The organism is Acidobacteriota bacterium (assembly GCA_022562055.1).
GTDB lineage: Bacteria > Actinomycetota > Acidimicrobiia > Spongiisociales > UBA5794 > BMS3BBIN02.
Genome location: JADFQA010000001.1, coordinates 1 through 115,343, shown reverse-complemented (window position 1 = coordinate 115,343; position 115,343 = coordinate 1). Strand labels below are relative to the sequence as shown.

The 115,343-nt window shown below is 59.2% G+C and carries 114 protein-coding genes, 1 pseudogene and 1 riboswitch (1 of these 116 running past the window's edge); of the genes and pseudogenes, 22 read left to right on the top strand and 93 right to left on the bottom strand.

Annotated features, from left to right (window positions below):
* A protein-coding gene (locus IIC71_00575; GenBank protein ID MCH7667688.1) for a DUF11 domain-containing protein crosses the window boundary here: on the top strand, window positions 1-31 show its 3' portion. Its footprint begins 2,243 nt before the window's first position; the window shows 31 of its 2,274 coding nt (coding positions 2,244-2,274); the start codon falls outside the window, past its left edge; the stop codon is at window positions 29-31.
* Between the two features lie 95 nt (window positions 32-126).
* On the opposite strand, the gene IIC71_00570 is transcribed toward IIC71_00575, so the two are convergent.
* Both IIC71_00570 and IIC71_00565 read right to left on the bottom strand, forming a co-directional pair.
* Window positions 127-489: a hypothetical protein gene (locus IIC71_00570; GenBank protein MCH7667687.1), complete on the bottom strand. Its 363-nt coding sequence runs from the start codon at window positions 487-489 to the stop codon at window positions 127-129.
* 64 nt (window positions 490-553) lie between these two features.
* Complete coding sequence (locus tag IIC71_00565; protein ID MCH7667686.1) at window positions 554-1,765, bottom strand: tyrosine--tRNA ligase; 1,212 nt, start codon at window positions 1,763-1,765, stop codon at window positions 554-556.
* Between the two features lie 71 nt (window positions 1,766-1,836).
* Between IIC71_00565 and IIC71_00560 the strand changes: the two genes are divergently transcribed.
* Entirely contained in the window at window positions 1,837-4,221 is a 2,385-nt protein-coding gene (locus IIC71_00560) for a PBP1A family penicillin-binding protein (GenBank protein MCH7667685.1), read from the top strand.
* Here the strand turns inward: IIC71_00560 and IIC71_00555 are convergent.
* The 14 genes from IIC71_00555 to rpe all read right to left on the bottom strand — a co-directional run bounded on the left by IIC71_00555 (window position 4,218) and on the right by rpe (window position 16,720).
* A complete protein-coding gene (locus IIC71_00555; GenBank protein ID MCH7667684.1) occupies window positions 4,218-4,763 on the bottom strand; it encodes a DNA-3-methyladenine glycosylase in 546 nt (181 codons plus the stop codon). The two genes, IIC71_00560 and IIC71_00555, sit on opposite strands and share 4 nt — an antisense overlap.
* Complete coding sequence (argF, locus tag IIC71_00550) at window positions 4,763-5,683, bottom strand: ornithine carbamoyltransferase (protein MCH7667683.1); 921 nt, start codon at window positions 5,681-5,683, stop codon at window positions 4,763-4,765. The genes IIC71_00555 and argF overlap by 1 nt, the downstream gene beginning before the upstream one ends.
* Before the next feature lies 1 nt (window position 5,684).
* Window positions 5,685-8,078: a phenylalanine--tRNA ligase subunit beta gene (locus IIC71_00545; protein ID MCH7667682.1), complete on the bottom strand. Its 2,394-nt coding sequence runs from the start codon at window positions 8,076-8,078 to the stop codon at window positions 5,685-5,687.
* The gene (gene pheS / locus IIC71_00540; protein MCH7667681.1) at window positions 8,075-9,082 is read right to left on the bottom strand and encodes a phenylalanine--tRNA ligase subunit alpha; all 1,008 of its coding nucleotides are present in this window, start codon (window positions 9,080-9,082) and stop codon (window positions 8,075-8,077) included. The genes IIC71_00545 and pheS overlap by 4 nt, the downstream gene beginning before the upstream one ends.
* Before the next feature lie 205 nt (window positions 9,083-9,287).
* On the bottom strand, window positions 9,288-10,043 hold the full coding sequence (locus IIC71_00535; protein ID MCH7667680.1) for an RNA methyltransferase: 756 nt from the start codon (window positions 10,041-10,043) through the stop codon (window positions 9,288-9,290).
* A 54-nt stretch (window positions 10,044-10,097) separates the two neighbouring features.
* A complete protein-coding gene (gene rplT, locus IIC71_00530; protein ID MCH7667679.1) occupies window positions 10,098-10,457 on the bottom strand; it encodes a 50S ribosomal protein L20 in 360 nt (119 codons plus the stop codon).
* An 8-nt stretch (window positions 10,458-10,465) separates the two neighbouring features.
* Window positions 10,466-10,660, bottom strand: coding sequence for a 50S ribosomal protein L35 (gene rpmI / locus IIC71_00525; protein ID MCH7667678.1), 195 nt, complete (start codon window positions 10,658-10,660; stop codon window positions 10,466-10,468).
* Window positions 10,638-11,420: a translation initiation factor IF-3 gene (locus IIC71_00520; GenBank protein ID MCH7667677.1), complete on the bottom strand. Its 783-nt coding sequence runs from the start codon at window positions 11,418-11,420 to the stop codon at window positions 10,638-10,640. The genes rpmI and IIC71_00520 overlap by 23 nt, the downstream gene beginning before the upstream one ends.
* Before the next feature lie 132 nt (window positions 11,421-11,552).
* On the bottom strand, window positions 11,553-12,005 hold the full coding sequence (gene ribH / locus IIC71_00515; protein ID MCH7667676.1) for a 6,7-dimethyl-8-ribityllumazine synthase: 453 nt from the start codon (window positions 12,003-12,005) through the stop codon (window positions 11,553-11,555).
* A gap of 19 nt (window positions 12,006-12,024) precedes the next feature.
* Window positions 12,025-13,245 carry a bifunctional 3,4-dihydroxy-2-butanone-4-phosphate synthase/GTP cyclohydrolase II gene (locus IIC71_00510; GenBank protein MCH7667675.1) on the bottom strand — a complete coding sequence of 407 codons (1,221 nt, stop codon included), beginning with the start codon at window positions 13,243-13,245 and terminating at the stop codon, window positions 12,025-12,027.
* The gene (locus IIC71_00505) at window positions 13,245-13,850 is read right to left on the bottom strand and encodes a riboflavin synthase (GenBank protein ID MCH7667674.1); all 606 of its coding nucleotides are present in this window, start codon (window positions 13,848-13,850) and stop codon (window positions 13,245-13,247) included. Before IIC71_00505 ends, IIC71_00510 begins: the two co-directional genes overlap by 1 nt.
* A complete protein-coding gene (gene ribD, locus IIC71_00500) occupies window positions 13,850-14,959 on the bottom strand; it encodes a bifunctional diaminohydroxyphosphoribosylaminopyrimidine deaminase/5-amino-6-(5-phosphoribosylamino)uracil reductase RibD (protein ID MCH7667673.1) in 1,110 nt (369 codons plus the stop codon). Before ribD ends, IIC71_00505 begins: the two co-directional genes overlap by 1 nt.
* A 2-nt stretch (window positions 14,960-14,961) precedes the next feature.
* A riboswitch (FMN riboswitch) is annotated at window positions 14,962-15,081 on the bottom strand.
* Between the two features lie 54 nt (window positions 15,082-15,135).
* Window positions 15,136-16,062, bottom strand: coding sequence for a response regulator (locus IIC71_00495; protein ID MCH7667672.1), 927 nt, complete (start codon window positions 16,060-16,062; stop codon window positions 15,136-15,138).
* Between the two features lie 10 nt (window positions 16,063-16,072).
* Complete coding sequence (gene rpe, locus IIC71_00490) at window positions 16,073-16,720, bottom strand: ribulose-phosphate 3-epimerase (GenBank protein MCH7667671.1); 648 nt, start codon at window positions 16,718-16,720, stop codon at window positions 16,073-16,075.
* 81 nt (window positions 16,721-16,801) lie between these two features.
* Between rpe and IIC71_00485 the strand changes: the two genes are divergently transcribed.
* Entirely contained in the window at window positions 16,802-17,605 is an 804-nt protein-coding gene (locus IIC71_00485) for a polyphosphate kinase 2 family protein (protein ID MCH7667670.1), read from the top strand.
* A gap of 48 nt (window positions 17,606-17,653) precedes the next feature.
* Here IIC71_00485 and IIC71_00480 read toward each other — a convergent pair whose 3' ends face one another.
* From IIC71_00480 to IIC71_00200, 57 genes are all read right to left on the bottom strand, one after another.
* Window positions 17,654-18,871, bottom strand: coding sequence for a hypothetical protein (locus IIC71_00480; protein MCH7667669.1), 1,218 nt, complete (start codon window positions 18,869-18,871; stop codon window positions 17,654-17,656).
* Window positions 18,868-19,788 (bottom strand): methionyl-tRNA formyltransferase, encoded by a 921-nt coding sequence (locus IIC71_00475; GenBank protein ID MCH7667668.1) that lies wholly within the window; start codon window positions 19,786-19,788, stop codon window positions 18,868-18,870. The genes IIC71_00480 and IIC71_00475 overlap by 4 nt, the downstream gene beginning before the upstream one ends.
* Complete coding sequence (gene def / locus IIC71_00470) at window positions 19,788-20,291, bottom strand: peptide deformylase (protein ID MCH7667667.1); 504 nt, start codon at window positions 20,289-20,291, stop codon at window positions 19,788-19,790. Before def ends, IIC71_00475 begins: the two co-directional genes overlap by 1 nt.
* Window positions 20,292-20,320: 29 nt before the next feature.
* On the bottom strand, window positions 20,321-22,138 hold the full coding sequence (locus IIC71_00465) for a hypothetical protein (protein ID MCH7667666.1): 1,818 nt from the start codon (window positions 22,136-22,138) through the stop codon (window positions 20,321-20,323).
* Complete coding sequence (coaBC, locus tag IIC71_00460; GenBank protein ID MCH7667665.1) at window positions 22,057-23,247, bottom strand: bifunctional phosphopantothenoylcysteine decarboxylase/phosphopantothenate--cysteine ligase CoaBC; 1,191 nt, start codon at window positions 23,245-23,247, stop codon at window positions 22,057-22,059. Before coaBC ends, IIC71_00465 begins: the two co-directional genes overlap by 82 nt.
* 4 nt (window positions 23,248-23,251) lie before the next feature.
* Complete coding sequence (gene rpoZ, locus IIC71_00455) at window positions 23,252-23,485, bottom strand: DNA-directed RNA polymerase subunit omega (GenBank protein MCH7667664.1); 234 nt, start codon at window positions 23,483-23,485, stop codon at window positions 23,252-23,254.
* 37 nt (window positions 23,486-23,522) lie between these two features.
* Window positions 23,523-24,167: a guanylate kinase gene (gmk, locus tag IIC71_00450; GenBank protein MCH7667663.1), complete on the bottom strand. Its 645-nt coding sequence runs from the start codon at window positions 24,165-24,167 to the stop codon at window positions 23,523-23,525.
* The gene (locus IIC71_00445; GenBank protein MCH7667662.1) at window positions 24,160-24,483 is read right to left on the bottom strand and encodes an integration host factor; all 324 of its coding nucleotides are present in this window, start codon (window positions 24,481-24,483) and stop codon (window positions 24,160-24,162) included. The genes gmk and IIC71_00445 overlap by 8 nt, the downstream gene beginning before the upstream one ends.
* Before the next feature lie 28 nt (window positions 24,484-24,511).
* Complete coding sequence (pyrF, locus tag IIC71_00440; protein ID MCH7667661.1) at window positions 24,512-25,225, bottom strand: orotidine-5'-phosphate decarboxylase; 714 nt, start codon at window positions 25,223-25,225, stop codon at window positions 24,512-24,514.
* Window positions 25,216-26,130: a dihydroorotate dehydrogenase gene (locus tag IIC71_00435; GenBank protein MCH7667660.1), complete on the bottom strand. Its 915-nt coding sequence runs from the start codon at window positions 26,128-26,130 to the stop codon at window positions 25,216-25,218. The genes pyrF and IIC71_00435 overlap by 10 nt, the downstream gene beginning before the upstream one ends.
* A complete protein-coding gene (gene carB / locus IIC71_00430) occupies window positions 26,118-29,381 on the bottom strand; it encodes a carbamoyl-phosphate synthase large subunit (GenBank protein ID MCH7667659.1) in 3,264 nt (1,087 codons plus the stop codon). The genes IIC71_00435 and carB overlap by 13 nt, the downstream gene beginning before the upstream one ends.
* Window positions 29,381-30,493, bottom strand: a complete 1,113-nt coding sequence (gene carA, locus IIC71_00425; protein ID MCH7667658.1) for a glutamine-hydrolyzing carbamoyl-phosphate synthase small subunit — start codon at window positions 30,491-30,493, stop codon at window positions 29,381-29,383. The genes carB and carA overlap by 1 nt, the downstream gene beginning before the upstream one ends.
* Complete coding sequence (locus tag IIC71_00420) at window positions 30,490-31,752, bottom strand: dihydroorotase (protein MCH7667657.1); 1,263 nt, start codon at window positions 31,750-31,752, stop codon at window positions 30,490-30,492. The genes carA and IIC71_00420 overlap by 4 nt, the downstream gene beginning before the upstream one ends.
* Before the next feature lie 7 nt (window positions 31,753-31,759).
* Window positions 31,760-32,677, bottom strand: a complete 918-nt coding sequence (locus IIC71_00415) for an aspartate carbamoyltransferase catalytic subunit (protein ID MCH7667656.1) — start codon at window positions 32,675-32,677, stop codon at window positions 31,760-31,762.
* 3 nt (window positions 32,678-32,680) lie between these two features.
* Window positions 32,681-33,208, bottom strand: a complete 528-nt coding sequence (gene pyrR, locus IIC71_00410; protein MCH7667655.1) for a bifunctional pyr operon transcriptional regulator/uracil phosphoribosyltransferase PyrR — start codon at window positions 33,206-33,208, stop codon at window positions 32,681-32,683.
* Between the two features lie 162 nt (window positions 33,209-33,370).
* Complete coding sequence (gene nusB, locus IIC71_00405; protein ID MCH7667654.1) at window positions 33,371-33,742, bottom strand: transcription antitermination factor NusB; 372 nt, start codon at window positions 33,740-33,742, stop codon at window positions 33,371-33,373.
* On the bottom strand, window positions 33,739-34,299 hold the full coding sequence (gene efp, locus IIC71_00400; GenBank protein MCH7667653.1) for an elongation factor P: 561 nt from the start codon (window positions 34,297-34,299) through the stop codon (window positions 33,739-33,741). The genes nusB and efp overlap by 4 nt, the downstream gene beginning before the upstream one ends.
* On the bottom strand, window positions 34,296-35,357 hold the full coding sequence (locus IIC71_00395; protein MCH7667652.1) for an aminopeptidase P family protein: 1,062 nt from the start codon (window positions 35,355-35,357) through the stop codon (window positions 34,296-34,298). The genes efp and IIC71_00395 overlap by 4 nt, the downstream gene beginning before the upstream one ends.
* Window positions 35,358-35,379: 22 nt before the next feature.
* Window positions 35,380-36,444 carry a 3-dehydroquinate synthase gene (locus IIC71_00390; GenBank protein MCH7667651.1) on the bottom strand — a complete coding sequence of 355 codons (1,065 nt, stop codon included), beginning with the start codon at window positions 36,442-36,444 and terminating at the stop codon, window positions 35,380-35,382.
* Window positions 36,429-36,941, bottom strand: a complete 513-nt coding sequence (locus tag IIC71_00385) for a shikimate kinase (protein ID MCH7667650.1) — start codon at window positions 36,939-36,941, stop codon at window positions 36,429-36,431. The genes IIC71_00390 and IIC71_00385 overlap by 16 nt, the downstream gene beginning before the upstream one ends.
* Window positions 36,942-36,978: 37 nt before the next feature.
* Entirely contained in the window at window positions 36,979-38,127 is a 1,149-nt protein-coding gene (gene aroC, locus IIC71_00380) for a chorismate synthase (protein ID MCH7667649.1), read from the bottom strand.
* 131 nt (window positions 38,128-38,258) lie between these two features.
* On the bottom strand, window positions 38,259-38,777 hold the full coding sequence (locus IIC71_00375) for a hypothetical protein (GenBank protein ID MCH7667648.1): 519 nt from the start codon (window positions 38,775-38,777) through the stop codon (window positions 38,259-38,261).
* Complete coding sequence (gene pilO / locus IIC71_00370) at window positions 38,774-39,463, bottom strand: type 4a pilus biogenesis protein PilO (protein ID MCH7667647.1); 690 nt, start codon at window positions 39,461-39,463, stop codon at window positions 38,774-38,776. Before pilO ends, IIC71_00375 begins: the two co-directional genes overlap by 4 nt.
* Entirely contained in the window at window positions 39,460-40,077 is a 618-nt protein-coding gene (locus IIC71_00365; protein MCH7667646.1) for a PilN domain-containing protein, read from the bottom strand. Before IIC71_00365 ends, pilO begins: the two co-directional genes overlap by 4 nt.
* Window positions 40,077-41,141, bottom strand: coding sequence for a type IV pilus assembly protein PilM (pilM, locus tag IIC71_00360; GenBank protein ID MCH7667645.1), 1,065 nt, complete (start codon window positions 41,139-41,141; stop codon window positions 40,077-40,079). The genes IIC71_00365 and pilM overlap by 1 nt, the downstream gene beginning before the upstream one ends.
* Window positions 41,142-41,278: 137 nt before the next feature.
* The gene (locus IIC71_00355) at window positions 41,279-42,058 is read right to left on the bottom strand and encodes a prepilin peptidase (protein MCH7667644.1); all 780 of its coding nucleotides are present in this window, start codon (window positions 42,056-42,058) and stop codon (window positions 41,279-41,281) included.
* 128 nt (window positions 42,059-42,186) lie between these two features.
* The gene (locus IIC71_00350; GenBank protein ID MCH7667643.1) at window positions 42,187-42,681 is read right to left on the bottom strand and encodes a prepilin-type N-terminal cleavage/methylation domain-containing protein; all 495 of its coding nucleotides are present in this window, start codon (window positions 42,679-42,681) and stop codon (window positions 42,187-42,189) included.
* Between the two features lie 187 nt (window positions 42,682-42,868).
* The gene (locus tag IIC71_00345; protein ID MCH7667642.1) at window positions 42,869-44,092 is read right to left on the bottom strand and encodes a type II secretion system F family protein; all 1,224 of its coding nucleotides are present in this window, start codon (window positions 44,090-44,092) and stop codon (window positions 42,869-42,871) included.
* Window positions 44,092-45,357, bottom strand: a complete 1,266-nt coding sequence (locus IIC71_00340) for a type IV pilus twitching motility protein PilT (protein MCH7667641.1) — start codon at window positions 45,355-45,357, stop codon at window positions 44,092-44,094. Before IIC71_00340 ends, IIC71_00345 begins: the two co-directional genes overlap by 1 nt.
* 398 nt (window positions 45,358-45,755) lie before the next feature.
* On the bottom strand, window positions 45,756-47,402 hold the full coding sequence (tadA, locus tag IIC71_00335) for a Flp pilus assembly complex ATPase component TadA (GenBank protein ID MCH7667640.1): 1,647 nt from the start codon (window positions 47,400-47,402) through the stop codon (window positions 45,756-45,758).
* A gap of 173 nt (window positions 47,403-47,575) precedes the next feature.
* On the bottom strand, window positions 47,576-48,361 hold the full coding sequence (locus IIC71_00330) for a hypothetical protein (GenBank protein ID MCH7667639.1): 786 nt from the start codon (window positions 48,359-48,361) through the stop codon (window positions 47,576-47,578).
* Window positions 48,358-49,494 (bottom strand): endolytic transglycosylase MltG, encoded by a 1,137-nt coding sequence (mltG, locus tag IIC71_00325; protein ID MCH7667638.1) that lies wholly within the window; start codon window positions 49,492-49,494, stop codon window positions 48,358-48,360. The genes IIC71_00330 and mltG overlap by 4 nt, the downstream gene beginning before the upstream one ends.
* Window positions 49,491-49,874: a Holliday junction resolvase RuvX gene (ruvX, locus tag IIC71_00320; GenBank protein MCH7667637.1), complete on the bottom strand. Its 384-nt coding sequence runs from the start codon at window positions 49,872-49,874 to the stop codon at window positions 49,491-49,493. Before ruvX ends, mltG begins: the two co-directional genes overlap by 4 nt.
* A gap of 41 nt (window positions 49,875-49,915) precedes the next feature.
* On the bottom strand, window positions 49,916-52,573 hold the full coding sequence (gene alaS, locus IIC71_00315; GenBank protein MCH7667636.1) for an alanine--tRNA ligase: 2,658 nt from the start codon (window positions 52,571-52,573) through the stop codon (window positions 49,916-49,918).
* Between the two features lie 43 nt (window positions 52,574-52,616).
* Window positions 52,617-52,817 carry a hypothetical protein gene (locus tag IIC71_00310; protein ID MCH7667635.1) on the bottom strand — a complete coding sequence of 67 codons (201 nt, stop codon included), beginning with the start codon at window positions 52,815-52,817 and terminating at the stop codon, window positions 52,617-52,619.
* Window positions 52,818-52,877: 60 nt separating this feature from the next.
* Window positions 52,878-54,218 (bottom strand): replication-associated recombination protein A, encoded by a 1,341-nt coding sequence (locus IIC71_00305; protein MCH7667634.1) that lies wholly within the window; start codon window positions 54,216-54,218, stop codon window positions 52,878-52,880.
* 353 nt (window positions 54,219-54,571) lie between these two features.
* A complete protein-coding gene (gene aspS / locus IIC71_00300; protein ID MCH7667633.1) occupies window positions 54,572-56,338 on the bottom strand; it encodes an aspartate--tRNA ligase in 1,767 nt (588 codons plus the stop codon).
* On the bottom strand, window positions 56,335-57,564 hold the full coding sequence (locus tag IIC71_00295) for a histidine--tRNA ligase (protein MCH7667632.1): 1,230 nt from the start codon (window positions 57,562-57,564) through the stop codon (window positions 56,335-56,337). The genes aspS and IIC71_00295 overlap by 4 nt, the downstream gene beginning before the upstream one ends.
* Complete coding sequence (locus IIC71_00290; GenBank protein MCH7667631.1) at window positions 57,564-58,235, bottom strand: MBL fold metallo-hydrolase; 672 nt, start codon at window positions 58,233-58,235, stop codon at window positions 57,564-57,566. The genes IIC71_00295 and IIC71_00290 overlap by 1 nt, the downstream gene beginning before the upstream one ends.
* Before the next feature lie 52 nt (window positions 58,236-58,287).
* Window positions 58,288-59,898 carry a hypothetical protein gene (locus IIC71_00285; protein ID MCH7667630.1) on the bottom strand — a complete coding sequence of 537 codons (1,611 nt, stop codon included), beginning with the start codon at window positions 59,896-59,898 and terminating at the stop codon, window positions 58,288-58,290.
* Window positions 59,882-60,553, bottom strand: coding sequence for a type II secretion system protein (locus IIC71_00280; protein MCH7667629.1), 672 nt, complete (start codon window positions 60,551-60,553; stop codon window positions 59,882-59,884). The genes IIC71_00285 and IIC71_00280 overlap by 17 nt, the downstream gene beginning before the upstream one ends.
* Window positions 60,547-62,124: a carboxypeptidase regulatory-like domain-containing protein gene (locus IIC71_00275; protein MCH7667628.1), complete on the bottom strand. Its 1,578-nt coding sequence runs from the start codon at window positions 62,122-62,124 to the stop codon at window positions 60,547-60,549. The genes IIC71_00280 and IIC71_00275 overlap by 7 nt, the downstream gene beginning before the upstream one ends.
* Before the next feature lie 180 nt (window positions 62,125-62,304).
* The gene (locus tag IIC71_00270; protein MCH7667627.1) at window positions 62,305-64,413 is read right to left on the bottom strand and encodes a bifunctional (p)ppGpp synthetase/guanosine-3',5'-bis(diphosphate) 3'-pyrophosphohydrolase; all 2,109 of its coding nucleotides are present in this window, start codon (window positions 64,411-64,413) and stop codon (window positions 62,305-62,307) included.
* 212 nt (window positions 64,414-64,625) lie between these two features.
* Window positions 64,626-65,666, bottom strand: coding sequence for a protein translocase subunit SecF (gene secF / locus IIC71_00265; GenBank protein ID MCH7667626.1), 1,041 nt, complete (start codon window positions 65,664-65,666; stop codon window positions 64,626-64,628).
* Complete coding sequence (secD, locus tag IIC71_00260; GenBank protein ID MCH7667625.1) at window positions 65,663-67,168, bottom strand: protein translocase subunit SecD; 1,506 nt, start codon at window positions 67,166-67,168, stop codon at window positions 65,663-65,665. Before secD ends, secF begins: the two co-directional genes overlap by 4 nt.
* Window positions 67,165-67,485, bottom strand: a complete 321-nt coding sequence (gene yajC, locus IIC71_00255) for a preprotein translocase subunit YajC (protein ID MCH7667624.1) — start codon at window positions 67,483-67,485, stop codon at window positions 67,165-67,167. Before yajC ends, secD begins: the two co-directional genes overlap by 4 nt.
* Window positions 67,486-67,543: 58 nt before the next feature.
* Window positions 67,544-68,641 carry a tRNA guanosine(34) transglycosylase Tgt gene (gene tgt, locus IIC71_00250; protein ID MCH7667623.1) on the bottom strand — a complete coding sequence of 366 codons (1,098 nt, stop codon included), beginning with the start codon at window positions 68,639-68,641 and terminating at the stop codon, window positions 67,544-67,546.
* A 26-nt stretch (window positions 68,642-68,667) separates the two neighbouring features.
* Window positions 68,668-69,684 (bottom strand): tRNA preQ1(34) S-adenosylmethionine ribosyltransferase-isomerase QueA, encoded by a 1,017-nt coding sequence (queA, locus tag IIC71_00245; GenBank protein MCH7667622.1) that lies wholly within the window; start codon window positions 69,682-69,684, stop codon window positions 68,668-68,670.
* Window positions 69,685-69,693: 9 nt separating this feature from the next.
* Complete coding sequence (gene ruvB / locus IIC71_00240) at window positions 69,694-70,749, bottom strand: Holliday junction branch migration DNA helicase RuvB (GenBank protein MCH7667621.1); 1,056 nt, start codon at window positions 70,747-70,749, stop codon at window positions 69,694-69,696.
* A 2-nt stretch (window positions 70,750-70,751) separates the two neighbouring features.
* Window positions 70,752-71,324 carry a Holliday junction branch migration protein RuvA gene (gene ruvA, locus IIC71_00235; GenBank protein ID MCH7667620.1) on the bottom strand — a complete coding sequence of 191 codons (573 nt, stop codon included), beginning with the start codon at window positions 71,322-71,324 and terminating at the stop codon, window positions 70,752-70,754.
* A complete protein-coding gene (ruvC, locus tag IIC71_00230; protein ID MCH7667619.1) occupies window positions 71,321-71,818 on the bottom strand; it encodes a crossover junction endodeoxyribonuclease RuvC in 498 nt (165 codons plus the stop codon). Before ruvC ends, ruvA begins: the two co-directional genes overlap by 4 nt.
* Before the next feature lie 54 nt (window positions 71,819-71,872).
* A complete protein-coding gene (locus IIC71_00225) occupies window positions 71,873-72,610 on the bottom strand; it encodes a YebC/PmpR family DNA-binding transcriptional regulator (GenBank protein MCH7667618.1) in 738 nt (245 codons plus the stop codon).
* Window positions 72,611-73,219 carry a pyridoxal 5'-phosphate synthase glutaminase subunit PdxT gene (pdxT, locus tag IIC71_00220; GenBank protein MCH7667617.1) on the bottom strand — a complete coding sequence of 203 codons (609 nt, stop codon included), beginning with the start codon at window positions 73,217-73,219 and terminating at the stop codon, window positions 72,611-72,613. It abuts the gene before it with no gap.
* Between the two features lie 70 nt (window positions 73,220-73,289).
* Window positions 73,290-74,126, bottom strand: coding sequence for a pyridoxal 5'-phosphate synthase lyase subunit PdxS (gene pdxS, locus IIC71_00215; GenBank protein MCH7667616.1), 837 nt, complete (start codon window positions 74,124-74,126; stop codon window positions 73,290-73,292).
* Window positions 74,127-74,251: 125 nt separating this feature from the next.
* On the bottom strand, window positions 74,252-75,292 hold the full coding sequence (locus IIC71_00210) for a glycosyltransferase family 4 protein (GenBank protein MCH7667615.1): 1,041 nt from the start codon (window positions 75,290-75,292) through the stop codon (window positions 74,252-74,254).
* On the bottom strand, window positions 75,289-76,176 hold the full coding sequence (locus IIC71_00205; GenBank protein ID MCH7667614.1) for a hypothetical protein: 888 nt from the start codon (window positions 76,174-76,176) through the stop codon (window positions 75,289-75,291). Before IIC71_00205 ends, IIC71_00210 begins: the two co-directional genes overlap by 4 nt.
* A complete protein-coding gene (locus IIC71_00200; GenBank protein MCH7667613.1) occupies window positions 76,173-76,766 on the bottom strand; it encodes a CDP-alcohol phosphatidyltransferase family protein in 594 nt (197 codons plus the stop codon). The genes IIC71_00205 and IIC71_00200 overlap by 4 nt, the downstream gene beginning before the upstream one ends.
* 61 nt (window positions 76,767-76,827) lie before the next feature.
* Here IIC71_00200 and IIC71_00195 point away from each other — a divergent pair, with 61 nt between their 5' ends.
* Window positions 76,828-78,186, top strand: coding sequence for a citrate synthase (locus IIC71_00195; protein ID MCH7667612.1), 1,359 nt, complete (start codon window positions 76,828-76,830; stop codon window positions 78,184-78,186).
* Window positions 78,187-78,219: 33 nt separating this feature from the next.
* Here IIC71_00195 and IIC71_00190 read toward each other — a convergent pair whose 3' ends face one another.
* Complete coding sequence (locus tag IIC71_00190) at window positions 78,220-78,714, bottom strand: hypothetical protein (GenBank protein MCH7667611.1); 495 nt, start codon at window positions 78,712-78,714, stop codon at window positions 78,220-78,222.
* An 80-nt stretch (window positions 78,715-78,794) separates the two neighbouring features.
* Complete coding sequence (gene thrS, locus IIC71_00185) at window positions 78,795-80,726, bottom strand: threonine--tRNA ligase (protein ID MCH7667610.1); 1,932 nt, start codon at window positions 80,724-80,726, stop codon at window positions 78,795-78,797.
* Between the two features lie 115 nt (window positions 80,727-80,841).
* On the opposite strand from thrS, the gene IIC71_00180 reads away from it, so the two are divergent.
* Window positions 80,842-81,699 (top strand): aminoglycoside phosphotransferase family protein, encoded by an 858-nt coding sequence (locus IIC71_00180; GenBank protein ID MCH7667609.1) that lies wholly within the window; start codon window positions 80,842-80,844, stop codon window positions 81,697-81,699.
* Between the two features lie 309 nt (window positions 81,700-82,008).
* Here the strand turns inward: IIC71_00180 and IIC71_00175 are convergent, their stop codons facing one another.
* Window positions 82,009-82,875, bottom strand: a complete 867-nt coding sequence (locus IIC71_00175) for a GNAT family N-acetyltransferase (protein MCH7667608.1) — start codon at window positions 82,873-82,875, stop codon at window positions 82,009-82,011.
* Window positions 82,876-82,974: 99 nt separating this feature from the next.
* Between IIC71_00175 and IIC71_00170 the strand changes: the two genes are divergently transcribed.
* Complete coding sequence (locus tag IIC71_00170) at window positions 82,975-83,934, top strand: patatin-like phospholipase family protein (GenBank protein MCH7667607.1); 960 nt, start codon at window positions 82,975-82,977, stop codon at window positions 83,932-83,934.
* Between the two features lie 24 nt (window positions 83,935-83,958).
* On the opposite strand, the gene IIC71_00165 is transcribed toward IIC71_00170, so the two are convergent.
* Window positions 83,959-84,717 carry a DivIVA domain-containing protein gene (locus tag IIC71_00165; protein ID MCH7667606.1) on the bottom strand — a complete coding sequence of 253 codons (759 nt, stop codon included), beginning with the start codon at window positions 84,715-84,717 and terminating at the stop codon, window positions 83,959-83,961.
* Window positions 84,718-84,828: 111 nt separating this feature from the next.
* Here IIC71_00165 and IIC71_00160 point away from each other — a divergent pair, with 111 nt between their 5' ends.
* Entirely contained in the window at window positions 84,829-85,014 is a 186-nt protein-coding gene (locus IIC71_00160) for a Flp family type IVb pilin (GenBank protein MCH7667605.1), read from the top strand.
* A 75-nt stretch (window positions 85,015-85,089) separates the two neighbouring features.
* Complete coding sequence (gene hutI / locus IIC71_00155) at window positions 85,090-86,385, top strand: imidazolonepropionase (protein MCH7667604.1); 1,296 nt, start codon at window positions 85,090-85,092, stop codon at window positions 86,383-86,385.
* Here the strand turns inward: hutI and IIC71_00150 are convergent.
* Window positions 86,364-87,731: a formimidoylglutamate deiminase gene (locus tag IIC71_00150; GenBank protein MCH7667603.1), complete on the bottom strand. Its 1,368-nt coding sequence runs from the start codon at window positions 87,729-87,731 to the stop codon at window positions 86,364-86,366. The two genes, hutI and IIC71_00150, sit on opposite strands and share 22 nt — an antisense overlap.
* A 192-nt stretch (window positions 87,732-87,923) precedes the next feature.
* Here IIC71_00150 and IIC71_00145 point away from each other — a divergent pair, with 192 nt between their 5' ends.
* The gene (locus tag IIC71_00145) at window positions 87,924-89,606 is read left to right on the top strand and encodes a urocanate hydratase (GenBank protein ID MCH7667602.1); all 1,683 of its coding nucleotides are present in this window, start codon (window positions 87,924-87,926) and stop codon (window positions 89,604-89,606) included.
* A 25-nt stretch (window positions 89,607-89,631) separates the two neighbouring features.
* On the opposite strand, the gene hutH is transcribed toward IIC71_00145, so the two are convergent.
* The 5 genes from hutH to IIC71_00120 form a co-directional block, all read right to left on the bottom strand.
* Complete coding sequence (gene hutH / locus IIC71_00140; GenBank protein MCH7667601.1) at window positions 89,632-91,182, bottom strand: histidine ammonia-lyase; 1,551 nt, start codon at window positions 91,180-91,182, stop codon at window positions 89,632-89,634.
* Window positions 91,179-92,381, bottom strand: a complete 1,203-nt coding sequence (locus IIC71_00135) for a cation:proton antiporter (GenBank protein MCH7667600.1) — start codon at window positions 92,379-92,381, stop codon at window positions 91,179-91,181. The genes hutH and IIC71_00135 overlap by 4 nt, the downstream gene beginning before the upstream one ends.
* Window positions 92,382-92,483: 102 nt before the next feature.
* Window positions 92,484-93,296 (bottom strand): cytochrome P450, encoded by an 813-nt coding sequence (locus tag IIC71_00130; GenBank protein MCH7667599.1) that lies wholly within the window; start codon window positions 93,294-93,296, stop codon window positions 92,484-92,486.
* A gap of 23 nt (window positions 93,297-93,319) precedes the next feature.
* Window positions 93,320-94,384, bottom strand: a complete 1,065-nt coding sequence (locus tag IIC71_00125; protein ID MCH7667598.1) for an IS630 family transposase — start codon at window positions 94,382-94,384, stop codon at window positions 93,320-93,322.
* Between the two features lie 128 nt (window positions 94,385-94,512).
* Entirely contained in the window at window positions 94,513-95,700 is a 1,188-nt protein-coding gene (locus tag IIC71_00120) for a thiolase family protein (GenBank protein MCH7667597.1), read from the bottom strand.
* Window positions 95,701-95,716: 16 nt separating this feature from the next.
* Here IIC71_00120 and IIC71_00115 point away from each other — a divergent pair, with 16 nt between their 5' ends.
* The 4 genes from IIC71_00115 (at window position 95,717) to IIC71_00100 (ending at window position 97,501) form a co-directional block, all read left to right on the top strand.
* Window positions 95,717-96,067 carry a response regulator gene (locus IIC71_00115; GenBank protein MCH7667596.1) on the top strand — a complete coding sequence of 117 codons (351 nt, stop codon included), beginning with the start codon at window positions 95,717-95,719 and terminating at the stop codon, window positions 96,065-96,067.
* The gene (locus IIC71_00110) at window positions 96,064-96,564 is read left to right on the top strand and encodes a hypothetical protein (GenBank protein MCH7667595.1); all 501 of its coding nucleotides are present in this window, start codon (window positions 96,064-96,066) and stop codon (window positions 96,562-96,564) included. Before IIC71_00115 ends, IIC71_00110 begins: the two co-directional genes overlap by 4 nt.
* Window positions 96,564-97,016: a hypothetical protein gene (locus tag IIC71_00105; protein MCH7667594.1), complete on the top strand. Its 453-nt coding sequence runs from the start codon at window positions 96,564-96,566 to the stop codon at window positions 97,014-97,016. Before IIC71_00110 ends, IIC71_00105 begins: the two co-directional genes overlap by 1 nt.
* Before the next feature lie 230 nt (window positions 97,017-97,246).
* Window positions 97,247-97,501 carry an RNA-binding protein gene (locus IIC71_00100; protein ID MCH7667593.1) on the top strand — a complete coding sequence of 85 codons (255 nt, stop codon included), beginning with the start codon at window positions 97,247-97,249 and terminating at the stop codon, window positions 97,499-97,501.
* 198 nt (window positions 97,502-97,699) lie between these two features.
* Here IIC71_00100 and IIC71_00095 read toward each other — a convergent pair whose 3' ends face one another.
* A complete protein-coding gene (locus tag IIC71_00095) occupies window positions 97,700-98,608 on the bottom strand; it encodes a 1-acyl-sn-glycerol-3-phosphate acyltransferase (GenBank protein MCH7667592.1) in 909 nt (302 codons plus the stop codon).
* Window positions 98,609-98,697: 89 nt separating this feature from the next.
* Between IIC71_00095 and IIC71_00090 the strand changes: the two genes are divergently transcribed.
* Entirely contained in the window at window positions 98,698-99,930 is a 1,233-nt protein-coding gene (locus IIC71_00090) for a DUF3179 domain-containing protein (protein ID MCH7667591.1), read from the top strand.
* A 76-nt stretch (window positions 99,931-100,006) separates the two neighbouring features.
* Window positions 100,007-100,821 (top strand): annotated as a pseudogene (ppk2, locus tag IIC71_00085) (polyphosphate kinase 2).
* A gap of 39 nt (window positions 100,822-100,860) precedes the next feature.
* On the opposite strand, the gene IIC71_00080 reads toward ppk2, so the two are convergent.
* Window positions 100,861-101,472: a hypothetical protein gene (locus IIC71_00080; GenBank protein MCH7667590.1), complete on the bottom strand. Its 612-nt coding sequence runs from the start codon at window positions 101,470-101,472 to the stop codon at window positions 100,861-100,863.
* Window positions 101,469-102,809 carry a pyridoxal-phosphate dependent enzyme gene (locus tag IIC71_00075; protein ID MCH7667589.1) on the bottom strand — a complete coding sequence of 447 codons (1,341 nt, stop codon included), beginning with the start codon at window positions 102,807-102,809 and terminating at the stop codon, window positions 101,469-101,471. The genes IIC71_00080 and IIC71_00075 overlap by 4 nt, the downstream gene beginning before the upstream one ends.
* A 135-nt stretch (window positions 102,810-102,944) precedes the next feature.
* On the opposite strand from IIC71_00075, the gene IIC71_00070 reads away from it, so the two are divergent.
* Both IIC71_00070 and IIC71_00065 read left to right on the top strand, forming a co-directional pair.
* A complete protein-coding gene (locus IIC71_00070) occupies window positions 102,945-103,439 on the top strand; it encodes a hypothetical protein (protein ID MCH7667588.1) in 495 nt (164 codons plus the stop codon).
* Window positions 103,440-103,804: 365 nt separating this feature from the next.
* The gene (locus IIC71_00065; GenBank protein ID MCH7667587.1) at window positions 103,805-104,770 is read left to right on the top strand and encodes a ferredoxin--NADP reductase; all 966 of its coding nucleotides are present in this window, start codon (window positions 103,805-103,807) and stop codon (window positions 104,768-104,770) included.
* Window positions 104,771-104,783: 13 nt separating this feature from the next.
* On the opposite strand, the gene IIC71_00060 is transcribed toward IIC71_00065, so the two are convergent.
* The 4 genes from IIC71_00060 to IIC71_00045 all read right to left on the bottom strand — a co-directional run bounded on the left by IIC71_00060 (window position 104,784) and on the right by IIC71_00045 (window position 108,133).
* Window positions 104,784-105,707 carry a restriction endonuclease gene (locus IIC71_00060; protein MCH7667586.1) on the bottom strand — a complete coding sequence of 308 codons (924 nt, stop codon included), beginning with the start codon at window positions 105,705-105,707 and terminating at the stop codon, window positions 104,784-104,786.
* An 81-nt stretch (window positions 105,708-105,788) separates the two neighbouring features.
* On the bottom strand, window positions 105,789-105,890 hold the full coding sequence (locus IIC71_00055) for a hypothetical protein (GenBank protein ID MCH7667585.1): 102 nt from the start codon (window positions 105,888-105,890) through the stop codon (window positions 105,789-105,791).
* A 57-nt stretch (window positions 105,891-105,947) separates the two neighbouring features.
* Complete coding sequence (locus IIC71_00050; GenBank protein MCH7667584.1) at window positions 105,948-106,463, bottom strand: pyridoxamine 5'-phosphate oxidase family protein; 516 nt, start codon at window positions 106,461-106,463, stop codon at window positions 105,948-105,950.
* Between the two features lie 755 nt (window positions 106,464-107,218).
* Window positions 107,219-108,133, bottom strand: a complete 915-nt coding sequence (locus tag IIC71_00045) for an LLM class flavin-dependent oxidoreductase (protein MCH7667583.1) — start codon at window positions 108,131-108,133, stop codon at window positions 107,219-107,221.
* 698 nt (window positions 108,134-108,831) lie between these two features.
* Here IIC71_00045 and IIC71_00040 point away from each other — a divergent pair.
* Window positions 108,832-109,095, top strand: a complete 264-nt coding sequence (locus IIC71_00040) for a hypothetical protein (GenBank protein ID MCH7667582.1) — start codon at window positions 108,832-108,834, stop codon at window positions 109,093-109,095.
* Window positions 109,096-109,704: 609 nt separating this feature from the next.
* Here the strand turns inward: IIC71_00040 and IIC71_00035 are convergent.
* The 3 genes from IIC71_00035 to IIC71_00025 form a co-directional block, all read right to left on the bottom strand.
* On the bottom strand, window positions 109,705-110,907 hold the full coding sequence (locus IIC71_00035) for a M20/M25/M40 family metallo-hydrolase (GenBank protein MCH7667581.1): 1,203 nt from the start codon (window positions 110,905-110,907) through the stop codon (window positions 109,705-109,707).
* 205 nt (window positions 110,908-111,112) lie between these two features.
* Window positions 111,113-112,294, bottom strand: coding sequence for a tyrosine-type recombinase/integrase (locus IIC71_00030; GenBank protein MCH7667580.1), 1,182 nt, complete (start codon window positions 112,292-112,294; stop codon window positions 111,113-111,115).
* A complete protein-coding gene (locus IIC71_00025) occupies window positions 112,291-112,890 on the bottom strand; it encodes a hypothetical protein (protein ID MCH7667579.1) in 600 nt (199 codons plus the stop codon). Before IIC71_00025 ends, IIC71_00030 begins: the two co-directional genes overlap by 4 nt.
* A 122-nt stretch (window positions 112,891-113,012) precedes the next feature.
* Between IIC71_00025 and IIC71_00020 the strand changes: the two genes are divergently transcribed.
* The 4 genes from IIC71_00020 (at window position 113,013) to IIC71_00005 (ending at window position 115,202) form a co-directional block, all read left to right on the top strand.
* Window positions 113,013-113,240 carry a helix-turn-helix transcriptional regulator gene (locus IIC71_00020; protein MCH7667578.1) on the top strand — a complete coding sequence of 76 codons (228 nt, stop codon included), beginning with the start codon at window positions 113,013-113,015 and terminating at the stop codon, window positions 113,238-113,240.
* Complete coding sequence (locus tag IIC71_00015; protein ID MCH7667577.1) at window positions 113,237-113,434, top strand: helix-turn-helix domain-containing protein; 198 nt, start codon at window positions 113,237-113,239, stop codon at window positions 113,432-113,434. The genes IIC71_00020 and IIC71_00015 overlap by 4 nt, the downstream gene beginning before the upstream one ends.
* A gap of 218 nt (window positions 113,435-113,652) precedes the next feature.
* Window positions 113,653-114,972, top strand: coding sequence for an AAA family ATPase (locus IIC71_00010; protein MCH7667576.1), 1,320 nt, complete (start codon window positions 113,653-113,655; stop codon window positions 114,970-114,972).
* A complete protein-coding gene (locus IIC71_00005) occupies window positions 114,969-115,202 on the top strand; it encodes a hypothetical protein (protein ID MCH7667575.1) in 234 nt (77 codons plus the stop codon). The genes IIC71_00010 and IIC71_00005 overlap by 4 nt, the downstream gene beginning before the upstream one ends.
* Window positions 115,203-115,343: the final 141 nt, after the last annotated feature.

Below are 115,343 nucleotides of genomic sequence, written 5' to 3'. Positions count from 1 at the left end.
TCGCAAGCTTGACGGGAACGAACCCATCTAGTTCGCAACAACGACATCATCAAGTACGGGGTCGGAGTTCTCGCTTCGGCCCCCTATTTGATTTGCGATGTCACCCTCTCATCAGAGGACCCGGTGTCACGTCATGATCAACGTTCGGGTGGCGTGACGTACGAGCCGCCGCCGATTCGCGTCAGCGTCCTCCATCCATTCTTTTGCGAGTTCGGCCACCAGGTCAGGGTGATCCTTGGCTATGTCATTGAGATGGTTTGCAACCGAGCAACGAACATACTCCTCGTCGTCCCTGAAGGCGTACAGGATCGGCAACACCGGAGACGGATCAGCCATGAGCTGCGCTCTCGCCTTGAGTTCTAGATTCTCCAGATCCGTCAAAATAGAACCGACGAACGCTCCCCGATCAAACGTCGCGAGATGGCGGTCCAAGTGAAAAGCCACAACATCTACGAGGTCTGGAGAAAGGAAGTTCTCGAACGGTTCCATTAGCGCGGGCCACAGCGCCGAAAGTGCTCGTCCTGGATTTGGCCTGAATCGGCGTCCGTTGTGATCATCGGATTCGTACGAACCTGCGCTTACCGACTTGAATGACTTTGCCTGTTACGTCGACAGTGGGCAGGCGATCCACGTCGATCCGGTCGCCGTCGATCTTCACGGCACCCTGTTTGATCATTCGGCGCCCCTCCGTGTTTGACGTCACCAGGCCCGCTGTTGCCAGCAGCGCTGGCAGGAATACCTCATCCCCCATCGACTCCGGCATCGAGATTTCGTCAACATCGTCGGGCACTGCATGCTGCTTAAACAGGCGATCAAATGCCGCCTCGGATTCCTCGGCTGCGACCGAACCGTGATACATCGTGACGATCTCGCGCCCAAGCAAACGTTTCGTTTCGCCGGGATGGCGGCTCCCGTCGGCCACGTCGAATGCGATCCGAGCGGCTTCCGCTTGTGTATACCCGGCGGCGAGCAGAAACCACTGCTCCATGGCGGCGTCTGGAAGACTCATGACCTTGCCAAACATGTCATCGGCAGGGTCGCGGATGGAAATGTAGTTCCCGTACGACTGTGACATCTTGCGAGTTCCGTCGGTCCCGACGAGTAGCGGCACGGTAACCGCCACCTGAGGCTCCTGATCGTACCGTCCCTGCACTTGGCGACCCATGAGCAGGTTCCACAGTTGGTCGGTGCCACCAAGTTCGACGTCGGCATTGACTGCAACAGAGTCCATTGCTTGGAGCAACGGATACATGAACTCGATGAGCGAGATCGGTCGTTTTTCCGCGAAGCGCTTAGAAAAGTCGTCGCGTTCGAGCAGCCGAGCAACTGTTGTGGTCGACGTGAGTTCGAGCAGCTTGTGCATGTCCATCGCGGCAAGCCACTCCGAGTTGGGGCGAATCTCAAGACGTTCCTCAGACAGCACATCTTTGATCATGTCGACACAGCTCACTGAATGCGCGGCAACCTCCGATGGAGTGAGTCGCTTGCGCGTCTCTGACCGACCCGTAGGGTCGCCAACAAGGGCAGTGAAGTCCCCGAGGATCAGCACGGCGGTGTGGCCGAGGTCTTGAAAGCGCCGCAGGAGGCGCAAGACGACGGCCCAGCCCAACGTGACGTCAGGGGCGGTGGGGTCCACGCCGAGCTTGACTCGTAGCGGCCGACCCAGTTTCAATTTGTCGAGCAGCCCGCCGCCGGGTGTAACCGCATCGATCCCGTCCGTCAGGATCGCGAGCTGTTCTTGCGGCGAAGGAGAGGCAGGGGTCATGCAACTCAGGATACCGGTCAGCGTTCGAGCTGCCAATGCTTGCCCCTCACAACGGGTGTACGGTACGGTGCATGCGCTCCCGGATTGGTCTTGTTGCCCTTGTCTTCGCCTCCGCCGCGGCGGCATGCAGCGTTACTCCCTACGAAGACACCCTCGATATCAAGCAGTCTCTGACCACTACGGTCTTTGCTTCTGACGGTACGATCCTTGCAACGTGGTTTGCTGGGGAGAATCGGCTTCTCGTCAGAGACGGTGAGCTCCCACAACTTGTCCGCGACGCAGTCGTCGCCATTGAGGACGAGAGGTTCTGGGAGCACGGCGGCGTAGATCTCAGGGCTGTCGCACGCGCTCTCCTCAAGAACGTGGAGGCCGGAGGGATCGTTCAGGGAGGATCAACGATCACACAGCAGTACGTCAAGAGCGTCATTCTCATACCAGAGCTCACCGTGGACAGGAAGGTCGAAGAGGCGATTCTCGCCCTTCGAATCGAGGAATCGCTCACCAAAGAAGAAATCCTCGTCCGCTATCTCAACACGGTGTACTTCGGTAGCGGGGCGTATGGGATCGCTACCGCCGCAGTGACATATTTTGATAAGGACATCTCCGAGCTGGATCTGGCCGAAGCCGCCCTACTGGCGGGCCTAATACAGCGGCCATCGGGCACGGACCCATGGGAACATGCCGAAGCGGCCACATCGCGGCGCAACGTCGTGATCGATAAAATGCTCGAACTCGGCTGGATCGACGCGCAAACCGCGGACGATGCACGTGGTCGCGATCTTGTCCTCACAGACCGTACGGTCTTGTCTCAGCAGGCGCTGTACCCGTACTTCACTGAAGAAGTCAAACGTCTACTCCTCGACGACCCAGCGCTCGGTGCCACGGCAACTGACAGGTACGACGCACTGTTTCGCGGTGGCCTCAACATCTACACGACGATCGACCCCGCAATCCAGCAGACAGCTGAGGCGGCGATTGCGGATGTCATGGACGGTGAGGCTCCATCCGCCGGGTTAGTTTCGATCGATCCACGCACCGGTCACGTGTTGGCGATCGTTGGCGGCCGAGACTTCTACTCAACGACCGACCCAAGTGCACAATTCAACCTCGCAACGCAGGGGCGCCGCCAGCCAGGTTCTGCGTTTAAGCCGTTCGTCCTCGCCGCAGCTCTCGAGTCTGGGTTAACGCTAGATACCATTGTCCGCGGCGGACAGAGTGTCTCCATCGAGACAAGCTCGGGTCCGTGGTTCGTCTCGAACTACAACGATTCCGTATTTCCCGACCTCACCGTATTGGAAGCAACCGTATTCTCTGTGAACGTCATTTACGCACGAATAATGGACGAGGTAGGACCCGGACTCGTCGCCGAGATTGCCATGGCTGCAGGCATCAATCAAAACCTCTTGCCGTACCATTCGCTTGCACTCGGGGCACAGGAAGTGACCGTCCTCGACATGGCTTCGGCATACGCGACCTTTGCGGCCGGCGGGAACCACGTGGAGCCGATCTTTGTCACCCGTATCGAGAACACCGCCGGGACCGTGATTTATTCGCCGACTCCGGTTGTGTCTCAGGCGCTTCCTCGGTCGGTCGCTGACACGGTGACACAAGCCCTTACCGAGGTCGTTCGCAGGGGTACAGGTCAACAGGCAAGGATCGGCCGTGTGACCGCAGGTAAGACCGGCACTTCGCAGAACAATGCGGACGCCTGGTTTGTTGGTTACACGCCCGAACTCGTTACCGCGATTTGGGTCGGGTTCCCGGAGGGTCAAGTCCCGTTGCAAGCGCCGCTCACCCCGTACACGATCACCGGCGGAACATGGCCCGCCCAAATCTGGTCGCGATTTGCGTCGGCTGCTCTTGCCGGGGTGCCCTACGGTGAGCTGCCTACACCAGAAGATGAGGGTCTCGTTACCGTCGAAGTTGATCTCTCAACCGGGTTTCTTGCGGGGCCACTGTGCCCACGAGCCAGCGTGCACCGTGTGCGACTCCCGCGTGACGCAGCACCTACCGTTATCTGCCCCATTCACAATCCGCAAGGCATCACCAGCGTCGGGGCAACCTTGCTTCCAGATGTCGTCGGTTTCGGTCTTGAACAGGCGACCCCGTTGTTGCTCGATCAAGGTTTTGATGTGCGCATAGAGTGGATACGCGTGGACAATTTGGCGACCGGTACGGTCTTCAGCATGAACCCGCCAGCGGGTTCAGATGCGCAGACCGGCACGGTTGTCAGACTGTCCGTCGCCGGAGAGACTCCCTCAAACTCCGTGCCGAGCGTTCTTGGGTTCCCTGTCGAAGAGGCAAGGGCCCGTCTCTTCGGCTTCGACGTACAGGTGTTCCTTTTACCCGAGGAGGACCCCGAAGCAGCCGGCCGCCGGTCGGCCCTCGTCTGGAAGCAATCACCGGCGGCCGGAACCGCGGAGACTGACATCGTGACGATCTGGGTTAACCCCTAGCGGAGTACAGAGAACCGCCAAGGCACGTCAACAGCCTTGGTGATCCCGATCCGAGGAGTCGCGACCACTGGACCGGGCGCTGGGCCAGGCACGATCTGGATCTGATCACCTAGGCTCGTCCCGTCGTGGTCGCCGGTGATGCCCAGCGCTTGGCACAGCTTCCCCGGACCATCGGTGAGGTTCTTGGTACGCTTCCTGCGCCGTTCCATGACTGCAATACCGGTGATCGGGTCACCGCCCCGCAGTAGCACCGCCGACGCCGAGCCTTCGCTACCGACCACGATGTTGGCACACCAGTGGATGCCGTAGGATCGGTACACATACATAGTGCCGGCCGTACCAAACATCGCCGCGTTGGCGTCGGTCCTTCCTCGCGCCGCATGGCTGGCCGGGTCACCAGGCCCGCCGTACGCTTCAACCTCGGTGAGGAGTACCGCAGTTACAACCCCGTCGATCATTGTGGACAAGGTCGCTCCGATGAGACGCTTCGCAACGTCGGTCACATCGCCTTCGACCAACGCGGCTAGTTCCGCATCCGACATCACCACGACGGTAAGGTTCCCGTGGTGTACAGCAGTACGGCCGCAAAAGCATGCATTCGGTTCTCGGCCTGATCAAACACTCTCGACCTCACATGTTCCATGACCTGGTCGGTGACCTCTTCGCCTCGATGCGCAGGCAGGCAGTGAAGAAACAACGCATTCGGGTCGGCGGTTTCAAATAGATCGAGATCTACTTGGAATCCAGCAAAGTCAGCGACCCGGTGGGCCGCCTCAGCCTCTTGGCCCATCGACGTCCACACGTCGGTGTACACGACGTCCGCATCTCTCACTGCGGCGGCGGGGTCGCTTGTGAGAGTTATCGATGCGCCGGTCTCGCCCGCTAGCTTTCTCGCTTCCGCCACAATCTCGGCGGCTGGTTCGTACCCGCGTGGCGTGGCAGCGATGATGTGCATACCCGTCATTGCCCCGGCAAGCAACAGTGAGTGCAAGACATTGTTGCCATCGCCGACGTACGCAAGCGTAGACCCCGCAAGGTCCATGCTCTCTTCGATTGTCGCGAGGTCTGCAACTGCCTGGCATGGATGGGTTAGGTCCGACAAGAGGTTGATCACGGGCATGTCAGTGTGAGCGACAAGCTCCTCGAGATCACGGTGACGGAACACTCGAAACGCAAGGGCGTCGACATACCGTTCGAGCACGCGTGCGATGTCTCGAGTTTCCTCGCGGTTGCCGAACCCGATCTCTTCGCCGCGCAGCATCACCGGGTGCGCACCGAGGTGGACGGCAGCGACTTCGCATGAAACTCGTGTACGAGTCGACGGCTTTTCGAAAAAGATGCCAACGGAGGTGCCCGAAAGAAGGCCCCTGACATCGTCTGGAGAAGTCTTGATCCGAGCGCAGGCGTTGAGGATCGTGCGGAGTCCGACAATCCCCACATCCGATACCTTGAGAAACTTCATGTCACACGCTCCCACGCAGATGTGCGTCGTGGCGTGTTTCGACAGCTTCGACGATTCGCTTGCGGATTGGCGTGATTTCGTCGTCCGCAAGAGTGTGATCGGGCGCCCGAAACGTGAGCCGCATCGCAATGCTGACTCGCCCAGCTTCTACTCCGTCTCCGCTATACACGTCGAACACCGAAACCGATTCGAGAATTGTCGACGCAGTCTCGCGAATCGTCGCCAGGATGTTTCCCGCACCCGTGTCGGCAGCAATTTCAAACGCGAGGTCGAACACCACGGGTGGAAAGGAACTAGGTGGAACCAATGTCCATGGTGCGGTCGAGGCGACAAACGGTGCAAGATCGAGTTCTGCCATGACCACTCGCCCACTGAGACCGGCCGCTTGTGCAACGCTTGGACGTAGTTCACCGACAAACCCGATATCGTTTCCATCGAGAAGAACACGCCCGCAGCGCCCCGGATGGAACCCATTTTCGATTGCAGGTACAACCTCGACGGCAAAATTCTGACTCGCGGAAATCGCTTCGATAACACCAACTGCGTCGCGGATATCGACTGGCCGTGGGGAACGACCAAGATCGTTGTCCCGGCCACCCGTCATGATGAGTCCCAGCCGATCCGGCTGTGATGGAAGCACATCATCGGAACGTAAGAACACTTTTGCGATTTCGAAATAGCCAACATCGACAAACCCACGGGCGTGGTTGGCGGCAACGGTTTTTATGAGACCTGGCAGCAATGTCGTGCGCATCACGCCTTCCTCTTCTCGCAACGGGTTCACGACTCCGATCCCGGCGCGACGTGGATCGTCCGCGTCCAAGTTGAGTACATCGAGATCGGCTGGACCGATGAACGAAAAGGTCACCGCCTCGCTCAATCCGCACGCTGTCAGAGTACGACGGAGCTTGCGTTCTGCGACGATCTCGTGCGGTAGTCCTCCTCCAGTGCCGTGTACGACGCGCCCAGGAATGGCAGCGAATCCGTGCAGGCGAGCGAGCTCTTCGACGACGTCTACGGGGGCCTTCAAATCGGGACGGCGCGTCGGGATGGAAAGCTTGAGCGGGTCGGTTCCGGACACTGCGAAGTCGAGCTTTCGTAGATATTCGCCGGTGGTGCCCGCATCGAGCCTGATGCCGAGGATGCGTTCCGTCTCCGAAAGCGGATAGTCGATCATCACCCGCTTTACGGGGACGGGATACGAATCGTACATCGGCCCCGCAGTGCCGCCAGCATGGGCAACAAGCAACTCAGCGACACGGTCCGCAGCCACCAAACAAAAGTTTGGGTCCATCCCGCGCTCGAATCGAGCGGACGCTTCCGAGCGCAATTGCATCCGTTTCGACGAATGCAGGATCATCGGCGGAAACCACATCGCCGCCTCAACCACGACATTCACGCTGTCGGCATTGACCTCCGTCGACGCGCCGCCCATAATGCCGCCAATCGATATGGCCTCGTCGGTGCCATTCACTACCACAATGTCCTCGCTGGTAAGGGTCCGTTCAAGACCGTCAAGCGTCGTGATTGATTCCCCGTCACGCGCCGCGCGGACCCCGACGGCGTCACCAAGACGGTCCCGATCGAACGCATGTGATGGGTGGCCTAGTTCCATCATGACGTAGTTCGATGCGTCAACCACGTTGTTGATCGGACGCATGCCGGCAAGCTCCAGCCGGCGGCGCATCCAATGCGGGGACGCCCCCACCGTGATATCGCGCACGGATCGGACGGTGAAACGGGGGCACCGATCATCGTCGATTGTGATCGTCAGGGCCGACTCGCCTTCAACTACGTCGAGTGTCGGCGTCCGCAGCGACAGCGGCAGATCGAAACGAGCTGCGAGTTCGCGCGCGAGCCCGACCACGGACATGCAGTCCGGGCGGTTTGGTGTGATCGAAACGTCGAAAAATACGTCGTCGAATCCAACTATCCCAGCAAAGTCAGAACCGACGGCGTCCAGAGAATCCGGATAGTCATCATTGAGCACCATGATGCCGTCGGTATCGTTCCCGAGACCAAGCTCGGCTTCTGAACAGATCATTCCGTTCGACGTGACACCGCGAATCTCGCGTCTGGCAATCGTGAAGTCATCCCCGAGCGTGGCACCTGGAAGAGCGACCGGCACAAGAGCGCCAGGTTGAAAGTTCCATGCGCCACAGATAATTTCAACGGTTTCGCCCCCGATATCGACCTGACACAACCGGACCTTGTCAGCGTTCGGGTGGGCTTGCACCGCGAGAACCTTGCCTACAACGATGCCGGTGAACTGTGGAATGATTGCATACGCCTCTTCGACTTCGTGGCCAAGACTCTCAAAGGCATCAACGATGTCAGCGATGTCCATCATCGGCACGTCGACAAACTCCCGCAACCAACTGAGCGTGAGTTTCATACGAACTGCCGTTGCACTCTGACGTCGTTCTCAAGGATGTGCCGAAGATCGCCAACGCCGTGGCGAACCATTGCAAGACGCTCAACGCCCATCCCAAATGCGAACCCGGTAACCGCCGCAGGGTCATAACCAACATTCTCAAACACCGCAGGATTCACCATGCCACAGCCGAGTAGCTCGATCCACTTCCCGTTCGAGTACGCATACATCTCGGCGGAAGGCTCGGTGAAGGGAAAATAGTGGGGGATAAACTTCACCTTCGTGTCCTTTCCGAGTAGCTCTCTGGCGAACATCTCCAGTGTTCCCTTGAGGTCACCGAAGGTGATGTTCGTATCAACAGCCAGACCCTCGACCTGGTGGAACACCGGTGAGTGCGTTGTGTCAAGCGGATCCGCCCGGAATACCTTTCCCGGGACAACTACATACACAGGTGGCTGATGGAGCTCCATATATCGGGCCTGCATCGGCGATGTGTGTGTCCGTAGCAAGACGCCCTCGGCGTCGTCGCCGTAGTCGAGGTAAAGCGTGTCCGATTCGAGTCGCGAGGGGTGGGTCTCCGGGATGTTGAGCGCCGTGAAATTGTAGAAGCTGGTTTCTGCTTCGGGCCCCCGTGCCACCGTGAACCCAAGCGATACAAAGATGTCGATAATTTCGTCGATAACCTGCTGGATAATGTGGTGGGTCCCGATGGAAGGCGCCCGCCCAGGCAGAGTGACGTCGACCGCCTCTGCCTCTAACGCGGCCGTTTCTTCAGCATCTCGCAACTCGTCACCACGGGCGTCAATGCCGTCTTGCAACGCATCGGCGATTTCCTTGATCAGGATGCCGACCTCGCGTCTCTGGTCCTGTTCAATCGTTCCAAGCAGGCGCCGCGCTGCTGCAATCGGTGATCGTTTGCCAGTCACGTCCGCTTCAATGCCAGCTAGCTCCTCTGTTGATGCCGCTGCCGCGATTACGGCTGGGGCGTCACTCGCTAGGGCTTTCAGTTCTGCTCGAATATCCATAGGTGGGTGTACGTTAGTCCTCGATGTGCGAGATGCAGCGTATCGGTACCGACACAGAAACGGACCCGTGTAACGCTCGACGGGTCCTGGTAAATGTTCGAGCGAAATCGTGCTCAGCAACACTCGCCGGAAAACTCGATGTCTGTAAACCGTCTGCGCGAGACCTCGACCATGCGGCGACCGTAGCTTTGCGTTGTGGTGCTTCCTACTTGCGCAGCCGTGCGCGCTCCCACATTGCAATCGACGCTGCCGCTGCGGCATTGAGACTTTCGACACTCCCAATCGTCGGAATGGTCACCAGGTCGTCACACTCTTTGATGAGATCTTCGGGAAGTCCGTGCGCCTCGCTTCCCACGACGAGAGCGACGGGCGATGCGCCAGTGAGCACCTCGGGGTCCGATCCGCCGCTAACGACCAGGCCTATGGTGCGAAAACCCACCCTTGCAATGTCGGAGAGAGACTCCACAACGCGTGGAGGTGCTGAGAACTGTGCCCCAGAGCCGGCCCTCAAAGCTTTTGGCGACCAAAGATCGACGGAACCAGTGACTGTGGCCACGTGAAACCCGAGCGCCGTTGCGGTCCGGACCATCGTTCCTGCGTTGCCGGGATCCGCAATATCGGAGAGGATCAACGTGTCCGAAACCGTCGACACTCTTGCCGGTTCAGGGCGGCGCACAATGGCGATCGGACCCCGTGGCGTAGCTGTCGTAGCGATGTGATCGAGCACCCGTTTGCTCGTCACTATCACCGATCCTCCTGCGGCTTCGGCCAAACGGAGTTGGTCGGCATCGTCTTCGACAGCGAAGATGGTCACGAACTCCATCCTTGCTGCAGCAGCCTCCTCGATAAGGGTCGGTCCTTCCACGAGGACCAGCCCCGTGAGACGCCGTTGTTTTGCCGAGTGCAGCCTGCGTGCGCGTTGCACGATCTCGTTCTTGGTTGAAGTCAGCGTCGGTTGCACACTCGCCTAGCCTTCAATGGCGTCGTAAGTAACGGTCTCAGCTGATCGCGGGTGTCAGGCGCTCACATGCGCACTGGCAACTTCGACCAACGCCTTGAATGCCGCGGGGTCGTTCACAGCCATTTCGGCAAGCATTTTGCGGTCGACTTCCACTTCAGCTGCCTTGAGCCCGGCTATCAAACGCGAATAACTCATGCCGTGGATGCGGGCGGCTGCATTGATCCGAGTAATCCACAAGCGCCTGAAATCGCCCTTGCGAGCACGCCTGTGCGCAAAGGAATCTTGCATAGCGTGCATCGTCTGTTCGCGAGCGGTTCGGTAACGACGACTCCGCGCCCCGGTGTATCCCGACGCCCGATCCATCACCTTGCGGCGTTTTTTGTGCGCGTTAACCGCGCGTTTAACTCGTGCCATGGATTCTCCTAGCGGCCTAGTAGGCGTGCTGCTCGTTTCGCGTCGCCACCGGAGAGCACTCCGTCGTGGCTCACGCGACGCCAACGCTTTGCGGATTTCTTATAGCGGTTGTGGCCGTGCCACGCGCCGCGGTGTCGGATCTTGCCACTCCCCGTGACCTTCATCCGTTTGGCGGCCCCCTTATGTGTTTTCTGCTTCGGCACTTTCGTTCTCCTCATCGGTGGCTGCCTGTTCGGTAACAGGAGCGTCGCCGGACTTACTCTCTGTGTCATCACCCTCGGTGGGATGATCCTCCACTTCCGCCGTCGGAGTGGCGTCATCGGAATTCGTCGCCAAGGATGTTTCTTCTGCGTGTTCATCATCGATTCCGTCGGCCGTATCCTGGTGACGGTTTGAGTGCCTCGCCGGTTTCTGCTGGCGGATGCCCGCTAGCACCATCGTGATCTGACGCCCCTCAAGACGTGGCGCGGTTTCAATGGTGCCAAACTCTTCGACAGACTCGGCAAGACGTTTCAGGATCTCGCGACCGATCTCTGGATGGGTGACCTCACGGCCGCGGAACCTCATCGTGATCTTCACCTTGTCGCCGTCGCGAAGAAATCGTTCAACCCTTTTGCGCTTTACTTCGAAGTCGCTCGTTGCGATCTTGGGGCGGAACTGGACTTCTTTAACAACGGTACGCGTCTGGCGCTTGCGAGCCTCTCGGGCCTTCACCGACGATTCGTACTTGAATTTCCCATAGTCCATGAGTCGTACGACAGGGGGTCTAGCGTCGGGCGCCACTTCAACAAGATCGAGACCGAGCTGCTCGGCTAACCACCGTGCTTCTTCGATCGGCTTTATGCCTATTTGGCCACCCTCTGGGTCGACCAGGCGGACCTCGGGGACCCTGATTCGTTCATTGACTCGTGGCTCTTTGGCGATTGCAAACTCCTCGGTTGGCGGTGGTCCACAACGGAACATACAAGAAGGCAGCACCATAGAGGTACTGCCCGGCTCGTCGACCTCAACTCACTCAGGTGGTTGGGTGGGAAGCAGGCGCCTCCGCTTTCGTCATGAAATTGCCCCCGCAGTATACGAACCGCTCCCTGGCTGTCAACGTGGCGTGGCTGCTTTACGTATCGTCGCCTGTGCTTGCAACGTGCCAATTACCGCCGCTGCGCACTCTCGCCCCTTGTTTTGCGGACCGGGGCGCGAACGTGTCAGCGCGTGCTCGACCGTTGCAGTGGTCAGCACACCGAACCCCACCGGCACTCCTGTGTCAAGACTGACTCTCAACAACCCTTCCGATACACGATGCGCCACATGCTCGTAGTGGTCGGTCTCCCCTTCAATGACTGCGCCGAGAGCAACGACACCGTCAAAACCCGCGTCGATCGCGGTTGCGGCGAGAAGCGGGAGCTCGAACGCCCCGGGCGCTTCAATACAGTGCACTTGCTCCGCGCCGGCTTCTTCGAGATACTCAACAGCCCCGGTGCGTAGGCCCCCGGTAATGGACCCATTGAACAACGCCGTTATAACAGCGATCCGCAAACCGCGGGCGTCCAGAGATGAGTGGGTCGCCGGCTCAAGACTCATGAGTCTGGCCCCCAAGCATGTGCCCCAGCTTGTCTTGTTTGGTCTTGAGGTATACCTCGTTGTGTGGCGTCACACCGACAACAATCGGGATACGCTTTGCGATCTTCACACCGAACGCCGATAGCTGAGCAACCTTGTCGGGGTTGTTCGTCAACAGATGAACCGATTCGATCTTGAGGTCGTGCAAGATTTGAGCCTCTGTGCCGTAGTGGCGTAGATCGGCAGCGTGACCGAGTTCCAGGTTCGCGTCAACTGTGTCGAGGCCACCATCTTGGAGTCTGTAAGCCGCCAGCTTGTCGAGCAGGCCGATACCGCGTCCCTCGTGGTTCCTGTTGTACACGATCACCCCAACACCGCGTTCTCCGATTCTCCTCATCGACTCGTCGAGCTGTGCGCCGCAGTCGCATCGTGTGCTTGCGAACACGTCACCTGTCAAACATGCGGAATGCAGTCGCACGAGAACATCCTCCTCACCACCGACGTCCCCCATGACGAGAGCGATGTGCTCGGTCTCGCCATGTTGCGAGCGATAGCCGTGGGCAACGAAGTCGCCGTACCGTGTCGGTATCTTGGCCGCCTCGACATGATCGACAAGGCTCTCGGTAGCCCACCTGTAGTCAATCAGTTCGGCGATGGTAAGTTTGGTAATTCCGTAACGTTCAGAAAACCTGTCGAGTTGGTCGCCGCGAGCCATCGTGCCGTCATCGTTGACTATTTCACTGACTACGCCGACCGGATCAAGTCCTGCGAGCCGGCAGAGATCGATTATGGCTTCGGTGTGGCCGGCCCTCGCAAGGACACCGCCCGTGGCGTACCGCAGGGGAAAAACATGACCGGGCCGCGTCAACTGATCGGGTCTGGTGGCTGGGTCCGCTATCGCCCGAATTGTTGCTGCACGATCGGCCGCAGAAATCCCCGTAGACAGGTCATCGTGCGCAGAGTCGACGGACACCGTAAACGCGGTCCGGTGACTTTCTGTGTTTTCGCGCACCATGAGAGGGAGACCGAGCGCGTCGAGACGTTGGCCAGTCGCTGGTACGCATATCACACCCGACGTGTGGCGCACCATGAATGCAATCGTTTGCGAAGTCGCCTTCTCGGCCGCCATCACAAGGTCACCTTCGTTTTCACGCGCCTCATCATCAGTAACCAGCACGAACTCGCCGTTTCGGATCGCTTCGACCGCTCGATCAACGTTCGTCGCGCTCATCAGCGGACCTCCATGAGTCGTTCGACATACTTGGCGAGTACATCGACTTCAACATTGACAGCAGTGCCGACCACGTAGGCCCCAAATACGGTGGAGTCGAGTGTGTGCGGGATGATCGCTACCTCAAACACCTGACGATCCGCGTCAGCGGGACTCACGCTCGTGACTGTAAGCGAAACACCGTCGACGGTGACGGACCCCTTTTCGACTAGATAGCGCCCGAGAGATCGGCTGATCGAAAATTGAAACCGCTTGGAGGCGCCCTCGTCTGTGATTGCGTCGACGAGCGCAACACCATCCACATGACCCTGCACTATGTGACCGTCGAACCGGCCCGCAGCGGGCATCGGACGCTCAAGGTTTATCGATTCACCGTCGAGGATCGAACCAAGCGATGACCGCACGAGAGTTTCCTCCATCGCCTCGACGGTGAACGAATCGTCAGCGACCACTATGGCGGTGAGACACACGCCGTTGACCGCCACCGAGTCGCCGACTCGGAGGCCGACCACCGTGGCTGGAGCGCGTATCGTAAACGCGCGCATGCCGTCGTCCTCTGCGACTGCTTGCACGATCCCGAGTTCCGTGACGATCCCTGTGAACACTACGCAACCTCTAAGTGGGGTCCGACAAACGAAACGTCGACGCGAATGTCGTTGTCGATGGTGATGACCGAGTCGATTCGGACGTTAACCGCCGACGCCAACGTCTCGAACGCACCCGAGAACAAGCCGCGGCCTTGGCCCCCGGCGATCTTGCCACCGAAGTAAAAGATGGCGGCGTCAAGCGATCCGGTGTCCAAGAACGCCCGTACGATCTGCCCACCACCCTCGATAAGGACGTTTCGCATCCCGCGTTCGGTGAGCGACTCGACTACAAGGTTCGGATCGACGAGCTCGCCGTCGAACCGGATAACGTCGCGAATCGAAGTAGGGACCTTGGTCACGTTGGACGCGAACACTACCGGGTCGTTTGCGTACAGCGCCGCACGATCGGGTAGGTCTTGCCGACCCGCGAGAACTACCGGCCTCGGCTGATGACCCGAGTAACCCGCAAGACGCACAGACAACAGCGGGTCGTCGGTGCGCAGTGTCCGAGCGCCAATGACGATGGCGTCGAAATCGGAACGCAGGCGATGGACATCGCGACGCGCGGACTCACCGGTGATCCACTGCGAAGAACCGTCGAGCGCAGCGATCTGCCCGTCGAGCGTAGAAGCAAGCTTCGCAACGAAGCGTGCCCGGCCGGTTCGAAGATAGTGAAAGTAGCCAGCGTCAGCGCCTATTACCTCGCTCTCGCCAACACCAACCATGACAGCTATGCCTGCATCCTCAAGCCTGGCTACGCCACGCCCTGACACCAGGGGGTTAAGGTCGAGCGCCCCGATAACTACGCGAGCTATCCCAGCATCGATGATCGTCTCGGTGCACGGCGGTGTCCGCCCATGGTGGTTGTGTGGCTCGAGGGTGACAACGAGGGTCGCCCCTCGCGCTTTAGCGCCAGCGCTCTCAAGCGCGACCGGTTCGGCGTGCGCAGCACCAGGCCGGAGGTGAAATCCGCGGCCGACGACTTCGCCATTAGGCGATACCACGAGGCACCCTACACGCGGATTCGGATGCGGCAACGCCCGCCGTGATAACTCCACAGCTTCCGACATCATCGCTTCCGTGTCCGGGAGTGCAGACAAATTGTCAGAACTCGCGCTACTAGACACGCGGCCTCCTTCTTCCATCCGGACTGTTACCGTCGGCCTCGGATTTTCATCGAGTCCACCGTTCTAAGGGGTCGCGGGCTGTCACCGCCGGTCGGGAATTGCACCCTGCCCTGAAGGGGGCGTAGTTATGTTGTTGACCCTGAGTGTACCGCGCGGCGGCTACTGCCGAGCCGCCATCAGATACGACGGTCCAGTTCGTAAGTCGAGCCGGTGCGTCGCTTGGCGTACTCTTTCATTTCGACCGCTATGGCCGAAGCTTCCCACTCGGACTCTATTGTGCGGTGGACATTGGTCACGACACCCATAGAGATCGACGAGATCGGGAACGCATGGCGTTCACCACGTCTGTCCTTCACTTCAATGTACCCCTGCAGCGAATCTGACGTGTCGTAGAACTCAAGAATCCCGCTGTCGTACTTGTCGACGACCGAGATGCAGAACTGCTCAGCGTCCGGGGGTGTCAAGATCGCAACGAAGTCGTCTCCACCGATGTGGCCTACAAAGATCATTTCGTCACCAATGTCTGCCGCGGCATCAAGCAGACACTGTGCCGCAAACTTGATGACGGTGTCACCACGCATGAATCCGTAGTGGTCGTTGAAGGCTTTGAAATGATCAAGATCTGCATAGACAAGCGCAAATCCGCCCGGATTAGACACCCGGTCTTCGAGTTCGCGGGAAATTCTAAAGTTCCCCGGGAGGCCGGTTAGCGGCGACAGGTCACGCATTTGCTGCGAGCGTCTCAAGACCGAGCGTATCCGCGCCAGTAGCTCGCTGAGTTCGAACGGTTTTGCAACGTAGTCGTCAGCACCGAGGTCGAGTGCTCTCACCCTGTCATCGGCGAGCACTTTTGCGGTGAGAATTATGACTGGGCAGTTCGCCGTCGCGGGGTTCGTGCGCAGGTGCTTCAATACTGTCAGACCGTCCATGCCTGGCATCATTACGTCGAGCAAAATGAGGTCGGGTGGCTGCTCTTTCGCCATTGCGAGACCCTCCTTGCCACTCTCTGCGGTGCGCGTCTCGAAGCCCTCTAGCTCGAGGTTCATCCGAACGAACTGGAGGATGTCCGGGTCGTCATCTACGACGAGAATCCGTTCTCGCATTGTCTTCCTGTCAAGTAGTTGCAGCCTTGATCGCCGCAACAGCGGCGAGGGGATCGTCAGCATGAAAAATCGCGCTGCCCGCGACAATCACATTTGCGCCCGCTTCCCACGCTCGTCGCGTGTTTGCGACCGACAATCCGCCGTCAACCTCTATATCGGTCGCCAACCCGTGGGAGTCAACCAACTTTCTCAATGTCTCGATTTTCGCAAGCGCTGATTCCATGAATGACTGTCCGCCGAAGCCTGGCTCGACCGACATCACGAGCAGCATGTCGAATTCGTCAACGAATGGCGCTATTGCGTCCGCGGGAGTAGCCGGGTTTATGGCGATGCCGATCGTGACACCCACCTCTTTCGCTCGGCTGACCACAGGCTCCGGGTCCTGGTGAACCTCAGCATGTACGGTGATGTGGGTGGCCCCCGCCACGGCGAGACTTTCGAAGTAGGCAAGGGGGTTTGTGGTCATGATATGACAGTCAAAAGGGAGGTCTGTAGTGGCCCTCAACGATGCAATGACAGGGATACCGATCGCCAGATTGGGGACGAAGTGACCGTCCATCACGTCGATGTGGAGCATGTCGACAGCCCCGGCTACCTCAGCGACCGCAGCCCCAAGATTTGCGAAATCCGCGGCCAGGATGGAGGGCGCGATCTTCAGAGTGTTGTTCACGATGTGAGCATAGACCGCTAGTGAGTAGGGTTCGGAACCGTAATCGTCACAGCGCCAGGAGGCACACGGGTGGATCCGTACAAAATCACCAGTGGAGCAGGGTTCTCGCTGGACGATTTCTCTGCCAACGACAGACAGGTCTTTGCGGGGAAGAAGTCGGCGGGTGTGAAAACGCTGAAGGCTTTGCGCAAGGAGCTGGCTGAACTTCAGCATCTTCTCTGGGCACAGCATACGAACAAGCTTCTCTTGGTGCTTCAAGCCATGGACACCGGCGGCAAAGACGGAACCATCCGAAACGTCTTTCGTGGGGTGAATCCTCAGGGCGTGCGGGTCGCCAACTTCAAGGTGCCAACGTCAACGGAACTTGGTCACGACTACCTGTGGCGGGTGCATCGTCGTACACCCGGCAACGGCGAAATCGTTGTGTTCAACCGCAGCCACTACGAGGACGTGCTGATTGTCAGAGTTCTGTCCCTGGTCCCGGGCGATCACTGGTCGAAACGCTATCAACACATTGTCGACTTCGAACGCCGACTCGCCGACGAGGGCACCGCAATCGTGAAAATCTACCTGAACATCTCAAAGGAAGAACAGGCGAGACGACTCCAGGACCGCCTTGATGACCCTACAAAACATTGGAAGTTCAACATTGGGGATCTGAAACACCGAGAACTCTGGGACCAATACATGGAGGCTTACAGCGATTGCATCGCCAAAACTGCAACCCCGACTGCTCCGTGGTACGTGGTTCCGGCGGATACCAAGTGGTACAGAAACATCATCGTCACCCAGATCCTCGTTGACACATTGAAGGCGCTGTCGATGACCTTTCCCGACCCCGACGACGGGCTCGAGAACGTTGTCATCAGCTAACCGCGGATCGCTATCAGAACCTAATGACCCACGCTCCGCGGCGGCTGACTAGGGCTGGATCACCGAAATGAACATCCCGTCGGTGTCGGTGAGGTGGGGGGCGAGCAAGAGACCCTTGCCAATCCGCTCGCCGGGGATGCCATCGGGCGGCGCGGCATCCAAGGCATCCACCTGGTCGACGGTCTCGGGCGCGGTGAGAGTGCACACTGAATACACCAACCTGCCGCCCGGCCGGACCAGCGCCAACGACTCTCTCAGCAGGCCGCGTTGCAGATCAGCTAGATTGGCAATTCCCTTTGCGGTGATTCGGTCCTTGACCTCTGGCCGGCGGCGCAAGGTGCCAAGGCCAGAGCACGGCGCGTCGAGCAGAACGACATCAAACGAACCTGGCTTGAACGCGGGAACCAGCCCGTCGGACTGAACGATGCTGATAGGCGCTCGAACGTCGTCCCAGCGATTGGCCGCCCGTATGAGGCGTCGCCAGTGTCGGTCAGCTCCTACGAGAAGGCCCTTCCCCTGCATCATGTCGGCGATCACCAGCGTCTTGCCACCCGGCGCGGCGGCGAGATCGAGAACCCGATCCCCCGGTCTCGCTCCGACGGCACGACCGACAGCAACCGATGCGGCATCCATGATGTATTCGGGAAACACGTCAGATGGGTGTTCCACATGGCCCGCCCCACGAATCTCGCCGTGCGAGATGAACGACACAGGCGCGTCGTCCGTCGTCGGAACGAAACAGGAAACACTCGGCGGTTCGGCACATGCCTCGAAAAACGCCGCAGCTGCATCCTCGCCGATCAATTCGGAGACGAGGTTGAACACGTGCCCTTCGACTCCCCATTGCTCGTAGGGCGAGTCCGTTGGTGGCGGTGGTTCGCCTTGTGTGTCGAGACGCCGTAGGGACGCGTTGACGAATCTCGATGCGTGACCGACGTCTAGCTCCCTGGTGGCGTCGACCGCTGTGCTGATGGCTGCAAACGAAGGCGTCCTGTGCAAGAGCAGGTCTACAGCTGCAATCCTCAGAATCGCGCGGATCTCTGGATCGGTGTCCGCAATCGGCCTGGCAACAACGGAGTTCAACGCTCGATCGAGCCGCCGTCGATACCGCACTGCATCCATGAACAGCCTCAGAGTCTTTGCCTTTTCTCGCTGTGGCATCTCATCGACAAGTACGTCGGCAACACGGTTGGACCATGCACCGTTGTCGGTGACATCCATGAGGGCCCGTGCTGCCGCAGCCCTCGTGCGCACTCCCGGCTTCACGTCCGCTCCTCAACGATGACTTCCCGACCGTGCATCCCACGCAGCCAATCAGCAGCACTCATACGCCTTTTCCCAGGCGGTTGTACAGTGATCAACTCAACGGCACCAGCGGCGCAACCCAGCAGGATCTGATTCTCAGAACCCGGAACTACTCGGCCCCTGTCAGCGTCCTCAGACGCCACGACACAATCGTGAATCTTGATGTGTGAGCCGTCGACGACCATCCATGCTCCCGGGCGCGGATGGTATCCCCGAACGGAACGGGCGAACAGGTCGGCGGTGGTACCTGGGTGAACCTGCGCTTCAGCTTTCGTGAGCCGCGCGGCGTGGGTCACCGCTGAGTCGATTTGCGGTGCACCGTGCACCTCCCCACGCAAGAACGCCGGCAAGATATCATCGACCATCAGCGAACCAAGGTGGGCAAGCCGCGCGGTGAGAGAACCACCGGTTTCGTCAGCCGCGATAGGTGTTTCCACGCGCGCCAGAATCGGCCCAGAATCGAGGCCTTCGTCGATCTGCATCAGTGAAACACCGGTCTTTGTGTCTCCAGCCAACAATGCCCGTGTCACCGGGGCAGCACCACGCCATCGGGGCAGCAACGAGAAGTGCACGTTTACAAATCCCCGATACGGAATTTCGATCACCTCGGGTTTGAGGATGCGCCCGTATGCCACGACCAGGCCGACCGAAGGTTCGAGTGCGGCGAGCACGGCTGCGAGCTCCTCATTGGTGGCCGGTTGGGCTACCGGGAACCCCCATTCGAGGGCAGCCTCCTTCACCGGCGAAGGGACGAGTTGCTTGGACCGCCCTCGTGCGGCGTCCGGCCGTGTGATGACGCACGACACATCGATCACGTCCGCAAGTGCGGATAGTGAGGCCACGGCTGTGGCGGGTGTGCCGAGAAAGACCGCGTGCATCAGGCCAACGGCCTCACGCCGAGAGACTCCTCGCGGAGTTCTCGCAGCGCCGCCTTCCTCGCTCGCTTGGACAGATGGTCGAGTAGCAAACCTCCCCGGAGGTGGTCCATCTCGTGCTGGAGAAGCCGCCCCATGAGGTCATCGCCTTCGAGGTCGATGACGTTTCCGTTAAGATCAAGACCGCGGACCCTGGCGTAAGCGAAGCGTTTGATAGGCCAGAATCGTTCTGGCACTGAAAGACATCCTTCATCGAACTCCCACTCGCCGGCAGTCTCGATCAACTGCGGGTTCACGATGATAAACGGCCCCTCCCCGACATCGCCGACAAAGACTTGACGCAACACACCGATCTGAGGCGCAGCAAGCCCGACACCCGGTGCGTCGTACATGGTCTCGAGCATGTCCTCAACGAGACGCTCCGTTGAAATCGTGATCGTGTCGACGGGAAGAGCCTGTCCGCGCAGCACTGGGTCACCGAATGTACGGATTGGGAAAATTGCCATGGCGACATTCTAAGGCTTGCCTTGATGGGTTACAGGTCCAGCGGGTCAACATCGATGCGCACTTTCACACCACTCTCTCGCCATGCTCCGACACTGTTGCGCAGCGCAAGGCGAAAGCGGTGCAGGTCGTGCCCTTGAATCAACCAGCGGTAGCCCTTGGCGACCTGGACAGGTCCGAGAACCGTTACACCCGGGCTCTCTCCTTGGCGTTCCAGAGCGGCCTCGATTTGCTTCGACATTCGCGAGGTTTCGACGGCGACCACGTCGCCGGAAGGCGGAAATCCAGAATGTGCGCGTTCGTCAAGAATCGTTTGAAGAAGCTCCAACGGCCGTGCCGATCTAAGAGCTACAACCACTCGGTGCGTCGGTTGGCTCGTTTGCACCATGATTCGATTGGCTGAACCGCGCCTAACACAGGTGGCAACTCGGCCGAGAATCCTCAGAGCTTCCTCATCGGCTTTGAAATGCGGCGCCAACAACATGCCGTCGACATCGACAACGAGCACCAAGTCGACGGACGCGGGCAGCGGGATATCCCTCTCCGTCCCAACGGTGACGACGCTGGAATCTTCGCTAGAACCGACCGCGCCGCCAATCGAACGCCGCAAGATCTCGATCGTTCTGCCGATACCGGCGCCAACCGGCTCAAAACGATGGCCACCACAAGACGTGCAGCCTCCAAGATCCGATCCGCATCGGGGACACGAGTCGTTGCGCCCTGCCCCCGCGGCGCAGTGCGGACAGCGGCGTAGCTCACGACATGTCACACATCGAAACACTGGGGCGTATCCACGCCTGTTGACGAGCACAAATACCTTACCGCCGCGTTTTACGACCGTGCGGATCGCCATCACCGATGCGTCAAGAATTGGCCCGGTTCCCGGGGGTTCGTCGAAGCGATTGACAACCTCAACCAGTGACCACCATCGTCCCTCGGGCGTTCGGATGTCAACACCGGCGGCGAGAAGATGGGCGGACGGCACCGAACCCACAAACCAGGTGTGAAACCGCTCGATCCGGCTGCGCATGAGAGCGACGTCTCGAACGGTCCACGTCGGGGTCTGCGGGCTGGTGTGACCGCGACGGCCTTCCTCGACAACAACTATCGCCCCGAGTGACCCAAGCGGCCAAAGAACGGACTCGCGGGTTCCCACCACGATGTGCCCACCTGATATCTGCGTTGTTACCCAAGTCAATGTGACATCTTTTGCCTTGAGAGCAGATCCCACCCTGTGCACTACATTTCCGAATACAGCCGCAAGAACCACGCCATAGTGGTCGACCTCGTGAGCTGTAGGTAGAATTACGAGAACATTGTGGCCCGCTTTCACAACCGGGGAACAGATGTCGATGAGAGTGTCGTCGTACGTCCCGCGACGCACGACGTAGGTCGAGCGCTGATGTTTGGGTGCCGCCGGAGGGGCTGAGTGCTCAGCGCCCCTCAGCCTCGGTATGTTTGGCGGACCGGAACGCGCCAGCACCGTCGACATCGGTGCGACGTGGTGAAGTGCAATCCACCGCAACGTCTGCAAGAGGGCCGAATCAAAGTGGGGCAAATCTCCCGAGACAGAGAGAACCGCTTTCAATTTCCTTTTGGGCGCGGTGTCGTGAACTGCAGTTACCCACCCTTTGACCTTCCGCCCACCGAGTGGCACCACAACACTGGACCCCATAGCAACGGTCGCGAGGTCCCCAGGAACTTCGTAGGCGAACCCATCATCGACCGCAAAGGTCGGAACATTGGGGACGACCTGGGCGATTTGGATCAGGATGCACCATCGGCAAGCTTCTTCACAACGACATCCCAGAGCCGCTTTGCGACCTCGGTCTTCGTCATCAATTCCCACGCCTCGACCGACCCATCTTGATGGACAAGGGTCACCTCGTTTGTATCGCTTCCAAAGCCAGAGCCACTCTTGGCGACGTCGTTGGCAACTAAGAGGTCGACCCCCTTGCTTTTTGCCTTGTCAACGGCGGCGTCGACAGATCCGACTTCGGCGGCAAACCCAACGCAGAAGGGGCGATTGTCCATGTTCATGACCCCCAAAAGGATGTCTGGCGTTGGTTCAAAGGCCACCGTCGGTAGACCATCGCCTCTTCTGATCTTCGTCTCGGAAACGTGTGTCGGGCGAAAGTCAGCAACGGCTGCTGCAAACACTGCCACCGCGCTGCCTTGGGCAGCGGCCCACGTCGCATCCGCCATCTCTTGTGCGGTCTCGACTGCGACTGACGTGATATTGCCGTGGTGCGGAACGGCCGCTGAGCTAATCAAAGAGACCTTGGCGCCGCGCTGGGCTGCCTCGAGCGCAATGGCGTTTCCCATTTTCCCAGACGACCGGTTGCCGACGTACCGCACAGGATCAATGGGTTCGCGGGTTCCACCAGCCGTCACAACGACGTCGAGACCTGCCATGTCCTGGGGCTGCAGCAGAGACAGGACCGCGGCCACGATTTCTTCGGGGTCCACCATGCGGCCGGGACCGCTGTCACCACTCGCAAGTGCGCCTTGTGTTGGACCCACGATCGTCACACCGTCGCCGGCAAGACGGTCGATGTTTCGCTGGGTAGCCGGGTGTTCCCACATTTCGGTGTGCATGGCGGGGACGATAACTACGGGACATTGTGCAGCAACGACCGTTGCGGAAACGGCGTCTTCGGGTATACCGTTCGCCAGCCGTCCGATTGTGGCTGTGGTAGCAGGCGCAACAACAATTATCTCTGCCCAGGAAGCGAGCTCCGTGTGCGGACTCACTTGTGATGCACCGAACAAAGACACCACGGGCGCGTGACCGGTCAACGCTGCGAGAGTTTGGCGACCGATAAATTGGGTGGCGGCCTCAGTCATAACGGTGCGCACCTCTGCGCCCTGTTCAACGAGGCGTCGAACTAGGTAGGCGGCCTTAAAGGCCGCAACCCCGCCCGTCACAGCTACGACGATGCGGCGTTGCTGCAACACGGGGCTACTCGACCGGTGAGACAAGCACCTTGTCGGCGGCGATTTCCTCAAAGGCGATCGAGAGCGGCTTGCGCGACAACGAGTGCACCTGAGGCGGCACGTACGATCCACGGCCCTCGCCTAGTTCATTGAAGTAGGCGTTGATTTCCCGCGCACGGCGCGCAGCCAACAGAACGAGTCCGAACCGTGTGTCCGTCTTTGCAAGTAGGTTACCGATCGGCGGATCGACGAGTGACATGGAAAAGCCTCCAGCGGTGAAGATCGCGCGCTCAGAATCAGTCGCGCGCTGACGCCAGTATAGATGCCATCTCTTGCACTGCGGTTGTTATCGAGTCGTTGACCACGAGGTGATCGTAGTTCTTTACGGCATCGGCGATCTGCGCCTCCGCAACAGCCAGCCTCCGCTTCATGTCGCCGCCACTTGTGTCCCCGCGACGCCGCAACCTTCTCTCGAGTTCGTCCATCGACGGCGGAAGTATGAACACGAGCACGGCGTTGCGGTAGGCCGCACGGATTTGATGTGCGCCGTCGTTTTCGATGTCGAACAACACGTCGTCGCCACGCTCCAGCGCCTCGATAACGGGGCCCTTTGGGGTTCCATAGAGATTGCCCCCATAGGTTGCCCATTCCAAGAGTTCGCCCGACGAAACTGCGTTTTCGAATGCTGCCCGGCTGACAAAACGGTAGTGAACTCCATCGACCTCGCCGGTCCTGCGTCGCCTGGTAGTCATTGATACGGAGAAAAAGAATTGCGCTGACTCGCGAACTTTCTCAAGGATTGTTGATTTTCCGACGCCCGATGGCCCCGAAACGACAAGCAACGTGCCCTTGCGAGGCGGTAACCCGGAGTGGTCCGTCTTAGCGGCGGCGTTTTGAACCTCTGGTTGAGCGTCGACGTCGCCAAGTGGCGTCTTACAAATCGGTCGTTCCAAACAAATCGAGCAGGGCAGCCTTCTGTCTGCTCCCCAGGCCACGGATACGACGGTTGTCGGCAATACCTAGATCTTCGAGAGTGCGAATCGTTTTGACCATGCCAACACCAGGAAGCGAATTGATCACCGCCACGATTCTCGTGCTGGCAATGATGTCGTTCTCCTCGGCGCGATCGAAGACTTCGGCGAGCGTCAGCGTCCCGGTCTGAAGGAGCTGTTTCATTTCGGCTCGTTCGCGGCGGGCGGCTCCGGCCTTTGCAAGAGCAGCGTTCCTAGACTCTTCGGTTTGGGGTGGCAGTGCCATTGAACGACCTCCTATTGCTCAGACTCTATCAAGAGTTTTGGAGAAATTCTTTGACCGACTCTGCAATCGCGGCCGCGGCCGCAACAGGATCGTGCGCAGCGGTTATAGCCCGACCTACCACGAGGTAAGCGGCGCCTCGCATGATGGCCTCTTGCGGAGTGGCGGTTCGCACCTGGTCGTGTGCTGGCACACCCTCAGGGCGTATTCCCGGAACAAACGTTACGAGACCTGGTGCGACGTCGCGCACAATTCCCAGCTCCTGTGGCGAGCAGACCAGACCCTCACAACCGGCACCCTCCACAATCTTGGCGAGTCGAGACACGAGTTTTCCCGGAGACGAACCGAAACCTAGCTTGGTCAGGTCTGCGCCACCGAGCGATGTCAGTACCGTTACCCCAAGGATCCCAGCGTCTCCCGACGGAACAGAGCCTGCACCTTCTACTGCTGCTTCGAGCATCTCTGACGACCCGGATGCATGTGCTGTAATCCAACGCGCGCCGTGGCGGGCCAAGGACCGGGCAGCGCTGCGAACTTGGGTAGGGATGTCGTGCAGTTTGGCGTCTGCAAACACCGGTAAGCCGAGTGACGCGACAGCTCCGACGACCGCCGGGCCGGGACCGTGGAGGAGTCCAAGACCGATCTTGAAGCCCCCGACGTGTGGCGCAATTCGCTGAGCTAGCTTTGTCGCCTCTTCTGCCGACCCGAGGTCCAGAGCAACATAGATCGGATTGTCTACAGCCACGGCTGCACACCTCCGACAAGTTCACTGATTTGCTCGATGTCGTGGCGTCTCAAGTACGCAAGCAGGTCCTTGACTATTGCAGAAGCCACGCGCGGCCGAGCAAAGTGGGCAGTGCCGATCTGAACCGCTGACGCCCCTGCCAACATAAACTCGATCACGTCCGCCGCGTTAGAGATGCCTCCGCAGCCAATAATGGAAACGTCGGGGAGCGCCTGGTGCACCTCGTACACGCACCGCAGAGCGATCGGTTTGATCGGTGGCCCTGAGTACCCGCCAATGCCACCGGTGAGAAGTGGTCGGCGTGTCTCGATGTCGATGCCAAAACCCCGGACCGTGTTCCCAAGCACGACCCAATCGGCACCCGCACCTGTTACTGCGTCAGCAATCTCAACGATGTTCTCCGAGTTTGGCGAAAGCTTCGCGCCAACGGCGAGGCTGACGGCATAACGAACGGCAGCAACCACCTCGCATGCAGCCTGCACATCGAGTGCGAACATCGTGCCGGTTTCAAGATTAGGACACGACAGGTTGACCTCTATCGCTGCAACCCCGGCTGCTTCAAGACCGGTCGCGACAAATGCAAACTCGTCTGGTTTCGTACCCACCGCCGAGCCCCACACAGGCACGCCCACGGCTGACAGCTTGGACCCTACTGCGGCCTTCCACGATTCGATGCCGGGATTCTGAATCCCAATGCCGTTGAGCATGCCCGTCCCCGACGGTGCCATACGAGGAGGCTTCCTTCCAGACCATGGCTCCCCGCTGACCGATTTCGCAACCATGGCCCCATACATCGAAAGGTCGGCTACGGTTGCAAAATCGACGACGGAACCCACGGTTCCAGATGCCGCGACTAGCGGCGTAGCAAGACGTGTGTTCCCAACCGCCGCCGTTAGCCGGTCCATTCAAGATCCCTGTGATGATCTTGGAGCGACTTCACCGCGTTCACCTCATCCGGTCCGCGCTTTAGGCTGTTAGCAACGGCTGTCCCTCCTTGGACGGTGGTGACACACGGCACGCCCCGCCGTGTGGCCGCCTTGCGGATAAGCGAGCCATCGCCGCGGGCTCTTCTCCCTCGGGGAGTGTTTATAACGAGGTCTATTTCGCCGGCGGCGAGCAGTCTGACGGGGTCGTAGGGGCCCTCGCCAACCTTGTCGACGTGTGTTACACGGATTCCGTTGCGTGCGAAATGGCCGGCGGTGCCGTGTGTTGAAAGAATCCTAAAACCGAGATCGAGAAATGTCCTCGCCATACCGACTGCAGTTTCTTTCGCACGATCATCGACCGAAATGAACACCGTCCCCGAACTCGGAATAACGTGACCGGCACCGAGGAGAGCCTTCGCAAACGCGGTCCCCACGGTGCTTGCAATCCCCATGACCTCTCCGGTGGCACGCATTTCCGGACCGAGAACGGTGTCCTCGTCAGGGAACCGTTTCCACGGGAGGACGGCCTCCTTCACTGAGACGTACGGTGGAATCGGCGTCTCTCGTGGCACGACACCGCGGGCTCGCAACGACGCAATCGACTCACCCAGCATCACCCACGTTGCGACCTTGGCTAATGGCACGCCCGTCGCTTTCGAAATGAACGGGACCGTACGCGAGGCCCGTGGATTCGCCTCTAGAACGAACACGTCATCGCCACGGACCGCAAACTGGATGTTCAGCAGACCACACACCTCAAGACCCTCCGCAAGAGACAACGTGATCCTCTCGATCTCCTTACGGGCGGTGTCCGACAGAGTTGGCGGAGGCACCACGCATGCCGAGTCACCCGAATGCACACCGGCTTCTTCGACATGTTCCATGATTCCCCCGATGTACAGATCCGTACCGTCATACACCGCGTCGACGTCGACCTCGATGGAAGACTCAAGAAATTCGTCGATCAGCAGCGGGGAGTCGGACAGGTCCACCTCTCCACCCGGCACGAGGGTGTACAACTCGGATACATAGTGTGTGAGCTCTTCCATGGTGTAGATGATTCTCATCGCCCGCCCACCGAGAACGTACGATGGTCGGATCAGCACCGGGAACCCGACACGCAACGCAACCTCCTCAGCTTCGCGCAGCGACCGTGCAGTCCCATGCGGTGGTTGCGGTATCTGCCTTTCCCGACACAGCGCCGAAAAGCGTTCCCTGTCTTCTGCTACGTCGATCGCGTCCGGCGTTGTGCCTGCGATTGACACACCAGCGAGTTCCAGCGAGCGAGCCAGACCGAGCGGCGTCTGCCCGCCAAGCTGGACAATCACCGCTATCGGCTTCTCCACTTCGATGATTGCAAGGACGTCCTCGGTCGTCAGTGGTTCGAAATACAACCGATCACTCGTGTCGTAGTCGGTCGAAACCGTCTCCGGGTTGCAGTTGACCATCACCGACTCGTAACCAGCTTCAGAGATCGCAAACGATGCGTGGACACAGCAGTAGTCGAACTCGATGCCTTGGCCGATACGGTTCGGACCCGAGCCGAGCACGAGCACCGTGCGGTCGCCCGCATTCGGCGCTTCGGACTCCTCCTCAAAGGTCGAGTAAAAGTACGGCGTCTGTGCTGTGAACTCGGCCGCACACGTATCGACGGTCTTGTAGGTCACAACAATTCCTGCGACCTGGCGCGCATAGAACACCTCAGATTCTGAGCAGTCCCAGAGATAGGCGAGTTGGGCATCCGAGAACCCGTGGCGTTTGGCGAGACGCAGCGCCTCAGGATCAAGCCGTGAAATTGTCAACGTCTCGCGAACTTCGACGATCTCGGAGATCTGGTCCAAGAACCAAAGGTCTACCGACGTGGCCGCCGCGATCGTGGCGATCGAAACACCTCGTCGAAGCGCCTCGGCAATCTCGAAAAGACGGTCCGGGCCGGGCACTTCAAGGCCCGCAATCAACTCATCGGTCGATATTGCAAGAACGTCTCTTTCAGCAGGGTCGGCGTTGAGTCCGGCCCTACCCCTTTCGAGACTTCGCATAGCCTTTTGCAATGCCTCCTGGAATGTGCGCCCGATCGCCATGACCTCGCCAACACTCTGCATCGAAGTCCCCAGCTCTCTGGTCACCGAGGGAAACTTCTCAAAGTCGAAACGGGGCACCTTGACAACCACGTAGTCAAGGACAGGTTCGAACGATGCGGGCGTCTCCCCGGTGATGTCGTTCGTGATCTCGTCGAGCGTGTACCCGACAGCAAGCAACGCAGCGATCTTCGCTATTGGGAAACCTGTTGCTTTCGATGCGAGGGCAGACGACCGAGACACGCGCGGGTTCATTTCGACGATGATCCGACGCCCAGTGCCAGGATCGACCGCAAACTGCACGTTTGAGCCTCCAGTAGCCACCCCTACTTTGCGAAGACACGCGAGCGCGTCGTCGCGCATCTCCTGATATTCGACGTCTGACAGCGTCATCGCCGGCGCGACCGTGACCGAGTCCCCCGTGTGTACGCCCATCGGGTCGATGTTCTCGATCGAGCAGACTATGACAGCGTTGTCGTTGCCGTCTCGCATCACTTCAAGCTCGTACTCCTTCCAACCAAGGAGAGACTCCTCGACAAGAATCTCCGAGATCGGAGACGTTTCTAGACCGTTCTGCACGATCGACAAAAAGGTGTCCATGTCGTGCGCGATCCCGGTGCCACCGCCACCCAGGATGAACGATGGCCGAATCATCGCCGGGTACCCAACCTGTTCCAACGCCTGCAGTGCTTCGTCGAGAGTTGAACAGAGCACCGATTGTGTGGTGGCTATCCCGATTGCTTCCATGGCTTCCTTGAACAGGCCTCTGTCTTCGGCGGTACGTATAGCTTCGAGTCCGGCCCCGATGAGTTCAACGTCGTACTTTTCGAAGACGTTTCGTTGCGCAAGTTCCATCGTCACGTTGAGAGCCGTCTGACCGCCGAGTGTCGGGAGCAGTGCGTCGGGACGTTCCTTTGCAATGACTGCTTCAACGACCTCGGCGGTGATCGGCTCGATGTAGGTGGCATCCGCAAACTCTGGATCGGTCATGATGGTTGCGGGGTTCGAGTTGACTAGGACAACCCTGAAGCCGTCCGCACGCAGGGCGCGGACGGCTTGGGTCCCGGAGTAGTCAAATTCGCAAGCCTGGCCAATGACGATAGGCCCGGAGCCGATAACGAGGATGGTCTCGATGTCAGATCGACGAGGCATTACTCCCCCACCATGTGAAGACAGAATTCGTCAAACAAACCCTGGGCGTCATTAGGCCCGGGAGTCGCCTCGGGGTGGTATTGCACTGAAAACGCTTCGGCTTCAAGACACCGAAAACCTTCAAGGGTGTTGTCGTTGAGGTTGACATGGGTCTCAACAATTTCGCCGTGTTGCGACGTGTACCGGTCGCCTTTGACGAGGTTCTCCAAATTGAGGGCGAACCCGTGGTTTTGCGAGGTGATTTCTACACGGCCCGTCCCGATGTGTTTCACGGGGTGGTTGGCGCCGTGGTGACCAAACGGCAACTTGTAGGTTGATCCACCGAGTGCGAGACCCATAATCTGGTGACCAAGGCAGATCCCAAACATCGGGATGGTCCCAAGCAAATCGTTGACTGCGGAGATGGCCTCGGTGAGTGGTTCAGGGTCGCCGGGACCGTTGGAGAGGAAGACCCCGTCTGCACCGATGGCCTGCACGTCCGGCGCTGACGTGTCGGCAGGCACGATTTGGACATCGAAGCCGCGATCGGTGAATGCACGCACGATGGCGCGTTTCATCCCGAAGTCGTAGGCCACGACGAGACCTCTACGATCCTTAGTTGTTTTGACCAGGGTCGGCTGGCGCACCGTCACTGCACTAACGAGGTCGGTACCTTCCATCCGCGGCGCCGCCGCGGCAGCGTCCAGCAACTCGGCCTCGGTAACTTCGGATCCCACAGCCCCAGGCATTGCGCCGTTGTCACGAATGTGGCGCGTAAGGCGTCTGGTGTCGACATCTGACAATGCAACGAGTCCGGTAGCAAGGAAAAATTCTCGAATGTCGCCCTGCGAACGCCAGTTGCTGGAAACTCGCGACATCGAACGAACGACGACCGCGCTGCAGAACGGTCGCGCTGCTTGGTCGTCAAGGGTCGTCGTCCCGTAGTTTCCAATGTGAGGCGAGGTCATCGTGACTATTTGGCGCGCATACGACGGATCGGTAAAAATCTCCTGGTAGCCGGTCATTGCAGTGTTGAACACCACCTCACCGACCGCAATGCCATCGGCACCTACCGCGGTTCCGCGGAACAGCGTCCCGTCTGCGAGCGCGAGGAGTCCTGGTTTTGCGTTCATGTGCGGTCACCAAGCTCGAATGACACCGTGCCCCGGTACAACGTGGCAACGACGCGACCGACGTGCGGCCGCCCGAGATGCGGGGTATTGCGTGACTTGGATACCGATGAACTCGGCGTCCACCGCAACGTCGGGTCGAAGACAACTATGTTGGCCAGGTTCCCAACCGCGAGGTGGGTACCTTGGTCACCGAGGCGGGCGAGCCGGGCCGGGGCAACCGACATACGGTCGAAGAATGTTGTTTGGTCCAGACCAAGATCGTCAACGGTGTTGACCACGCTCGCGGCCCACTCGAGACCGGTCACCCCGAATGGGGCTATCTCAAACGGGACATCTTTCTCATGGCTCGCGTGAGGTGCATGATCAGTGGCAACCATATCGATGATGCCGCTACGCAACCCCGATCGGACCGCAGCCACGTCGTCGACGTCGCGCAGCGGGGGCATCATCTTGTAACGCGAATCCGTTGACGCAGCGGCTGAGTGGTCAAAGGCCAGATGGTGGGGCGACACCTCAGCAGTGACAGGCAAGCCACGTTCCTTGGCATCGGCGATCATCTCAACTGTCCCACGCGTTGATACATGTTGGACGTGGTACGAAACTCCCGTCGACGCGACGATCGCCAAATCGCGTGCCACGACGACTTCTTCTGCCATCGACGGTATTGCGACCATGCCGAGACGAGACGAGATCGATCCCTCGTGCATGTGACCGCCCTGCGCAAGACCGACGTCCATTGCGTGCTCCGCGACAACCCCACCAAGCTCGGCTATGTACTCCATGGCGCGCCGGAGCAATCCAGCGTCCGCAACAGTGTCGCCATCGTCGCTAAAGATGCGCACGCCGGCAGCCCAGAGGTCATCAAGGTGCGATAGATGCTCGCCCAGTCGTCCCAGAGTGAGAGCCCCGGCTGCGGCGACTTCGAGGAGTCCAACCTCTTCGCCACGCGACACAACGAAACGAGCCAGATGTCCTGTGTCGGTGGCAGGATCGGTGTTTGGCATCGCAACGAGAGCGGTGAACCCGCCCGCCGCGCCCGCCGCTGAACCTGTCGCGATGTCCTCCTTCCATTCCTGCCCCGGTTCTCTCAAGTGCACGTGGACATCCACAAATCCGGGACCGACCCACGACCCGGCGGCATCGATAACCCTGTCCTCGGCAGCCGATACATCGGGACCAATCGCGACGATACGCCCGTTCTCAACGATGACATCAGCGACCGTAACTCCGCGTTCAGTGAGGACACTCCCTCCCACAATCGCACACCTAACCACGCGAGCCCCCCAACAGCTGGTAAAGCACAGCCATACGCACCGCAACGCCGTTTGCTACCTGGTCCAACACAAGACACCGCGGATCGTCGGCAACGACATCCGCCAACTCGGCGCCCCTATTCATCGGGCCGGGATGCAGGACGATTGCCCTGTCGGTGAGCATCTCAAAGCGACGTTGTGTCAGACCGAACCGCCGCACGTACTCGGAGAGGCTCGGGAACACCGAAGCTCCGCCCCGCTCTGTCTGGATGCGCAGCAGGTACACGACGTCGAGGGAACCGAGCTGCGCATCGAGGTCGCTCGTGAGTGTCACCGGCCAGTCGGTGGCATCGACAGGGAGCAGCGTCGGTGGGGCGATGAGGGTCACGTCGGCACCGAGTGTCGAAAAAAGGAAACAGTTCGACCGTGCAACCCTGCTGTGGCGGATGTCGCCAATAATTCCGACATGGACTCCGTCGAGTGAGCCAAGCGCGTGACGGATGGTGAGCGCATCGAGGAGTGCTTGAGTTGGATGCTGGTGTGCACCATCGCCGCCGTTCACAACAGGCATGCCGGTCCACTCTGCAACCCGCCAAGGTGCGCCGATCGCTTTGTGGCGCACCACTGCAAGGTCAGCACCCATTGCTTGCACCGTCAGAACAGTGTCCTTGAGACTCTCACCTTTGGAGACGGACGAGGACGCGAGACTAAAGCTAAGCGTGTCCGCCGACAGCGCTTTGGCGGCTCTCTCGAAAGACATGCGAGTCCGAGTCGAGGGCTCGAAGAAAAGGGTTGCCACCGTCTTGCCTCGCAACGTAGGCACCTTTGGGATGGGTCTGGCAAGGACTTCGAGAAACCCATCGGCGTCATCCAACAAGCTTTCGGCGACATGCCGTTCCATCTCTTCAGTGGACAAGAGGTTCGCCAACATCCTTCAGCCCGTTTGCTCGATCAGAACGCCGTCGACCCCATCGACTTCGATCAGTTGCACGGTTACCTTCTGTGCCACCGAGGTGGGGAGGTTTCGACCGACGAAGTCTGCGCGGATCGGAAGTTCGCGGTGCCCCCGATCGATCAACACAGCGAGCTGCACTTTTGCGGGTCGCCCTAGGTCGGTAACAGCGTCGAGCGCGCACCTGATCGTGCGGCCCGTGTACAGCACGTCGTCGACGAGGACGACAACCTTGTCTTCCACCGATGTTGGGACATCGGTCGAGCCCACCCTGGGTGTCGGATGACGTCCAACGTCGTCTCGGTACAGCGTCACATCGAGAATGCCTACCGGGACATCGTGTCCTTCGATACTCTCAAGTATGTCCGCCAACCGCTCGGCGAGGGGCACGCCCCGCGTCGGAATCCCAAGTAGGACGAGGTTGCCGACACCCTTGTTGCGTTCGATGATCTCGTGAGCGATTCTGCGCAGGCCCCGCGAGATGTCGCTTGGCTCCATTACCTGGTGCATACAGCCCGCCCGGGGCGAGGAGTGCGTACCTGGGGCGCGCTCGGTAAGTGTGGCATATTCGAATCCGTCCTTTCCGGCCTCACAGGACCGGTCTTAAAGGGTGAACGCTGTGACGATACACCGCCCGGCGGAGACCTCATAAACCACACCGGCAACAACGTGTTATGCAGGGCGTTCGGTCTCGGCAAGCTTGGCGAGCACGCCGTTTACGAACCGCGAACTGCCCTCGGTGGAGAACTCCTTGGCGAGTTCAACGGCTTGCGACACAACAACCCCGACGGGCATATCGGTGTGTCGAAGTTCATACAGACCAAGCCTCAGCAGTGAAATGTCGACTATCGGCATACGATCGACCCGCCAGCCTTTGGCGGTATCCCCAATGGAGTCATCAAGCGCAGCACGCTGCTCCCACACACCTTCGACAAGCCGCGTCGCACGAGGCGACAGCCCCGACACCTCAGGATTTTCAAGGTGGCGCGCCTCGGCCTCGTACAACGCCTCAAGCGCTTGGTGGCGGGCGTCTGCCCGGGTCACGACACTCGGGTGATGTAGTCACCCGAACGGGTATCAACCTTCAACACGTCGCCGACGTCTATAAACAGCGGGGAGTGCACAACGAGGCCGGTCTCCAGCGTGACTGGCTTTGTCGCTCCCGACACGCGGTCGCCTTTGACACCGGGTTCGGTATAGGAAACCTCCAACTCGACTGTGAGAGGTAGGTCGACACCGATTGGCTGCCCGTTGTGAAAGGCAACCTGGATCGTTGATCCATCTTTGACATACGGAGCGGCATCGGCCATCAACGCTTCGCTGATCGACAACTGCTCGAACGTTTCGGCGTCCATGAAATTGAATCCGATTTCGTCTTTGTACAACAACGTCATGTCGCGCCTGTCAATCGTGGCGCGTTTTACGTTTTCGCCGGCTCTGAACGTCTTGTCTACCACTGCGCCGCTCTTGAGGTTCCGCAGTTTCATCCGGACAAACGCTTTCCCCTTGCCCGGCTTCACATGCTGGGTCTCGATGACCTGACACAGCCCATCAGACGTCTCGAGCGCATACCCAGGGCGCACATCGTTCGTAGAAATCATGTGAGGTGGAACTCCTTGTTTGAGAGGGTGAGGTTCGTGCACCCATCAGAGGTCACAACAACAGTGTCCTCAATGCGGACGCCGCCGCGGCCAGGAAGATACACTCCCGGTTCGACCGTGAGTATATGGCCCTCCTGGAGAACGTCGTCACTGTCAGCCCTGATCCACGGTGCTTCGTGAATTTCGAGGCCGACACCATGACCGGTCGAATGAATGAAGTACTCAAGGTACCCGGCCGCATCTAGAACCTTGCGACACGCGGCGTCCACGTCTCCCGCCACTGCGCCGGGACGCACCGCGGCAACACCCGCTGCCTGAGACTCTCGGACTGCTTCGTATACCCCCTCCATGTCGCCGTCCCGTCCAGGGCCGCGCCACACTGTTCGAGACATGTCACTGTGGTAACCATCAACCTCGCACCCGTAGTCGAGCAACAGCAAGCCGTCGACAATGTCGCCACTACCCGAACGATGGTGAGGCACCGAGGCGTTGGAGCCGATAGCGACTATCGGCTCCCAACCGGCCGCAGTACCGCCCGCTGCACGCATCGCATCAATCAGCGCCCAACCGAGTTCAGCCTCCGTTGTGACCGAGTTGGCCATCGAATCGAGTTCCTCGAACGCGGCGTCACCTGCAGCACACGCCGCTCGCACGGCGTTGACCTCCGCTGCGGCCTTAACCATGCGGAGCTCTTCCACAATGCCCACCGTCGGGTGCAGCTCGGCATGCGCAACCTTGGCGAGGGACCGCTGTGCGTCCCACGTTATGTGGGCCGCCTCTACGTCAACATCGTTCGCCGGGCCAAGTGCTGCGGCGATCGTGGCATTCATCCCGGTGGTGTACACAACGAGTTCAGCATCAGGAATGGCGGCAACGAGTGGCTCGGCTGCTTCCCCGTATCGACCGTCCGTGATGAAGACAAACGAGTCGGGTGCCGCAACAACGAACCCGTTTGAACCTGCAAAGCCAGTGAGGTAGCGAATATTGGCCGGCGAGGTGATCAGGAGTGGCCGTGTCAGAGTCTCGCGCAACCGGGCGACACGTGAAGCGTGGTTCATATGTTCCTCGTACAGTCCGTGGTCAGTTGGCAATGCCAATCGCCGACAGTGCCGCGTGTACGGTAGCGTCATCGACGGAAGCCATCCTGCACTCTCCGATGCGGGTAAGCAACGCCATCCTGAACCCGCTGCGGTCCCGTTTCTTGTCCAGTTGCATCTGGCGGAGCACGTCGGACCTACCCAAATCGCGATCAACGGACACCGGTAATCCGAGTGCAGCGATCAACGAGACGACACGGTCCTCCTCAGCGAAGTCAAGGGCGACAGTCGAAGCACGGGCGGCCGCCACCATCCCTACCGCGACGGCGTGCCCGTGAGACAAGCCCAACAGCGTCTCGACGGCGTGTCCGACGGTGTGTCCGAAATTGAGTATTCCGCGCACACCCGTTTCGCGAAAATCGGCTGACACCACGGACGTCTTGACCGCAACTGCACGTTTGATCACCGAGAGAACATCTGCTTCGAGTCCAAAGGTCTCGTACAAAACAACCAGCTCAGGATCGGCGATGAAGCCTGCTTTCACAGCCTCCGCAGTGCCCTCTCGCAGTATGTCTCTTGGCAAATCAAGCATCACGCCGGCGCTGATCACGACGCGTTCGGGATGATGGAACACACCGACAAGGTTCTTACCGCCGACGTTGACAGCGGTCTTGCCGCCGATTGCGGCATCCACGGCCCCGAGCATGGTCGTAGGCACAAGCACGCACCGTATGCCACGAAGATACGTCGCGGCTACAAACCCAGCGAGGTCCGTTGTTGACCCGCCACCGATGCCAACGACCGTGTCGTCACGGGTCATGCCGAGTTCGTTGAGCTTGAGATAGCACATCTCAGCAACGGTCAGAGTCTTGGCAGCGTCGCGATCGGGGACATCAATGACCACCACCGTTGCGCCGCGGTTTGTAAGGTTCGCCACGATCGAGTCGACGATGTCAGCGACTCGTGGCTGCGCAATGACGCCAACACGCTGACCCACCAGATCACCCGGAAGAACCCACATGCCGATGGTTTCGATGTCTTCGTCATCGAGCACGGTGATAGTCGAGGTGGTCGCCCCGCGCTCGTCAGTGACTACAAAGTCAGCCACAGCGCCTCCAATCTGTCAACGACGCGGGACATATCGTCACCTACGGTCTCAAGCGTCAGGTGTGCCGCCGCCGCGTACGCGGTGCGCCGTATCTCAAGAAGCGTCCCAATTTGTGCAACGGTAACGCCCTCTGCAAGCAAAGGCCGTGCGGACGCAGCTCCGACCCTGGCACCGAGGACATCCGGTGGCGCGCTCAACCACACCACGGTGCCGGAAGCTCTCATGGTCGTGATGTTCCTGCCGGAAGTGACTGCACCTCCCCCGGTTGCGATAATCGGGATATCGGACACCGCCAGTTCAGCCAGTACAGCCTCTTCGACGGCGCGGAACCCAGACTCACCCTCCGCTTCGAAGATCTCGGTGATCGACAACCCTGCACGCTCCACGATGAGCGCGTCGCTGTCCGCCCATTTCTCGTCAAGACGATCGGCAAGCGCAAAAGCGACCGACGTCTTTCCCGCCCCCATCATCCCCACCAGCCAGATGCGCCTGGTCATCGCGAGGAGGCTGTCGGCCACGGGTTGCGCACGACCATCACCAAGCCTCAACACGCGCGCGGTAGTGGTCCACAGCGGCGACGAAGTCGCCGACTGTTGAGCCGCCAAACATGCGCTGCATCTCCTGGGCAACAGTGATAGCAACCATCTGTTCGGCGACAATCCCGGCCGCCGGCACAGCTACGACATCGCTGCGTTCTCTGAACGCCTTCTCGGCCTGCTTCGTCACGACGTTGACGGTGTCGAGGGGGCGCATAACTGTGGATATTGGTTTCATTGCCGCTCTGACCCTCAGCACACCGCCAATCGACATGCCACCCTCGATACCACCAGCGCGATTCGTCTGTCTTGTGAACTGCCCATCGACACGGTAGATCTCGTCGTGAGCTTGTGACCCCCGCCGCGCCGCGGTTGCGAACCCATCGCCGACCTCGACTGCTTTTATTGCCTGAATCGACATGAGGGCTTCCCCGAGGCGGGCGTCAAGTCTGCGGTCACCGTGTACATGCGAGCCGATGCCGGGTAGAAGACCTTCGACCACAACCTCCACAACTCCACCGAGAGTGTCACGCTCGGCTTTGGCACTCTCGATCTCGGCGATCATCGCAGCCTCAGCATCGGCGTCGAACACTCGCACCGGTGATCCATCGATAGCATCGAGGTCGTGAAATGTCGGGGTTGGCGCATCCGAGATCACCGTGCCGATTGCGACCACGTGGCTGAACACGCTCACGCCCGCGGTGTGTAGCAGTTGTTTTGCGAGGTAGCCGACGACGGTGCGTGCGGCGGTTTCGCGGGCGGAGGCCCGTTCGAGGATATCGCGCGCATCGTGCGTGTCGTACTTCATCATGCCTACAAGATCAGCATGGCCGGGCCGCGGTGTGGTCAGTGGTTTTTTTGTCGCCCCCGGTGCCGGCGACATCTCGTCCATCCATTTCGGCCATTCAGTGTTGCGGATAAGAACGGCTACCGGCGAACCGAGTGTCTTTCCGAACCGGACTCCACCGAGGATCTCGAGTTCGTCTTTTTCAATCAGCATCCTCTGGCCGCGCCCGTAACCTAGGCGACGTCTGGCCAGTTCAGTGGAAATCCCCTCCGCAGTGACTTCTAAACCCGATGGCAATCCCTCCACAATGGCGACAAGGCCCGGTCCGTGCGATTCCCCTGCTGTCAAATAGCGAAACATGGCAGTGAGAGTAGGCCATCACGCCCCAATCAGGAATTTCCGTGTTTGACTGAGTCCGGTAGACATCACGATGAGAGGGCCGTGGCGGCAACCCTCTCATCTTGGGGCTCCGCCCAAGAGCGGAGAATCGTTTATTTCAGAATCTGTTGTCCAACAGAGAGCTCAAACGCGGTGTCCCCGAACATGAAGACGCCCGACGTCGCGGTGAGGCTGACCACTTTGTATGAACCGGCGAACGTGTCACCGACACCGACCTCATACGTCGTGCCATTCACTACGATCGTTGCCTGCAATTCCCCGCCGACCGTGTTGACTGCCTGCAACGTAATGATGTTCGCCGGGTTGAATGTCCCGCCGTCTCCCGACCCGCCGACGCCCGGAATCCCACCCCGAGAGCCAGGACCGACGAGAGGTCGAAACGGGTCACGAGGCTGCGAGAGTTGGAACGATCCCGAAACTACGTTCACCGGTTGCGCTTCTTGTGCCTGTGCCCGCGCAGCAGCAACAATCGGGCGCGAGGGGCTGTCCGAAGGCACAGTGACCGAACCGAGCACACCGGATGACACCATCATCCAACCGGCAAAGACCCCAGCCCCGAGCAAGACAGCCGTAGCAGTAAGAGCTGCCACGTAGCGATTACCGGACCTCATTCGCCGACCTCGTCTTCTGGTGGAGCGTTTCCGCTATCGTCTCCGCTGTCTTCACCAGCGGCAGGCTCTTCAACAACGATGAGCACGCCGGTCCGCGTAAAGAGACGCAGGCTTAACTCCGCGTTCAGCTCGGAGATTTCGGCTCGCTGGTTCACCGGAACGTCCGGCACTCCATCGACGTCTGCGTCGCCGGAATCCTGTGTAGCGCCGGGACTCAGAGAAATCGTGTCGGTCCGCACCAACCGGTCCATGGCTTCGATACCGTACAAAAAGCCGAGAACTTCGAAATACTGTCCCGTGACTGACAACGAAACGGCGACCTCGAACACCGGCGTTTCGACCTCCAAAGCTGTCTGCGCAGGTGGGGCAAGTGAGATTTCGCTGATACGCACTCCGGTGCTGTCTGCAAGCTGGTTGATGTCGGAGATGAAGGTGGCGTGGTCGGGTTCGACAGGAATCGAAGACTGCATGGCACCGATGGCAAACTGGTACGACACCTCGTTCGCTTTGATTTCGCGAAGCTGAGCCAGTCGGGTCTGCAGGGTGAAGGCCCGGTCTTCTTCTGTTTGCAATTCTTGATTTGCGGTGTCGACATCGCTGTTCTGCGGGCCAATGACGAACGTCCACCACAGCAACGTCACAAAGAGAAAGCCAAGAACCCCAAGTGCGACAGTGGAACGTTTCAAGAGTTCACCTCAGGGATACGGTCTTCTCGTCGCCCGGCATCCGCAGCTTCCGTGAGCGCCGTTTGGCTGACGTAGTTGAGTATCTCGATTTCACCTAGGAGCGCAGTGGAGATGGTCGACACCCAGGTACCGTCGACAGCGGGGAAGGTGTCAGCGTCCAGCGCCCTCAGCCACGCAGAAACGTCAGGGAAGTCGAACGCCACTCCGTTCATCTGGATCGAACCGAGGCCCGGCGTGGTTGCCGCGACGTTGGCTGTGCCGTTGAAGCTCGTCAGCCAGGTTCTGTCGGGCATCACTCTCGACAGATCGTTCAGTACCCTGCCCCATGAAACATCGCGAGCCAGGATTGTCTCGAGTGTTGCCCTTTGAACGGTGTACTCGCCGAACAGATCATCCATCGGCGCCAAGACAGCTATCTCGGACTCGGTGCTGGAGTTCAACTGGATTTGCGCGTCTCTGCGGTCCTCTATTTCCCCGACTCGACCCCCAAGGACCGATGTGACCAGCCCAAGGAACCCGAGGTACGCAACTGTGAGCAAAATCAATAACGCGCGCTTTCGCTGACCCTTCTGCTTTTGCAGCGACTCTGGGGGTAGCAGATTGATCGCCCGCATTACAACTCCCCCCACAAACTAAGACCAATGGCTGTCGGTAACACCGGCTGCGCATCCTGCATTTCTTCGTCCGAAAGGCCAACACGGCCAACGTTCACGAGGTCCAGAATCCGTGCCGGTTCGAGCGGTATGCCCAAAGCGGCTGCCAGCCGGTTGGCGAGGTGGGGCATGCGGGCACCGTTGCCGGCTACAACGAGGCGGACAACCTCTTCGTTGTTGTTCTGTGACCGGAAAAAGTTCACCGACCCGCGAACCTCCTCAATGAGTTGGTCACCGGTCCGTGTCAGGATCTGGCGGGCATTGGAGTCCTCATCTTCGGTGCCCGGCTCTTCGTCGGGGTCGACACCTACACGCATTTTGGTTTCGCGAGCGAGTTCGGTGTCCACGCTCATTGCCTCTTCAAGGACCTTTGTAAACTCGTCACCACCACGCGGCAGAAGACGGACAAACCGTGCCGAGCCTCCTTTGGCGATAACAACTTGAGTGACCGTTGCGCCTATGTCGACGATCAACTGGAGAGGGTTGTCAACGGCGGGTGCCATGCCGTACACGGCCCGCACGAGTCCGAAGCTCTGCAAGTCAATGGCTTTTGGGGTGATCTTCGCTACCGCGAGGACCCGCATGAGGGTGTCGACCACCTCGCGGTGTACTGCAACGACAAGTATCGACATCATCGGCTCACCCGACGGTGTTACAAAGTCTTCCAACGGTACGAAGTCAAGAACTGCCTCATCGACCGCCATCGGAATCGAGTCTTGAACTTGGAACGGCAGCGCCTCTGCGAGTTCTGATTCTTCCATTTGGGGCAGATCGACCTGGCGAACCACAAGGCGTTGGTTGGCGGTACCAACAACGACTCCCTTGCGTGGCAACTTGTGTCGCTTCCACAGCGCCGCGATCACCTCGCCCACTGCTCCCTCGTCGAGGATGTCACCGGCGACCACCGCACCGGACGGAAGCGGCATTTCCACGAAGCGCCGCAGGGTGCGTTTGGATTTCGATGTGTCGAGAACTGCGACCCGGACGGCTTCGCCGCCTATATCCAGACCGATTGAGACAGCCATCTCTTCTCCACGTTGACGATACCACCTCCGGTAGCCGTCCGGGCCCAGAGTTGAGGACTAACTACCCATCCGCAGCGAGCATAGACAGCGCGCCACCCAGGCCACAAACCGAACCCGATTGCAGCGCAATATCGCGGTCACGCGAGGTACCAATCGAGAATTTGATCACCCCAGGCAATCGCAAGATAGGCCCCGAACACGAGGTACGGACCAAACGGAATCGCATCTTTACGACCCTTGATGCCGGTGACGAGCAGCAGCATTGAGAACACACCCCCGGCGAGGAACGCAAAGAAGAAAGCAACCACAACCTGACCCCAGCCCAAGTACCCGGTGAACAGCCCAAGCAAAATCGCAAGTTTGACATCGCCGAATCCGAACCCCCCTGTAGGTGCAGCCAGTGCAACGACCAGTAGCACGATGAAATACGCGGCACCACCAAGCATCGCCCGGCCAACATCGGTCGCTCCACCATCGGCAATTCCACCTGCGACGAGCAGCACCATCCCGACAACGATGCCCGGATACAGTATGCGGTTCGGGATCAGCTTGTGGTCAATGTCGGTGAGAATCAGAACGATCGTCACGCTGACAAACCACAAAAACGCCGGGAGAACCCATTCGAGCCCCACGACAGCCGTAGTGATCGTGAATGCCGCAGCCGTAGCGGCTTCGACGAACAGGTAGCGCGGAGAGATCTTGTCCCCACACGCCCGGCATTTACCCTTGAGCAACAACCAGGAAACGACCGGGATGTTGTCGCGAGGGGAAATCTCGACAGCACATACTGGACACGCCGAGCGAGGCCGTAACACCGATCGTTTGATAGGCACCCTGTAGGCGACCACGTTGAGAAACGACCCGACCGAGAGACCGAGGACGGCCATAAGCGTAAAGACAACGAATTCGTCTGACATCAAGAGAGATTTCTGGCTAGACGGCTACACCCTAACTGTCGGTGTGGTTTCGCCATGGCGTCCGCGCCGATGAAAAAGGGTGGGACGGCGGTGCCGTCCCACCCTTTTTCAAATAGGTATCGAGTTGTCTATGCGGCCGGGAATTTACCTGTCTGCCAGCCGGTAGGCGTGCCGGCGCCAGTAGCTGTTGGGCAGGTCAATGTCGTACCCGACGCTGTGGCCCGATAGAACGTTCCACCGGAGGCTGTCGAATCCTCGAAGATTGCGAAACTGTTGCCAGAGTCGCTAATACGGATCAGACAGACACCAACAGGGCTCGCTGTGGTGACCAGGGTGACATCGACACCGACCAGGCCGGCCGAGTCAAGAGTGATCGACTGCTCGAACGATTGCAAGTCAGACGCCGTAGCGGTGAACGCCACGTTGTCGATGAAAAAGCCCTTCTCAGCAAGAAGCACGTTCCGAAGATCCACCTGAACCGAACGGTCCTGAGCACGACTCCGGAAACCTAGGAAGGACGGGATGGCAATAGCAACGAGAATTGCAATAATGAGCACTACGACCATCAGCTCGATGAGGGTGAAACCCTCTTCCTTGTTGAGACGCTCGCGCATCCAACGCATATGTGAACCTCCATGTAGACAATGGAATAACGGGCCGCCGGTTGCGGCTGCCTCACTGTCTCTATCGGAATAATCCGCACGAAAGTTGAGCGGTTTTGTCCAACCGGGGCCTGCCGAGTACACCCAGCGGGTCAATGCGGCCGACGGCGTGCGCCGCGCAGCAATTCATCCGGCACGGGCGCAGTCTCTATACGACGCTGGCGAGATTAAAGATCGGCAAATAGAGCGCAATGAGAATGCCACCAACGGTGACACCCATCACGATGATCAGCAAGGGCTCGATCAGGCTTGTCAGGGCGTTGACCATGTCGTCAACTTCGCGATCGTAGAAGTCCGACACCTTGGCGAGCATCTCGTCGAGGGCACCCGTCTCCTCGCCAACCGTCATCATCTGAACAACCATCGGTGGGAAGATATCGTGTCTGCTCAACGGCTCCGCCAGCGACTCGCCGTTGCGTACCGCGGCTTTCACGTCCTCGAGAGCGAGCGCCATTTTTCGATTACCGGACGTTGCCGCAACAATGTCAATGGCCTGCAGTATCGGGACGCCGGTGCGGCTCAGCACCGAAAACGTCCGTGCGAATCGTGAAAGCGATGTTTTGTGGGCGAGCTGACCGAACACCGGAAGTTTGAGCTTGACGGTGTCCCACATCAGTCGGCCCCGCTCCGTGCGCTTCCATTTGCGGAATCCGACGACGGTGCCGACGACACCCAGGATGATCGCCCACCAATAGCCGGTAACAATGTCGGAGAGAGCGACCAACGCAAGTGTCGGCGCAGGCAACGACGCACCGTTCCCCATCTCTTCAAACATAGTGGCGAAAATCGGCACGACAAACACGATCATGGCGGTCGTCACAAACAGAATCAGGATGCCGACAACGAGCGGATAAGCCATTGCGGCTTTGATCTTGGAGCGCAGGTTGAGATTCGCCTCGAGCATGTCAGCCAGACGTTCAAGCGTCTCGTCCAGGATGCCGCCGATCTCACCGGCCTTGATCATCGCGACGTACAGCTCGCCAAACACTTTAGGGTGCCGTTCCATTGCCTGAGACAACGAGGTCCCCTTTTCGACGTCCGAGCGCACTTGGCGTATGACGTCCGCAAGAGCCGCCGAAGTCGTCTGGTCGACGAGCACTGAGAGTGCCCGGATCAAGGACAAACCCGAGTTGACCATCGTTGCAAACTGACGAGAAAACAGCACCGTGTCCTTGGCGCGAACTCTGTTGCTAAGCCCCGGAATCTTGATTTCCATCTGTAACGCTGAGGACTTTTCCGCCTCAATTGAGATCGGAGTGAGTCCCTTCTCGCGCAGGGCCTTGGCGACCATCGTTTGGCTTTGCCCCTCGATTTTGCCAGTACGAAGTTGTCCTTGTTTGTCGCGTACCTTGTACGCAAACGTTGTCGCCATCACATAGCCCCTTTCATTATTGCGTCGAACACGTCAGCGTCCTGACATCTGTCACGGGCCAAAGCTTCGGTCACCTTGCCCTGTTTGACGAGCGCCACCAACGCTGCGTCCATTGTTTGCATCCCAAATCTTCCGCCGGCCTGCATTGCAGAGGTGATCTGGTGCACGTTGCCTTCGCGAATGAGGTTGCGGATGGCAGCAGTCGCAATCATCACCTCAATCGCCGCCACGCGGCCCTTGCCGTCGACCGTCTTGAGGAGTTGCTGGCTGAGCACCGCCTGGATCGAACTGGCAAGCTGGACGCGAACCTGCTGCTGCTGATACGGAGGAAACACGTCGATGATTCGTTCAATGGATTGCGGAGCATCTTGCGTGTGCAACGTCGCGAACACCAGGTGCCCAGTCTCGGCTGCCGTGATCGCCGTCGAAATCGTTTCAAGGTCACGTAGTTCACCAACCAGAATGACATCTGGATCCTGACGTAGGGCGTGCTTCAGCGCTGATGCGAAGCTCAGCGTGTCGGTGCCGACCTCCCGCTGGTTCACAATCGACATCTTGTGACGGTGCGTGAATTCGATCGGATCCTCGACGGTCACGATATGATCGGCGCGAGTCGAGTTGATGACGTCGATTATTGAAGCAAGAGTCGTGCTCTTACCTGATCCGGTCGGACCCGTAACCAGCACAAGACCACGTTGGTAGGTGGCGAACTCGTGGACAATCTCTGGCATACCAAGCTGCTTCAGAGTCATCACCTCGTTTGGTATGGCGCGCATCACGGACGCAACGGCGTCCCGCTGGAAGAACACGTTGACTCGAAACCGCCCGATTCCAGGTACCGGGTGTGATGCGTCAAGCTCTCGGGTCTCTTCAAGCTGCTCGCGCTGACGCCCGGTAAGAATCTCGTAGATCATCGACCGCAGCGGAGCCGGCTTCAACAGGCCAACCCCGTCCATCGGGTACAAGGAGCCATTTATCCGCATCTGTGGCGGTGAACCGGCTGTTAGATGTAGGTCCGATCCGCCGCGTTCTACGAGTTCGCGTAACAGATCGTTGACGTGCGGGTGATCTTCGGGCAGCGCTCCAAGGTCGCCATTGCTGGTTTTCTCGTCGGCGCCCGTCTGCAAACTAGCGCCCGCAGGTTCCGGTTCCCCGAGAGAGATCTCAACATTGAGACCGAGATATGCAGCCGGTATTGCGGTCTCTATGAGCTTGCGCGAAGCGAGGGCTACCGTCACGTCACGGCCCACCGCCTCACGAACCATATCCGCACGTTTCGTGTCGAGTGGGTCGTCCATTGCCACAACGAGCGCTCCTGCGGCTTCGATCTCAATCGGGAGGACCCGCAATTCGCGGGCAATCCGCTCGGGCAGCTTGCGCAGCGCACCGGGGTCCGGGTACACGTGATCAGGTCCCTCGAGGTCGATGAATCGGACCTTCAGCTTTTCTGCGACTGAAGCAAGAATGTCACGATCCGAAACGTCACCAGACGCGACGAGCAGCTGCGGGAGTGGCGTGCCGGACGACTCGACGGTGAGCAGTCGCTCCTCAAGTTTGTCGCGCGTCAGTAGACGGCGATCTACAAGTATCTCACCAAGTTGTCTATCGACAGTGTCCATGTCGTGACACGCTCCCTGCGTATGTCTCATGTCGTATCGGCAAGCTACGCAACAACCCTGAGTATCTCTTCGAACGAAGTCAGGCCCCGCGAAATCTTGCCGTATCCGTCATCGCGCAGAGTTCTCATACCTTCTCGAATCGCCGCACGTTTGATCACCTCGGCGGATGCTCGCTCCACGATGAGCCGTTGGATCTCTTCGTTGACGAGCATCACTTCGTTCAAACTGATGCGCCCCCGGAACCCGGTCATCGAACACGTCGCGCAACCCACTGCCTTGAAGGCCTCAGAACTTCCGTGGACTTCCTCATCCCATTCCACATCGGCAAGCATTGATTCGGTGACCGAATCGTCCGGCACTTTGCATTTCTCGCAAAGTAGGCGCGCAAGTCTTTGTGCCAATACACAGTCGACCGCCGAAGCCACAAGAAATGGTTCTACACCCATGTCGATGAGTCGGCCGATCGACGCCGGCGCGTCGTTCGTGTGCAGCGTTGACAGTACAAGGTGACCGGTCAACGCCGACTCGACAGCAATCGCCGCGGTCTCCCCGTCGCGAATTTCACCGATGAGAATGATGTCGGGGTCAGCGCGGAGAATCGACTTCAGCGCCGTCGCGAAGAGCAGCCCCGCCTTGCGATTTACCTGGATTTGCGTGATACCGGCGAGCCGGTACTCGACCGGATCCTCAACCGTGATGATGTTCACGGCATCGGTGTTTAATATGTCGAGGGTGGAATAGAGCGTCGTTGTCTTTCCCGATCCAGTCGGGCCAGTCACGAGGATCGTGCCATACGGTTTCTCGTATGCCTGTTTGAATCTGTCGAGGTTGTACTGCTCGAATCCAAGGTCGACAAGCGCGATGACTCCCGCAGACTTGTCCAAGATCCGCATCACGACCTTTTCTCCGTAGATAGAAGGAAGAGTTGACGTGCGCAGATCGATTGCTTTACCCGAGACGCGCAGCGCAATCCGTCCGTCCTGCGGTAGGCGTCGTTCAGCAATGTCGAGGTCGGACATGATCTTTACGCGCGATACAACCGCGTTTGCGATCGATCGCGGCGTCCGCATCACTTCATGGAGCACACCGTCGATACGGAATCTGATGCGAAGATCCTTTTCACCGGGCTCGATGTGAATGTCAGAAGCGCGCTCGTTAACAGCGCGAGATATCAGCGTATTCAGCAGTTTGACTACAGGTGCTTCCTCGGCAGCGAACTCAAGCCCGCCGAGGTCGATGTCGTCCTCTTCTTCAGCGGCGAGGTCGGCAAGGTCGGAGACAGATTCGTCAAAACTCGATTGTCTACGAATTGCGTCTTCAAGATCAGATCGTGTCGCCACTTTGGTGATGATGTCGAGTCCGGTGACAGCGCGGAGATCGTCGATGGCAAGCACGTTGGCAGGGTCGGCCATGGCACACACGAGCCTGCCGTCCTCGTAGCCGATTGGAAGCACCGTGTATCGGTCCTGGAGATACTCGGGCACCGTGGCAACAGCCGCAGGATCGATTTGGACCTCACTGAGATCGACGTACTCGATGCCGATCTGTCGGGCAAGCGTCCTGACCAGATCGGACTCAACGACGAATCCTTCTTCGACAAGGACGCGGCCTAACGGAACGCCGGACGCAATCTGCGTCTCGGCGGCCCGGTCAAGCTGTTCGCGGCTAAGAAGTCCCTCTTCCAGGAGCATCGTGCCTAAATGTCGAGCGTCGCTCGGCACCTTATTCTCTCCTCAGAACGGTGTCATTCCCACGCTCGCTAGAAGCGAACGTCTGAACGTTTGTCGGCAGCATCATCCGGGCGCTTGAGGACTTGCGCTAATGAGTCACGGGGTGTGACCCATGGTGGTTGGTCTCGTGGCTGCTAGACCACTGGAAGTGCCGCGGCCATGGCATCGAATCTGGGCTCCACCCCGGTCCAGATGCGAAAGGCCAGCAGCGCCTGATGGAGCAACATGTCGGTTCCGGAGGACACCGGTTTTCCGTTCAACAGACTGGTCCGTTCAGCATCGGTTGTGCCGTAGGCGTACACCATTTCAAACCACCCCGTCGCCGCTTCGACTACTGCGGGAGTGTGCTGTGTACCATTCATACCGATCGGCGTGGCATTGACAACTACGCCGGCTATCGGAGTCCCCCACGCCACAGCAACTCCTCTAGAACCGGTTTTGCGGATCACGGCGCGGGCAGCCTCCTCAGAGCGCGCAGCCACGACGATGTCGCGATCTTCAAGGGCAACGAGCGCGGCAGCCGCCGCGCTGCCCGCGCCCAGCACCAGAACACGACCATCAGCAGGAAGATGACGGTAGCGCCACGCCCCCACGATTCCCCCAACATCCGTGTTGTGTCCCACTAGTTCACCGTCGGCTGCAACGACAGTGTTAACAGCTCCGGTTCGTTCGGCGAGTTCCGAACGTCGGTCCATGTAGTCGAACGCAAGGCCTTTGAACGGCATCGTGACGTTGCATCCGTCGATTGACCCGCGCCGCAGGTCCTCGAGCACTTGTTTTGCGCCATCAACGTCGACTTCCCATGCGTCGTACGAACCTTCGATCGCAAGGTCCGCAAGGGCGGCCCGGTGCAAAGCCGGAGACAACGAGTGTTTTGCCGGGTTCCCCAATATTCCTAGCCTGAGTCTCTTCTGGGTCATGGCAACACTCCGTCCGCCCGAGCCTTTGCGACCTTGGCGTTGTGCCCTTCGAGCGTTTCCGAAAATCCGTGTTTCCCTTCAACGGAAACGAGCACGTAGTAGAAAAACTGCGTTTGCGCCGGGGACGCGGCAGCTTCGAGCGACGAGACGCGGACACCACCAATCGGGGTAGGCGGTAAACCCGCCACCCTGTACGTGTTCCATGGCGAGTCAATTTGAAGGTCCGATTCAAGAACGCGACCTGGATTTTCACCAAGCGCATAGATCACCGTCGCGTCGAGCTGCAACGCTATGCCGGCGTCGAGCCGGTTTGCTATCACACTGGATATCAGCGGGCGATCTTCCTCAAGCTTCGCCTCCTTTTCGATAAGGGATGCTATTACGAGACCCTCATATGGTGTGTACCCGGCGTCCTCGAGATCGGACCAGTCCTGCGCCTCAAGTCGACCTTCGAGGGTCGTGGCGAGAGTCTGCAGCACCTCGGCAGGTGGGCTGCCGACAACGAATTCGTACGTGTCTGGAGCAAGTAAACCTTCCCACGCGGTGAGCGGAGGTGTCCCATCCGGCAGGCTGTCAGGAAGGAACTCGGACGTGACGTCACCCGACACCAGCGCCGCCTCAAGAACGGCGACGGAGTGGCCTGACACCTCAGATATGGACGCGAGCATCTCTTCAATGCGGAGCCCCTCAATGACCGTGAGCTTGTACACCTCAGCCGCTGGCGGTCCCTCTGTCAGCAGGGCCACGACTTCTTCGTAGCTGGAGCCGGCAGGCATCGTGTAGGTGCCCGCTCGCAACTGGTTCGCAACACCCGTCTCGATGACCTCTTTCTCGAACGTTCGCGAATTGATAATCACGCCACGGTCGCGAAGAATGCTCGCGATCGAGCGCGCCGACGCACCATCTGGGATCGTGAATTCGATAATCGTGCCGAAGGCCACCTCCGAATCGCTCGCACTAACTCCGACAGAGTCGGCGAAGTCTTCAACGATGCCCCGAATGATCCCCCACCCGATCACACCAAGGCTCAGGATCGCGACAACGCCAACGATCCGTAAAACCCAGGGCAACCACCACGGTTGCGCATCTGGAGGATCGGGCTGGTGCTCAGCCACGTAGAACTGTTCGTTCATTCGTCACGTCGATTCGGTCGATCAAGGTACGTCTGCAGGATGAAACTAGCGGCAACCTTGTCGATCACGGCCCTGCGGTCACGGCGCCTGACGTTCCCCTCAAGAAGCACTCTCTCGGCCTCTTTCGTGGTGAAGCGCTCGTCGACGAGTTCGACCGGCAACCCGGTTGCGTCGCGGACGCGCTGCGCGATCCGTTCAGCCCGTTCGGATGCTGCACCATCGTGTCCCGAAAGAGACGTCGGACGGCCAACGACGACCTTCACAACGTCGTGCTCAGCACAGATTGCCCGAATGGCCTCGACGAATCCGCGCTGCTTTGTATCAATAACGTCATACGGTGACGCGATGATACCGGTAGGGTCGGATAACGCGATGCCCATGCGGCGCTCCCCCGGGTCAATCGCCAGGATCCGACCGCCGGTCAACGGTCCGCCAGTAGCTTACGAGCGGTGTCCCGCGCCGTTTGCAGCGCGTCAGGCATCCGCTCCCCATTCGGCCCGCCGGCCTGCGATAGCTGTGGGTCGCGTGAACCACCACCACCAAGGAGTGCGGCTGCCGGACCGATGATGTCGCCTGCCGATACACCCTGAGCAACAAGATCGTCTGAGACGATTCCTACAAGGACTCCCTTGCCTGCGTTCACAGAACCCAAAATCGCGATCCCTGATCCGATCTGGTCGCGGAGCTGGTAGGCGAGTGCGCGGAGCTGGTTTGCATCAGAATCGTCTTGCCCAACAACCAGCAGCTTTGCGCCCCCGATCGTCTCGGCATCTTCGGCCAGCGACGTAGCAACCCGCGACCGGTTTTGCGCTTCGAGCTGTTCGATGCGTGATTCTTGATCCAGCATTCGCTCGTTGAGGGCACGAGCTGCGGCAAGAACACCGCCGGGTTTTGTTCGAAGTTCCTCGCCGACTCCTTCGAGTTCGCGTCGCATGCCGACGAGATGTTCATATGCTCGAATGCCGGCAAGCGCTTCAACACGACGAATGTTTGCGCCTACCGAACCCTCGCTAACAAGAATCAACGGCCCGATCTGCCCGGTCGTCGGCACGTGTGTCCCCCCGCAAAACTCAGTGGAGAAAGACCCCGTGCTGACAACTCGCACCTCGTCACCGTACTTGTCACCGAAGAACGCTATTGCCCCCATCTTTTCGGCATCAGTCTTGGACGTAATCACCGTGTCAACCGTCGAGTTCTTGATGATCTCTTCGTTGACGAGCAGTTCAATGTCACGGATCTCCTTGGGCGAAATGCCGGTGTGGTGGTTGAAATCGAACCGCAAGCGGTCTGGGGCCACCAGCGAACCGGCTTGTTGGACATGGTCACCGACAACCTCGCGCAATGCGGCGTGCAGAAGATGGGTACCGGTGTGGTTCTGCCGCAAGAACTCTCGACGTGCAAGGTCAATCGAGGCGGAGATATCCTGACCGGCCTGAATGTACCCAGCGGTGACAACGCCACGATGGCCATGCACACCCTGCATTGCGAGCTGCGTATCGCTGATGACGACGGTCCCCGTTGCTGTCCTCAGCTCGCCTGTATCCCCCATTTGGCCGCCCGACTCAGCATAAAAAGGCGTCTTGTCGAGGAATATCTCGATGTCTTGGCCTACGTCCGCTCGCTCCACAACCTCGCCGTCGCGGATGATTGCAAGTGCTGTTGCGGTGGCGGTATCAGCCGTATATCCAACAAACTCGGTTAGCTGGACGTCGCGTAACAACACGCGGTAGAGATCAGCAATACCAGCGGGGTTCGCTCCCTTAAACGCTGTCCGTGCACGCTTGCGTTGCGCCTCCATCTCGGTATCGAACGCCGCCCGGTCAAGCTCGATGCCGCGTTCCGCCAGAATCTCTTCTGTTAGCTCGACCGGGAACCCGAACGTGTCGTGCAATTTGAAAGCCGTCCCCCCTGAGAACGCGACTGTATCGGAGGTGTCTGTTTCGTGGTTGGCCGTGGCCGCCGCTATCGCGCTGAGCTCGGCCTCGAGCAGTTGGTTCCCCGCTTCGAGAGTCTTGCGAAATTGCACTTCTTCGCGCTCGGCCAAAGTAAGAATCGAATCACGGTTCTCGACAAGCGACGCGTAGGCATCGCCCATAACATCGATCGTCGCTTCCACCATCTCCGGAATGATCAGGTTTGAAGATCCGAGCTTGTAGCCGTGTCTCACCGCCCTCCTCAGCAGCCTGCGCAGAATGTACCCCCGCCCCTCATTTGACGGTACGACCTTGTCGTTGATGAGGTGTGTTACCGCACGACCGTGATCAGCAAGGATCTTCAGGCTGACGTCCGTAGTGTTGCTGTCACCAAATGTCGCGCCCGTTGCGGTCTCGGCTGCCGCGATGATCCGGCGAACCTCGTCTGTCTCGAACAGTGTCTCAGTGCCCTGGAGCGCCATTGCGATGCGCTCGAGTCCGGCACCAGTATCAATGTTCTTCGAGGGGAGTTCACCGATTATGTGGTACGGGACGTCTTGTACGTACGCCATAAACACAAGATTCCAGATTTCGACGAAACGATCTTCGTCCCCTCCAATCGCCCCTCCGTCGTGGCCGTATCGCTCGCCTCTGTCATAGAAGATCTCTGACGCCAGGCCACACGGGCCGGCGACACCCATCTGCCAAAAGTTGTCGTTTCCTCCACGCTGCACACGTTCGGCCGGGACGCCGACGTGGTCGATCCAAATCTCGGCGGCTTCGTCGTCCGTCTCGTGAACGGTGTACCACAAACGCTGCGGGTCGAACCCGAATCCCTCCGTCATCAGGGCGTAGGCGTAGGCGCACGCCTCCTCTTTGAAGTAGTCCCCAAACGAGAAACTGCCAAGCATCTCGAAAAACGTCATGTGTCTGGCCGTGGTTCCGACAATGTCGATGTCTCCTGTGCGGATACATTTTTGCACGGACGTTGCGCGGGGATAAGGGGCCGGCTCTTCGCCGAGCAAATATGGCTTGAATGGCACCATGCCTGCCACTGTGAGCAGCAGCGACGGGTCAATGGGAATGAGCGACGCTGACGGCACCACCGTATGGCCGCGCTGCTCGAAGAATTCGAGAAATGTGGTGCGAATCTGCTGTATCTGCATGGGTGCGGAGATTAGTCGGTGAATTAAGCGAGTCGAGATCCCGCTACCGGCGTGGACCATGTTCTGAAGGGGTAACCGAATCCGCCACACGTTCGATAATTCCGGCAACGCCGCGCGCCCCCAGTCTGGCGGCATTGTGCGCGGTGAGGCTCTGGCGAGCACGCTTCAGCTTTGCCGCGCCGATGATGCCGCCTGCCACCGTTGCGGCTGCGCCAAGCGTGAACCATCTGAGTCGAACGAACATGGTGTTCAATGTACTACCCGTTCACTAGCGCAGGACCGACTTTCTCACTGCGCTCGCCTATTACTCCTCTGCGTTTTGTCGCGGCGCCTTGCCGAGAATCTCGTCAATCTGTGACAACCGGTCGGCATGATGCAGCTCGGCACCCTGTTTGCGGGGGCGATACACGATGGCATCCACGATCGTTTCGGGCAGGTACGCCTGTTTTACGACGCTGCCTTGCTCGGTGGGAGGGTAAATGTATCCGACACCATGACCGATATCAGCGAGTCCAGCAACCGCAGCATTACGCAGATGCAGCGGTACCTCTGCAATGGGTGTCGACTCCACAAGTCGCGCTGCCGAACTCATTGCTGTTTTCACCGAGTTCGATTTTGGCGCTAACGCAAGAAACAGTGTTGCGTGTGCCAGCGCAAACTCACATTCGGGATATCCAACACGTTCAACTGCCGCAAAACAATCCACAGCTACTGTCAACGCGCGGCTGTCGGCAAGACCGATGTCTTCACTGGCAAACACGACGAGCCGTCGGGCAATGAACTTAGGATCTTCGCCACCCGAAATCATGGTTTTCAGCCAGAACATCGCGGCATCAGGGTCGGAGCCGCGGAGACTCTTGATGAATGCGGAGATAATGTCGTAGTGACGATCTCCGCCTTTGTCGTAGCGCACGACACGTCTCTGGAGGGCTTCCGTGACGACTTCGTCGTCAATATCGCTATTGCGGAGCGTGGCGATCTTGGCGGCAACGTCCAGCGTTGTGAGAGCGAGGCGGGCATCCCCGCCGACACGTTCAGCCAACGTATCTCGTGCTTCCGTGGTGAGGTTTACGGTACCGCCGAGGCCTCTTGTTGTGTCTGCAACCGCCCTGTCGAGGAGTTCGCCTACCTCCCCGGGAGTCAGTGGTTCGGTCTGAAACAGGGTCGCCCTTGATATCAAAGGTGCGTTTACCTCAAAAAACGGGTTCTCAGTGGTTGCGCCGATGAGTGTCACCGTGCCGTCTTCGACACCAGGCAGTAATGCGTCCTGCTGCGCTTTTGAAAATCGGTGAATCTCATCGATGAACAACACCGTCCGCCCCTGATCGTCGTCGATCCGTTGTTGAGCCGTGAAAAGCGTCTCACGAACGTCCTTGACACCGGCAGATGTCGCAGAGAGCTGCACAAAACGGGCATCAGAATATTTTGCGACCAGCCTTGCAAGGGTTGTCTTGCCTGTGCCCGGAGGACCCCACAGAATCATGGAGACCGGCTGGCCGGAGGTCACGATTGCGCGAAACGACGCGTCAGCGCCGAGCAAGTGCCGCTGGCCGACAACGTCCTCGAGAGACCTCGGCCTCATCCGAGCCGCAAGTGGCGCCGCGAGAAACCGCCGCTCGTCGCGCTGCTCGGCAAACAGGTCCATTGTACGGACACTAGCCGAACGCACATCCGTGCTCGCGCCGTCGATGGTTCGGCGGAGGTCTACGCCGGGGGGGTTGTGACCTCGACAACGTGGCTGTGCCCCTGGGGACACGACAGCTCGTAACCGGCGACTGTGCGAGATGAGCCTCCGACCAGATCTACAGCCGTCAACGGGCTACTGCATATCGGACACGTCAAACCAAACACTGATCGATGCCTTGCAACCTCATCGACATCGTCCCACAAACCTGCAACTGCCACGCTGCCCTCCAAAACTATGCCAGCCACTACATAATAGACTGCGGATAACTACTGGTCCAGAGGTTCTTCACCACTGAGGGTGACCGTCATGACTTACGTAGGGTCGGCCCACTCCTTGATAACGTCGGGCGACACCTGAATGCCCAGCTCGTCGAGCTGGGCAGGATCAACTTTCGAGGGTGCCCCGGTTAGTGGATCACCGCCGGATTGCGTCTTCGGGAATGGGATGACCTCGCGAATGTTCGGCTCGTTTTGGAGGATGGACACCAGTCGGTCGACCCCGATCGCAAAACCGGCATGTGGCGGCGCACCAAAACGCAGGGCCCTGACGAACCACCCAAAACGCTCGTCGGCGTCTTGTTTTGAGATTCCCAGCACGTCGAACACCTGCTCTTGGACTTCCGCGTTGTGGATACGCACGCTGCCAGACCCAAGTTCGGAACCGTTCAACACCAAGTCGTACCCGTGCGATAACGCAGTTTCTGGGTGGTCCCGCATCTCCTGCACCGAGTGAGGTGCAGTGAACGGGTGGTGAACGGGGGCGAAACCGCCGTCGTCGGTCTTCTCGAACGCTGGGAAGTCTACGATGAACAGGAATTCGAGATCGGCGTGGTCTTGCGGTCTGCCGTGGTCGAGTCGCAACTGCCCGAGTACCTTCCTGACTACGCCAGCGGCATCGGCCACGAGCAGCAGCACATCACCGGATGAGACGTCCAGCCTTACCTTGATTGTTTCCACTTCGGAATCGGTGAGGAACTTAGCGATCGGCGAACGCAGCGTGCCGTCTTCTTGAACGACCATCCATACCAGCCCCTTGGCTCCAAGCTCGATGGCCCGGTCAACCTGAGCGTCGAGTCCTGATCGCGCGAGCCCGAGTTTTCCTACGTTGATCCCTGAAATAACACCGCCACTTTCGAGAACCCCGGAAAACGCCTTGAAATCGGTGTCGGCAAATGTGTCGGTCAGATCGGCAATCTCCATTGCGAAACGCGTGTCGGGCTTGTCAGTGCCAAACCGGCGCATCGCTTCGGCGTATGTCATTCGTACAAACGGCCGAGGTAACTCCGTGCCTCGTACGTCTCCGACCACCTCACACACGATGTCTTCGAGAGTGTCGAGGACGTCTTCCTGTGTCCAGAACGACCCTTCAAGGTCGAGCTGCGTGAACTCAAGCTGGCGGTCGGCGCGCAGGTCCTCGTCTCGGTAACAACGGGCGATCTGGTAGTACCGCTCGACGCCCGCAACCATCAACATCTGCTTGAAAAGCTGCGGCGACTGGGGAAGCGCGTAAAAGTGCCCCGGTCGCATGCGAGAAGGGACGAGCATGTCGCGAGCACCTTCGGGTGTTGAAGCAATGAGCGTCGGCGTTTCCACCTCAAGAAAGTCTTTCTCACAAAGGACTCTGCGCATTGCTTGCACTGCCCGGGATCGGGCACGCAGATTGTTGGCCATTCGTGTGCGACGAAGGTCCAGATACCGGAACTCCAGTCGCTTTACTTCCTCAACCTCGACCCGATCATTGATTTGAAAAGGGAGAGGATCGGACGGGTTCAGAATCGTTAGAGATGTCGCCACGACATCGACATCACCCGTTGGCAAATCGGCGTTTGCAGTCCCCGACGGACGCGCCTGCACGGTGCCTTCAATAGCGATGCAGTACTCAGATCTCAGTGCATGCACCACATCTTGTGGTGCCGGGCTGTGCTCTGGGTTGAGGACCACCTGGACAATGCCGCTTGTGTCTCGCAGATCAATGAACACCACTCCCCCGTGGTCGCGCCGACTGCCGACCCATCCGGCGATCCGCACCGTGCGTCCGATATCGCCGGCGCGGAGTGTCCCGGCCATAGTGTCCTTCATCGCTTGTGTAGCCATGGAGCAATCTCCTCAACGCGAATATTGTCTTGCACGCCCGAGGTGAGGTCGCGAATGACAACCTCACCGTCGGCCCACTCGGGCCCCACCACGATGGCAACGTCGGCGTTCCTTCTGTCGGCGGCGCGGAACTGCGCCGTCACGCTCGAATCGCCGAGATCCATGTCGATACTGAGACCGTCCAACCGGAGTTCCCCGACGAGCGACACGGCCCGAGCTTGTAGCGTGCGATCTGCCACCACGACATATGCATCCAGCTCCGGCCCAAGATCGATATCTCCGCCAGCGAGGAGAATCCGATCCAGACCCATTGCTAGCCCAACGCCGTACATCGGCTTACCTCCAAGAGTCTCGGCGAGACCGTCGTACCGTCCCCCACCCCCGACCGCGCTCTGGGCAGCACCGTACTGGCGGGGCACATATTCGAAAACTGTCCGGTTGTAGTAATCGAGGCCGCGGACCAGGCGCGGGGCGATCACATATGGAATGCCAACGTTTTCAAGCCCTAGTTTGACCGCGGCGAAGTGTTCAGCCGCCGCGGTTCCTAGATGGTCAACTGGTGTCGGAGCGTGAGCAGTGGTGTCGCGATCTGCTTTCAAATCGAGAACTCGCAGGGGGTTGGTATCTATCCGCCTTCGTGATTCCGGCGAAAGCTGCTCCTCGCGTTCGCGCAACCAGGATTGCAATTCGGTGCGGTACTCAACGCGGTCCCCAGGATCCCCTACGGAGTTCAGCTGTACTTCAACGTCCGGTACCGCCATCTTCTCCAAGAACCGATATCCGACTTCGATGACCTCTACATCAGCAAGAGGGCTTGGTTCACCGAGATATTCGACCCCGAGTTGCCAGAATTGTCGGCGTCTCCCCCTCTGAGGGCGTTCATAGCGAAACATGGGCCCCGAATACGCACCCTTGAACACGCCGGCCCGGCCCGACTCGAGCACCGCACGCACCACGGATGCGGTTGCTTCGGGGCGCAGTGTCAACGAGCGCCCTTTTCGATCAGCGAACGTGTACATTTGCTTTTCGACAACATCGGTGTCGGCTCCGACCCCACGTTCAAAGAGTTCGGTTCGCTCAAACATTGGCGTGAACACCATGCCGTAACCGTAACGCCGTGACATGTCTTCAAACACCGCCATGGCGTGACTCCATATCCGCGACTGCGGGGGGAGGATGTCGTCGGTTCCCTTGGGGGCCCTGATATCCACTACGAAAGCTCCTGGAGGAACGGGTTGGTATGCCGCTCGTAGCCAATAGTTGTGGCCGGTCCGTGTCCTGGCAAGACTTCGATGTCGTCGTCGAGCGGCAGGATGCTAGCACGCATCGACTCAAAGAGCAGCTCGGTGTTGCCACCAGGTAGGTCAGTCCGACCGACAGACCCCGCAAACAACTGATCGCCGCTGAACAGCAATCCCTCAGAAGGTATCAAGAAACAGCAGTGTCCCGGGGTGTGACCGGGCGTGTGCAGCACTTGGATGTCGATCCCCGCAATCTCGAGGTGCTGATCATGCGAAAGTTCGGCGAGTTGGGCAGGAGCGCCGAACTCACGATTGATTTCCTCAGCGTTCAGGATCGTTCCCATAAGGCGTCGCAACATAGTCGCCGGGTCGCGATACAGGAATTCGTCATCGGGATGAAGATAGGTGATGACACCAGGATTCCGCGCCGCGAACCCGCCGGACCCGCCCGCATGATCAATGTGGCCGTGGGTTACGAGCAGTGCCACGGGCGTGATATCGAGGTCCGCGAGAAGCTCCCCCATCTGCTCGACGTCCGGTGGGGCGTCAACGACAATGCCGGGACCGCCGCGGTCACGAGCGATCACATAACAATTAGTTTGGGCGATCCACAGGGACCGCCCTTCAACGACCAAACTCATGCACGAGAGACTACCCCACCTCCCGTTCGTCGCGCTATCAAGGTCACTAGTGTTAAGAGCAGCCAGCGGGCTTAGCCCAGCATGGCGTGGCGGTCTCCCGCCAGTTGGTGTAGCGCCACGCGTCGCTGAGCAGTGGGAAGAACGGTGGGCGAATCCAAGCAAGGCGTTCATCGAAATTGTAGTTGCGGAAAGTAAAGCAGCACGACATATTCCCGGTACCGAGTGATGCGTTCGAGCCGTACATATTGAGAACGCTATTGGGCCCGTTCATCGGGGAACCGGCACAACTTGTCGAGGTCATGAGCTGGCCGTTCTGGTTGAGGATCGCGGCATACAGATTGAAAACCCTATCGTTTCCAATACCGTTGCCATTGATCCACACCGCGTCCGAACCGATCAAGCCCACCATGTCGGTACCGTTGAGTCCATCAACATATAACACGTCTGATCCCACAATGATGTTTCGCCGACTCGACGCCGTGCCAGCGTAAAACGACACGATGCCGCTCATGACAAAAGGCGAGGAACTTTTGCGACCGATCACGATGTGCTGGTTCGCCCACACCGCACCGTTCGTTGGCACGTCGAAGGTGTCGAGGTAGTTCCAGGTGCCGTTCTGGGAGTATTTCGTCCACCCTGATTCGTCACCATCGCAGTAGTCGGCGCTCGGCCCGCTTGTCGCATACGAAACTTTGAGTTTGGTGGGCTGCCCGGACACGTTGACGGTTTCTATGAGATATGCAGCCACGTTGCTTGGGATTCGCGAATCCACGGCAGGATCGAGGCACACACCTCCCCCCTCGCATGCTTCGAGTACGAGCAAGTCGAGATCATCCCAGAATCTGTCAAAATCGATCGGATCGGGGTAGTAGTCGGTAATCAGCTCCCCAGCAGAGTTGTAGCTTCCACTCGAGTCGTATCCCTCGGCACCGTTCTCCCAAGTAGGCGGTCCGTACCACCTGCCACCCGAGTAGAACCCGATCGAACCCTCGGCGAACACATCGGCATGTGCTTCGCCGCCGGTCCGGTACCCGACATTGCCACCAACGTAAACCTTGCCGAACGTCTTGGCTCCACTGCCGTAACGAAGATCGTTCTCGACCATACGGACAAACTCGGAGACTGACGTCGGGCGAATCTCGGCTGTGACGACTCTCGGGTTGAGAAAACCAGCCTGTCGTCCGACGACCGTCACCTCCACCGCCTTTCCGTCCGATGGCGGCGACACCCTCAGCAATACTGCAATATCGTCAGCGGGACCGGCGCCACCCGTTAACAGGGGGTGGGTATAGAAGTTCGTCGTTTCGATATAGTCCCATGTGGTGCAATCCCTGATCCAGGTGTTCCCCGGCTCCACGATCGTGTTGTACCCGGAGGAGTTCTGATCGACACATTTCCGAGGCGCCTCTGCCTCGTCGACGTAACGCTGGTAGTACAGCGGATTAATAGAAAGTTTGGTGGCGTATCGTTCAAGCATCGCCTCTGTCCCGGCGAGGACCGTGTCCTCACGCTGAAAATAGTCCGCCTGGCTGAGTTGAGAACTTGCCAGGGACTGGATCATCACGGTCATCAGGGTGATCGCAAGCATGCCCATAATCACGGTCGCCATAGCGACGCCGTTTTCCTCGTTGTGCAACCTCCGCATCCTAAGTACGCTGACCATTACGCAACCTCACAGCTTCGAGAATCTGTACTTCGGGGAGTGTCGCGTTGTTCGGATCAGGATCGATCCTTAGATCGATCTTGACAACTTCGAAGACACACCGCGCCGTCGCATCGCATGACGTCGTCACCACTTCTGACCCAGTAGCCCACGAAATGCCTTCAAACAATGGGTTCCCGGAGGCGACGACGTTTGTCACCAACACGCGGGTAATTGACGGACCGATCACATACGTCCAGTTCGGCCCCGAGCCGGCGTCTGCGGGCGTGGTTTCATGCATGAGGTCACACAACCCGCCGCTGCAATTGGCAATGTAGTAGTGGTACTTCTCCGGACCCGCCATGTCGTCACGTCGGTCCGAATGAAAGACAACATCCAACCCGCCCCATGAGGAATCAAGGCTTGCAATGATCGCTCCATCATTATCAACATCGACGGCTTGGCGCAGTTCGACCAACATCTGGGCGATAACCGGCCGAATGTCGCGTAGCGCTTCAGCGCGCTGCTGTTCAACTTGCACATTCCGCGAGAAGGCAGAAAACAGGGTCAGGAACACGGCCGCGATCATGACTGTCAACATCGAGGCGACCAGCACCTCGGTGAGCGTCGTGCCACGTTCACCATGCAACCGGCGGGCTGTTGATGGCATCAGCATGACGAGGACACACTCCACGTCTTGTTTCTGTTATTCAGCGTCGTGCTTGCCGTGCTTAGCGGTGACGCGGGATAGTCCGTGACACCGCAGTATGCGGTCACCTCGACGAGCAGCCCATAGCTTTCGACGACCATGAACGAGACATTGCCGAAGGAGTTAGCCGGTATTCGGATCCATGTGCCGGCGGTGCCCCCAACTCGATACTCGTAAAATCCGTTCGGTCCTATTGGGCCATAGCGTAACCGGAATCGATCAGTGGAAAGCGGTTTTGTCAACTTGAGTTCCCGGCTCTCCGCGCTAGGCGTCGATCTGAAGCGCCATACGACGCTACCGTGGCCCCAAGTCGTTGTTGCAGTGGCTACGAGGCTTGACATGTTCGCGGGGATATTGAGCGTGACATTCCCAGTTTCATCTGTATGTCCGACCCAGGAACCCAACGTCGGGTGCGTAACAGTCACCTCCGCACCATTGATGACGTAGTCGGACTGTCCGCCGTAGCTCACGGTAAAGGTGTAGTTCACGGTGTCGTACGGCGGCACCTCCAACTCAAGGGTGCCTGCAACGCTACTGGCCCCTCCGGACCCGGGAACATCAATCTCGACGAAGGCCGGCGCATACCCCCCCGCCGCTGCCGTTACTCGATACCGATCTGGGACAAGATTTGAGAAGTCATACTCCCCAGCTACCCCTGTGGTAGTCCAACCTGACGACAGATCTTCTACCGTCAAGACCGCGTCCGCGATCGGCGAACCGGTAGCCTTATCGGTGATCGTCATTGCTAGAGACGCTGGCTGGTACAGCTGTATTGTGCGTCTCGCGTTCCAACCCCCGACTGCATCGACGCTCGTTGCACCGGATGAGACTGATACCGGGTCGATTAGCCAGTCAGATCCCGAAAATAGCTCGATGTTATAAGTTCCGAAATCGACCTCGACAAAATACTGAGACAACGTCGCGTTCGCTGAAACGTAGGTTTTCGCGCCCACAATCTGCAGTGTCGGCGCGGCATCGCCGTAGGAGTCATAAGGCTCGTGGAGGACGACATCCACCTGAACTACCGCGATTTGTTCTTGAGCGGCGATCGTCGGAGGAGAGATGATCGTCTCCATTGTCACGGGCTTTGCCGAACCGACGACAGGGGAGACAGTAACGACGACAGACTTGTAGTTAACACCAATGTCGTAGAAACCCTGCACGCCGTCACCGCCCTGGGCAACCACGTTGAGACCGGTCAGGCTGCCGGCGTACTCAACCGTAGTTAGGACGGTGAAGTCGCGACCCGACACTGTCTGGGTCACGGTCCGAGAGATTATTCCGTTGGGTTCGAAGCCGACATTGCCAACATCGTTGTACCGCAGAGAGCGGACCTCTTCGATGCGGGCCTGGGCGATGTTCTCAGCGATCGTTGTGTCTTTGGCCCGGTCGATCGCCCGCATGGAGACCGCCAGAGGCGTTACCGTGAGCACGATGGCGATCAGCAGAATTGTCGCCGCCATCATCGATTCGATGATGGAGAAACCGCCCTCGGCGCGTTGCATGCGGACCACCAGCCGGTCCCTCAGTGTTGCCATCCCAATTTGTCGGCATTCTTGGGCGGTTTCTTGAGTTCTGAGGCCATGTTCTCGGGCACTAAATTCCGCTGCATGACATGACTACTGGCCGACGTAGCCCGCAAGATCTGAGTCGGAGCGAAACATCGTTGCCGGTACGAATGCCGTTACCGCAGACCGTGGTGAAGCACGGCTCGGGTCCTAGTTTCCCCCGGTCTGAGGAACCAACCGGTAGGCATCAAAAACACCGTCGATCGCGGCCAACTCAGTCACGATTCCGGCGAGCGCCATGGCATCGCTGAGCTCGATTTCATAACGCAGAATCGCGATACGATCACGCCCGGTCGCGGACGACGAAGCCTGGATGTTCGCCCCCAAAGAAGACAACACCGATGTGACGTCTCGTAGCAGCCATGGACGGTCGAGCGCCTCCACCTGCACCCACACGAAGAATGAGCCGGTCTGTTGGGGCGCCCACGACACATCGATGATACGTTCGGAACGTTCACCGAGAGCTTCGACATTCGCACAGTCGGCGCGGTGCACCGATACGCCCCGTCCGACGGTCACGAAACCGATGATTTCGTCGCCCGGCACCGGGGCGCAACATCGGGCGATCCGTACTAGCAGGTCGTCCATGCCGTCGACGATGATCGCACGCTCGGGACGCCGAGCTTTACGCTGTACCGGCGGAGAGAGCAGATCCTCGGACTCGTCAGCTTCGAGGAGTCCCCCGTCAGCGCCAAGCAGTCTCACCAGCCGGTTACTGACTGTTTGCGCACTTAGCCGATTCTCCCCCACTGCGACGAACATGGAAAGGCGGTCGTCGTACCCAAGGTCCGTGGCGATTTCGGTGAGCAAGTGCTCCCTGCCCTTTTGCGACAAGCCGAGGCCCTCACGCCGGATCGCCCTAGCTACGAAGTCCTTCCCGTCTTGCAAAGCCGCGCCACGGCGTTCCTTTGTGTACCAGTTACGTATTTTCGCCGCCGCGCGCGACGACTTTACAAACTCCAACCAGTCTCGACTGGGATGTGCGTCTTGCGCTTTCGATGTGAGCACTTCAACAATGTCGCCCGACTCAAGCTCAGTTGCCAGCGGTACGAGCCTCCCATTCACCTTGGCGCCCACACAGGTGTGGCCGACATCGGTGTGCACGAGATATGCGAAATCGACGGGTGTTGCCCCTTTTGGCAAAGTGAGCACCTTTCCCGCTGGCGTGATCGCAAATACCTCGTCCTGGTAGAGATCGAGCTTGAGATTTGCAAGAAACTCCTCGGGGTCGCTCGACTCTTCCTGGAGGGATCTAAGGTCGGCTACAAATTCATCCGCTGCCGCGCTAGGACCCTCCTTATAGCGCCAATGCGCAGCAATCCCGTACTCGGCCATGTAGTGCATCTCGTGAGTTCTGATCTGCACCTCAAGGGCCTTGCCGTCTGGGCCAACGACGGTCGTGTGCAACGACTGATAGAGGTTGAACTTGGGGGTGGCGATGTAGTCCTTGAAACGACCGGCGATAGGTCGCCACATGGTGTGGACGAGACCCAACACCGCATAACAGTCTCTTGTGTCGGTCACCCGGACCCGTACGCCGATCAGATCGTGAATGTCGTCAAACTCAAGTCCAGAGTTGACCATCTTGCGGTAAATCGAGTAGAGGTGCTTCGGACGACCCGTTATCTCGGCTTCGAGTCCGGCTGCGTCGAGCGCAGCTGTGAGCTCGCCAATAACATCCTCGATGTGTTGTTCGCGTTTTGGTGCACGTCGACGAACCAAGTCCTCCAGTTCGGCCATGCGTTTGGGATAAAGCGTCGCAAAACATCGCTCTTCCATCTCATGTTTGACCTCTTGAACCCCAAGTCGGCTGGCAAGCGGCGCGTACACATCCAGCGTTTCGCGGGCAACCCTCAGCTGTTTTTCCATCGGCAGCGAACTGAGGGTTCGTACGTTGTGCAAGCGGTCGGCGAGTTTGATGATGAGAACCCGAATGTCATCCGACATGGCAATTGCCATCTTGCGGATCGTCGCGGCCTGCTGCTCCTCCCTTGATGAAAACTTGATCCTGTCGAGCTTGGTCACACCATCGACGAGCGCCGCAACCGTACCGCCGAACTCCTTTGTGACGTCAGCCAGCGTGACATCGGTGTCTTCCAAAACATCGTGTAGGAATGCGGCGACAAGCGTCTCGCTGTCCATCCCGAAGTCCGCAAGGATTTCAGCCACCTGCAGAGGGTGCGTGACGTAGTCTTCGCCGGTGCGCCGAAACTGGCCCTCGTGGGCTGCGACTGCGACGGTAAACGCCCGTTCGAGCATTTCCGGATACGAACCGTCGCCGTGGCGTTGACAGAATAGGTCGGTTACCGACTCGAAGATCTCGCGCGGAGTGCGCCCAATTTCGGATGTCTCAATGACCACTTCTGACGTTCCTTCCAAAAGCCCGCAAGGACCTTTACGAGGTTGCCGCTCGGTGCAACGTTCGCGGCGGTCTTCGCCTTGCGCACGCGCTTGTGATGTGGAGTCCTAGTCTACCGGCGCTTCTTGCGGCTCTTTGGTGCCCTCGCTGGCGCCGTAGATGCCGCTTTTTTCGGCGCTGCCTTCACCATCACCTCAGGAGCCGTCGCCACCGCAACACCTTCCGTGCGATTCGCAACACGACTCCACTCCGGTTCCCTCTGTTTCCAGATCGTAAGTAGAGGAGTCGCAATGAAGATCGACGAGTAGGTGCCTGCAACGATCCCGATGAAGAGCGCAAGGGCAAAGTCGCGAAGCGTCGCCGCACCGAGCAGGAATGACCCGACAACCAACAGCGACCCAACCGGGACAAGCGATGTCATCGAAGTGTTGATGGACCGCATGAGGACCTGGTTCATCGAAAGGTTCGCAATCTCCGCAAAGCTGCTGCGCGTACCGATTTCCTCAATGTTCTCGCGTAACTTGTCAAATACCACCACTGTGTCGTACAGCGAGTACCCGAGAATCGTCAGGATCGCAATAACGGTTGCGGGGGTTACCACGATGCCGAGGAGGCTGTACACACCCACAGTGACGGCGAGGTCGTGGAACAACGCCACAAGACTCGCCAGAGCCATTTTCCACTCGAATCGCCAAGAGATGTACAACGCGACGACGATCAAAAAGATCACCAACGCCTTCACCGCGCTTCGAGCGATCTCCGCACCGAATGTTGGTCCCACCGCATTGAGATTTGTCTCCGCCGCCTCCACCCCGGCGACGGCCGCGACCGCCTGCACCAAAGCGTCCTGGTCGGCATTGCCGAGCGCCTCCGTCTGGATGAGAACCGTTCCCGAATCGGTGAACTGCACCCGAGCATCCGATATGCCGATATCACCCAGCGCGTCGCGCACCGCGGTGATGTCGGCGTTTGCGCGGTTTTGTGCGTCGATGACCACGCCCCCGGTGAAGTCGACACTGCCCTCAAACCCGCGGAACAACAGTGATCCGAGAACCACCGTGAACAGAATCCCGGAAACTATGAAGACTCTCTTCGTGGTTGAGATGAAGTCAAACGAAGTCTCGCCACGGTAGAGCTGACGAAATACATTCACGCAGTGACCCCCTCGGACTCGTCGTTTGTTCTGCCGGTGGCACCGCGGATGCTGAACGCACCACCCTCACCGAGGCGTGATCGAACCAGAAACATCACCGCGGGTCGGGTGAAGTAGTACGCGACAACCACGTCGACAACTGTTGCTATGCCGAGTGTGATTGCAAAGCCCTTTACCGGCCCGATAGCGAGCAACCACAGCAGGATGGAACCCATAAACGTCACAGTATCGCCCTTTATGATGGTCGAGAATGCGCGTTCAAATCCGAAATCCACCGAGGGGCGCAGCGGTTTGCCCTTGCGATGTTCTTCCTTGATCCTCTCAAAAAACACGATGTACGAATCCGCCGTTATCCCCACAGACACGATAATTCCGGTTACCCCCGCCAGCGTAAGTGTGGTTCCCTGGACTATCCCCATGAGGATCAGGAGGGTGACCAGCAACGATCCGAAGATCGTTAGGCCAATAACCGCAACCAACCCGAGCACCCGGTAGTACGCGATGAGTGCGCCGGCCACGAACAGCAGACCACCGATGCCCGCAATGAGTCCGGCGCGGAGCGAATCCGAGCCGAGGCTTGCTGACACGGACTCTACGCGCTGACGTTCGAGTTCGGTGGGAAGTGCACCGTAGCGAAGCAGCGACGCAAGATCTTGCGCCTCGGTCTGGGCGTCTTCGACAGCTCCAATGGTGATCTGCACGCCCGAAGCCGAAAGAAACTCACCCGGTTGCAGTCGGCTATCGATCGTTGGCGCCGATGTCACCAGACCATCGACGACGATGGCCATTGCGCGACGTGGATCGTTCGGCGCGAAGAGCGTCAGGGCCGCTGTCCCGTCTTCAAATTTCTGCGCGCCCTCGGAGGTGAATCGTGGAACGACAACCCAACGCCCGCCGGTGTGTTGGCCGAACGACGGTGTCGCACCCGTGATGTCCGCACCGGTCAGAAACGCGGGTCCGACCTGATAGACAAAACCATCGTCCCCTTGCAAATACGACGTCTGATCCGGATCGTCTGAAATCGTCAACCCAGTTTCTGGATCAAGGTTGTCCGGTACCGTAGCTGCCGCGTCAGGCGCGGCCGTTGTCGTGCTGTCGCTCAACGAGTCGGGCAACGGCAAGGTACCGTCCTGGAATGCAGGACTCACAAATCCGCGGGCGAGTACCGGCCGAAATGAGAGTGTTCCGGTTGTGCCGACAGCCTCAAGAGCGCGTTCGCGATCCTCAACACCCGGCAGTTGCACGAGGATTGAGGTTGCCCCCTGAACCGAAATCTCGGGTTCCTGCACGCCGCCAAGTCCTTCGATTCGTTTGCGCATGATCTCGACGGCCTTGTCCATGACTTCTTTGTCGGTGCCTTCGGGTGCTTGGAGAACGACAGCGAACCCACCACGGAGATCGAGCCCAAGTTTGGGCGTGTGTCCCGTAGCGATCAACCCGCCGACGAGCACCCACGAAAACACAGCCATAGCTGCGGCTCTCATGAAAAGATTTCGAGTCATTCGTCGCTACCGTCGAGCCGTTCGCCGATAGCCCTCCGAGTCAGCCGGATCGTCAAGCCGGGAGCCACCTCGAGGCCGATCTCTTCATCGTCGACATCGACAATGCGGCCGAGGATCCCACCGACGGTACGGATCTCGTCACCAACGGAAACGGAATCGCGCAGCGCTTGCGAGGCACGCGCGCGGCGCTTTTGTGGACGAATCATCATGACGTAAAACAAACCGCCGATGACGACCAGCGGCAGCAACCCCAAAAACGTTGCGCCCGAATCGCTACTCCCACTTTGAGCGAGTATCTGCATCACAACAGGCAACACTTGTCCTCCAACATTTCTACATGGAACCCCAGCGTGCGAAACGTTGGGATGCCATAGGTTAGTTGACCCCTGCGTTCTGTTGAAAGTCACCGAGCCGGCGCTGTTTCACATCGGCCGCGAAGGCGCTGAACCGATCGGCGAGGATCGCCTCGCGAGCGTCCGCCACCAGGGTCAACGTGTATGTGAGGTTGTGAAGAGTCGTGAGGCGCTGTCCAAGAAACTCCCGAGTGTTGAACATATGCCTGATGTAACCAACGCAATAGGTGCGACACGCATAACACTCGCACCCCTCCATAAGCGGCGCGTCCTCAGAGATCCACTCGCTGCGCTTCACCGAGTAGTCGCCGCCGCGACTCAGAACTTTTCCGTGACGGGCCAAACGGGTTGGCAGCACACAGTCGAACAGATCTGCACCACGCTCGATGGCGTCGAGTAGGCCCTCAGTGTCGCCGAGTCCCATCACATAACGGACCTTATTGACTGGGAGCTCTGCAAACGCCGCCTCAAGTGCGATGTTTCGCTCGTTTGGCGTTTCGCCTACGGACAGCCCTCCAATCCCGAAACCTGCAACTCCGAGATTCGCGGTGCCCCTAGCGGACAGTTGACGCAGCGCCGGGTCGACACCTCCCTGCACTATGCCGAACAGCGCCTGATCCTCGTTACGTTTGGCCGCTAATGCCCGTTCCGACCACCTCAAGGTTCGTTCTACCGCAGCCGCAATGTCCTCGCGACTCGCGGGTAGCCCGACCAGCACGTCAAGCACCATTGCAACATCAGCACCAAGATCTTCTTGTACCGACATCGCCCTCTCGGGTGTGAGCATCACCGGAGTGCCGTCATATGACGAGCGGAACGCGACACCATCTTCCGTGACCTCTGAGGCCAACGAGAACATCTGGAATCCGCCCGAATCGGTCAGGATCGGCCGGTCCCATGCTGCAAACTTGTGCAGCTTCCCCAACCCTTTCACGACTTTCTCGCCCGGCCGAAGCATCAGGTGGTAAGTGTTTGCAAGCAGCATGTCCGCCCCGCAGGCAGCCAAATCGTCGCTATCCAACCCTCTCACCGTGGCGCGAGTGCCGACAGGCATGAACGCTGGTGTTGGGACGTCACCGTGGAGGATGCTCAGAACACCGGCCCGTGCGTCGCCATTCATGCTCGACAACTGCCAGATCGCCGGATTTAACACGCGAACTGATCTATAAACATGGCGTCCCCGAACGACAGAAATCGATAACGATCGGCCAGCGCGTAGTCGTACACAGTCCTCCATCTCTCGCCCAAAAGAGCAGCGATCATCACGATGAGGGTGGTCTGTGGTGCATGGAAGTTCGTGATCATTGCGTCGACAATCAGCGGTCGAAACCCGGGAGTGATGAATAGATCGCTTTCACCCGCACCCACACGCACCACGCCTCGCGACTCGGCAGCGGTCTCAAGTGTACGGACAACGGTGGTGCCTACAGCTATCACACGGCCACCGGCTTGCACCGTCGACGCTATCGCTCGTGCGGTCTCAGACGGCACATGGAATGCCTCACAGTGAATCTTGTGCGCAGCAACCGAACCGTCAGCCATCGGCCTAAAGGTATCGAGGCCGATGGCAAGTTCGACAGGCTCGATTCGCACGCCGCGCTCCGCAAGATCAGACACTACACGAGGTGTGAAGTGCAGGGCGGCGGTCGGAGCGGCAGCAGAGCCCACCCATTTTGCGAACATGGTTTGGTATCGATCGTCACGCTCGAGAGATCCGTGAAAGTACGGCGGCAGCGGAAGTTGACCAACTAGCGCTATTGCACCTTCGACGTCTCCCGGCGCGTCCACTGCAACGGTCCCGACACCGCGCACGGGGTCGGTGAGTAATTCAATGGAGAGGCAACCTGCCTCCAACATCAAGCCCTTACGCATTCGGCGTGCGGGACGGAACAGCGCCTCCCACCTGAGTGCGTCGACCCGCTTGACCAGAAGCACCTCAACAGCACCGCCCGTGGCAATACGCACGGCCGATAGCCTTGCGGCGCGCACCTTAGTGTGGTTGACGACTAATAGGTCCCCAGGTTCGAGTAGCTGCGGGAGATCCGTAAAGTCGTGACCAGCCATCGTGGACGTGACCAACAGCCGCGCCGAGTCACGAGGTTCGATCGCTTTCTGCGCAATCGAGCCGGCCGGAAGCATGTAAGAGAAGTCACTTGCTTGCATGAACCGCGATCAAACATCCTCAGCGTCAAGCAGAGACGGCTGGTCGCTCTCTGGCGTGGCGGCGACGTCGGGAGGGCTTATGCCCAGATGCCGGTACGCCCGCGGCGTCGCGACCCGCCCACGGGCGGTGCGTTTGAGCATCCCCATTTGAAGCAGGAACGGCTCATACGCGTCCTCTACCGTCTCAGGATCTTCACCAACGGCAATAGCGAGTGTCGTCAGCCCCACCGGACCTCCGTCAAACTTTTCTATGAGCGCCCGAAGGACGAAGCGGTCGACCTTGTCGAGGCCTTCGGAGTCAACCTCGAAAACACCGAGCGCCGTGTCAGCGATCTTGGCGTCTATGTGCCCGTCTGCTCTAACAGTGGCAAAGTCTCGAACTCGCCGCAGCAGCCTGTTCGAAATCCGAGGGGTGCCCCTACTCCGACCGGCGATGAGTTCCGCGCCTTCGTCGTCGATGTCGACATCAAGAATCGATGCAGCCCGCCGCACGATTTGGGCCAGCGACGCGCTGTCGTAGTAGTCGAGGCGGGCGACATAGCCGAAACGATCACGCAACGGCGACGACACGCGACCGACGCGTGTCGTGGCCCCAATGAGGGTGAAGCGTGGGACATCCAACCGAATCGACCGGGCCGCCGGCCCCTTGCCGACAACGATATCTAGTTGGAAGTCCTCCATGGCTGAGTACAACACTTCTTCCACAGGCCGTGGAAGACGGTGGACTTCATCGATAAACAAAACGTCACCGCGGTCGAGGTTGGTGATGACGGCTGCTAGGTCGCCTGGTCGTTCGATTGCAGGCCCCGATGTCGCCCGTAGCTGGGCACCCATCTCGCGCGCGATGATCGCCGCCAGTGAGGTTTTCCCTAGGCCCGGAGGCCCCGAAAACAGCAAGTGGTCAACGCTCTCGTCACGCGCCTGGGCGGCCTCGATCAGGATGCGGAGTCGTTCCTTGAGCCCTTCCTGGCCAACAAACTCGTCTAAGGTCCTCGGTCTCAGCGACGCCTCGACCTCAGCTTCGGGTGGTAGTGACTCTGACGAAAGAATGCCCTCTTCACGCACGTCTAGGCCCCTCCCAAACGTTGCAGTGCCGCCTTGAGAAGGCTCTCCACGCTTTCGCTGTCCGGCAGACCCGCAACAACACCACGAATCTCCGCGGGTTGATAACCAAGGCCCGCGAGGGCGTCACGGACCTCGCCAAGTACGGACGTCGGCGACAGAGTTTCGAGGTCTGGCAGATCCATCTTGGGTTTCAGCTCGAGGAGAATTTTCTGCGCGGAGCGTTTGCCGATGCCGGGCACGGTGGTCAACGTGTCGACGTCGTCGGTGAGCACCGCGCGGCGCAGGCTGTCGACGTCAAGGGTGGCAAGAATCGCTATCCCGACCTTCGGTCCTATCCCAGATACACCGATAAGAATCCGGAAGACGTCTCGCTGATCCGCCGTGGTAAATCCGAACAAGGCAAGCTGATCCTCACGCACATAGGTATGCGTATGGAGAACCGCTTCTGACCCAACCGGAGGCAGGTCGGCGTGTGCTCGCGACGGGATGATGATTTCGTAGCCGATGCCACCGACGTCAACAAGCACACGGTCAAAGTCTTTATGCACAATCGTCCCTCGCAGTCGCGCAATCATGGTGCGTGCTCCACGGCGCGGTTCATCCGCAACGATTGCGCGTGACACATCGCAATAGCGAGAGCATCCGCCGTGTCGGCGGGTGTTGGCAGGGTCGAGAGCTTCAGGCGAATCTGCACCATCCGCTGCATCTGTAGTTTGTCGGCACCGCCATACCCCGAAAGCGAGGCCTTGACTTGGGTAGGGGTGTACTCCGTGACCTGTATGCCGTGGTGCCCCAGGACCATCAACGCAACACCCGATGCCCGCAGCACACCCATTGCAGTCGTGCGGTTGCGGTTCACAAACACCGTCTCGAGCGCTGCCTCATCAATCTGGTGCTCACCGATCAGTTCGGTTAGGTCGCTCTCAAGCTCGCAAAGACGATTCTCGATACGCATAGCGGGGTCCGTGCGGATCACTCCCGCGACAACAACGGCCATAACACCACGCACGACCTCCACAAGGCCGTAGCCTGTCGTTGAAAGCCCGGGGTCGATACCAAGTACGAACATGTGTTCCCCACACTACAGCAGACGGCGCGGACACTCAACGTCTCCGAGGGGCCGTCAGCTCAGCTCGGCCAACACCTCTTCGGAGATCTCAAAGTTGGCGTAAACGTCCTGCACATCATCAAGATCGTCGAGTGCATCGATCAGCCGCAACACCGAAGTCGCCTCCTGCGGACCAAGCTCCACCGAGATCGTGGGCAGTTGCGTAACCTCGGCCTGTTCAATCGTCACGTCGGCGTCTTCGAGCGCTGCGCGCACCGCGCCGAGATCCCCGACGTCCGTGACTATCTCGAAACCCTCGCCACTCTCCGCAACGTCGTCGGCCCCGCCTTCAAGCGCCGCCATCAAAATGGTGTCCTCATCACCTACTGCCACAATCATGCCCTTCTGCTCAAACAGATAGGCAACCGAACCAGGCTCCCCGAGACTTCCGCCGTTCTTGCTGAAGGCGGAACGTACGTCGGATGAACTCCTATTGCGATTGTCGGTAAGCACATGCACGTAGACCGCGACACCTCCTGAGGCGTAACCTTCGTACCAGACTTCTTCGTACGCGGCGCCGTCAACCTCACCTGCTCCGCGGGAAATTGCCCGCTCGATGTTGTCTTTGGGGACTGAGTTGTCTTTCGCCTTCTGAACCGCTGTCACGAGCGCGGGGTTGGCGCTCAAATCACTACCGCCATTGCGAGCCGCGGCCTCTACCGCGCGGCACAACTTGGCGAACAGCTTGCCGCGTTTAGCGTCCTGACGACCTTTGCGGTGCTTAATGTTTGCCCATTTGGAATGCCCAGACATCTACACATCCTCGCCGATTGGTCTTTCGTCCACAAGTGCAAGCAGCATCTCGTGAACTCGCACATCGTTAGTCAACTCGGGATGGAATGATATGGCCATCACATTCGCACGCCGAACAAACACGGGGTATTCGCGCCCACTGCCAGCATGGAAAACCGTTGCGAGCACGTCGACATCGTCGCCAATCTCGTGGATCCAGGGGGCACGGATGAACACCGCCGCCATCGGTTCGTCAAGACCCTTGACATCCAGCATGGCCTCAAACGAATCACGTTGCCGACCGAACGCGTTCCGCTCGACCGTGACGTCGAGAACACCCAGCTGCGGTTGCGGTTTCCCGGTCGTCGCCGTACCCAGAAATATCATCCCCGCACAGGTACCAAGTACCGGCATCCCAGCGCGAATACGGCGTTGCAGTGGTTCGATCATTCCGTAACGGGAGGCCAACTTCCCAATCGCGGTTGATTCGCCGCCGGGGATAATGAGACAATCGACGCTAGCCAGTTCTTGGGGCGTTCTTACCTCAACGGCTTCGACACCCAATTTTGACACCATGTGAAGGTGTTCCCGGAAGTCGCCTTGGAGAGCTAACGCCCCGACGACGATCATGCCAATATGCTTCCGTGGTTGCGCACCGGCCGATCATTAGCCGAGTTAGCTTCGATCACGGCTGGGGACATCAAGGCACCCGATGTTGCATGAGCTCTTGTGGATTCAAGGTCTCGATGTTGATACCGACCATGGCTTCGCCGAGGTTACGGGACACCTTGGCGATCTTTTCGGCATCGTTGTAGAACGTGGTTGCCTCCACGATCGCACGCGCCCGAGCTTCCGGGTCCCCCGATTTAAAGATGCCCGAACCGACAAACACGCCGTCGCATCCGAGCTGCATCATCAATGCTGCGTCAGACGGTGTGGCAATGCCACCCGCCGCGAAGTTGACTACCGGTAGCCTTCCTGTTTCGGCGACTTCCTTCACCAGGTCGTACGGCGCCGCCAAGTCTTTTGCTGCATTCATAATCTCATCAGGACCGAGGACGGTGAGGACTCGAATCTGCGACGTCATGGTGCGCATGTGTCTTACCGCTTCGATCACGTCACCCGTGCCGGGTTCACCTTTGGTGCGGATCATTGCCGCGCCTTCGCCAATTCGCCGCAAAGCCTCTCCAAGATTCTTAGCGCCGCAAACAAACGGAATGTCGTAAGCCCATTTATCAATGTGGAACTCATCAACCGGAGAAAGAACCTCACTCTCGTCGATGTAGTCGACACCAAGAGTCATCAGCACTTGCGCCTCAACGAAGTGGCCGATTCGAGATTTTGCCATGACCGGAATCTCGACGGCGGCAACGATCTGCTCAGTGATCGTCGGATCGGCCATTCTGGCCACTCCCCCCGCGGCCCTAATATCGGCTGGCACGCGTTCGAGAGCCATCACGGCAACTGCTCCCGCGGCCTCCGCGAGTTTTGCCTGCTCCGCATTGACGACGTCCATGATGACACCGCCTTTCAGCATTTCCGCCAAACCACGTTTTACGGTGTTGGTGCCGCGCTCTACAGATGAGGTGCCCACAGTCGGTCTCCTTCCAGAAGTGTTGACCTCAACAGACTACTTGAAACCGCACCAACCTGGAACGCCGGCTAGATACTCAGGGCCAGTCTGTAGACGTCCAGATAGGCGTTTCCGACACGGACGACTGAAAACTCGGCCGCCCTGATTGGGCCGGCGACCTGCTTGGCTCGCTTTAGTCGGTCGTCGCCCAAGACTCGAACGAGCCCATCGGCCAGCGACGTCACATCGCCTGGGGCGACAAAGATCCCCGCTTCGCCGGCGACGTGGACAAACGCTGGAATCGCTGAGGCAACTACTGCGCAACCCGCCGCCAGCGCATCGGCCACCACGACACCGAAAGACTCACCGCCTGTGTTCGGTGCACAGAAGATGTCGCTCTGCAGGTACAGGGTCCGCTTTTCAGCTTCCGAGAGACGACCGACGTATCGAACGCCATCAAGCGTCTGGCCGCTGTCAGAGTTGATGATCAAGGTCGCCTCGGGGTGCGCAGCATGCACTTTCGGCCAGGCCTCCAGAAGGACGTGCAGCCCCTTGCGGCGATCCGATCGACCGAGGAACATCACCTGCGATCGGGTCTTGGTGCTCGTGGCGAATCCTGTTTCGATGGCGTTTGGGATGATTTCGTAGTCCGTGAAACCAGCAATCGCTGACGCGGACACCGGGCTCACGGTTGTTACGATTTTCGCATTTGATATGACCCGCCTTGCCAGGTACGAACCCACCGAATACAAACGGCGAGTCCACTGTGCCGGGTCGGCGTGAAATGTCGCGACGACGGGTTGTACCGCCCCGACAAGGGCTGCGGTCGCGACTCGGGGTACAAATGGTTCGTGCACGTGTACAACATCCGCGTCAGAGATTGCTTCAAGCGTGAGATCCTTTGCGTGTCGCCCTAGAGACATGGGCACCTTGGAGCCGTTGAGTGACAATGACCGCGAACCACCGGTACTGCGGTGATCGGCAATACCCATGTCTGCTGTTGGGTTTCCGGGACCGACCGTACAAGCCTCGTGGCCTTCGTCGTTGAACCAACGCGCCAATACGGCTACCTGGTCCTGGACCCCACCACGTTTGCCCATGTCATAGGGTGACACCAGGGCTATCTTCATGTGCGGTCCGCAGCATCGCTCGGCCAGTTCTCCATAAATATGTGCCAATCCTGCGGTCGACGCCGGATCAGATCTTCATACGCCGTGGCCAGTCGTTGCGCGATGAGTGCAACCCGCTCCGTCTTGTCTTTCACATTGGATGGTATCTCAATGGGCGCACTCACCACGATCGTGTGCCCGGGCCCATCGTTGAAGAAACACCCAACTGGGAGCAGTGCGGCCCCGGTCTTGTCCGCCAACGCCGCGGGACCCGCGGGAATCGTTGTCATCTCACCGAAAAATCGCACCGGCACACCTTTGGGTCCGGTCACACGATCAGACACCAACGCGATCATGCCGCCGGACTTAAGTTTCGCCAGGAGATTTCTGGTAGCAGCCGACCCCTTACGGGCGACTACGATCTCAATCCCCATCGACTCGCGACACCATTTGAACCACTCAACGATTCTCTCGTTCTTGAGACCCTCGGCCACAGCTAGTGTCCGTAGCCCCACCGACTCGGCCACACTTCCCGCGGCTTCCCAGTTACCCGAGTGGACAACACCCATGATGAGGCCGTTGCCACCGGCCACCGCAGCAAGAACGTGTTCCATGCCGATAACTTCGGTGCCCGCCACGAACGAGGCTTTCCGTCTTGGGCGGATCCAAAAGACCTCAGCCCAGTACCGACCATAGCTGGCAAAGGAATCGCGAATAAGTCGCTGTGACGGAGGTTCGCCGATGGCGCGTTGGAGGTGCCGGCCGATGAGACGTTTTCGTTCTTTCAAGAAGTAGGACGACAACCGACCAATGCCAGAACCGACGCGGCGCATCACTGGCGCCGGCAACAGTCCGAAGGCGCCGGAGAGAGTTCGGTAGACGGCGTAACCCAGCCAATCCCTCATTCGGGGAGCTGAGCCCAAGTGTTACGAATCCGTTGGCCAACGGTGACCCCGGTCAAAACCATCATGATCCACAACATCGGGAGCATTACGTCGACATCAAGGTCGAATCCGGCAGCAAAAATCCCACCGACGAGAAGAATCATACGTTCGGCACGCCCCATCCAGCCGCCGCGCCCCTCGGCATCCCAACTCTCCGCCTTCGCTCGAACGTACGGGATGAGGAGTGAAAAGCCGAGAGAAAAGACCGCCAACATGAGTGCAAGGTCGTTGGTCCTCAAAGAAAAGATCAGACCAGCCCACACCGCAAGCTCGCCAAAACGGTCAGACATCGTGTCAATAAACGCACCCTTGGTCGACGCAGTCCCCTGAAGACGCGCTAGCGGTCCGTCGAGGGCATCAAGAAACGTCCCCACCGCAATGATTACCGCTCCGATCGTCCAGTCCTGTCTTGCAACGAGTATTGCACCGCCGATAGAAGCGAGGAGTCCGGCGACGGTCACCGCCGTCGGCGTAAGTTTCGCCCACGACAGCGCCTTTGCTATCGGATCAAGCAGCGGTGCAACTCGACTGCGACCTTTGAGATCGAGCACTTATGAACTCCTCGTTCGGCCCGACAAGATAGCGCAGAATCGACCATCGAGTCCCGTCACTATGATTCGGACGACTTCGGGGACCACAGAAACGTTACAGACTTTGATAGGAGCGTGTCACGTCGTGACCGACTCAACCGCACATTTACAGATACACGACAAAGATATTACCCTCGACGTGATAACCCCCGTGATCGGAAAAGTTGCGATCGACATCCGGTCGCTGCGCGCTGAACACGGGGTGGTCACCTTCGACCCTGGGTTCGCAAACACTGCAGGCACAACCTCTGCGCTGACATTTATCGACGGTGCTAACGGCACCCTTCGCCATCGAGGATATTCCATTGAAGACCTTGCCCTCAACTGCACGTTCCTCGAGGTAGCGTATTTGCTGCTCGAAGGATCCCTCCCCAACACAGCGGAATTAGCTGAGTGGACCGACAAAATCCAAGTCCACACTCTCCTCAACGAGGAAATGAAACCGTTCTTCGACGCCTTCCCTCGCAGCGCACATCCCATGGCCATCCTGTCGTCCGCGACCAACGCCATCTCGACGTTCTACGAGGAATATCACAACCCGTCAGATCCCGCAGCAGTCCACGAGTCGGCGATCCGACTCATTGCAAAAATGCCAACTATCGCGGCATGGGCGTACAAGAAGTCAATCGGCCAGCCCTACATGTACCCCGACAATTCGCTGACATACGTTGAGAACTTTCTCGGCATGATGTTTGGCCTCCCCGTGCGACCCGCTGAGATAGACCCTGTTGTCGTCAAGGCACTCAATGTGCTCCTTATTCTCCACGCCGACCATGGCCAGAACTGCTCAACCGCCACCGTTCGTTTTGTTGGATCGAGCCAAGCAAACCTGTTCGCCTCGGTCGCCGCAGGTATGAACGCCCTATGGGGACCTCTGCACGGAGGCGCAAATCAGGCTGTGGTCGACATGCTCGAACAGATTCATACAGACCCCGATGCGACGACCGAGTCATACATAGCGCGAGCGAAAGACAAAGACGACCCCTTCCGATTGATGGGCTTCGGCCATCGTGTCTACAAGAACTACGATCCCCGAGCCATCATTCTGAAAGGGTTCGCCGACGACGTGCTCGCCAAAGTTGCAGGCAACGACCCTCTTCTGGAAATAGCTAAGCAGCTCGAGAAAGCGGCGCTTGAGGATGACTACTTCATCGAGCGCAAGCTCTACCCAAACGTAGATTTCTACTCGGGAATCATATTTCGCGCGTTGGGTTTTCCACCACGCATGTTCACGGTCTTGTTTGCTCTCGGCCGGCTGCCGGGATGGATTGCGAACTGGAAAGAAATGTCGGAGGACCCCAAGACGCGTATTTCTCGGCCACGCCAGATCTACACGGGACCGCCACGCCTCGACTTTGTGCCTCGCGAGCAGCGGGGTTAGGCAGCAAGACAGCGACGACTAGCCGCTACCGACCTAGTCGGTTAGCTCGCCTTCGGGGACCGGCTCTGAATAGTCTTCGATCACCTCGGCGGTGAGTGCATCGATCCGAACCAAGGCTCGCATGGTCGGAGGTTCGTCGGCTGAGAACACCAGAACGTTCCAGATAGGTCGCGAGCGCAGGCCGCGGAATGTGAGCTGCGCGGACGCATGGCCGACACCGAAACCGACAACTTTGTTGGCGACTTCAAGAGCCTCACCTTCACGGACCTTGAGGTCCCAACCCGAAGATATGTGATGGACTCCAATGAGAATAAACAGCCCGGCGATCAACCACATACCGTCTGGCAACCCTTGCGAAATGGTGATGGCCACAACACCGGCAGCCACCAGGTACACAGCGCCCGCCCATTTACGTCGGTCGGTGTTCGGAACCCTGTAGACGGCGTCGACGTTTGCGTTGAGATCGTCTGGAATTTCAGCAGCCTCGGCTATTGCCGGGTCGATCTCGATTCCTCTCCTACTCGTCATGTGCCGCGTTCTCACTCTCTCGTAGTGCAAACACTAATACCCCGAGCGAGTTCACTGTCGGTGATGGAATCGACACCGAACTACCTTGGCGCCGCACACAGTTCGCTAACCGCGGTAACGACATCGACGACCGGTACGCCGCGTTCCTCGCGGTCAGCACCGCGAAGACGCAGACCGGTTGTGCCGTTGTCGACATCGTAGTCGCCGACCACGATTACTGCGGGATGTTTTTGGGTAACCGCCCGTCTGATCTTCTCTCCGACGGTGTCGCTGGCAACATCCACTTCGACTCGCAACCCGGCAGCCCGCAGTGTGCCCGCAACCTCATTCGCGTAATCGTCGTGGCGATCTGCCACAGGAATGATGGTGGCCTGCACCGGCGACAACCAGCCAGGCAAGGCGCCGGCATAGTGCTCGATGAGTATCGCAATGAATCGCTCGATCGAACCGAACAACGCCCGATGGATCATGACCGGGCGCGTTCGCGTGTTCTGGGCAGAGGTATAACCAAGATCGAAATTGATCGGCTGCGCGAAATCAAGCTGGATAGTGGACAACTGCCAACGTCGACCGATGGCGTCTCGGATATGGATATCGATCTTGGGACCGTAGAACGCCCCTTCGCCGTCAGCCATCGTAAAATCGAGATTCGCCGTGCGAAGTGCGTCGCCGAGCGACTCCTCAGCCTTTTTCCAAAGGTCTGCCTCACCGACCCATTTCTCAGGGAGTGTCGACAGATCGGCCTCGAAATCCTCAAAGCCGAAGTCGCGAAGGACCGAAAGCACAAACGCCAGCAGGGACGCAAGCTCACCGTCGAGTTGATCTTCAGTGCAAAAGATGTGGCTGTCGTCTTGGGTAAATCCACGAGCACGAAGCAGTCCGTGCACTACCCCAGAACGCTCGTACCTATACACCGTGCCAAGTTCGAAAAGACGCATGGGAAGATCGCGATAGCTCCTGCCTTTCGAATCGTAGATCATGATGTGGAAGGGGCAGTTCATCGGTTTGAGGCGGTACTCAGTCTCTCCGTCCAAATGCATAGGTGGGTACATACCATCGGCGTAGAACTCCAAATGTCCCGACGTCTCCCACAGTTCCGCCTTCGCCACATGCGGCGTGAAAACCATGTCGTACCCCCCTGCCAGGTGGGTACGACGTGAATAGTCTTCAATCTCCTTGCGGATTACAGCGCCCTTTGGATGCCACACCGCGAGACCCGGCCCCAGCCTTGCCGGAAAGGAAAAGAGATCGAGTTCCGCCCCTAGCTTGCGGTGGTCGCGACGTTTCGCCTCTTCGACACGATGGAGGTAAGCCTCCAGTTCCTTCGTAGACTCCCACGCGGTCCCGTAAATACGTTGAAGTTGGTCACGCTTTTCGTCGCCGCGCCAATACGCACCGGCGGATCGAAGTAACTTCTTGGCCTTTATGTACCCGGTCGTCGGCACATGGGGGCCGCGACACAGATCCACAAACGAAAGGTTCCGATAGATTGAAACGTGATCGTCGCCGGCACCCTGGGCTTCATCAACCCCTTCGATGATCTCAACTTTGTATTGATGATCCTTGAACATGTGAAGTGCGTCCGCAATGGACAGCACATCGCGCTCAAACGGCTGATTCTCCCCGATGATCTCATCCATTCTGGATTCGAGCGCATCGAGATCCTCCGGTGTGAACGATCGACCGATGTTGAAGTCGTAGTAGAACCCGTCGGTGATCGGAGGTCCGATCGCAAACGTTGCACCATCGTGGAGGTCGAGAACCGCCTGAGCTAGCACGTGGGCGCTTGAATGTCTGAGAATGAAGCGGCCATCCTCGGACTCGGCGGTGATCACCTCGAACGCGCCGTCTGATTCGATGACGCGGTGCAGATCGTAGGCAACGTCGTCAATCTTCACCGCAAGGGCTGCCTTCGCGAGACGGGATCCGATGGTGGCTGCTACGTCGTGCCCCGTTGTGCCGTCAGCAAACTCGTGGGCGGAGCCATCTGGGTAGGTCAATAGAACGGGCACAAGCATCTTCCTTTGTGTGTCGCGGCCGTACGATAATGCGCATTTGTGGGATGCGATCGCGCCGCTTGGTTGCACCATGTGCGACAATGAAGTTGGGTAACGATAGGACACGTGGGTGGATGCAGACAAAGTCGCGGAAATCGTGGCAAACGGGGCAAGATATCAAAGGTTGACACTCGGCGAGCACCGTCCCGGAAGAAACCAGGTGTACAGAGTTTTCGACGAGTCAGGCTCACGGATTCTTAAGGTCTATGGCACCCCGGCGCGGGACCGCCGCGAGGCGCACGCTCTCGAGGCGCTTGCGTGCTGCGCAGGTGTTGCCCGCGTGTTGACACGCGGCATTGAGGAGGACACTCACTGGGCCATCCTTGAAGATGCCGGCAAGTGGAATCTTGCAACCCTCCCCGAGAACCCCGGTCTGGCGCGTAAGGCCGGCGAAATCATGCGCACGATCCACGACACTACACCGGCCAATCTATCCAACTTGTCCCGCGGCATCGACCAGGAATGGGTCGAGGTGGATTTCCGCTCTACATTTCGCCGACTTGAACGGTATCGAAGGAAGACCGGCTTGTCGACCGAGCTGTTGAGTGCCGCAGCCGCGGTCCCGCCGCCGGTGGCGAGCGAACCGCGGGCTTCGCACACCGACCCCTCACCGGAGAATTTCCTTGTTGACGACGACGGTTCGGTGACCCTGATCAACTGGCAATGGGCGACGCTCGCACCACCGGAGTGGGACATTTCCAAGGCTGCGTGGCGGATCGGGTCAAGCCCCGGACCGGTAGCCGCCGCAGCATTTATGGAAGGGTATGGGACCACGATGCGCGATCCTGCCCTGGACCGGTGGATCGTCTACCACGCCGGAATGGCTCTCGTGTTTGAGGCCGAGTCTATGCAGCACGCGGTACCCGCTGCATATGAGAATCTCGTGGCAGAACTTCAACGGGCGGTTATCGGCGCTACTGCGGCCTAGTCCGGCGCTGCTTGGGAAATACTCAAAAACAGCCTCGTTTCGCCTAGTGTTCTAACAAGATAGAAAGGGAACGCCAGCGTGGTAGAGACTCTCATTGCAGGTGCGTTTGTAGCAAGCGGGATCGCAGCTGTGACACGCCGACCTCGGGTCATTCGTGGTCCAGCTAACCGCGCTGGACCTGTTGGTCCCGGTCGGCCATCAACCGACCTCCCTTGCCCATGGTGCCGAGCAACGACAGGTGAGACCGACATTTCCTGCAACACCTGCGGGCAGCGCTTCGGCTGACGTCGTTTTGAAACCGATGTCTCCTCAGGTCGCTACCAGCTCCAAACCGTAAGCGTGATTCTCGGACGAGGTAACGAGACCAAGAGATTTGTATAGCTCAACCGCCGCCCGGTTTCCGGCATCGGTCCATAGGCTCCCGATGGACACACCGTACGTGTCATGCAAATGAGCAAACCCGGAGACGACCAAGGCTCTTCCAAGTCCACGGGAGGCGAATCCTGGATCGACACAGACAATGTAGATCTCTCCGACGCCGGCGTTCTCGCATTTCGTCCAACAGAACCCGGCAAGCTTTTCGTTCATCCATGCCACAATCACATCTCCCTCACGAAACCACGGAAGCGAAAACATCTTTTGAAGCGCTTTTGCGGTGAGACCACCGGCTTCGCGATGCCCCTCGAACGCACGATTGTTGACCCTCCGAAGCGCCTCCGAGTGTCGCGACGTGTCGAACGGCCGAATTGAGAAGCCAGTTGGCATCAAGACCGATGTTGGAATCGGCAGTTTGGTCTGCATTTCGAGGAGCGTTCGCTCTAACACGCCTCCCGAATTCTCGACCGCTGCCATCATTGGAGCGGTCCGCGCCCACACCTGCACCGACCCATCCAGGTCAGCGGTGGCTGCGCTGAGGAGTTGTGGAACAACGACGTACCTGTCGTCTTGGCACACCACTTCGATTGCGTAACTTCTGGGGCCGTGTTCAACGATCTGCAGGTACGCAACCAAATCCTCACTGTCGGTCGCGACCCATTCGCGGACCGCTTGGGAGCCAACCCGGACCGCCTTGTACTCCGACAACACCGGCCGTGAGACGACCGACTGCTGGGCGGCGAGGAACTCCATCACTCTGCGGCCGCTGGGGAATTCAACTCTGGTGAACACAAGAGACATCCTGCGAATAGTACGCGGATCCGCAACCGAATCAAGAGAGCCGGCCTTGTTGTAATGAGAATCGACTCCAACACAACGACATCCGCTTAGGCTTATCGGATGGTTTCAGTAGGTCTTGTACTCGGCGGCGGTGGTGTCACCGGCGCTTCGTTCCATTTCGGTACGCTGCTTGCGTTGGAGATGGCAACGGGATGGGACCCAAAAACCGCCGACGTGATCGTAGGCACGTCCTGCGGCGCCTTCGTTGCCGCCATGATCCGCCACGGGCAGCTCGACATATCCACGTTTGTTGGGGACTCCCGCACCCAGGACGCGATGACGGAGCGGCTGCGATCAAAAGTCTACCAACGAACTCGTCCCAAGGGTTTTGGCCGATGGGTGAGCTCTGGCCTGCTCCCGGCGTTACGACGCAGGCCCAACCTCTCCGCCGTACTCGGAAGCCCAGGGCTGTATCGCACTGACGGGCTTGTCGAATGGGTCGAAGACTCGATAGGTGACGCCGCCGACGGGTGGCCCGAGATGCCGACAGTCATAGTCGCGTACGACCTTGAGCGCCACGAGCGAGCGCCCTTCGGGACGACAGCCCAACCAAAAGTCTCGATCAAAGACGCGGTTGCGGCATCGAGTGCCGTCCCACTGATCTTTGACCCCGTCAAGATCGGAACGCGGTGGTACGCAGACGGCGGTGTTGCGTCCGGGACCAGCGCGGATCTGCTCCTCGCACACCCTGAGCCGCTCGACCTTGTCATAGTCATTGCACCCCTGGCCTCTCCCCATAAGCGCCGGGGCGCTCGTTTTTACGAGTCGATGTTCGATCGGGTGGGAAGAGCGGCACTCGACGCGGAACTGGACAAGATCCACCAGACGTGGCCGGCCACCGATGTCTTGATCCTGCGCCCCGACGATGACGTGATGAACGTCACCCGCCCCAACCCGATGGCGGTCAAGAACGCGGTTCCGGCGTTTCTTACAACACTGAACGCCATGGACAGGGAACTAGCCCGACCGGAAGTCTGGTCGATTCTTAGCCGACACCTGGTGGCACAACCAACCTCGTAGTCCCTGGCACCTCGCCCGGTTCTGCTAACCGACGCTACGAAGCAAGGCCAGCAGCTTGTCGACCGCATCCGGGAGCGTGGTTGCATCCGATGAGCCATCCATCATTTTGGTCATCTGATCGACAAGCTCATCGGCGGACGGAGCGGGTTCCTTTTCGGCGTCAACAATATCGACGGCGATCTCGTCTTCCACAGCGGGCGTTTCATGTGCTGCTTCGAGCATCCGTTCTGCTTGTGTCAGATCGCCAAGCGCTCCCGCCGCCATGCCCTTGAGCAAGGACATGGTTTGGCGTACAACGCTGCGAAGTTGGTCCACCTGTAACGCAAGATCGTCCTTTTCCGCGCGTGTTTGCCGGAGTAGGTCATCCGAACTCGTGCGTGCCTCGTTAAGCATTCTGAAGGCGGATTTCCTAGCATCTCCGACGATGCGACCAGCCTGCTCTTCGGCTGCGGCGAGAACGCCATCACGAGCCTTGCCGGCGGCGAGCACCGCAGTGCGCAGTGCATCCTCCTTGGCCTGCATCTGGTCAATCCTGCCGCTAACCTTTTTGAGCTCGGTAATTTGCCGTTTCTGGGCCGTGAACTCTTTGGCCGCCAACGCCAGAAATTCAGTCACCGCCGCCGGATCGAAACCGCGGCGCACCAGCTCGAAGGACTGATTTTTCAACGATTTTGCGGTGACTTCGGACACGTTCGCACCTCTCAAACACTTCCCGATCTCACTCTTAGCATACATGACGCCACTGTGAGTAGTCAACCGTTGCTTATCGAACCATTTTTTCATTGGGACTAGCGACCTATTGCCGAACGACAGGGCGTCCGATACATTGTTCTGAACACACCCAAGAAGTCGGTCCGATCGAAAGGTCACTAGGGAGGGACCAGGAGGCACACCATGATCAGGCTGGTAGTTCGTTTGCAGTTACTTACAATGAGGAACGAGCGGGGCGCGAGTCTGATCGAGTACGCCCTTCTCATGGGGCTTATCGCCATTGTGGCCATCGCGGCGATCACATTCGTCGGGAGCGAGACTTCGGCGAACTTCGAGCCACTCAACGACCCCGGAGTGTGGCGGCCCTGAAAGTGCTTCGTCTGACGGAGTACCGATCACTGGTCGAATTACTAGTCTGACGCTTCTCCGACCGACGGGACCTTCATGCCAGCCACGCCCTGCGACCTTGTCCTGGTCGGTGCTGCGGAAGTCATTTCAGCTCCGACACGCAGCGCCCCGCTGTGCGGCGGCACTCTCAGCGAACTTGCTGTCATGCTGGATACTTCGGTGGCGGTGGCTGATGGTCGTGTCATCGCTATCGGACCGACCAAAGAAATCGCTGCGCACTTTGATCCGACGATATTCGTCGACGCATCCAACAGCGTTGTGTCGACAGGTCTAATCGATCCGCACACACATCTTATCCATGGTGGTTCGCGGCACACGGAGTACGAGGCGATCGTCACAGGGAACAACGATGCGACCGTAGACAGGCTTCAGAGTGGCGTCGAATACACGATCGAAATGACGCAGCGCGCCAGTCTCGAAACTCTTCGAACGAGGGCACTAGCCGATCTCGATGACATGCTGTCGCTTGGTACCACCACCGTCGAAGCGAAAAGTGGCTACGGCTCAAGCCCAGACGAGGAACTGCGTATTCTGCGTCTACTCGGAGAGCTGAACCACCCGATATCCATCGAGCGCACCTATCTCGGAGCTCATGTTGCCCCGGTTAACACACCACGCGATACATATGTGCGCAGTGTGATTGATACCCTGGCGCAGGCCAGACAACTCGCCGACTGGTGCGACGTGTTCTGTGATCCCGCTGGTTTCACCGTCGCCGAAACGCGAGAGATAGGACTGGCTGCAATCGAGCACGGCTTCAAGATTCGCCTCCACGCCGACCAGACGGGGAATATCGGTGCTTCGGCTCTGGCAGCCGAACTTGGCGCCGTGTCCGCCGACCATCTTGACCGCATATCAGATGCAGGGATCGACGCGTTGGCTAGAGCGGGCACAGTCGGTGTCGTGCTGCCAACGGTCGCCCTGCACTCGTTAGAAGTTCTCCCTGGAGTAGAGGGCGGGAAGGCGACGGCGCCGACAAAAGCCGGGCTCGCAGAACGGGTCCACGCCATGCTCGACGGCGGTGTTGCCCTGGCGCTCTCGACTGATTACAACCCAGGCTCATCCCCTTGTTTGTCGATGCAACTCGTGATGCAGCTCGCAATGCGATTGTTCAGACTCTCATATTCGCAGGTCTGGTCGATGGCAACCGCAAACGCCGCACACGCACTCGGCCTCGGTGACGATAGAGGCACGATCGCTATCGGGAGACGCGCCGATCTCGTCGTATGGGACGTGCCGAACCACGAGATGGTGATACATCGGTTCGGTTCGTCGCACACGCGCCACGTCGTGAAGGATGGACGGCTGGTCTACTCCGCAAACAAGAGCTGAGCTTGGAGCAATGTTTGTACTCCGTCTCCGTAACGGTGGTGCCGGCCCTCGTCGACGACTCTCCTCCCGCCGACGATGGTGTCGGTGACGTCCGCGGCTGTGGCGGAAAACACCAGCATCTCGAGCGCACCTGAGCGGCTCGCAACGGTCCGGACCGTATCGCGAGAAACGATGGTTATGTCGGCAAGGCCTCCCACCGTGAGCGATCCGGCGTCGTCCCAACCGAGGCTCTTCGCACCGTGAACAGTCCCCATGTCGATCAAGTGCGCGCCCTGGTGTGTGCCGCGCCTTGAACTCGCAAGGCGTTGGTGGAGTTCCACGAGGCGCATCTCGATGAATAAATCGATAACCGCATGGCTGTCCGATCCAAGAGCAAGGGTTGCACCGGCGTCCGTCAGCATGCCAGATGGTCCGATGCCGTCCGCAAGGTCGCGCTCCGTCGTCGGGCAAAAGCACACGATCGCTCCCGCTTGACCCAGCAACGTTATGTCCTGCGGGCTTGCGTGGGTCGCATGCACCGCGGTGAACCGCGCAGCTAGCGCCCCAGCTTGGTCGAAAACCCCAATCGGTGTCAGACCCGTGTGTTCCAGGCAAGCCTCGTTCTCTACGGGCTGCTCGGACACATGTGCGTGGATCGGCATTGCACGATCTCTGGCATAGTTCACAATACGCGCGATGTCGCCAGGTGCTACCGACCGGACGCTGTGTGCGCCAACCGCGTGGCGGATCAAGGCGCCGTCTTGCAGACGGTCAACACGAGTCAGCCACTTGTCGACCGAACCATCGCTAAAGCGCCGCTGTGCGCCCGACACCTCCTTGTCAAACCAACCCCTCAGGTAACACGCGTCGATCAGCGTCAAGCGGATCCCGACGTCGCCAGCGGCGGCGACAATGGCCGACCCCATGGCGTTGCTGTCCACATACGGTGTCCCATCTGGCTGGTGATGGATGTAGTGGAACTCCCCAACCGTGGTGATCCCGGCCAGCACCATCTCGGTAAACACCGCGGTCGCAAGCTGACGGTAGTTGTCGGGCGTAAGTTTCGCCGCGACGCGGTACATTTCTCGCTGCCAATCCCAGAACGAACTCTGGCCAACGTTCGATGTGGCGCGCAGCAGCCTGTGGAATGCATGAGAATGGGCGTTTATCAGCCCCGGTATCGCCAGCCCCCTGAGCTGGAGTTCGCCGCCGGTACGCAAAACACCGCGTTGGATCTCGACGATTCGATCACCTTGAATCTTGAATCGGACGTTTTCGACGAGAGACCCCAACCACGCCGCTTCAACCCACAACGTGTGGACCTGTGCAGCGCTCGAAGCTACATCTGCGGGCTCCCTCTCCTCCACATTTGACACGTCATCTTCCTCTCAGATTCGGTTGCACGCCGCTGGTTGTTCGGTTGCACGCCGCTGGTTGTTCGGTTGCACGCCGCTGACTGGCTCACAATACTGGTGCCGACGATGACGCCTGAGACGCCATGACAACCACCGCACCATGATCGAGGCCTGCGCAATGATTGACCCGACTAGCAACGCACTATGAGTTCTGATAACAGACACGACCCGGAGCGTGTGGTATTTGCCCCTACCGGCACTCAACTCACCTGTAAGAGTTGGCTGACCGAGGCGCCGTTCCGCATGCTCCAGAACAATCTTGACCCGGCAGTTGCCGAACGTCCAGAAGACTTGGTTGTGTACGGTGGGATCGGCCGTGCAGCCCGGACCTGGCAAGACTTCGACGCGATTCTTGAAGCGCTTAGAGAGCTTGAGGACGACGAGACCTTGCTCGTGCAATCCGGAAAACCTGTAGGTGTTTTCAGGACTCACGTCGATGCGCCACGGGTGCTGATTGCGAACTCGAATCTTGTCCCCCATTGGGCAACGTGGGAACACTTCAACGAACTCGACCGAGCGGGGCTCATGATGTACGGGCAAATGACAGCTGGAAGCTGGATTTACATTGGCTCCCAAGGCATCATCCAGGGCACCTATGAGACCTTCATGGAACTCGCTCGCCAGCACTTCTCGGGGGATCCATCGGGCAAGTGGATATTAACGGCTGGTCTTGGCGGCATGGGCGGCGCCCAGCCGCTTGCGGCCACGATGGCCGGCTTCTCGATGCTCGTTATCGAATGTGACGAGAATCGCATCGACGTAAGGCTGCGCGCTCAGTACATCGACAAGGCGACCGCGAACGTTGCCGAGGCGCTGCGCTGGATCAGCGACGCTTGTAAATCCGCGAGTCCAACATCTGTCGCTCTTGTTGGCAACGCTGCCGAGATCTTGCCGCAACTCAGGGACCAAGGCGTTTCACCGGACATCGTCACCGATCAGACGTCAGCTCACGACCCATTACGCGGCTACCTCCCAATAGGGTGGTCGCTGGCGGATTGGCGCGAAGAGACAATTGCCAACCCCGAGAAGGTCATCCACGACGCCCGCAACTCGATCGCGGTACACGTCCGAGCCATGCTTGAGTGGCACCACGAAGGTGTACCAACAATTGACTATGGCAACAACATCCGCCAAGAAGCATTCAACGCCGGAGTCGAAAATGCTTTCGATTTTCCTGGTTTTGTGCCCGCGATCATCCGCCCGTTGTTCTGCCGTGGCATCGGACCCTTTCGTTGGGTAGCGCTTTCGGGCGATCCGCGCGACATCGCGCGGACCGACGCCAAGGTGAAAGAACTCATACCCGACGATCCGCACCTCCACAATTGGTTAGACATGGCGCACGAGCGTATCCCGGTGCAAGGACTTCCCGCACGCATCTGCTGGGTGGGACTCGGTGACCGGCACAGACTTGGTCTTGCTTTCAACGATATGGTCCGCTCTGGAGAGCTTGCCGCGCCGATCGTCATCGGCAGAGACCATCTCGATGCCGGATCCGTCGCCAGCCCGAACCGCGAGACAGAGTCAATGCTTGACGGCTCAGACGCTGTTGCGGACTGGCCGCTACTCAACGCTCTGTTGAATACGGCCAGCGGGGCGACGTGGGTGTCGTTCCACCACGGCGGCGGAGTTGGCATGGGATATTCAATGCACTCTGGCCAGGTCATCGTCGCCGACGGCACGGACGCTGCTGCCTCCCGGCTCGAACGCGTGCTGTGGAACGACCCCGCAACCGGGGTCATGCGTCACGCCGACGCCGGTTACCAAATCGCCAAGGACACGGCGCGGGCAAAGGGGCTGAACCTCGCGGGAATCGACCTCGATCGCTAACCCGCTGCGAGAATTGGTAGGTCCGTCATAGAAGCGGACCGGTCACCGACTCCGCAGCAGCGACAATCTCGCCAGACGAAACCAACTTTTCCACAGCCTCGAGTTCGGGGGCGAGGAAGCGGTCGTCGCCAGCCGGAGGGACGACCATGCGGATGAGTTCAACGACAGCCCTGGTCGCCGACGCTGGTTCGAGTGGTTTGCGGAAGTCGATGGCATGACTTGCCGCGATTAGTTCCACAGCTATGACGCGTGCAACATTGTCAATGACAAGTCGCAACTTACGGGCGGCGCCCCATCCCATCGACACATGATCCTCTTGGCTGGCGGAGGTCGGCAGGGTGTCCGTGGAGGCAGGAACCGCAAGCCTCCTGTTGGTCGCGACGATCGCGGCTGCTGTGTAGTGGGCGATCATGAGTCCAGAGTTGACGCCGGCGTTGGAGGCTAAAAACGCGGGTAACCCCTCAGATCTGGCAACGTCGAGCATCCGATCGATTCGCCGCTCCCCGATCGCCGAAACGTCGGTGAGCACAATCGCCAGGAAATCACAGGCATATGCAAGTGGCGCAGCGTGGAAATTTCCGCACGATTCGATGGTGCCATCTGTAAGCACCACTGGGTTGTCAATGGCAGATGCCATCTCGTACTCCGCCGTGGATCTGACAAAGGCGAGCGTGTCGCGGGCCGCACCAATGACCTGCGGGGCACATCTCACCGAATAGGCGTCTTGCACCCGTGGGTCGTTGTATCGGTGCGATTTCACGATGGGTGATCCCGCAAGAATTGTCAGCAGATTCGCTGCTGAATCAGCTTGCCCCACTTGAGGCCTCAAACGCTGTAGCTCGGGAGCAAATGGGCGGGTCGTGCCGAGAATGGCTTCAACCGTCATCGCCGCGGCGATCTCTGCAGTTTTCAGAAGGTTCTCGGTATCGGCAATTGCCATCACGAGCATGCCAAGAATGCCGTCGGTCCCGTTAATCAGAGCAAGGCCGTCTTTGACGCCGAGTACGACGGGCTTGCGGCCGATTCTTGCGAGCGCAGCGGCACCTGTCTCAGTGCCGTTTTCGGTGTGAACCAGTCCCTCTCCAATCAGAACCGCGGCCGCGTGCGCTAGCGGGGCCAGATCACCAGATGCTCCGAGCGAGCCATACTCGGGGACCACAGGATGGATGTCGTTGTTGAGCAACACGACGATCTGCTCGACAACTTTGAGACTTACTCCGGAGTATCCACGGGCCAACGTGCGAGCACGCAGAAACATCATCGCCCTGACTACCTCACGCTCAACAGGCTTTCCCATTCCAGCAGAGTGCGAAAGGATCAGGGATCGCTGCAGAGCACCGCGCTGATCTTCGGGTATGAGCGTGTGAGCAAGAGCGCCAAATCCTGTAGAAATGCCGTACACCGGTTCACCACCATCGACCATTGCTTCAACCCGCTCGCGAGATTGCTTGATCGCCTTAACAGCGTCGTCCGTCAGCTCGACGGTTGCGTTGCCTCTCGCCACCGCCAACACGTCGCCAGACGTTGTTCCGGCACTGGTGAGGAGGACGGTGGGGCGTGGTGCGGGTTGGATCATGTCGTATACCGATCTCGCGGTGGAGACGCCGAAGGAGTCTCGCCGTCTCTGACTTTGGGCGCAACCGCCCTGAACAGAATCGGGGAGATCGCGGCGGAAAGGGCTGCCAGCAAAATGATTCCCGCGGATTCGCCGGGGTCAATGATTCCGAGCTCTCGGCCCACTTCCTCAATAGCGATCAGCAAGCTAATTTTTGGCCACAGGAGAAACCCTGTAGAAAGCACTTCACGAACGGTGAAGCCGCGAAAGAACAAAATCGTCGAAGCCGCCATCTTTACAGCAAGCGACGCACCAACCAGCTTGAGTGTATTTCCCCAAACGCCTGGCTCGCTCATCGCGTCAAGATCAAATTCTATCCCAACGTTGATGAAGAAGATGGGGATGAGGAACCCGTAGGAGAACCCGAAAAGCTTGTTATCTAACGCTCCCCTCTCGCGAAAGACCATTGCGAACACGGCTCCAGCGAGGAATGCGCCGAGAATCGCTTCAATCCCAAACGCACCCGCCAGACCGACAAAAACGAGCATGAACGCGAGGGATGCCCGAATCCCCATCTCGGCAGGATCATGGTCGCCAAATAGGCGTTCAAACTTCTCGGGGTACCACCACGCTGCTCGCTTGAGGATGAGTAGAGAAATCGCGGCGATGGTGAAAAACGCCGGGATAAACAGCAGCTCGACACCCGCGCCCTGCTGGCGAATCAACGCCCAGGTCGTGAGGCCGATGAGAGTGAACAGGTCGGCCACCAATGCCGCGAGCAGAATCGCTTGCCCTAGTTTCGACGGACCGTGACCGGTTTCTCGAAGGGTCGGCACAACGATCCCCACTGACGTTGGGGCAAGTAACAGCATGGCGAATATCGGATCATCGAATCCAAGAGTTCTTCCGACAATGAACGCAGTCACGAGAGTCACCACAAAGACACCGACGGCCCAAAACACCAACCGCGGGCCCTGACGTTCGATGGCCCCAAGATCGATCTCGAATCCAGAGAGAAACATCAGCAGCAAGAAGCCGATCTCTCCGAGTTGCTGGATAAGTTCGGGTTCCTCGCCGACAATCTGCAGCACCGGTCCGATGAGTAACCCAAATGACATTTCGAGAACCACCGCTGGGAGACGTACACGTGCCCCGATCAGCGGGATCACAAAGGCTGCCGCGGCGATGAGAATTAGGGTTTGTGAGCCTGAAGCTTGCACTCAGAGGGCCTTTTGAGAGATGGCAGGTCAGTGGTCGATGGGTGGATCAGCGAGGCTTTGCCCAACACTACCCGTATGGGGTGATTCCCGTGACACCATCTATCACGGACCGTTGCTACGTAATGTCACCCCTTCGTAACCTCGCAACACAAATGTCTGATGCCGCCGTGGTTGTTCCGCAAGTTCCATGTCGGGAAAGTGCCCCACGACCGCCTCCAGCCCGATCTCAAGCTCAAGACGGGCGAGCGGTGCTCCGAGGCATTGATGGATTCCCGCACCAAAGCCGACGTGTCGCGTGTCTCCACGATCCACAATGAATTTGTCCGGAGCCTCAAACTGCCGCGGATCGCGATTCGCCGAACCGAAAAGGAACCCGACCTTGTCTCCCCTGTTCAGAGTCGCGCTTGCTACCTCGACTCCGTCCTCCAATACCCACCGCTCGAAGAGCTGCAACGGCGAGTCCCAACGCAACATCTCCTCGACCGCGACGTTCGGCGGGACCGCACCCGACACCACCTTTTCCCATTCTCCACGGTGCTTCATCAGCGCCACGATGCCGTTCCCCAATGTGTTCACAGTTGCTTCATGTCCCGCGTTGAGCAACACAATGCAGGTGGATACGAGTTCCCGTTCTGTCAGTTTTTCGCCTTCCGTCTCCGTATGCGCCAGAGCGGACAGAAGGTCTTGCTGAGGATTTCGAACTCTGTCTCGCACCAGTAAGGTGATGTAGGCGTCGAAGTGTGCCGCGGCTTCTGATGCTGCGCGTGCTTGGCGCTCAGAGTTCGTGAGTTCGTACATCTTGACCATCGCGTGCGACCAGGCAACGAGCTGTGGCCCATCGCTCGCCGGTACACCGAGTAGCGACGCAATGAGACCGATCAAGTACGGCTGCGCGAACTCGCTCAACAGGTTCATCGACCCCTTTTCGACGAGCGGTGCTAGTGGTCCGTCGCGGAATTGGTGACCGCGGTGAGTGTGGCTCTTCCTCTTTTGACTTTGGTGATGATGTCGTCGGCGGTTTTCTTCCAGATGAACGGCTGGGGGTTGTTGTTCCAGTGTTGTGTCCAGAGTCCGATCGCTTCGGTGAGGGCGTCAACGCTGGTGAGCACACCACGTTTGAGCCGCCATGTCGTGAGCAGGCTGAACCAGCACTCGACAAGGTTGAGCCATGATGACGATGTTGGCGTGAAATGCAGATGCCACCGTGTCTGCCTGGGGCGGGCAAGCCAGTCGGCCACGAGCGACGCCTTGTGTGCTGACAGATTGTCCAGCACGACATGAATGTCGAGATCACGCGGCACCTGAGCGTCGATGAACTTGAAGAACGCCAACACCTCTTTGGCGCTGTGGCGCGCCTTGGTGTCGTAGATGACTTCACCAGTAGCAACGTTCATTGCTGCAAACAGGTCAGTGGTGCCGTTGCGTTTGTAGTCATGGGTCATCGTCCCGGCCCGGCCCGTCGTCATAGGCAGACTCGGCTGGGTCCGATCCAATGCCTGGTACTGGGTTTTCTCGTCAAAGCTGAACACCACTGCACGCTCCGGCGGGTTCATGTACAGACCTACAACATCAACAAGTTTCTCCTCGAAACGCGGATCGTTCGAGATCTTGAACGTCTCAACCTTCCACGGCTTGAGATTGTGGTCCCGCCAGATCCTCGCCACCGTGTCCTTGCCAATCCCGAACCGCTTCGCCAAGGTACGTGTCGACCAATGCGTTGAACCGTCACAAGGCAACTCGCGTTGAGTGACCCGCACCACCTCTGCCACCGTACCCTCTGCCAGCCACGACTTGCGGCCCCGGCCATGGGCGATCGTACCCACAGACTCAACACCACCATCTTTGAACTTGTCGCGCCAACGCATCACCGTTTTGGGCCAAGTCCCCAACTCGCGGGCCGTTGCCCGAATCGACACCCCGTCCGCCAACATCAGCAGCGCACGGGCCTGATCCACCTTCCGATACGGCTCCGCCTCAGAACGGCAAGTCGTTCCAACTCGCACCGTTCCTCAACAGTCACCTTCATGATGTAAACCATGCCACATCATACGCGTAGTTACTATTTCAACGACGAACCACTAGTGTGCCTCGACATCGATTCATACCCCGCTACCGATCGATTGGGTGGACGCTAAGCGACTTCGAAAAGTCCTGCCGCCCCCATCCCGCCCCCAACGCACATCGTGACGATCCCATACCGGCCGCCGGTACGTTTGAGGTGGCGGAGCAACTGCCCGACCATGCGTGACCCCGTCATCCCGTATGGGTGGCCTATCGAGATGGATCCGCCGAGAGGGTTGAGTTTGTCGTCAGAGATGCCGAGGGTGCGTTGGCAATACAGCACCTGTGAAGCAAACGCTTCATTGAGCTCGACGATATCGATGTCGTCGAGCGTTAGGCCCGCTTTCGCCAAGAGCTTGGGGACTGCAAACACCGGGCCGATCCCCATTTCGTCGGGGTCGACCCCGGCGACCTGAAATCCGCGGAACGTTCCGAGCACGTCGATACCGAGTTCTGAGGCGCGTGATCCCGACATGACAACCGTTGCGGAGGCCGCATCCGAGAACTGTGAAGAGTTGCCGGCCGTTACCGACCCGTCTTCGGCGAACACCGGTTTGAGGCCGTTGAGACCTTCGACCGTCGTACCCGGACGGTTACATTCATCACGATCCACAACGTAGCCATCCTGGGTGCCGTACGAACCGTCCTCAAGCTTGACCGTTCGAGTGACCGTCATCGGCGTTATGCATTCGTCGAAGTAACCCTTCTCTTGCCCGTCCGCCACTCTGGCTTGCGACATCGAGGCATATGTGTCTTGAGACTCTCTACTAATTCCATAACGTCGGGCGACGACCTCGGCGGTCTCCCCCATGCTCATGTATGCAGCGGGCCATATCTCAAGAAGTGGTCGGTTTTGGAGGTCGGCAACCCTCAGGTTGTCGTTTTGGACCAAAGAGATCGACTCCGTGCCGCCGCCGATGGCTATGTCGATCTCGCCCGACTGGATGCGCTGCGCCGCCATTGCAATAGCCTGCAAACCCGACGAGCAGAAGCGGTTCACGGTTACTCCGGGCACGCTCGACGGTAAGCCGGCGCGCAACGTCGCAATGCGCCCAACGTTGTGACCGGCGGGGCCCTCGGGAAGCCCACAACCGATGATCACGTCTTCTATGTCGGTGTCCTCGATTTCTGGGACCGCATCTAGGGCGGCTCGGATGGCATGGGCGGCGAGATCATCTGGCCGTGTCATGTTGAACGAACCACGGTACGACTTCCCCAGCGCGGTGCGTTTGCTTGAAACGATGACGGCGGTTTGCATGTGATCTCCTCTTGTTCTGAGGGCACAGTACTTCAACTTTGATCGCACCCTCCCGACCGACCTCAGGCAGGCTGGATTCGAAGGCAACAACGTCCTAGAAGCCGACAGCGGAATCACCGCACTCGAAATCCTACGCAACGAAGAGATTGACCTGGTCCTCACCGACTGGAACATGCCCGAAACGTCCGGCCTCGAACTCAGGGAGGCTATGAACTCCGAAGACATGGGCATCCCGATCGGCGTTGTGAGCTCTCGGTCAAGGGCCGAAATGATCGAAGCCGCCCAGGGAGCTGGAGCAAAAGTTATGTTGACCAAGCCATTCACTCCAGACACGTTTCGCGCCGCGCTGGCTCCGATCTTCTCATGAACACACAGCCACACACCCCGCAAGAGTGGGCCACCCAAGCCGTTGCGGCACTCGAACAGACAGCGGTTGGCCTGCTTGCAAGCGGAGTTGTCACAGCCAGTGATCCCCGGCCGCCAACGCTGGACAACGGTCATGCGTGGGCGGCGTTGGTTCATCTCAAGTGCAACGACGAAAGCATCCATCTCGCCCTCTCCTCAACGCGTGACGGTTGCGCAAACTTGGCGGGGGAAGGGCTGTACGAAGATCCGGCGAACCTGTCGAGCGAAATGATTTCTGACGCAATGGGCGAAACTATCAACATCGTCGGCGGAATTCTTGAGCAAGGCATCCAAGAGTGGGATCCGCACGCCACGCTCGGGCTTCCCGTCGTCGTCGAGCGTCGGATCGTCACGCCGCGCGGATCGCATTCTGTTGCGGTGCCCGTAAAGATCGACGACGTTGAGGTTGAGTTGCTCGTAGTTCGCGGCTCACGAACGACAGCAGAGCTGGTGGTCTAATGCCGGCGGCGACGCTCCCCGACGCCGATGCGCTCGCGGAAATGCTGGCGAACCTCTACGGCATCGACGTCAAGGTGCTGCCAACCTTGTCCATGGAAGGCGGAACGGCGACCATCTCCGTGGACTACATCGGTCCAGACAAGACCGTTTGCGTTTCCATCGTCGCTGACCTCGCGGCTATCGCAAGCCTCGGTGCGGCTATGACTGGAATCCCTCCCGAGACTGCAGAGGGGGCGGTCTCGACCGGAATGCTGTCTGACACGCTCGTGGAGAACTACGCAGAAATCTGCAATATCCTGTCTACGCTTCTCAAGGTCGGCGAAGGCAGCGTGGAGATGAAGACCGTGGAAGGGCTCCTTCCCGTCCGTCCGCATCGCAAGACAAACGCCGGCGGCCGAGCTATGTCCGTTGCCGTCGCCGGATACCCAAAGGGCACGCTGGTTTTTCACTGATCGTCAGGGTTGAGCCGCTGGATACAAAATCCGCTGCGGTCCCTCGATGTAACGCTACACTCCGAGTACAGGGTGCGCCTGATGCGCACAACGTCTGCTCCTTCCCTCGTTCCGTCCGGCGGAGCTAACGCACGATTTGCTGGTTCTCGTAGGTGCTTTGTTACCAACCCCCGACTGCAGTTCGGGCGGGGTGTCATGCCTCGACGGTTCGACGCTCAGAAGGAGCATACATGTCCAGCAATCTCTACGTGGGAAATCTCACGTTCAGCACGAACTCAGACGATCTCGAACGACTCTTCAGTGAGTACGGCGAGGTTCGTAAGGCCCAGGTCATTTCTGACCGCGACACCGGTCGGTCCCGTGGTTTTGGTTTTGTCGAAATGGGTTCGTCCGACGAGGCAACCGCAGCTATCAACGGACTTAACGGGACGAACATTGACGGCCGCGATCTCACCGTGAACATTGCCAAGGAACGCGCCCGCTGAGCTAGGGCTTCCGTTAAACGGACGCAGAACACTTCACCGGAAAAACACAAACCGGGCGTTCAGTCGATTCTGTGTCAACAATGTCGAAAGAGGACCCTCGCCTACCGGTGAGGGTCCTCTTTTCGTCCGTGCTCAATGCGTCTTCGCACTGCATGGAGGGATCTCCCAACGACCGCACCTGATAGAACTGCGGAGTGACTACCGAGTTCGCGAGTCCGACGCGCTGCCGATCGCCCGGTGTGCCGCGACCTCCGCTGCCACCTCCGGGAACGACGGGTCGATGTCAAAGCGGTACCCGTCCCAAAAGCCATCACGCGCCGGTACGTAGCGCCGCGGCGGAACCCGCTGCCTGGACAAGGCGATCTGCTTCATTTCTTGTTGCACGCTATCCATCGCATCTTCAGCATCTTCCGGGCGGATCGGCTTGAGGACTTCCATTTCGATCGATTGGCCAAACCTCACGAGACGCGAAAACGGATATTCCCAGACGCGGTGACTTCCCGTCAGAACTATCGGCAAGATGGGACGTCCTGTCTTCTCGGCAAGCCACCCAGCGCCGCGACAGAACGCAACCTCGATTCCCAAGATAGACCCCTGCGGAAATACAACCAGATTGTCGCCGCGGGCGAACGTATCCACCGTTGCGCCAAGCATGTCACGCGAGTTGACGTTCTCGGGCTGGATGACCACTTGGTCCGTGGCATCGAGATAGCGGCCAAGCGTTCGCCACTCCTTGAGCTCGTCACGCACCATCCAAGACAGATTGAGCGGTAGGTGCATCAGAGCCACTGCGTCAACGAACCCCTCATGTAGCGAAACGATCACATAGCGTTCGTCAGGATCGATGTGCTCGAGTCCTCGAATGGACAGGTCGATTCCCAGACCTGATACCGCCTTGCGAGCCCACGCCTTCTCCCTACGATGCAATACAGCGCAGTCTGGTCGGCGACCCGCCGCAATCAGACGATACGCGGACGCACCGAGGAGCCGGGACGCAACCCACGCGGCGCGGGGAAGTTCTCTACTCGTTGCCACCGCGACGCGGCCACCCGGCAACGGGTATCTGGCGGATGTTCCGCCAAGGTCGGAGGAATCGGTAGGTTGCACGCGACAAACAACGTCCACGGAATTGATTGTGTTCCTGCCGTCGCGCTTTCGCGCGGAAACATTTCCTCCGAGTCCCGGTTGATAACGACGTGAATCTCCGACGAAACGCATCTCTTGCCGCATTCGCCCTGACCGTTGGCGCGTGTGCCGCATCAACCGCGCCACCGACAACTTCGGTGCCTACCGTTGCCCCGACAACGCCGGTCCTGCCCGACAACGAACCACCGGACGCGTCAGAGGTTTCACCCGCGATACTCGACGTGAAGCCGGGCATCCCCGACGTCGACCAATCGCTCCACTCCGTGCCGCTCGAAGACGTCTACTTCGACACCTTCGACGGCGGTTCGGTACAGCTCTCACGGTCGACTCTCGAAGTCCGTCGACGACTCTTTGACGCCATCAGGCCTATAGATAACCCTCCGTACGGCGATGTCACTGCTGGCGATTGGCTGGCCGATGACGACCTCGTCATCGGGTTCGTAACCGAAAAACAGGCGTATGCGTACCCGATCAAGATTCTCAACTTTCATGAAATCGTCAACGATGAGTTCAACGGGGTACCCATCCTCATCAGCTACTGCCCCCTGTGCTTCAGCGGAGTCGTATACGATCGCAGGGTCGACGGGAACACCTTGACGTTCTCCAACACCAGCGCGCTCTACGAATCGGACCTCGTTATGGTCGATAGAGAGACGGGCAGCTATTGGTGGCAGGTCGCTGGCGAATCAATCGTCGGGACCTTAACCGGGAGTCGTCTGACCTCGCTGCCTTCAGTCACTACGACGTGGTCAGAGTGGGCGCTCGAGTACCCCGACACCCTGATTATGACCCGCGATGTCGGGCCGGTCCCCGAGAGATACACGCGTGACCCATTCGTCGGGTACGCAGAGAACATCGATAACGGCTTTTTCATCTTCCCTGTCGGTGAGGCGGGGCAGGATCCCCGCCTCACACCGGCAACTCTTGTGATCGGTGTCGAGTTGGGAGGTGTCGCCCGGGCGTACCCCATCGAGTTCCTCGGGCTTGCTGCAACCTCGGACATCGTGGGTGGTGTCGCGACCGTGCTCTTCACTACTGGTGATGGCACCACGGGAGCTGTGTTCTCTGCGGTCCTCGAAGACGGTACGGAATTGACTTTCAGCGGAAGCGGATCCGATTTTGTCGACGATCAGACCGGTTCTACATGGAACGTGTTCGGTCGAGCCCTGTCGGGTCCTTTGGTCGGGACCACACTCATACCGCTGCCGTCGCGCAGTACGTTCTGGTTTGCGTACGTTGGTGCATTCCCGGATGCAGAGGTCTTCTCACGGCCCCGGTCGTGACGCACCAGGTCGGTGACCCCCAGAATCGGGAACCGCGTCCCGCGTGTCGAGGCGAGATCGGTGTACGGTTGCAGTCATGAGTGGCACACCGCGACCGGCGGGAAGACCCACGAAGAACAAGCTCAGCAAGAAATTCTACGAGAAGGAACTGAACCGCCTCCAGGTCGAACTCGTAAAGCTCCAGAGTTACGTAAAGGGCGAAGGCCTCAGGGTCGTCGTGATTTTCGAAGGGCGGGACGCTGCCGGCAAGGGAGGGGTGATCAAGCGCATCACCGAACGTCTCAATCCCCGTGTCTGCCGTGTAGAAGCTCTCGGCACACCAACCGAGCGCGAGAAGACCCAGTGGTGGTTCCAGCGGTACGTGAACTACTTGCCGGCGGCAGGCGAACTGGTCCTGTTTGATCGGTCATGGTACAACCGAGCCCTGGTCGAGCCCGTGATGGGGTTCTGTACAGATGACGAGTACAAGGAGTTCCTCCGGTCGTGTCCTGAGTTTGAGCGAATGCTGGTTCGTAGCGGCATCATCTTGATCAAGTATTGGTTTTCAGTGAGCGACGAGGAGCAGGAAAGGAGATTCCTCGGGCGCATCGATGACACGACAAAGCGGTGGAAGCTAAGCGAAATGGACCTTCAGTCTCGCGCCCATTGAGTCGAGTTCTCTCGGGCAAAAGACGTCATGTTCGATCACACGGATATCAAACAAGCCCCTGGTTCGTAGTGAATGCCGAAGACAAGAAACGCGCCCGGCTCAACTGCATCAGCCACCTACTTTCGATGATCCCGTATGAGGATCTCACGCTCGGTCCGGTCGATCTGCCGCCGCGGCAGAAAGATTCGGGCTACATCCGTCCACCGATCTCGGAGCAGACCTTTATTCCCGAGGTGTACTGAGACCGTAGGGCTGATCGGCACGCGGTGTCTGCAACCAGATCATCGACATTGACCCATCCACCGCATCTCGCCGTCGACGAGTGCGAAATCGCCTTCGGCGTCGAACTTTTGTCCCTGGAAGACAAAGTTGACAGGAACCGAGAACGCTTCCTCGATCGTTCCGGTGCCTGCCGGTGTCGTGAACGTCTGGGCGTGCGGACCAACCGTGGGTCCGGTCACCTGGTAGTCGAGGAGTTCGAGAATCTCCGTCTCGATCCACGTCCGACACAACGCGGGGCCAAACCCACCAACAACTGCTGGATGGAGACGGTTGACTAGGAAGTCGACATCACCCGACGCAATCGCGGCGGCGAAAGCGATGACAAACTCTTCAACCGTCTCGGTAGGCGCGGTCGTTATAGATGTGGTTGTCGGTGGCTCGGTTGTTGTCGAAGTCTGTGTTGTCGACGATCCGACCGGGCTGGTCGAAGTGGCAGGGAGAGTGGTGGTGGTGGCCAGAGCTAACGTCGCCTCCGTCGCTGCCGGTGCCGACGTCGCAACCGCAGCCGAGTTTGCTGCATCGTCGTCGGCGCCGAGGGCGTCAGCTATTCCGAACAGGACCATAACAACGCCAACACCAATGAGAACGTATGCCAGGGTCGTTTTAGTCATAATGACTGCGTTGTGGCCAATCCTTGTTCCCGCCAGGCTTGTGTGCCCCCGTCGATACTACGAACGTCGGTGTATCCAAGACTAGTGAGAAAGAGGACCGCCGGCAGTGAGATATTGCCACGCTCGCAAATCGTGAGGACCGGTGCGTCTTTGTCGGCAGGCAATTCTGACCTTCTGTCCGACAGATCGTGGAGTGGAATGTTGACAGCCTCTGGTACGTGCGAGGTGCCGTAGGGCGCTGTCTCACGCACGTCCAGGAGGAACGGTTGCTCATCACGCATGAGATCGCTGGCTGCGTCGACGCTGATCGTGAGATTTATGTTTGCCCGCGTGTTCTCGATCATTCCTTCAAGCAGGATTTCCTGTTTCCCCTTCGTCGGCGCCGGAACCGAACCGAGTCCCGGGAGATGCCGCACGACAGAAGACGCGTATTTGAAGATGCTGTCCGGAAACACCACCACCACAAGGTTGCCTGGCTCGTCCGGCACAAGTTCGAATGCTCCGGCGAGCGCCAACCCCGAACTCGGCCCCGCAGTGATGCTTTCCTCTCGGTTCAGCCGCAGGCAAAGGTCGAATGCGGCCTGATTTTGAATCTCGACCATTCCATCGTACTCGTCAGGCTGAAAGAACTTGGTCTGCGGGAGCTGACGGATGCTGCGAACACCGGGGATGTCGTGCCCTTCGTTGGGATGAACTGCAAGAACCTGCACATCGGCGTCCTGTTCTTTCAAGAATCTCCCCGTGCCAGAAATTGTGCCGCAAGTACCGAGGCTTGCCACGAAGTGCGTTATCTGACCACCTGTCTGACGCCAGATTTCCGGTCCGGTGGTTTTGTAGTGGGCGTTGGGGTTCGAAATATTCACATACTGGTTGAGCATGTGAAACTCTGGCAACGCATCAAGTTCGGTCGCCTTGGCGATCGCACCTTCGGGTGCTCCCGGTGCGGGGCACAGGTCGTCATCAAGCTCGATGACGTCGGCGCCAAACACCCGCAGCATCGTCCGCTTCTCCAAGGGAACTTGTGTTGATATAGGCGTCGTTAGAGAATACCCGCGAGCGTTTGCGATCATCGCAAGACCGAGACCGGTGTTACCCGACGTCGCCTCGACAAGTTTTTGCGCCGCAAGAATCACGTCATCGTCCTCCGCCTCTTCGATGAGGTTGGCCGCAACGCGATCCTTAACGGCTCCGAACGGGTTGTACCACTCAAGCTTTGCGTATACACGAGTGTGCTTGAACGGTGTGACACGGTTGATTCGGACTAGCGGGGTTGGATTGTCCACGTCCGGCAGCAATTCGAGAATCGAGTCGTACATGCGAAGAGAATGGTCAATCACGTCGGTGCCTAACGTTGTGGTGCGCTCATTGTATGCCGATGCGATTTCGCCAAATGCGCCGCAATCGGTGCGTGAGACGCCGGGTGTCGGCCTCCGAAACGGGCAGACTGCAACACCGACTGTGGCTTACGGCAGTTGCTTGTTGCCATTGTGGCCCTCATCCGGGTACGGTCTGGCTACCTATCAGGGAGGATGATCCTGGCCCGGTATCTCGTAATCGCACATCAGACGGCAGAGAGTCCCGAACTGCTGGCAGCGATGCGCGACATCGCCAAGAACGATGACCACGCAGCGTTCATACTTCTCGTACCCGCGACCCCTCTCGCGCACTTGGGGATGGTCACTACAGACGTCGCTGCCGCTGTCGCAGAGGAGACCGCGACACGAGCTCGGGCACATTTCCGAGATTCGGGCATTGTGTTGGAGGATGTTCGAACATGCGACCCGCATCCAGTTTTGGCGGTGACCCAGGAGATGAGCGCGAACCCGAATTATGCCGGGCTTATCGTGTCGACATTTCCGGCCGGGATATCTCGTTGGCTGCGAATGGACGCGGTGAGCCGAATCGAAAGAGCAGTTGATATTCCAGTAACGCACGTCGCCGCACCGCAGCAGCAGAACGAGAGCTGAGAACTATCAGGCCTTAGGAGGATCAAATGGGACAGCGAATCGCCGTCACAACGAGGCGGATCGGCAACATCGCCGTCCTCATTGGTGATCGCAACCTAACGTCGCAGGACGGCGAAACGTTCGCATCGCGGAACGAGACCCGCCCGGATGGCACTCCTGCGTCCATGCTCGCAAACCGGATTTTCGATGTCGATTCGGCAATCAACCATGTCTCTGCCCAGTCAAACACTGTCGTAGTGAAACGGGGTGAGGTGTGGGACACGTCATCGCTGGCCAACGTCGCCAGCGTTCTCGAGACATTGTTTGTGTACTGGGATGACCAACCAGCACACGAGCCTATACCTGTCGAAGGGGAGGGCCACGAGATGACGGTAACCGAGACACCCGCGGATCGGTCGACCGGCACCGGTCTTGGACTCTCCCAAATTGAATCTCTGCGATCCGCCAACTACAACGCCACGATCACTTCAATCAAACGCGTGCAAGACGGTCTCTGGATCATCGCGGTGACCCCAGACGGCGACCTCCCATCATATAGCGCGGGCCAGTATGCAACGCTCGGTCTCGGCTTCTGGGAACCACGTATCGATGATCGACAAGAAGATCTCGCCGACGAGCAGATCGCGAAGCTTGCCCGGCGCTCCTATTCGATAAGCAGTTCAATCCTTGCGGCCAACGGGGAGCTTCTGTCACCGACATCGGACGGGTCGCTCGAGTTCTACGTCGTACTGGTCGAAAAGGACTCGCGGGAGACGTCGGCGATCCTGACTCCGAGGCTGTTCGTCAAGGACGTCGGCGACCGGATCTTCCTAGGGCGCAAGATGGCGGGCCGCTACCGGCTGGACAAACTCACCAGCCACGAGAACAACGTCGTCTTGCTCGCTACCGGCACCGGCGAGGCACCGCACAACGCTATGGTGCTCGACCTTCTGCGCGATGGCCACCTCGGCCAGATCGTGTCGGTGTGTACGTCTCGGTATTTACGCGATCTCGCTTACCTCGATACCCACCGCAGGCTCATGGAGCGGTTCAACAACTACCACTACCTGGCTGTGACGACCCGCGAACCGGAGAACGAAGGCAATAAGGTATACATCCAGGATCTCATTGAGTCCGGTGGCTTGGACGAAGCCCTTGGCGGGCCGCTGGACCCCGAAAACACCCACGTCTTCCTCTGTGGCAATCCAGCAATGATCGGTCTACCCGAGTGGGATGGGGACACACCAGAGTTCCCGTCAACCAAAGGCGCCGTCGAAGTCCTCATTGCACGCGGCTTCACGCTTGACCGGCGCGGCGTTGCCGGCAACATCCACTATGAGGAGTACTGGTAGGGCCCGCGAGCGCTTACTCGGTTGCGGCGGGAAGAAGCTGCAACGTCACGCGTTCGTTGCCACGCCACTCCGACGCCACGAGAATTCCACGCCCGCCAGTCGCAGGTGGATCATCGTGGGTGACCTGCGACTCGCCCAACCGCATGCGGGTACGTGATGCTTCTTCAACCTCAATGGCCGCGCTTCCCGTGAGCTCGACACGCTCTATGGGATAGAACTCGACCGGGTCCACATTGTCGTCACGTACGTGTAGCCGGCGTTCAACGTCGTCGACGATTACGGTGAACGGTTGCCAATCAAGGACAAACTCTGTCTCGTGCGACTCGACAATCTCACGCAAACCGATGTGGTCGATAATCTCGTCCCACTGAGCGCGAAGCTTCGCAAACGCGGCCTCCTTGAGCGTGAACCCAAAATCTGACCCGTCTTCGAAGTAGAGCAGCAACCCCCCGGTTGCCTTCACTCGGCCCTGCGTTGCGTCGGGGAGACGCACCCACACCTTTGCACTCTCGGGTACCAAACTCACACGCTTCGGCCACATGCTCTGAAGACCCAGAAGGATGAGCCCTTCGAGGTCTTCGTCCGACAGGGGGTCGGCACCGACTGTGACTATCCCGTGTTTGGCAGCCCTCGCAATTGCTCCCTTTGCAAAGCCCGAGGCGGAGAACAGCACCAGCTTGTCCGTGTGCAGGTCGTCGTGTTTCGCCTTCATCTCTTCGACCCATGCAACGTCTGCCCGTCGCTTGCGGTCGCATGCCTCCACACCGATGGTGACCCCGCGGCCCGCTGCTGTTGCGGTGATGAGCACGTCGACTTCCTGTGGCTCCCCGCCGCGGGCTGGGTGAACCAAAACCGACTCCTCAACCGTCGAGCCGTCAGCCATGTGTTCGTGCACGATCGCAACCACCTGTTGAAACCGTTTGGTTCGCTTCGACATACCTCCACACCATACATCGCCGGTAGGCCCTACCGAGACCGAACCGCCACTGCGAGCAGCGACGCTATTCCTAGTTGCTGCTCACTGGGATCGACGGGCCATGTCAAGAGCGGAGAGCACGAATTGTGTCTTGGCATCGGTGTATGCAAGCCGGGCATTCCGGTGTTGTTCAGCAAGCTCCAGCTTTAGCGTGGCGTAGGCCGCCCGATCCTCTGGCGTGAGTGCGCACGGGTTTGTTGGTCAAGGGCGCGGCGGGAACCTGAATCTCGTCATGTCGGTGGGGAAATCAAGCCACGCCATAGCTTTGACCGGAGTAAGAACACGCAGACCACCACTATCTGGTCCATCCCAACTGCCGGGACCCGGCGCATACCCGTGGTCGCCGTACTTGGCAGACATCGCCCCTGACAATCGATCTCCGAAGTCGATTCCCGGAGGGGCAGCTGCCTCCGACCGGCCCTCGACGATCACAGCCTGCCTACCGTCCTCAAGATGAAGGACACAAGACGGGTCGCTGTTCAGGTTGTTGACGTGAACTGTGTCCGGAGCGCCGTCGTACCAGAACCGCCTTTCGAGCCAGACGCCCCCGCAAGGGACCACATGAGGTTTGCCGTTGGGACGAGTGGTCGCGAGCCAACAGTGCAACGACACACGCAGACGGTCCTCGACGGCAGACCATTCGAGGATACCGGCATCGGAATCGGGAACTCCGTGGCCATCAGGTACAACGGGGCGGCCACGACTCGGCTCGTTCATGCGAACACCCTACATCCGAATCGGTGCCCGATTCTCCGATTGACTCGACACCTGGGTTCCCGCTCACTGGAACAGGCTAACGACCTCGGGCCACAGTTCATGGCCGCATGGAACCCGCCACCTTTAGCGTCGCTCGCTCTGATGCAGGTAGTACAGCTCTTGACGCGACACCCCAACTCACGAGCCGCCAGCATCGTGACGCACCCCGTCTGCGAATCGGCTATCGATAAAGACGACTGAGAGTTGACATGAAAACAGGCATCCCCTTTACATTCAGATAGTGCAAACGTTCAGATGCACAGGCGCGCCCGAGACCGAAGGCCGCGAAGTCGCCTCGTTCGCGAACGACTACTCCCCGTTGAATCGCTTGGCGCCGAACCTCCGACACCAGCAGGACTCGTTGCCGGAGACACGGTCCGTCTCAAGAAGTTCCTGTCCGGTGTAAGACGTCGCATGACTCGAGGCTCAAAGCGAGTCCCGACAGTCGCGCAAGACCATCGAGACCAGTCGCCTCCTGACCTACATGGCTCTCTGAACGCTGTCTCGTCTATCCGTGAAACATAGCCAAGGTCGGTAAAATCCTCGGTGAGGCACCTTCTGGCATCTCGTCGTTTGGCTCCGGCGCTCGATGTTCCCCGAGATCACGTGGACGCGGTGGGATCCCGAACCCATGCCCACAGAACCCAACACAAGGGCGGTCTGCCGAGATCGACACCGTGAACGGGTTCGTCGAAATGCGCAGGCGTGATGCGAGTTCAGGCGTTGTGGAGGGCTTCGACGACCGGCGCCATCGCTTCGACGCCAGCTTCGGTCTTGTCGGTCAGATCGCAGCGAACCTCGTCGATTCCAAGAGCGCGGAGGCTAAGGAGTGTCTCGGCGATCTCTTCGGCTGAGCCGGACACCGGCTGTGACATCGCGGAACCGTCAGATGTGAACCCAGGTGGAACGACCGAGTACAGGTCGAAGGTCCGCTCGATCTCGGTGCTGTCTCTGCCGACCTCGACACAGGCCCGGTCCAATTCGGCGACAATTCCGGTCATGCTTCCGATGATTTCATCGACCGCCTCGTCCCATCCCCACCAGTTCCAGGCGTCCGCATAGCGGGCGACAAGCCGCAGCATCTTGGGTCCCTTAGCTGCAATGTTGATCGGCGGGCCAGTTGGTGACGGTCCCCGGAGAACGAGTTCGGCCCGTTTCGCGAAATGGAAGTCGCCGTCGTAATCGACCGCGCCAGTTCTCAGCAGCGTGTGAATCACTTCGATGCTCTCAGCGAACCGCGAGTACCGCCGATCAGTTGGAAATCCGAAGCCTTCGTAGTCCGACGTGGGAGAGTTCCCCGCACCAATCCCCAACACATACCGACCATCCGACACCTCATCAAGCGTGGTCGCCATACTCGCGGTCATCGCCGGTGACCGATACGGAGCGTTGATCACCGACTGGCCGAACCGAATTCGGCTTGTTGATGCGGCGAGCGCACCTGCGATCGTCATCGACTCCCAACACCCCTCAGTCGCTTCATCAGAGCGATACATGAGGACATCCTCGAATGCGAACATGTCGAATCCGACACGCTCTGCGACTGCCGCGAGTCGTCTGATCGACTCCCACGACGGTTCGAGTACGCCTCCGGGACGACCGTGAAGTTGAGCGATAATGCCGATCCGCATCCAACGAGCGTACACGACGAACACCGGAGACGGTACTGCACCGTAGGTCGATCCTCGCCAATACCGACGGGACCCGCCACAAACCGACTGCGGTGGATCCGGGAGGACACCCACGAACGACTCCCTAACGTCTTCACTGTTTTCCGGAAGTGAACCCGTCCGGGTTTATCGGAGCCTCCGGAAAACCCGGACCGGTTCACCCGTCGATGCAGCCACCTCACCGCCCTACGCCGCGTCACGATCGCAACCCGACAAAAAAAAGGAGCCAGCCCATGACCTACCCCACACGACCATCCGCCCCACCCTTTTGTGTGTACGGGTTGCACATTCTTTTTGGGAGTAACTCTGCGTGGCAATTGAATGTTGGAACCCGTCGTGCCGTTCGCCGTTGCCGGTGTATTCGGGTCGGGGCCGGCCCCGCCGCTGGTGCTCGACACAGTGCCGGCGGCGGGCCGAGGGGATGGCTCCCTCGCATCGGCGGGGGTTGTTGGAAGATTTAGCCGAGCAGTGGCGGCGGCTGGGTCGCCCCGACCTCGCCGACGAAATCGAAAAGTGGCGACGCCTTTTCTTCCGGCTTGACAACGAAAGGACCCCATAATGCCGAACGAAGCACGCATGGAAATTGGCAGACAATTGATGGCGCTGGTCGCTGAACTTGAGAAGGACGACGGCCTTGTTGAAAGGTTCAACGCCGGTGAATGCTCGGTGGTGATTCACCGCACGGGGGCGTCGGTCATCGACTACGAACCGTTCGCACCCGGCGACCTGTTGGAGTCCCGGACCCGGCATCGTTCAAGACCGCATACTGGAAGGGCTTCGCTGGCGAACTGTTACGGTTCCTGGAGCTCCTCTCCGAGTCAAAGCACGCTGAAACGTGGCTCGCAGGCAAACACTGGATCAAGCTGGAGCACGACAAGTTCACGATTCATGCGTCTATCGAGATCTCGGGAGCCGAATCATGAGCTGTTGATTTCACAGATCGGCGACAACGTGCATCTCGACCGCGCGTCCGACGCGGAATCCCGAAGGTCCCGGGCGGACGTGAGTTCGACTCCGACAGCGACGCACTCCTCAGCGGTGACGTCGTAGACGACGCGTGTGTCGGCGCGTGCAGCGCCGGCGGGAGAACATGGCACCCTCCAGGCGGGGTTTTGAGAGAGATGCGGCCCCTTCGCATCAGAATGGCGGTCACTAACGCAAGCCGCAGCCTTCGGCCGCATATTTCGACGTCTTCGAACTCAGTCCATGAGTTGGCTGATCGTGCCGCGGCGGCCTCTCCGCTGCAACATTGCTCGACTTGACGGGAGTGACCGGAGAGGTATTGCACCCGTCCAAACCCAGCAGACAATTCCGGCACGAGACCTCGACATTCCCATACCGCCCACGACCTCAAATCCCTGCCGAGTTCGATTAGCCGATGCACGCAGCACAACGATTACTCGACCATAAACATCACCTTGACAACGGGCGGAGGAAGGCCCCATCCCACGCTCCCACTATGGGCATATCGTCCTTCGTTGCGCCATTGCGATTCGGCCGTTCCCACACCCATCCGGTGCCACCACGGCCCATTACCGAAGCCTTTCGTCGAATTCCGTTCGTGCCCGGCCAACCAGTTCGGGCTCCTCCCACAGACGCATAGTGGCCCGAGCTAGGACTTCGGCTGTTGCCATCATCACTCGATTCCCATCTGAACTGCTGAATTCTCTATCTCCCTCACTGCCATGAAACTGCCAGCCACCTTCTCGCCCAGTTCCGATGAGCACGCTCGGCGCGCGATAGCTGATGTTGCCAAAATCGGTGGCGAACGGAAGCGGTTCCGGGTCAAACAACACCTCGAGGCCCGAATCTCTCATGGCCTGATGCACCACAGAGGTGAGGGTTGGGTTAGGGTTCACACCCATATACGGATCTCCGATCTGTTCCAACTCAACGACAATCTGTGCACCATCACCAACTGCCTCAACCGCTTGTCTCAGCCGAGTTGCCCGCTGGGTGACATCCGCCTGAGTCAGTCCGAACAGCAAGACCTGCATCTGCGCGTTGACCTTGCAATCGGCCTCAACGTCGCCGTTCATCCAGAGATCCTTAACCATCACGAATTCTTGGGTGTCAGACTCCTCCATCGAACGCACCACCTGTAGCAACGCCTGCACCGCCCACGGCACGGAACCTTGCAATTCGCCACGCTGTTTGAAGCCCCGAGGGTGATGCAACGACAGGCGGTAACGCTCCATCCAGCGCGAGACATGAGATACCGTGTTGTTGAACTCCGGATGCGCGTATAGGACTGCGTCAAACTCATCCCATTCGCCTACCGCCGCGGTCAGAGCCTTACTCCCGCCGTGCTGAGCGACCATCGGCGCACCGATCTCGTCTCCAGACATACCTATCACTGTCAGTTCTCCGCGGCGGGGACCTTGACTCAATGCTGCCACCGCACCCACAACAGCCCCGGAGATCACGTTGTGCCCGCACGAGTGATTGGGAATATAGGCGCCGTCTTCACCCACGGCGGGAACCGCATCGTAGAGCATCACTAGCCCCACACGCGGTCCATCCTTGGTTGTGCCCTTGAGAGTGGACCGAAAGGCAGTACGGATGCCAGCCACCGGTCGTATGACATCCAGGCCCAACTGCTCAAGAACGCCCACCAGGTAATCGGAGCACTGATACTCTTCGTAACCAAGCTCAGGATGAGAATGTACGAACCTGCTCACCTGCTGCATCAGCTCGGTTTGCTGCTGTATCGCCTGGTGAATGTCGATCTGCACGGATCTACTCCCTCGATGACGACTTTAGCCCGTGCGCCACCATGAGTCCCAGCAGACACTGGAACAGGACAGAGGACCCCACGACACACGGCTTAACAGTCCGTCAAGGGGTCAAGGGTTCGAATCCCTTCAGCTCCACCCCAGAAACCCTTGCATAGCGGGGGTTTCTGTCTCTTCCTCGGTGCGCGCCTACCGCTCGCGCCATCTATCCGCCATCTATCGGGCCGCGTCCAGGCTCCATCATCGAGGCAAGCCGGTCGATGGCTTCGCGCTGCATCCCCGGCAGCACCGAGCTGTAGATGTCCATCGTCACCGCGATCGACGAGTGTCCGAGACGCTCCTGAACAACCTTGGGATGCACACCGGCACGGAGCATCGCGGTGGCGTGAGCATGACGCAAGCCCCTGACATCGGTTCGTGGAAGCTCTGTCGCCCTGGCAGTCTTCAGGAACGTCTTGGTGAGCGAATCCGGTCGCCACGGTGCCCCGATCTCGTTGGTGAACACCCAATCGCCTTGCTCCCACGCGGTCCCAGCCAGCAGACGCTCCTCGAGCTGGCTCACCTTCCACCGTCTCAGCACCGCCACCGTTCCAGCGTCGAAGTCCACAGCCCGGCGCGACGACGCAGACTTCGGGCCTTTCAGAATCGGCTTGCCGTCCACCTGCACCATCGCCCGTTTCACCGACAGAACACCGGCATCGAGATCGATGTCCGGCCACTGCAACCCGCAAAGCTCGGAACGTCGAAGGCCGGTCATGCACGCGGTCCGCCACAGCGGAGCTAGCCGGTCGGCCTTGGTTGCTTCGAGGAACGCCGTCATGTGCTCCGGCGTCCAGCAGCTTTCTGTCACGTCGACAGGCGGTATCTTCGGTTTGTCGGCCAGGTCGACGGGGTTGGTGGCCAACATGCCCTTACGCACAGCCGCAGCCAGCGCCTTACGCAACGTCACATGCAGCCGCCGCACGCTCACGGGTCCCAGACCTCCCTTACCGTCGAGACGACCGTTCTCCGCCTTCTCCGCCAGGAACGCCTCGACCTGGATCGCCGACAGCTTCGACAGCTTCACACCGCCCAACGCCGGGATGATGTGGCGGATCACCGCGGACCGATACCACGATACGGTCGCCGCTTCGAGCTGAGCCATGCCCAACGAGCCGAGCCAATCCTGTAGATACTCTCCGACGGTTAAAGTACCGGGATCAGAGACGCGGCCTGTAGCTACCTCGGCGAGCCGGGCAGTCAACCATGCACGGGCTTCGGTCTTGGTGTCGAACGTCTCCGATCTCAGTCGGCGTCTGCCCGTCGCGTCCATGTATGAGTAGGTGGCCTGGAAGCGACCCCCGCGTTCGCGGATGTTCCCTGTGCCTTTAGGTCTGCGTTCGCTCATTCGTCGTCTCCTTGGGTGGGGATGCCGCCTGCTCGCCCCTTAGATGTCGGTTCGAGTAGGCCCAGGGTCCGCGCCCGTGAAACCCACTTCGCCGCTGTCGGCTTCGCCACGATCCACTTCTCGGCGACAGCCTTTGTCGGATAGCCGCCCTGAGCCCACGCGGCGCTGTACACCCGGGCTACCTCGGCGTAGTGTTCCGGGCTGTGGCCTTTGCGACCACCTCGCCCGGCTGTGGACGCCTTCGCAGCTTCGAGGCGCTCCTCCTCGTAATCCGACCACTGAACCCTCTCGATCCGGGCCGGTCCCTTGTCGATGGCTTCTTGGGTGATCTTCGACATCAGATCGCCGAGGGGGATACTTCGCAGCGTTGACGTTCGTACCGGCTCGACCCGGTTCACAGTGTCCTCTCCGTTGACGATCGCATCCGAGCCAGGGACGTTGCCCATCGGAAGGTCGCCAGAGTCGGCATACGCCATCACGCTCAGGCCGACACACTCCATACGCCCGTTTACTGCGGCAGTGTGGACGGTGAGCATCCACGGCCCTGTGAACGGATCGGGCCACCCGAATGCATGTTGCGTCGGCAATGTCGTCATAGCCCCCACCCTACCGAATCGGGAATGTTTTGGCAACACTATGAAGGTTCCCGATTCTCTGACCGGATAAAGGCATACGTTAAGGTCTTGACGTAGGGTTCCCGGTACGCCAAGGTGTTGCCATGAACGCAACACGAAACCTGGTTGAGACGATCCGAGCACGGACCCTGATCCGCGCCGCCGGTGCAACTATCCGACGTTCCGCCGGGCTGTCACTCCGTGACGTCGCCATGGTGCTCGACGTTTCACAATCCACGGTCCTGCGGTGGGAGAACGGGGCACGAGTCCCCAGACCCCGCCACGCCCGAGATTACGCCAAGCTCCTCGAAGACATCGCAGGCGCCCGATGAACGCGACCCTGACCATTCCCGAGGCTGCGGAACTCCTCGGCGTGAGCCGCAACACTGCCTATCAGCTCGCCCGCCGCGACGGAGAACTCGCGGGTGTTGTCGTGCTGCGTGTCGGTCGGCGGCTGCTCATTCCCCGAGCGCCGTTGCTCGCCGTGCTCGGCGTCGATGAGAAGCACCGAAGAGCGGCAACCTGATGCAACCTACCGACACGCAGTTGGTGTTCGGCGGTCCGGTGCCTCCAGGGCGGGGACGCAGCAGCGCCAGAACCGACGCATGAGTCGCCGACCCCGCCGCAAGAGGACCGCACACTCGGGCCGCTGTATGTGCGCTGTTGGGCGTTGCGAGTCGTGTAGTGAGATCGTCCTCCGGCGCAAAGCCGCTTGGCGGAGACTGCACGAGGGACGGGTTAACAGTGAACGATAAACCCCGGTACTTGACGGGTGCAGAAACCGTCGCGTACCTCGACGACGCCGAAAGCCGGTACCAGGCGCAACAGGCCGCCGTTGGTGCGGTCCCGGAACAGCGGGACGGGCTACGGCTGGTCTCGGCATCGGCAATCCCGCCCGAAACCCCTGTGTGGCTTTGGGACGGCAGAATCCCGTTACAAGCGATCACGCTGCTCATCGGGACGGGTGGACTCGGCAAAACGAGCTTGGTGTGTGAAATCGCGGCGAGAGTTTCGCGCGGCCAGCTTGGCCGATCCCCGGCAGCAGTGATCTTCGCGACCGTCGAAGATTCGAGATCACACACTTTGGTACCCAGGCTCATCGCAGCCGGAGCCGACCTCGATCTTATACACTTCGTTTCGGTCGTCGAAGCTGGTTTCGAGAACGGGATCACGCTGCCGGACGACCTCGCCGAGCTCGAAACAGCGATCGAAGCCGAGTCGGCGGAGATGCTCGTCCTTGATCCCCTGGTCGCGCATCTCTCGTCCACCCTTGACTCGCACCGCGACCACTCGGTGCGAAGGGCACTCGGCCCGCTGCACGCCCTCGCGGAAGCAACCGGCGTAGCAGTACTCGGAGTGTCACACCTCAACAAATCAGCCTCAACGAACCCCTTAACCCGCCTCGGCGGAAGTGTTGCGTTCGGCAACGCCGCTAGATCAGTTTTGCTGTTCGCTGCCGACCCCGACGACGACAACTCGCCAGTGCGGTACCTAGTGCATGTTAAATCGAACCTCTCCAGGCTCGCTCGTGCCCTCAAGTTCGAGATCGAGAGTCGAACCATCCAAGATCGCGCGGGTGGCGACATCAACACCTCGGGGTTCGTGTGGCTGGGTGAGACAACCGCGCAGGCAAGTGACCTCCTCACCGACGCCGAACCCGACGCCGACCGGAGCGAGAGGGACATCGCCCGCGAAGTCATCGTCGACGCCCTAAGTCAATCGGACGAACGGTGGACCGCCCTCGTTCGCCTCGTCAAAGCGGAGGGAGTGTCGGAGGGAACCGCCGTCCGCGCCCGTTCCGAGCTTCGCCGGGAGGGGCGCATTGAGTCGTCAAAAGATGGAATGAAGGGTGGCTGGTCCTGGCGGCTCGTCGCCGAACTTGATCACGAAGCCACGAAGTTGCTCACACATAATGGGTGCGCAAGTTCGCCCAAGGGTGCGCAAGTTCGTGGTGATGATCCGCTTCTCAGCGGCGAGGAAATCGCCACAGTTTTCGATGCTGAGATCGTCACCGAACCCCACCCGGGCACAGCCACCCCCACCACCCCCGGGGGGTCCCAATGACTGAAACCACCGAGAGCAAGGCCAAGCGGCTACTCGCCACCGGACACCTCACAGTGCGTTCCCTCACCGTCGACACCATCGCCGCCACCATCATCGGCGACCACGGAACCTACAAAGTCGGATGCGACCCGTCGGGCTGGCACTGCGATTGCCCCGCCCGCACCCGTACCTGCTCCCACATCACTGCCCTACAAACCGTCACCCTCACCACCCGAACGGAGACAAAATGACCCACTACCCCGCCGCATGGAAACGCACGATACTCGCCGCCCTCGACCAGATCGCCCAACGCCTCGACACCCTCGCCCACCACCTCACCCCCCCACCACTCTACGTCACCCCACCCAGGGGGCCAGTACCCCACGAAGAAC

Excerpts from the sequence above, each read along its gene's own strand:
- IIC71_00290 (MCH7667631.1), bottom strand. The coding sequence starts at position 58,235 with ATGAGTTTGGTCGTTGAAGGGCGGTCCCTGTGGATCGCCCAAACTAAT.
- IIC71_00060 (MCH7667586.1), bottom strand. The coding sequence starts at position 105,707 with ATGTCGAAGCGAACCAAACGGTTTCAACAGGTGGTTGCGATCGTGCAC.
- IIC71_00520 (MCH7667677.1), bottom strand. The coding sequence starts at position 11,420 with ATGTTCCGTTGTGGACCACCGCCAACCGAGGAGTTTGCAATCGCCAAA.
- IIC71_00195 (MCH7667612.1), top strand. The coding sequence starts at position 76,828 with ATGATTCGGACGACTTCGGGGACCACAGAAACGTTACAGACTTTGATA.
- IIC71_00025 (MCH7667579.1), bottom strand. The coding sequence starts at position 112,890 with ATGACGACATTGCCGACGCAACATGCATTCGGGTGGCCCGATCCGTTC.
- IIC71_00270 (MCH7667627.1), bottom strand. The coding sequence starts at position 64,413 with ATGCTCGAACGGGCGTTTACCGTCGCAGTCGCAGCCCACGAGGGCCAG.
- IIC71_00350 (MCH7667643.1), bottom strand. The coding sequence starts at position 42,681 with ATGCGTTGGATGCGCGAGCGTCTCAACAAGGAAGAGGGTTTCACCCTC.
- argF (MCH7667683.1), bottom strand. The coding sequence starts at position 5,683 with ATGAAGTTTCTCAAGGTATCGGATGTGGGGATTGTCGGACTCCGCACG.
- IIC71_00170 (MCH7667607.1), top strand. The coding sequence starts at position 82,975 with ATGGTTTCAGTAGGTCTTGTACTCGGCGGCGGTGGTGTCACCGGCGCT.
- IIC71_00225 (MCH7667618.1), bottom strand. The coding sequence starts at position 72,610 with ATGTCTGGGCATTCCAAATGGGCAAACATTAAGCACCGCAAAGGTCGT.
- IIC71_00120 (MCH7667597.1), bottom strand. The coding sequence starts at position 95,700 with ATGCAAACCGCCGTCATCGTTTCAAGCAAACGCACCGCGCTGGGGAAG.
- IIC71_00105 (MCH7667594.1), top strand. The coding sequence starts at position 96,564 with ATGCCGGCGGCGACGCTCCCCGACGCCGATGCGCTCGCGGAAATGCTG.
- IIC71_00305 (MCH7667634.1), bottom strand. The coding sequence starts at position 54,218 with ATGGACCTGTTTGCCGAGCAGCGCGACGAGCGGCGGTTTCTCGCGGCG.
- IIC71_00355 (MCH7667644.1), bottom strand. The coding sequence starts at position 42,058 with ATGTCAGACGAATTCGTTGTCTTTACGCTTATGGCCGTCCTCGGTCTC.
- IIC71_00340 (MCH7667641.1), bottom strand. The coding sequence starts at position 45,357 with ATGGTTCGTGAGGCGGTGGGCCGTGACGTGACGGTAGCCCTCGCTTCG.
- aroC (MCH7667649.1), bottom strand. The coding sequence starts at position 38,127 with ATGTTTCGCTATTTGACAGCAGGGGAATCGCACGGACCGGGCCTTGTC.
- hutH (MCH7667601.1), bottom strand. The coding sequence starts at position 91,182 with ATGATCCAACCCGCACCACGCCCCACCGTCCTCCTCACCAGTGCCGGA.
- IIC71_00005 (MCH7667575.1), top strand. The coding sequence starts at position 114,969 with ATGACTGAAACCACCGAGAGCAAGGCCAAGCGGCTACTCGCCACCGGA.
- IIC71_00310 (MCH7667635.1), bottom strand. The coding sequence starts at position 52,817 with ATGTTCGTTCGACTCAGATGGTTCACGCTTGGCGCAGCCGCAACGGTG.
- efp (MCH7667653.1), bottom strand. The coding sequence starts at position 34,299 with ATGATTTCTACGAACGATGTGCGCCCTGGGTATGCGCTCGAGACGTCT.
- IIC71_00560 (MCH7667685.1), top strand. The coding sequence starts at position 1,837 with ATGCGCTCCCGGATTGGTCTTGTTGCCCTTGTCTTCGCCTCCGCCGCG.
- queA (MCH7667622.1), bottom strand. The coding sequence starts at position 69,684 with ATGCAAGCAAGTGACTTCTCTTACATGCTTCCGGCCGGCTCGATTGCG.
- rpoZ (MCH7667664.1), bottom strand. The coding sequence starts at position 23,485 with ATGTCACTCGTCGATCCGCCGATCGGTAACCTACTTGCAAAGACGGAC.
- IIC71_00495 (MCH7667672.1), bottom strand. The coding sequence starts at position 16,062 with ATGCGAGAACGGATTCTCGTCGTAGATGACGACCCGGACATCCTCCAG.
- tadA (MCH7667640.1), bottom strand. The coding sequence starts at position 47,402 with ATGCTCCTGGAAGAGGGACTTCTTAGCCGCGAACAGCTTGACCGGGCC.
- IIC71_00110 (MCH7667595.1), top strand. The coding sequence starts at position 96,064 with ATGAACACACAGCCACACACCCCGCAAGAGTGGGCCACCCAAGCCGTT.
- IIC71_00545 (MCH7667682.1), bottom strand. The coding sequence starts at position 8,078 with ATGAAACTCACGCTCAGTTGGTTGCGGGAGTTTGTCGACGTGCCGATG.
- IIC71_00190 (MCH7667611.1), bottom strand. The coding sequence starts at position 78,714 with ATGACGAGTAGGAGAGGAATCGAGATCGACCCGGCAATAGCCGAGGCT.
- pdxS (MCH7667616.1), bottom strand. The coding sequence starts at position 74,126 with ATGCTGAAAGGCGGTGTCATCATGGACGTCGTCAATGCGGAGCAGGCA.
- ruvA (MCH7667620.1), bottom strand. The coding sequence starts at position 71,324 with ATGATTGCGCGACTGCGAGGGACGATTGTGCATAAAGACTTTGACCGT.
- IIC71_00415 (MCH7667656.1), bottom strand. The coding sequence starts at position 32,677 with ATGTTGGCGAACCTCTTGTCCACTGAAGAGATGGAACGGCATGTCGCC.
- IIC71_00570 (MCH7667687.1), bottom strand. The coding sequence starts at position 489 with ATGGAACCGTTCGAGAACTTCCTTTCTCCAGACCTCGTAGATGTTGTG.
- IIC71_00020 (MCH7667578.1), top strand. The coding sequence starts at position 113,013 with ATGAACGCAACACGAAACCTGGTTGAGACGATCCGAGCACGGACCCTG.
- IIC71_00475 (MCH7667668.1), bottom strand. The coding sequence starts at position 19,788 with ATGCACGCGGTCTTTCTCGGCACACCCGCCACAGCCGTGGCCTCACTA.
- IIC71_00100 (MCH7667593.1), top strand. The coding sequence starts at position 97,247 with ATGTCCAGCAATCTCTACGTGGGAAATCTCACGTTCAGCACGAACTCA.
- carA (MCH7667658.1), bottom strand. The coding sequence starts at position 30,493 with ATGAACGCAAAACCAGGACTCCTCGCGCTCGCAGACGGGACGCTGTTC.
- IIC71_00030 (MCH7667580.1), bottom strand. The coding sequence starts at position 112,294 with ATGAGCGAACGCAGACCTAAAGGCACAGGGAACATCCGCGAACGCGGG.
- alaS (MCH7667636.1), bottom strand. The coding sequence starts at position 52,573 with ATGCAGATACAGCAGATTCGCACCACATTTCTCGAATTCTTCGAGCAG.
- ruvC (MCH7667619.1), bottom strand. The coding sequence starts at position 71,818 with ATGTTCGTACTTGGTATCGACCCCGGGCTTTCAACGACAGGCTACGGC.
- IIC71_00565 (MCH7667686.1), bottom strand. The coding sequence starts at position 1,765 with ATGACCCCTGCCTCTCCTTCGCCGCAAGAACAGCTCGCGATCCTGACG.
- IIC71_00145 (MCH7667602.1), top strand. The coding sequence starts at position 87,924 with ATGAGTTCTGATAACAGACACGACCCGGAGCGTGTGGTATTTGCCCCT.
- IIC71_00345 (MCH7667642.1), bottom strand. The coding sequence starts at position 44,092 with ATGGCGACAACGTTTGCGTACAAGGTACGCGACAAACAAGGACAACTT.
- IIC71_00375 (MCH7667648.1), bottom strand. The coding sequence starts at position 38,777 with ATGAGGTCCGGTAATCGCTACGTGGCAGCTCTTACTGCTACGGCTGTC.
- pilM (MCH7667645.1), bottom strand. The coding sequence starts at position 41,141 with ATGGCTGTCTCAATCGGTCTGGATATAGGCGGCGAAGCCGTCCGGGTC.
- IIC71_00280 (MCH7667629.1), bottom strand. The coding sequence starts at position 60,553 with ATGCTGATGCCATCAACAGCCCGCCGGTTGCATGGTGAACGTGGCACG.
- IIC71_00445 (MCH7667662.1), bottom strand. The coding sequence starts at position 24,483 with ATGGCACTGCCACCCCAAACCGAAGAGTCTAGGAACGCTGCTCTTGCA.
- IIC71_00210 (MCH7667615.1), bottom strand. The coding sequence starts at position 75,292 with ATGAAGATAGCCCTGGTGTCACCCTATGACATGGGCAAACGTGGTGGG.
- IIC71_00175 (MCH7667608.1), bottom strand. The coding sequence starts at position 82,875 with ATGTCTCTTGTGTTCACCAGAGTTGAATTCCCCAGCGGCCGCAGAGTG.
- IIC71_00435 (MCH7667660.1), bottom strand. The coding sequence starts at position 26,130 with ATGGACCGGCTAACGGCGGCGGTTGGGAACACACGTCTTGCTACGCCG.
- IIC71_00165 (MCH7667606.1), bottom strand. The coding sequence starts at position 84,717 with ATGAAAAAATGGTTCGATAAGCAACGGTTGACTACTCACAGTGGCGTC.
- carB (MCH7667659.1), bottom strand. The coding sequence starts at position 29,381 with ATGCCTCGTCGATCTGACATCGAGACCATCCTCGTTATCGGCTCCGGG.
- IIC71_00065 (MCH7667587.1), top strand. The coding sequence starts at position 103,805 with ATGACGGTAACCGAGACACCCGCGGATCGGTCGACCGGCACCGGTCTT.
- IIC71_00365 (MCH7667646.1), bottom strand. The coding sequence starts at position 40,077 with ATGCGGGCGATCAATCTGCTACCCCCAGAGTCGCTGCAAAAGCAGAAG.
- IIC71_00385 (MCH7667650.1), bottom strand. The coding sequence starts at position 36,941 with ATGACCAGGCGCATCTGGCTGGTGGGGATGATGGGGGCGGGAAAGACG.
- IIC71_00275 (MCH7667628.1), bottom strand. The coding sequence starts at position 62,124 with ATGGCAACACTGAGGGACCGGCTGGTGGTCCGCATGCAACGCGCCGAG.
- IIC71_00130 (MCH7667599.1), bottom strand. The coding sequence starts at position 93,296 with ATGAACCTGTTGAGCGAGTTCGCGCAGCCGTACTTGATCGGTCTCATT.
- rplT (MCH7667679.1), bottom strand. The coding sequence starts at position 10,457 with ATGGCACGAGTTAAACGCGCGGTTAACGCGCACAAAAAACGCCGCAAG.
- ruvX (MCH7667637.1), bottom strand. The coding sequence starts at position 49,874 with ATGGGCATCGCGTTATCCGACCCTACCGGTATCATCGCGTCACCGTAT.
- IIC71_00160 (MCH7667605.1), top strand. The coding sequence starts at position 84,829 with ATGATCAGGCTGGTAGTTCGTTTGCAGTTACTTACAATGAGGAACGAG.
- pdxT (MCH7667617.1), bottom strand. The coding sequence starts at position 73,219 with ATGATCGTCGTCGGGGCGTTAGCTCTCCAAGGCGACTTCCGGGAACAC.
- IIC71_00050 (MCH7667584.1), bottom strand. The coding sequence starts at position 106,463 with ATGAACGAGCCGAGTCGTGGCCGCCCCGTTGTACCTGATGGCCACGGA.
- secD (MCH7667625.1), bottom strand. The coding sequence starts at position 67,168 with ATGACTCGAAATCTTTTCATGAGAGCCGCAGCTATGGCTGTGTTTTCG.
- IIC71_00285 (MCH7667630.1), bottom strand. The coding sequence starts at position 59,898 with ATGGTCAGCGTACTTAGGATGCGGAGGTTGCACAACGAGGAAAACGGC.
- IIC71_00395 (MCH7667652.1), bottom strand. The coding sequence starts at position 35,357 with ATGAACCACGCTTCACGTGTCGCCCGGTTGCGCGAGACTCTGACACGG.
- mltG (MCH7667638.1), bottom strand. The coding sequence starts at position 49,494 with ATGAACGAACAGTTCTACGTGGCTGAGCACCAGCCCGATCCTCCAGAT.
- pyrR (MCH7667655.1), bottom strand. The coding sequence starts at position 33,208 with ATGCACCAGGTAATGGAGCCAAGCGACATCTCGCGGGGCCTGCGCAGA.
- IIC71_00045 (MCH7667583.1), bottom strand. The coding sequence starts at position 108,133 with ATGCGGATCGGCATTATCGCTCAACTTCACGGTCGTCCCGGAGGCGTA.
- IIC71_00205 (MCH7667614.1), bottom strand. The coding sequence starts at position 76,176 with ATGAGGGATTGGCTGGGTTACGCCGTCTACCGAACTCTCTCCGGCGCC.
- IIC71_00555 (MCH7667684.1), bottom strand. The coding sequence starts at position 4,763 with ATGTCGGATGCGGAACTAGCCGCGTTGGTCGAAGGCGATGTGACCGAC.
- IIC71_00080 (MCH7667590.1), bottom strand. The coding sequence starts at position 101,472 with ATGACTAAAACGACCCTGGCATACGTTCTCATTGGTGTTGGCGTTGTT.
- tgt (MCH7667623.1), bottom strand. The coding sequence starts at position 68,641 with ATGAATGGCGACGCACGGGCCGGTGTTCTGAGCATCCTCCACGGTGAC.
- hutI (MCH7667604.1), top strand. The coding sequence starts at position 85,090 with ATGCCAGCCACGCCCTGCGACCTTGTCCTGGTCGGTGCTGCGGAAGTC.
- pheS (MCH7667681.1), bottom strand. The coding sequence starts at position 9,082 with ATGGATATTCGAGCAGAACTGAAAGCCCTAGCGAGTGACGCCCCAGCC.
- IIC71_00330 (MCH7667639.1), bottom strand. The coding sequence starts at position 48,361 with ATGACCCAGAAGAGACTCAGGCTAGGAATATTGGGGAACCCGGCAAAA.
- aspS (MCH7667633.1), bottom strand. The coding sequence starts at position 56,338 with ATGAAGGACACTATGGCCGGGACACTCCGCGCCGGCGATATCGGACGC.
- IIC71_00015 (MCH7667577.1), top strand. The coding sequence starts at position 113,237 with ATGAACGCGACCCTGACCATTCCCGAGGCTGCGGAACTCCTCGGCGTG.
- IIC71_00510 (MCH7667675.1), bottom strand. The coding sequence starts at position 13,245 with ATGAGCGCGACGAACGTTGATCGAGCGGTCGAAGCGATCCGAAACGGC.
- IIC71_00040 (MCH7667582.1), top strand. The coding sequence starts at position 108,832 with ATGCTCGGTGGTGATTCACCGCACGGGGGCGTCGGTCATCGACTACGA.
- def (MCH7667667.1), bottom strand. The coding sequence starts at position 20,291 with ATGGCAATTTTCCCAATCCGTACATTCGGTGACCCAGTGCTGCGCGGA.